This is a genomic window from Enterobacter cloacae complex sp. IR5401 (assembly GCF_049238425.1).
Lineage (GTDB): Bacteria > Pseudomonadota > Gammaproteobacteria > Enterobacterales > Enterobacteriaceae > Enterobacter > Enterobacter hormaechei_C.
Window position 1 is genome coordinate 230,687 of record NZ_JBMKHN010000002.1, and the last position, 115,343, is coordinate 346,029.

The 115,343-nt window shown below is 56.6% G+C and carries 107 protein-coding genes (2 of these 107 running past the window's edge); 48 read left to right on the forward strand and 59 right to left on the reverse strand.

Annotation, left to right across the window (positions count from 1 at the left end):
- Both clpA and clpS read right to left on the reverse strand, forming a co-directional pair.
- Positions 1–1,230 carry the 5' portion of an ATP-dependent Clp protease ATP-binding subunit ClpA gene (gene clpA, locus ACOTX1_RS04100; RefSeq protein ID WP_023315740.1) on the reverse strand. It extends 1,050 nt beyond the left edge of the window, so only the first 1,230 of its 2,280 coding nucleotides appear in the window; the start codon lies at positions 1,228–1,230; its stop codon lies off the left edge, out of view.
- A gap of 27 nt (positions 1,231–1,257) precedes the next feature.
- Positions 1,258–1,578, reverse strand: a complete 321-nt coding sequence (gene clpS, locus ACOTX1_RS04105) for an ATP-dependent Clp protease adapter ClpS (RefSeq protein WP_006174393.1) — start codon at positions 1,576–1,578, stop codon at positions 1,258–1,260.
- A gap of 267 nt (positions 1,579–1,845) precedes the next feature.
- Between clpS and cspD the strand changes: the two genes are divergently transcribed.
- Positions 1,846–2,067 (forward strand): cold shock-like protein CspD, encoded by a 222-nt coding sequence (gene cspD, locus ACOTX1_RS04110; RefSeq protein WP_006809408.1) that lies wholly within the window; start codon positions 1,846–1,848, stop codon positions 2,065–2,067.
- 70 nt (positions 2,068–2,137) lie between these two features.
- On the opposite strand, the gene macB is transcribed toward cspD, so the two are convergent.
- On the reverse strand, positions 2,138–4,078 hold the full coding sequence (gene macB / locus ACOTX1_RS04115) for a macrolide ABC transporter ATP-binding protein/permease MacB (protein ID WP_023315739.1): 1,941 nt from the start codon (positions 4,076–4,078) through the stop codon (positions 2,138–2,140).
- The gene (gene macA / locus ACOTX1_RS04120; RefSeq protein WP_263521495.1) at positions 4,075–5,190 is read right to left on the reverse strand and encodes a macrolide transporter subunit MacA; all 1,116 of its coding nucleotides are present in this window, start codon (positions 5,188–5,190) and stop codon (positions 4,075–4,077) included. Before macA ends, macB begins: the two co-directional genes overlap by 4 nt.
- 159 nt (positions 5,191–5,349) lie before the next feature.
- On the opposite strand from macA, the gene ACOTX1_RS04125 reads away from it, so the two are divergent.
- Positions 5,350–6,306 carry a VirK/YbjX family protein gene (locus tag ACOTX1_RS04125; protein ID WP_023315738.1) on the forward strand — a complete coding sequence of 319 codons (957 nt, stop codon included), beginning with the start codon at positions 5,350–5,352 and terminating at the stop codon, positions 6,304–6,306.
- Here the strand turns inward: ACOTX1_RS04125 and ACOTX1_RS04130 are convergent.
- Complete coding sequence (locus tag ACOTX1_RS04130) at positions 6,303–7,961, reverse strand: ATP-dependent endonuclease (RefSeq protein ID WP_023315737.1); 1,659 nt, start codon at positions 7,959–7,961, stop codon at positions 6,303–6,305. The genes ACOTX1_RS04125 and ACOTX1_RS04130 overlap by 4 nt on opposite strands.
- A gap of 291 nt (positions 7,962–8,252) precedes the next feature.
- Between ACOTX1_RS04130 and aqpZ the strand changes: the two genes are divergently transcribed.
- The 8 genes from aqpZ to ACOTX1_RS04170 all read left to right on the forward strand — a co-directional run bounded on the left by aqpZ (position 8,253) and on the right by ACOTX1_RS04170 (position 18,355).
- Positions 8,253–8,948 carry an aquaporin Z gene (aqpZ, locus tag ACOTX1_RS04135; protein ID WP_032634662.1) on the forward strand — a complete coding sequence of 232 codons (696 nt, stop codon included), beginning with the start codon at positions 8,253–8,255 and terminating at the stop codon, positions 8,946–8,948.
- Between the two features lie 180 nt (positions 8,949–9,128).
- Positions 9,129–10,028, forward strand: coding sequence for a lysine exporter LysO family protein (locus ACOTX1_RS04140; protein WP_023315735.1), 900 nt, complete (start codon positions 9,129–9,131; stop codon positions 10,026–10,028).
- A gap of 144 nt (positions 10,029–10,172) precedes the next feature.
- On the forward strand, positions 10,173–11,825 hold the full coding sequence (hcp, locus tag ACOTX1_RS04145; protein WP_017384847.1) for a hydroxylamine reductase: 1,653 nt from the start codon (positions 10,173–10,175) through the stop codon (positions 11,823–11,825).
- A 10-nt stretch (positions 11,826–11,835) separates the two neighbouring features.
- Positions 11,836–12,804, forward strand: a complete 969-nt coding sequence (hcr, locus tag ACOTX1_RS04150) for an NADH oxidoreductase (protein WP_023315734.1) — start codon at positions 11,836–11,838, stop codon at positions 12,802–12,804.
- A 239-nt stretch (positions 12,805–13,043) separates the two neighbouring features.
- On the forward strand, positions 13,044–14,762 hold the full coding sequence (poxB, locus tag ACOTX1_RS04155; RefSeq protein ID WP_017693711.1) for a ubiquinone-dependent pyruvate dehydrogenase: 1,719 nt from the start codon (positions 13,044–13,046) through the stop codon (positions 14,760–14,762).
- A gap of 38 nt (positions 14,763–14,800) precedes the next feature.
- On the forward strand, positions 14,801–15,802 hold the full coding sequence (ltaE, locus tag ACOTX1_RS04160) for a low-specificity L-threonine aldolase (RefSeq protein WP_023315733.1): 1,002 nt from the start codon (positions 14,801–14,803) through the stop codon (positions 15,800–15,802).
- 10 nt (positions 15,803–15,812) lie between these two features.
- Positions 15,813–17,249: an SDR family oxidoreductase gene (locus tag ACOTX1_RS04165; protein ID WP_022650710.1), complete on the forward strand. Its 1,437-nt coding sequence runs from the start codon at positions 15,813–15,815 to the stop codon at positions 17,247–17,249.
- 92 nt (positions 17,250–17,341) lie between these two features.
- Positions 17,342–18,355: an NAD-dependent epimerase/dehydratase family protein gene (locus ACOTX1_RS04170; RefSeq protein WP_017384852.1), complete on the forward strand. Its 1,014-nt coding sequence runs from the start codon at positions 17,342–17,344 to the stop codon at positions 18,353–18,355.
- Positions 18,356–18,500: 145 nt separating this feature from the next.
- Here ACOTX1_RS04170 and ACOTX1_RS04175 read toward each other — a convergent pair whose 3' ends face one another.
- The 15 genes from ACOTX1_RS04175 to gspC form a co-directional block, all read right to left on the reverse strand.
- Complete coding sequence (locus ACOTX1_RS04175) at positions 18,501–20,321, reverse strand: chitinase (RefSeq protein WP_023315732.1); 1,821 nt, start codon at positions 20,319–20,321, stop codon at positions 18,501–18,503.
- A gap of 134 nt (positions 20,322–20,455) precedes the next feature.
- Positions 20,456–20,896 carry a type III secretion system invasion protein IagB gene (iagB, locus tag ACOTX1_RS04180; protein ID WP_022650708.1) on the reverse strand — a complete coding sequence of 147 codons (441 nt, stop codon included), beginning with the start codon at positions 20,894–20,896 and terminating at the stop codon, positions 20,456–20,458.
- A 101-nt stretch (positions 20,897–20,997) separates the two neighbouring features.
- Positions 20,998–23,700, reverse strand: a complete 2,703-nt coding sequence (locus ACOTX1_RS04185) for a glycosyl hydrolase family 18 protein (RefSeq protein WP_023315731.1) — start codon at positions 23,698–23,700, stop codon at positions 20,998–21,000.
- A 253-nt stretch (positions 23,701–23,953) separates the two neighbouring features.
- Complete coding sequence (locus ACOTX1_RS04190) at positions 23,954–24,751, reverse strand: prepilin peptidase (RefSeq protein WP_023315730.1); 798 nt, start codon at positions 24,749–24,751, stop codon at positions 23,954–23,956.
- The gene (gene gspM, locus ACOTX1_RS04195) at positions 24,748–25,233 is read right to left on the reverse strand and encodes a type II secretion system protein GspM (RefSeq protein ID WP_022650705.1); all 486 of its coding nucleotides are present in this window, start codon (positions 25,231–25,233) and stop codon (positions 24,748–24,750) included. The genes ACOTX1_RS04190 and gspM overlap by 4 nt, the downstream gene beginning before the upstream one ends.
- On the reverse strand, positions 25,230–26,363 hold the full coding sequence (gene gspL, locus ACOTX1_RS04200; protein ID WP_023315729.1) for a type II secretion system protein GspL: 1,134 nt from the start codon (positions 26,361–26,363) through the stop codon (positions 25,230–25,232). The genes gspM and gspL overlap by 4 nt, the downstream gene beginning before the upstream one ends.
- Positions 26,364–26,378: 15 nt before the next feature.
- Positions 26,379–27,389, reverse strand: coding sequence for a type II secretion system minor pseudopilin GspK (gene gspK, locus ACOTX1_RS04205; RefSeq protein ID WP_023315728.1), 1,011 nt, complete (start codon positions 27,387–27,389; stop codon positions 26,379–26,381).
- On the reverse strand, positions 27,386–28,045 hold the full coding sequence (gene gspJ / locus ACOTX1_RS04210) for a type II secretion system minor pseudopilin GspJ (protein ID WP_023315727.1): 660 nt from the start codon (positions 28,043–28,045) through the stop codon (positions 27,386–27,388). The genes gspK and gspJ overlap by 4 nt, the downstream gene beginning before the upstream one ends.
- Entirely contained in the window at positions 28,042–28,422 is a 381-nt protein-coding gene (gene gspI, locus ACOTX1_RS04215; protein WP_023315726.1) for a type II secretion system minor pseudopilin GspI, read from the reverse strand. Before gspI ends, gspJ begins: the two co-directional genes overlap by 4 nt.
- Positions 28,415–28,900 (reverse strand): type II secretion system minor pseudopilin GspH, encoded by a 486-nt coding sequence (gene gspH, locus ACOTX1_RS04220; protein WP_023315725.1) that lies wholly within the window; start codon positions 28,898–28,900, stop codon positions 28,415–28,417. Before gspH ends, gspI begins: the two co-directional genes overlap by 8 nt.
- On the reverse strand, positions 28,900–29,349 hold the full coding sequence (gspG, locus tag ACOTX1_RS04225; protein WP_023315724.1) for a type II secretion system major pseudopilin GspG: 450 nt from the start codon (positions 29,347–29,349) through the stop codon (positions 28,900–28,902). The genes gspH and gspG overlap by 1 nt, the downstream gene beginning before the upstream one ends.
- Positions 29,350–29,352: 3 nt before the next feature.
- Complete coding sequence (gspF, locus tag ACOTX1_RS04230) at positions 29,353–30,561, reverse strand: type II secretion system inner membrane protein GspF (protein WP_017384864.1); 1,209 nt, start codon at positions 30,559–30,561, stop codon at positions 29,353–29,355.
- Entirely contained in the window at positions 30,561–32,039 is a 1,479-nt protein-coding gene (gspE, locus tag ACOTX1_RS04235) for a type II secretion system ATPase GspE (protein WP_023315723.1), read from the reverse strand. Before gspE ends, gspF begins: the two co-directional genes overlap by 1 nt.
- A gap of 14 nt (positions 32,040–32,053) precedes the next feature.
- Entirely contained in the window at positions 32,054–33,976 is a 1,923-nt protein-coding gene (gspD, locus tag ACOTX1_RS04240; RefSeq protein WP_022650699.1) for a type II secretion system secretin GspD, read from the reverse strand.
- 13 nt (positions 33,977–33,989) lie between these two features.
- On the reverse strand, positions 33,990–34,721 hold the full coding sequence (gspC, locus tag ACOTX1_RS04245; protein WP_032634469.1) for a type II secretion system protein GspC: 732 nt from the start codon (positions 34,719–34,721) through the stop codon (positions 33,990–33,992).
- A gap of 300 nt (positions 34,722–35,021) precedes the next feature.
- On the opposite strand from gspC, the gene ACOTX1_RS04250 reads away from it, so the two are divergent.
- Both ACOTX1_RS04250 and ACOTX1_RS04255 read left to right on the forward strand, forming a co-directional pair.
- A complete protein-coding gene (locus ACOTX1_RS04250) occupies positions 35,022–36,584 on the forward strand; it encodes an ExeA family protein (RefSeq protein ID WP_023315720.1) in 1,563 nt (520 codons plus the stop codon).
- Complete coding sequence (locus ACOTX1_RS04255; RefSeq protein WP_023315719.1) at positions 36,584–37,216, forward strand: hypothetical protein; 633 nt, start codon at positions 36,584–36,586, stop codon at positions 37,214–37,216. Before ACOTX1_RS04250 ends, ACOTX1_RS04255 begins: the two co-directional genes overlap by 1 nt.
- A gap of 3 nt (positions 37,217–37,219) precedes the next feature.
- On the opposite strand, the gene ACOTX1_RS04260 is transcribed toward ACOTX1_RS04255, so the two are convergent.
- The 3 genes from ACOTX1_RS04260 to ACOTX1_RS04270 all read right to left on the reverse strand — a co-directional run bounded on the left by ACOTX1_RS04260 (position 37,220) and on the right by ACOTX1_RS04270 (position 39,263).
- Complete coding sequence (locus ACOTX1_RS04260; RefSeq protein ID WP_023315718.1) at positions 37,220–37,843, reverse strand: helix-turn-helix domain-containing protein; 624 nt, start codon at positions 37,841–37,843, stop codon at positions 37,220–37,222.
- Between the two features lie 269 nt (positions 37,844–38,112).
- A complete protein-coding gene (locus ACOTX1_RS04265; RefSeq protein WP_022650694.1) occupies positions 38,113–38,943 on the reverse strand; it encodes an N-acetylmuramoyl-L-alanine amidase in 831 nt (276 codons plus the stop codon).
- Complete coding sequence (locus ACOTX1_RS04270) at positions 38,940–39,263, reverse strand: heavy metal-binding domain-containing protein (RefSeq protein WP_003858361.1); 324 nt, start codon at positions 39,261–39,263, stop codon at positions 38,940–38,942. The genes ACOTX1_RS04265 and ACOTX1_RS04270 overlap by 4 nt, the downstream gene beginning before the upstream one ends.
- A gap of 97 nt (positions 39,264–39,360) precedes the next feature.
- Between ACOTX1_RS04270 and ACOTX1_RS04275 the strand changes: the two genes are divergently transcribed.
- The 6 genes from ACOTX1_RS04275 (at position 39,361) to artJ (ending at position 43,880) form a co-directional block, all read left to right on the forward strand.
- Positions 39,361–39,879 (forward strand): lipoprotein, encoded by a 519-nt coding sequence (locus tag ACOTX1_RS04275; protein ID WP_023315717.1) that lies wholly within the window; start codon positions 39,361–39,363, stop codon positions 39,877–39,879.
- Positions 39,880–40,105: 226 nt separating this feature from the next.
- Positions 40,106–40,834: an arginine ABC transporter ATP-binding protein ArtP gene (gene artP / locus ACOTX1_RS04280; protein WP_006809439.1), complete on the forward strand. Its 729-nt coding sequence runs from the start codon at positions 40,106–40,108 to the stop codon at positions 40,832–40,834.
- 18 nt (positions 40,835–40,852) lie between these two features.
- Entirely contained in the window at positions 40,853–41,584 is a 732-nt protein-coding gene (artI, locus tag ACOTX1_RS04285; protein ID WP_006174322.1) for an arginine ABC transporter substrate-binding protein ArtI, read from the forward strand.
- Positions 41,585–41,590: 6 nt separating this feature from the next.
- Positions 41,591–42,307, forward strand: a complete 717-nt coding sequence (gene artQ / locus ACOTX1_RS04290) for an arginine ABC transporter permease ArtQ (RefSeq protein WP_003858367.1) — start codon at positions 41,591–41,593, stop codon at positions 42,305–42,307.
- Positions 42,307–42,975 carry an arginine ABC transporter permease ArtM gene (gene artM, locus ACOTX1_RS04295; RefSeq protein ID WP_003858369.1) on the forward strand — a complete coding sequence of 223 codons (669 nt, stop codon included), beginning with the start codon at positions 42,307–42,309 and terminating at the stop codon, positions 42,973–42,975. The genes artQ and artM overlap by 1 nt, the downstream gene beginning before the upstream one ends.
- A gap of 173 nt (positions 42,976–43,148) precedes the next feature.
- Complete coding sequence (gene artJ / locus ACOTX1_RS04300) at positions 43,149–43,880, forward strand: arginine ABC transporter substrate-binding protein ArtJ (RefSeq protein ID WP_015571008.1); 732 nt, start codon at positions 43,149–43,151, stop codon at positions 43,878–43,880.
- A gap of 75 nt (positions 43,881–43,955) precedes the next feature.
- Here the strand turns inward: artJ and ACOTX1_RS04305 are convergent, their stop codons facing one another.
- The 11 genes from ACOTX1_RS04305 to nfsA all read right to left on the reverse strand — a co-directional run bounded on the left by ACOTX1_RS04305 (position 43,956) and on the right by nfsA (position 54,719).
- The gene (locus ACOTX1_RS04305; RefSeq protein ID WP_022650691.1) at positions 43,956–45,425 is read right to left on the reverse strand and encodes a sensor histidine kinase; all 1,470 of its coding nucleotides are present in this window, start codon (positions 45,423–45,425) and stop codon (positions 43,956–43,958) included.
- Entirely contained in the window at positions 45,409–46,116 is a 708-nt protein-coding gene (locus ACOTX1_RS04310) for a response regulator transcription factor (protein WP_022650690.1), read from the reverse strand. Before ACOTX1_RS04310 ends, ACOTX1_RS04305 begins: the two co-directional genes overlap by 17 nt.
- A 120-nt stretch (positions 46,117–46,236) precedes the next feature.
- Complete coding sequence (rlmC, locus tag ACOTX1_RS04315; RefSeq protein WP_023315716.1) at positions 46,237–47,364, reverse strand: 23S rRNA (uracil(747)-C(5))-methyltransferase RlmC; 1,128 nt, start codon at positions 47,362–47,364, stop codon at positions 46,237–46,239.
- 40 nt (positions 47,365–47,404) lie between these two features.
- Positions 47,405–47,902: a YbjO family protein gene (locus tag ACOTX1_RS04320; RefSeq protein ID WP_086527936.1), complete on the reverse strand. Its 498-nt coding sequence runs from the start codon at positions 47,900–47,902 to the stop codon at positions 47,405–47,407.
- A 42-nt stretch (positions 47,903–47,944) separates the two neighbouring features.
- Positions 47,945–48,790, reverse strand: coding sequence for a putrescine ABC transporter permease PotI (gene potI / locus ACOTX1_RS04325; protein WP_003858378.1), 846 nt, complete (start codon positions 48,788–48,790; stop codon positions 47,945–47,947).
- On the reverse strand, positions 48,787–49,740 hold the full coding sequence (potH, locus tag ACOTX1_RS04330) for a putrescine ABC transporter permease PotH (RefSeq protein ID WP_003858381.1): 954 nt from the start codon (positions 49,738–49,740) through the stop codon (positions 48,787–48,789). Before potH ends, potI begins: the two co-directional genes overlap by 4 nt.
- Before the next feature lie 9 nt (positions 49,741–49,749).
- Positions 49,750–50,883 carry a putrescine ABC transporter ATP-binding subunit PotG gene (gene potG, locus ACOTX1_RS04335; protein ID WP_017693732.1) on the reverse strand — a complete coding sequence of 378 codons (1,134 nt, stop codon included), beginning with the start codon at positions 50,881–50,883 and terminating at the stop codon, positions 49,750–49,752.
- Between the two features lie 143 nt (positions 50,884–51,026).
- A complete protein-coding gene (gene potF, locus ACOTX1_RS04340; RefSeq protein ID WP_023315715.1) occupies positions 51,027–52,139 on the reverse strand; it encodes a spermidine/putrescine ABC transporter substrate-binding protein PotF in 1,113 nt (370 codons plus the stop codon).
- A 350-nt stretch (positions 52,140–52,489) separates the two neighbouring features.
- Entirely contained in the window at positions 52,490–52,966 is a 477-nt protein-coding gene (locus ACOTX1_RS04345) for a YbjN domain-containing protein (protein ID WP_003858385.1), read from the reverse strand.
- Positions 52,967–53,029: 63 nt separating this feature from the next.
- On the reverse strand, positions 53,030–53,932 hold the full coding sequence (gene rimK / locus ACOTX1_RS04350) for a 30S ribosomal protein S6--L-glutamate ligase (RefSeq protein WP_032634467.1): 903 nt from the start codon (positions 53,930–53,932) through the stop codon (positions 53,030–53,032).
- Positions 53,933–53,996: 64 nt separating this feature from the next.
- The gene (nfsA, locus tag ACOTX1_RS04355) at positions 53,997–54,719 is read right to left on the reverse strand and encodes a nitroreductase NfsA (protein ID WP_003858388.1); all 723 of its coding nucleotides are present in this window, start codon (positions 54,717–54,719) and stop codon (positions 53,997–53,999) included.
- A gap of 185 nt (positions 54,720–54,904) precedes the next feature.
- Here nfsA and ACOTX1_RS04360 point away from each other — a divergent pair, with 185 nt between their 5' ends.
- Positions 54,905–55,174: a GrxA family glutaredoxin gene (locus ACOTX1_RS04360; RefSeq protein ID WP_006809455.1), complete on the forward strand. Its 270-nt coding sequence runs from the start codon at positions 54,905–54,907 to the stop codon at positions 55,172–55,174.
- Between the two features lie 30 nt (positions 55,175–55,204).
- On the opposite strand, the gene ACOTX1_RS04365 is transcribed toward ACOTX1_RS04360, so the two are convergent.
- Entirely contained in the window at positions 55,205–55,579 is a 375-nt protein-coding gene (locus ACOTX1_RS04365) for an inner membrane protein YbjM (protein ID WP_017384878.1), read from the reverse strand.
- Between the two features lie 274 nt (positions 55,580–55,853).
- Between ACOTX1_RS04365 and ACOTX1_RS04370 the strand changes: the two genes are divergently transcribed.
- From ACOTX1_RS04370 to arsC, 5 genes are all read left to right on the forward strand, one after another.
- Positions 55,854–57,539 carry an aspartate:alanine antiporter gene (locus ACOTX1_RS04370; protein ID WP_032610193.1) on the forward strand — a complete coding sequence of 562 codons (1,686 nt, stop codon included), beginning with the start codon at positions 55,854–55,856 and terminating at the stop codon, positions 57,537–57,539.
- A 517-nt stretch (positions 57,540–58,056) separates the two neighbouring features.
- A complete protein-coding gene (locus ACOTX1_RS04375) occupies positions 58,057–58,335 on the forward strand; it encodes a hypothetical protein (RefSeq protein ID WP_023315712.1) in 279 nt (92 codons plus the stop codon).
- Positions 58,336–58,489: 154 nt separating this feature from the next.
- A complete protein-coding gene (locus tag ACOTX1_RS04380; protein ID WP_023315711.1) occupies positions 58,490–58,810 on the forward strand; it encodes a metalloregulator ArsR/SmtB family transcription factor in 321 nt (106 codons plus the stop codon).
- 40 nt (positions 58,811–58,850) lie between these two features.
- Positions 58,851–60,140, forward strand: a complete 1,290-nt coding sequence (locus tag ACOTX1_RS04385) for an arsenic transporter (RefSeq protein WP_022650685.1) — start codon at positions 58,851–58,853, stop codon at positions 60,138–60,140.
- Positions 60,141–60,152: 12 nt separating this feature from the next.
- Positions 60,153–60,584 (forward strand): glutaredoxin-dependent arsenate reductase, encoded by a 432-nt coding sequence (gene arsC, locus ACOTX1_RS04390; RefSeq protein ID WP_023315710.1) that lies wholly within the window; start codon positions 60,153–60,155, stop codon positions 60,582–60,584.
- 21 nt (positions 60,585–60,605) lie between these two features.
- Here the strand turns inward: arsC and ACOTX1_RS04395 are convergent, their stop codons facing one another.
- The gene (locus ACOTX1_RS04395) at positions 60,606–61,157 is read right to left on the reverse strand and encodes a TetR/AcrR family transcriptional regulator (protein ID WP_023315709.1); all 552 of its coding nucleotides are present in this window, start codon (positions 61,155–61,157) and stop codon (positions 60,606–60,608) included.
- 82 nt (positions 61,158–61,239) lie between these two features.
- On the opposite strand from ACOTX1_RS04395, the gene ACOTX1_RS04400 reads away from it, so the two are divergent.
- Complete coding sequence (locus ACOTX1_RS04400) at positions 61,240–62,454, forward strand: MFS transporter (RefSeq protein ID WP_023315708.1); 1,215 nt, start codon at positions 61,240–61,242, stop codon at positions 62,452–62,454.
- Entirely contained in the window at positions 62,444–63,256 is an 813-nt protein-coding gene (locus ACOTX1_RS04405) for a Cof-type HAD-IIB family hydrolase (protein ID WP_015571023.1), read from the forward strand. The genes ACOTX1_RS04400 and ACOTX1_RS04405 overlap by 11 nt, the downstream gene beginning before the upstream one ends.
- Positions 63,257–63,780: 524 nt before the next feature.
- Here the strand turns inward: ACOTX1_RS04405 and ACOTX1_RS04410 are convergent.
- Complete coding sequence (locus tag ACOTX1_RS04410) at positions 63,781–65,013, reverse strand: MFS transporter (RefSeq protein WP_023315707.1); 1,233 nt, start codon at positions 65,011–65,013, stop codon at positions 63,781–63,783.
- Positions 65,014–65,180: 167 nt separating this feature from the next.
- On the opposite strand from ACOTX1_RS04410, the gene ACOTX1_RS04415 reads away from it, so the two are divergent.
- From ACOTX1_RS04415 to deoR, 3 genes are all read left to right on the forward strand, one after another.
- A complete protein-coding gene (locus tag ACOTX1_RS04415) occupies positions 65,181–65,909 on the forward strand; it encodes a phosphatase PAP2 family protein (RefSeq protein WP_023315706.1) in 729 nt (242 codons plus the stop codon).
- Positions 65,910–65,916: 7 nt separating this feature from the next.
- Positions 65,917–66,525 (forward strand): undecaprenyl-diphosphate phosphatase, encoded by a 609-nt coding sequence (gene ybjG, locus ACOTX1_RS04420; RefSeq protein ID WP_003858405.1) that lies wholly within the window; start codon positions 65,917–65,919, stop codon positions 66,523–66,525.
- A 67-nt stretch (positions 66,526–66,592) separates the two neighbouring features.
- A complete protein-coding gene (gene deoR / locus ACOTX1_RS04425) occupies positions 66,593–67,351 on the forward strand; it encodes a DNA-binding transcriptional repressor DeoR (RefSeq protein ID WP_022650678.1) in 759 nt (252 codons plus the stop codon).
- A gap of 40 nt (positions 67,352–67,391) precedes the next feature.
- On the opposite strand, the gene dacC is transcribed toward deoR, so the two are convergent.
- Positions 67,392–68,597, reverse strand: coding sequence for a serine-type D-Ala-D-Ala carboxypeptidase (dacC, locus tag ACOTX1_RS04430; RefSeq protein ID WP_023315705.1), 1,206 nt, complete (start codon positions 68,595–68,597; stop codon positions 67,392–67,394).
- 243 nt (positions 68,598–68,840) lie between these two features.
- On the opposite strand from dacC, the gene ACOTX1_RS04435 reads away from it, so the two are divergent.
- On the forward strand, positions 68,841–69,467 hold the full coding sequence (locus ACOTX1_RS04435; RefSeq protein ID WP_003858411.1) for a glutathione S-transferase family protein: 627 nt from the start codon (positions 68,841–68,843) through the stop codon (positions 69,465–69,467).
- Here the strand turns inward: ACOTX1_RS04435 and ACOTX1_RS04440 are convergent, their stop codons facing one another.
- Both ACOTX1_RS04440 and bssR read right to left on the reverse strand, forming a co-directional pair.
- A complete protein-coding gene (locus tag ACOTX1_RS04440) occupies positions 69,468–70,586 on the reverse strand; it encodes a PQQ-dependent sugar dehydrogenase (RefSeq protein WP_023315704.1) in 1,119 nt (372 codons plus the stop codon).
- Between the two features lie 106 nt (positions 70,587–70,692).
- Positions 70,693–71,076, reverse strand: coding sequence for a biofilm formation regulator BssR (bssR, locus tag ACOTX1_RS04445; RefSeq protein WP_003858412.1), 384 nt, complete (start codon positions 71,074–71,076; stop codon positions 70,693–70,695).
- Positions 71,077–71,292: 216 nt separating this feature from the next.
- Between bssR and rimO the strand changes: the two genes are divergently transcribed.
- The gene (gene rimO, locus ACOTX1_RS04450) at positions 71,293–72,618 is read left to right on the forward strand and encodes a 30S ribosomal protein S12 methylthiotransferase RimO (RefSeq protein WP_022650675.1); all 1,326 of its coding nucleotides are present in this window, start codon (positions 71,293–71,295) and stop codon (positions 72,616–72,618) included.
- 63 nt (positions 72,619–72,681) lie between these two features.
- Here rimO and gsiD read toward each other — a convergent pair whose 3' ends face one another.
- From gsiD to iaaA, 5 genes are read right to left on the reverse strand one after another with little or no spacing between them, the layout of a single operon-like run.
- Entirely contained in the window at positions 72,682–73,593 is a 912-nt protein-coding gene (gene gsiD, locus ACOTX1_RS04455; RefSeq protein ID WP_003858425.1) for a glutathione ABC transporter permease GsiD, read from the reverse strand.
- Position 73,594: 1 nt separating this feature from the next.
- Positions 73,595–74,515 (reverse strand): glutathione ABC transporter permease GsiC, encoded by a 921-nt coding sequence (gene gsiC, locus ACOTX1_RS04460; RefSeq protein ID WP_006809475.1) that lies wholly within the window; start codon positions 74,513–74,515, stop codon positions 73,595–73,597.
- A gap of 5 nt (positions 74,516–74,520) precedes the next feature.
- Entirely contained in the window at positions 74,521–76,059 is a 1,539-nt protein-coding gene (gene gsiB, locus ACOTX1_RS04465) for a glutathione ABC transporter substrate-binding protein GsiB (protein ID WP_023315703.1), read from the reverse strand.
- Between the two features lie 23 nt (positions 76,060–76,082).
- Entirely contained in the window at positions 76,083–77,954 is a 1,872-nt protein-coding gene (gsiA, locus tag ACOTX1_RS04470) for a glutathione ABC transporter ATP-binding protein GsiA (RefSeq protein WP_023315702.1), read from the reverse strand.
- Between the two features lie 11 nt (positions 77,955–77,965).
- Positions 77,966–78,904 carry a beta-aspartyl-peptidase gene (gene iaaA, locus ACOTX1_RS04475; RefSeq protein ID WP_023315701.1) on the reverse strand — a complete coding sequence of 313 codons (939 nt, stop codon included), beginning with the start codon at positions 78,902–78,904 and terminating at the stop codon, positions 77,966–77,968.
- Positions 78,905–79,093: 189 nt separating this feature from the next.
- Between iaaA and moeA the strand changes: the two genes are divergently transcribed.
- Positions 79,094–80,326 carry a molybdopterin molybdotransferase MoeA gene (moeA, locus tag ACOTX1_RS04480; protein ID WP_023315700.1) on the forward strand — a complete coding sequence of 411 codons (1,233 nt, stop codon included), beginning with the start codon at positions 79,094–79,096 and terminating at the stop codon, positions 80,324–80,326.
- Position 80,327: 1 nt separating this feature from the next.
- Complete coding sequence (moeB, locus tag ACOTX1_RS04485) at positions 80,328–81,080, forward strand: molybdopterin-synthase adenylyltransferase MoeB (RefSeq protein ID WP_022650669.1); 753 nt, start codon at positions 80,328–80,330, stop codon at positions 81,078–81,080.
- 89 nt (positions 81,081–81,169) lie between these two features.
- Here the strand turns inward: moeB and fsa are convergent, their stop codons facing one another.
- Entirely contained in the window at positions 81,170–81,832 is a 663-nt protein-coding gene (fsa, locus tag ACOTX1_RS04490) for a fructose-6-phosphate aldolase (RefSeq protein WP_023315699.1), read from the reverse strand.
- 127 nt (positions 81,833–81,959) lie between these two features.
- On the opposite strand from fsa, the gene ACOTX1_RS04495 reads away from it, so the two are divergent.
- The 4 genes from ACOTX1_RS04495 to ACOTX1_RS04510 all read left to right on the forward strand — a co-directional run bounded on the left by ACOTX1_RS04495 (position 81,960) and on the right by ACOTX1_RS04510 (position 87,674).
- Entirely contained in the window at positions 81,960–82,859 is a 900-nt protein-coding gene (locus ACOTX1_RS04495) for a glycyl-radical enzyme activating protein (RefSeq protein ID WP_023315698.1), read from the forward strand.
- Between the two features lie 4 nt (positions 82,860–82,863).
- Positions 82,864–85,296, forward strand: a complete 2,433-nt coding sequence (locus tag ACOTX1_RS04500; RefSeq protein ID WP_023315697.1) for a formate C-acetyltransferase/glycerol dehydratase family glycyl radical enzyme — start codon at positions 82,864–82,866, stop codon at positions 85,294–85,296.
- Positions 85,297–85,450: 154 nt separating this feature from the next.
- Entirely contained in the window at positions 85,451–86,266 is an 816-nt protein-coding gene (locus ACOTX1_RS04505; protein WP_023315696.1) for a Cof-type HAD-IIB family hydrolase, read from the forward strand.
- Between the two features lie 151 nt (positions 86,267–86,417).
- Complete coding sequence (locus ACOTX1_RS04510) at positions 86,418–87,674, forward strand: DUF1479 domain-containing protein (RefSeq protein WP_023315695.1); 1,257 nt, start codon at positions 86,418–86,420, stop codon at positions 87,672–87,674.
- Here ACOTX1_RS04510 and ACOTX1_RS04515 read toward each other — a convergent pair.
- A complete protein-coding gene (locus tag ACOTX1_RS04515; RefSeq protein WP_045325487.1) occupies positions 87,671–88,744 on the reverse strand; it encodes a LacI family DNA-binding transcriptional regulator in 1,074 nt (357 codons plus the stop codon). The genes ACOTX1_RS04510 and ACOTX1_RS04515 overlap by 4 nt on opposite strands.
- 288 nt (positions 88,745–89,032) lie before the next feature.
- Here ACOTX1_RS04515 and ACOTX1_RS04520 point away from each other — a divergent pair, with 288 nt between their 5' ends.
- Together ACOTX1_RS04520 and ACOTX1_RS04525 are read left to right on the forward strand one after the other, a co-directional pair.
- Positions 89,033–90,334 carry an MFS transporter gene (locus tag ACOTX1_RS04520; RefSeq protein WP_023315692.1) on the forward strand — a complete coding sequence of 434 codons (1,302 nt, stop codon included), beginning with the start codon at positions 89,033–89,035 and terminating at the stop codon, positions 90,332–90,334.
- Between the two features lie 17 nt (positions 90,335–90,351).
- Positions 90,352–92,715, forward strand: a complete 2,364-nt coding sequence (locus ACOTX1_RS04525) for a TIM-barrel domain-containing protein (protein WP_023315691.1) — start codon at positions 90,352–90,354, stop codon at positions 92,713–92,715.
- A gap of 91 nt (positions 92,716–92,806) precedes the next feature.
- Here the strand turns inward: ACOTX1_RS04525 and ACOTX1_RS04530 are convergent, their stop codons facing one another.
- On the reverse strand, positions 92,807–94,402 hold the full coding sequence (locus tag ACOTX1_RS04530; protein ID WP_003858434.1) for an ABC-F family ATPase: 1,596 nt from the start codon (positions 94,400–94,402) through the stop codon (positions 92,807–92,809).
- A 222-nt stretch (positions 94,403–94,624) separates the two neighbouring features.
- On the opposite strand from ACOTX1_RS04530, the gene ldtB reads away from it, so the two are divergent.
- Positions 94,625–95,545: a L,D-transpeptidase gene (gene ldtB, locus ACOTX1_RS04535; RefSeq protein WP_003858435.1), complete on the forward strand. Its 921-nt coding sequence runs from the start codon at positions 94,625–94,627 to the stop codon at positions 95,543–95,545.
- A 41-nt stretch (positions 95,546–95,586) separates the two neighbouring features.
- On the opposite strand, the gene ACOTX1_RS04540 is transcribed toward ldtB, so the two are convergent.
- From ACOTX1_RS04540 to mntR, 10 genes are all read right to left on the reverse strand, one after another.
- A complete protein-coding gene (locus ACOTX1_RS04540) occupies positions 95,587–96,303 on the reverse strand; it encodes a GntR family transcriptional regulator (RefSeq protein ID WP_023315690.1) in 717 nt (238 codons plus the stop codon).
- 15 nt (positions 96,304–96,318) lie between these two features.
- On the reverse strand, positions 96,319–97,641 hold the full coding sequence (locus ACOTX1_RS04545; protein WP_023315689.1) for a PTS sugar transporter subunit IIC: 1,323 nt from the start codon (positions 97,639–97,641) through the stop codon (positions 96,319–96,321).
- A gap of 51 nt (positions 97,642–97,692) precedes the next feature.
- Positions 97,693–99,069 (reverse strand): glycoside hydrolase family 1 protein, encoded by a 1,377-nt coding sequence (locus ACOTX1_RS04550; protein ID WP_023315688.1) that lies wholly within the window; start codon positions 99,067–99,069, stop codon positions 97,693–97,695.
- 150 nt (positions 99,070–99,219) lie between these two features.
- Complete coding sequence (locus tag ACOTX1_RS04555; RefSeq protein ID WP_023315687.1) at positions 99,220–99,726, reverse strand: YbjP/YqhG family protein; 507 nt, start codon at positions 99,724–99,726, stop codon at positions 99,220–99,222.
- Positions 99,726–100,094: a hypothetical protein gene (locus ACOTX1_RS04560; protein ID WP_032628178.1), complete on the reverse strand. Its 369-nt coding sequence runs from the start codon at positions 100,092–100,094 to the stop codon at positions 99,726–99,728. The genes ACOTX1_RS04555 and ACOTX1_RS04560 overlap by 1 nt, the downstream gene beginning before the upstream one ends.
- 164 nt (positions 100,095–100,258) lie before the next feature.
- Complete coding sequence (locus ACOTX1_RS04565) at positions 100,259–101,782, reverse strand: efflux transporter outer membrane subunit (protein ID WP_023315685.1); 1,524 nt, start codon at positions 101,780–101,782, stop codon at positions 100,259–100,261.
- Entirely contained in the window at positions 101,782–103,353 is a 1,572-nt protein-coding gene (locus tag ACOTX1_RS04570) for a DHA2 family efflux MFS transporter permease subunit (RefSeq protein ID WP_015571056.1), read from the reverse strand. Before ACOTX1_RS04570 ends, ACOTX1_RS04565 begins: the two co-directional genes overlap by 1 nt.
- Positions 103,350–104,444 carry an HlyD family secretion protein gene (locus ACOTX1_RS04575; protein WP_263521492.1) on the reverse strand — a complete coding sequence of 365 codons (1,095 nt, stop codon included), beginning with the start codon at positions 104,442–104,444 and terminating at the stop codon, positions 103,350–103,352. The genes ACOTX1_RS04570 and ACOTX1_RS04575 overlap by 4 nt, the downstream gene beginning before the upstream one ends.
- A 101-nt stretch (positions 104,445–104,545) precedes the next feature.
- Positions 104,546–105,655, reverse strand: a complete 1,110-nt coding sequence (locus ACOTX1_RS04580) for an anion transporter (protein WP_023315683.1) — start codon at positions 105,653–105,655, stop codon at positions 104,546–104,548.
- The gene (mntR, locus tag ACOTX1_RS04585; protein ID WP_022650657.1) at positions 105,652–106,125 is read right to left on the reverse strand and encodes a manganese-binding transcriptional regulator MntR; all 474 of its coding nucleotides are present in this window, start codon (positions 106,123–106,125) and stop codon (positions 105,652–105,654) included. Before mntR ends, ACOTX1_RS04580 begins: the two co-directional genes overlap by 4 nt.
- A 183-nt stretch (positions 106,126–106,308) precedes the next feature.
- On the opposite strand from mntR, the gene mntS reads away from it, so the two are divergent.
- Positions 106,309–106,437, forward strand: a complete 129-nt coding sequence (mntS, locus tag ACOTX1_RS04590; RefSeq protein ID WP_017384915.1) for a manganase accumulation protein MntS — start codon at positions 106,309–106,311, stop codon at positions 106,435–106,437.
- Positions 106,438–106,706: 269 nt separating this feature from the next.
- The gene (locus ACOTX1_RS04595; RefSeq protein ID WP_023315682.1) at positions 106,707–108,290 is read left to right on the forward strand and encodes a phosphoethanolamine transferase; all 1,584 of its coding nucleotides are present in this window, start codon (positions 106,707–106,709) and stop codon (positions 108,288–108,290) included.
- A 114-nt stretch (positions 108,291–108,404) separates the two neighbouring features.
- Here ACOTX1_RS04595 and ompX read toward each other — a convergent pair whose 3' ends face one another.
- On the reverse strand, positions 108,405–108,923 hold the full coding sequence (gene ompX, locus ACOTX1_RS04600; protein ID WP_003858450.1) for an outer membrane protein OmpX: 519 nt from the start codon (positions 108,921–108,923) through the stop codon (positions 108,405–108,407).
- A gap of 354 nt (positions 108,924–109,277) precedes the next feature.
- Between ompX and rhtA the strand changes: the two genes are divergently transcribed.
- The 6 genes from rhtA to ybiO form a co-directional block, all read left to right on the forward strand.
- Positions 109,278–110,165: a threonine/homoserine exporter RhtA gene (gene rhtA / locus ACOTX1_RS04605; protein WP_022650655.1), complete on the forward strand. Its 888-nt coding sequence runs from the start codon at positions 109,278–109,280 to the stop codon at positions 110,163–110,165.
- A gap of 298 nt (positions 110,166–110,463) precedes the next feature.
- Positions 110,464–110,967, forward strand: coding sequence for a DNA starvation/stationary phase protection protein Dps (gene dps / locus ACOTX1_RS04610; RefSeq protein WP_000100801.1), 504 nt, complete (start codon positions 110,464–110,466; stop codon positions 110,965–110,967).
- Positions 110,968–111,328: 361 nt separating this feature from the next.
- On the forward strand, positions 111,329–112,072 hold the full coding sequence (glnH, locus tag ACOTX1_RS04615; protein WP_003858455.1) for a glutamine ABC transporter substrate-binding protein GlnH: 744 nt from the start codon (positions 111,329–111,331) through the stop codon (positions 112,070–112,072).
- Positions 112,073–112,165: 93 nt separating this feature from the next.
- Entirely contained in the window at positions 112,166–112,825 is a 660-nt protein-coding gene (glnP, locus tag ACOTX1_RS04620; protein WP_003858462.1) for a glutamine ABC transporter permease GlnP, read from the forward strand.
- On the forward strand, positions 112,822–113,544 hold the full coding sequence (glnQ, locus tag ACOTX1_RS04625) for a glutamine ABC transporter ATP-binding protein GlnQ (RefSeq protein WP_003858465.1): 723 nt from the start codon (positions 112,822–112,824) through the stop codon (positions 113,542–113,544). The genes glnP and glnQ overlap by 4 nt, the downstream gene beginning before the upstream one ends.
- Positions 113,545–113,664: 120 nt before the next feature.
- Positions 113,665–115,343, forward strand: the 5' portion of a protein-coding gene (gene ybiO / locus ACOTX1_RS04630; protein ID WP_023315681.1) for a mechanosensitive channel protein. It continues 532 nt past the right edge of the window; 1,679 of the gene's 2,211 nt are visible here — the first part of the coding sequence; its start codon is at positions 113,665–113,667; its stop codon lies off the right edge, out of view.

Below are 115,343 nucleotides of genomic sequence, written 5' to 3' on the forward strand. Positions count from 1 at the left end.
CGCACGCGCACCCGCCTCATCAATCACGTCAATCGCCTTATCTGGCAGATGACGGTCGTTAATGTATTTCACCGCCAGCTCCACCGCCGCACGGACCGCTTTCGCGGTGTAACGCACGTCGTGGTGCGCTTCATACTTGGTTTTCAGGCCGTTGATGATCTGCACCGTTTCGTCAACCGACGGCTCGGTAACGTCGATTTTCTGGAAACGACGCGCCAGCGCACGATCCTTCTCAAAGATGTTGCTGAACTCCTGGTATGTCGTGGAGCCCATCACGCGGATCTTGCCGCTGGAGAGCAGCGGTTTAATCAGGTTAGCCGCATCCACCTGGCCACCGGAGGCCGCACCTGCGCCGATAATGGTGTGGATCTCATCGATAAACAGGATGCTGTTGGTATCCTGCTCCAGCTGTTTTAACAGCGCTTTGAAGCGTTTTTCAAAATCACCGCGGTATTTAGTGCCCGCCAGCAGCGAGCCGATGTCCAGCGAGTAGATGGTGCAGTCAGCGATCACTTCCGGCACGTCGCCCTGCACGATGCGCCAGGCAAGCCCTTCGGCAATCGCGGTTTTACCCACGCCAGATTCCCCCACCAGCAGCGGGTTGTTCTTACGGCGACGGCACAGCACCTGGATGGCACGCTCCAGCTCTTTGTCGCGGCCAATCAGCGGGTCGATACCGCCAACGCGAGCAAGCTGGTTAAGGTTGGTGGTGAAGTTTTCCATACGATCCTCCCCGCCTGCTTGCTCTTCATTGCTGTTGATCTGTCCGCTGGGATCCGATGCCTGGTTAGGCTCGTCTTTTCGCGTTCCGTGAGAGATGAAGTTGACCACGTCGAGCCGGCTGACTTCGTGTTTGCGCAGCAGGTAGGCCGCCTGGGACTCCTGCTCGCTGAAGATGGCGACCAGGACATTGGCGCCAGTCACTTCGCTACGCCCGGAAGACTGGACGTGGAAAACCGCGCGCTGCAACACGCGCTGGAAGCTGAGCGTCGGCTGCGTGTCGCGCTCTTCTTCACTGGCTGGCAGCACCGGTGTGGTTTGTTCGATGAAGGCTTCGAGTTCCTGACGTAGCGCCACCAGATCCACGGAGCAGGCTTCCAGCGCTTCGCGGGCAGATGGGTTGCTAAGCAGTGCGAGCAGCAGGTGCTCGACGGTCATAAACTCATGTCGGTGCTCACGCGCTCTGGCGAAAGCCATGTTTAAACTGAGTTCCAGTTCTTGATTGAGCATAGGCACCTCCCCCAATTTTATGCCTTATCAGGCCTTTTCCAGCGTACACAGCAACGGATGCTCATTCTCCCTTGCATAGTCGTTCACCATCGCTACTTTGGTTTCCGCAACTTCGGCAGTAAAGATGCCGCAGATCGCTTTGCCACGATAATGAACGGTAAGCATCAGTTGCGTTGCACGTTCAACATCATAAGAAAAGAACTTTTGTAGCACGTCAATAACAAATTCCATCGGCGTGTAATCATCGTTCATTAACATAACTTTATACATAGATGGCGGTTTTAGCGCGTCGCGCACTTTATCTTCCGCCAGCTGGTCGAAATCCAGCCAATCGTTGGTCTTACCCATGATGCATAACCACTTTGAATCTACCTCAGATGTTAGATAACAATCATCTATTACTGTCATCCGCGATGTCTGTCACAAACTGTTGCAATAGCGTTAACTGCCTCAAATTTTGGTTGATTATTGTCCCAACTCCAGCGCCAAACGCTTGACGGCTTCTTCCGTTTCTCTAAATTGTACAAGCGTGAGTTGGCGAGGTTTTGAACAGCCCCCACTCCACCACCGGTTCATTCCATCTTAATTTATAAGATTTACGAAGGATGTCGAAGCATGGAAATGGGTACTGTTAAGTGGTTCAACAACGCCAAGGGGTTTGGCTTCATTTGCCCCGAAGGCGGCGGCGAGGATATCTTCGCTCACTATTCCACCATTCAGATGGATGGTTACAGGACGCTCAAAGCCGGGCAGTCCGTCCGGTTCGATGTACACCAGGGGCCAAAAGGCAATCACGCCAGTCTTATCGTGCCCGTTGAAGCAGAAACGGTTGCATAGCTCTCTGATTCATTGTGTACACCCCGCAGGCAAAATGCCAGCCCGATCGGCTGGCATTTTTATTTTCGGGCTATTCCCGCGCCAGCGCATCTACCGGATCGAGCCGCGCCGCGTTTCTCGCCGGCAGCCAGCCGAAAAGAATACCGGTGAAGGTGGAACATAAAAACGCCGTCAGGATCGCCATCGGCGAGAAGCCAATTTCCCAGCCCGGTAAGAAGAGCTGGAGCGCGAAGGCGATCATCATCGAAAGCGCAATCCCCATCGCGCCTCCCACCAGACACACCAGCACCGCTTCAATCAAAAACTGCTGGAGCACGTCGCTGGCCCTGGCCCCGACCGCCATGCGGATGCCAATCTCCCGGGTGCGTTCAGTTACCGACACCAGCATGATATTCATCACCCCGATACCGCCAACGACCAGCGAGATCACCGCGACCAGCGTCAGGAACAGCTGAAGAGTACGTGTGGTCTTTTCCGCCGTTTTCAAGAGGCCGTCCATATTCCAGGTGAAGAAATCCTTCTTCCCGTGGCGCAACGTTAACAGCCGTTCCAGCTGCTGTTCCGCCAGCGCACTGTCATAGCCCTCCTTCACGCGCACGGTGATGGAGTTAAGCCACGACTGGCCCATAATCCGCCCGGAGATGGTGGTATACGGCAGCCAGACGCGCAGGATCTTGCTGCTGCCGAACATCGACTGCTTCTCTTCCGCCACGCCAATGACCGTGGCAGGCATGTTGCCGACGAGGATCACTTCGCCCACCACGTTCGCTTTGTTGGGGAAGAGTTGCCTGCGCGAGTTGGCGTCCAGCACCACCACCTGCGCCCTCCCCGCCAGCTGCTCGGCGTTGAAGGTGGCGCCTTCGCTGAAGGTCATGCCGTAGACGTTGAAGTAGTCGCCGCTCACGCCGTTGGCGCTGGCCGCCACGTCGATGTTGCCGTAGCGCAGACGCAGGTTTTGCGAGACCGCAGGCGTGGCGGAGTTCACCCACGGCTGCTTCTGAATCGCCGCCAGATCGTCATACTTGAGCGCCTGCTGATACTGCGGCTCGTCGTCGCCGAAGTCTTTGCCGGGATAAACGTCAATGGTGTTGGTCCCGATGGCGCGGATATCCGCCAGCACCAGTTGCTTGGCCGCGTCGCCCACCACCACAATCGACACCACCGAGGCAATACCGATAATGATGCCGAGCATGGTCAGCAGGGTGCGCATTTTGTTGGCCGCCATCGCCAGCCAGGCCATGGTCAGCGCTTCACGAAAGCCGCTGGAGAACTGCGCCCAGCCGGTCGACGCAGGCAGTGCTTCCTTCGGTGCCGCCGCGCGGGACTCACGCGGCGGCGGGTTGCTCACCAGCTCGCCGTCGTGGATCTCTATAATCCGTTCGGCCTGCGCCGCTACCTGCGGATCGTGGGTAACGATAATCACCGTGTGGCCCTGATCGCGCAGCTGGTGCAGGATCGCCATCACCTCTTCACCGGAATGGCTGTCGAGCGCACCGGTTGGCTCATCGGCGAGGATCACCTGTCCGCCGTTCATCAGCGCGCGGGCAATACTCACGCGCTGCTGCTGACCGCCGGAAAGCTGCGAAGGCTGATAATCAACACGCTCCGCCAGCCCAAGACGCGTTAACAGCGCCTTCGCGCGTTCAAGGCGTTTTTTGCGCTCGACGCCCGCATACACCGCCGGCACTTCCACATTCTGCGCCGCGCTCAGGTGTGAAAGCAGATGGTAACGCTGAAAGATAAAGCCAAAATGCTCGCGACGCAGCTTCGCCAGCGCGTCGCCGTCCAGGGTGGAAACATCCGTCCCGGCCACGCGATAGGTGCCGCTGGTGGGCTTATCCAGACAGCCAAGAATGTTCATCAGCGTTGATTTACCCGAGCCCGACGCCCCGACAATCGCCACCATTTCACCGGCTTCAACGCGCAGGGAGATGCCCTTCAGCACCTCCACCGGCCCGTCGCCGGACGGATAGCTGCGACGAATGTCATTCAGCTCAAGCAGCGCCGTCATTGCGCGGCTCCGGGCAGGGTTTCGCTGGTGACCACTTCCTCACCCTCTTCCAGCCCTTTTACCACCACCACGTCGGTGTCGTTACGCGCGCCAATCACTACTTCCCGCTCGCGGGTTTCGCCGTTGCGCAGCACTTTCACCTTGTAGCGATTGTCCCCGGCGGATTCGCCCAGCGCGGAGAGCGGAACCGTCAGCACGTTTTTCACGCCGGTCAGCTGGATATGCACCTGGGCGGTCATGTCCAGACGCAGCACGCCCTGCGGGTTTGGCACCTCGAAACGCGCGTAGTAGAAGATGGCGTCGTTGACCTTTTCCGGCGTCGGCAGGATATCTTTCAGCACGCCCTCATAGCGGGTTTGTGGATCGCCCAGCACCGTAAACCAGGCTTTCTGCCCCGGCTTAAGGTGAATGACGTCCGCTTCGGATACCTGGGCTTTCACCAGCATGGTGCTCATATCCGCCAGGGTCAGGATGTTTGGCGCCTGCTGCGCGGCGATGACCGTCTGGCCTTGCAGGGTGGTTATCTGCGTCACTTCCCCGGCCATTGTCGCAACGATTTGCGTGTAATCGAGGTTGGTTTTCGCCGTATCCAGCGAGGCCTGATTCCGTTTGATTTGCGCATCGATGGTGCCAATCTGCGCCTGCTTCACCGCCAGCTCCGTGGCGGCGGTGTCCAGATCCTGTTTCGAGATAGCCTGCGTTTTCGCCAGCGCCTGCTGGCGCGTCAGGGTGACCTGAGCGAGATTACGCTCCGCCTGAGCCTGCGCGCGCTGCGCGCGCAGCTCCATCAGCGTCGCTTCCACTTCGCGGATCTGGTTTTGCGCCTGCTCAGGATCGATCACGCCCAGCAGCTGGCCTTTTTTAACCTTATCGCCAATCTCAACTGACAGGGTTTTAAGCTGACCGCTGACCTGCGCGCCCACGTCAACCTTACGCAGGGCATCCAGTTTCCCCGTCGCCAGCACGTTTTGTTGCAGCTCGCCCGGACGAACAATCAGCGTTTGATACTGTGGTACCGGCGCGTTCAGTACCTTCCATAACCAGAATCCGCCCGCTAACACCACTACCGCCAGCAGCAGAAACAGCTTTCTGCGTTTTCCCTTCAGGTTCATAAATATTCCAAATAGTTGTTCTGGCTATCATCACCGTTGATTTTATCTAAACCACTCCTCAACGAAACCCCCGATCCCCGTAATCGTCGGGAATTGTTTACCCGATGTTGATAAAGCGCCTGCTGAAATAGCGATATTCCACCAGAAGCAGGATCTAACATGTCTTCCATCGTCGATACACCTTATTCAACGCTGCCCCAGCCTAAATCGGGCTGGCAACTGTTTAAAAGCCTGACATCGGGTTCCCTCACGCCGGGGCTGGCGTGGCAAAATCCGGCCTATCGACGTAAGTTTATGTTGCGCTCGCTGGCAACGCCGTTCACCACTGCGCGCCTGCTCGGAAACCTTGCAAAACAGCCCCGTCTGATGCAGATCCTGCGCGTGCAGCCCGGCCTGCCGTGCCGCCTGCACCGGCCGTGGCTGACCGTAAATATGGGTCGTCAGAATACGCTGGACGCATTGAACGATCACTATCAGATGATGAGCCGCCATCTTCCGGCGTCGCTGCTCAACGGCTACCTCTCCAGCCAGGGCATCACGCTGGTGACGTTAACGGGCAAAGAGGAACAGCAGTTTAGCGTTCGCCTGAGCGCGGATGCGTTTCTGGACAAAGAAGGGGAAGCGACCCTCACTTTTTGCGACCACCAGAACACGGTGCTGGCCGAGCTGACCTTTACGCTGTGCAAATACCAGGGCAAGACAACGCTCTTCATCGGCGGAATGCAGGGGGCGAAAGCGCATGTCCCGCACGAGCACATTCAGCTGGCGACCAAAGCCTGTCACGGACTGTTCCCAAAACGTCTGCTGGTTGAAGCGGTCATGACGCTGGCAGGCGCCTTCCCGGTCGAGCAGATCCTCGCGGTGAGTAACGCCACCCACATCTACCGCAGCTGGCGCTATCGCAAGAAAAAAGAGGGAAAATTGCTGGCTGACTATGACAGCTTCTGGCGCTCCCTTGGCGGACAGCAGCAGGATAACGGCAACTTTGCCCTGCCACTGACCATGCCACGCAAACCGATGGAAGAGATTGCGAGTAAAAAACGGTCCGAATACCGCCGCCGCTATACCCTGCTTGATAGCCTGATCCAACAGGTTTCGCAGGCGGCTGCCCGCTAATCGGCCCTCCCGCGAGCCAGCCAGAGGACGCGGGAGAACATTTTACGCAGCAGCGTGGGCACCGACTCCACGCCTCGCCTGCCCGCTTCCGTCGCGACTTCAATGGCCAAATCCGGTTTTGACGACCGATGGATAGCTTTGGCAATCACCCGACGCATGTTCATGGGTACATCCACCGGGATCATCGCCACGCGGTGAAAGACGTCGTCAAATCCCTGACGGTACATAAAGTGCTCCATGTCCATCGCAGGCAGCGCGGTCAGATGTTCCCGCTCCTCTTCACGATCGTTATTGAGCAGGCTGCGCACGGTCGCCGCAAATTTTTTACCCGCCTCATCGCCATCCACCAGCACGTGCCACTCTATCCCCATCCGGCGCGCAAATTTGATCAGCGGTTTTAAGCCAGACTGAGCAAATTCGATCACTTTGATCCCTTCGGCATCAAAGTGGTGCCCGCACTGGCGAGCCAGCTCGTTTATCACCCAGGTTTCCGTTTCCCCTTCCACCAGCAACCAGCAGCGAGCAAACAGGGAAGAGGCACGGTTAAAACGGATATGAAACGCAATCCGTCGGCCATCTTCGGCATTTAACCCGCCGGGCCCGAGCCGGTAGGCGGTGACCCGCGACGATTCACGCACCAGGCGGCAGACATACTCTACCGGCGTCAGAGAGAGCAGCTCTCCGGAATTCGTGGTGGTGACTCGCTGCAACGGCAGCAGATTAAGAAGATGCCACGCCACGGAAAGCATAATCGGGTGGAGCCGCGTTTCCGGATCTTCCACCAGCAGCAGCGGGCGCGCGTCCCGATCCAGGCGCACCGTCCCTTTCGCCTGTAAAAGCGTGGAGAATAAACCCAGCAGGATCACCCGATGCGTACGCCCGCCGGGGCGGTCGATCATGCGGTTGATAATATCGAGATAGCGCCAGCTTCGTTGTTCATCGTGCGAGCGGCGACGCATCAGACGGTGGCGCGCCTGCCCCGTTCCCTGCTCGGAGAAGTAGTGCTCCAGCAGTTGTACCATGGCAGACAGTCCCTGACGGATCTGGCCGTCGGTGAGGTTCTGCGGCCGTGAGACCAGTTCACGGGCGAGGAAATCCAGTTCGCGGGCGGTTACTTCCACCTCGGGCATATTCGGCACGGTGCCGTTACGGATCCGCCGCATAAAACGCGCGTCGCGTAAGCGCAATACGGGGGAGAGGCGGATAAGATGTCGGGCAAGCTCGTCAATATTATCGAGCGGGATCGGATTCCCCTTCTCATCAAGAAATTCACGCAGGGTTAATACCCCGTCGTTTTGCGCCATTTCGCCCTCAAGGCGATAGAAAATACGCTGGAACCCATCTTCACAGGGAACCCAGCAGGCCGACATAGGGCGAAAACGACGCACGCGATGGCGGCCGGGCTCGGATTCGCGGAAGGTCAGAATGATATGCAGGTGTTTCTCGCGCCCGTTGACATCCCCCGGCGGAAACCAGAAGTCATCATGAACGAAGTGGTACAAGTTCTCTTCGGGCGAAAGCAGCAGCGTCAGGGCATCCAGCAGGCTGGATTTACCCCAGGCGTTTTCGCCTATCAGGACGTTGTTCTGTTCCAGTTGCAGCGACAGGCGGTTAATCCCGCGAAACCCGACAATCTCCACACGTTCGAGTAGCATACATCCCCCGCAATTCGGCCACTTTTTCCTTCAAGTTATCAGCAGTATAGCGGCAGGCTGTGGGTCACGACAGCAGAATATACGCCCCCTTAATTATTGGGCTATGCTCTAATTACCTCCGTTCTGAACAAGGATTGACATCACATTGCCTTAAATCAAATTTAGTGAATTTATTTGAGTGGCGAAGGGATGTTGATGGTTTCAAAATACTGGCTCTTTGAGTCGTCATCCCTTTATGGCGATATAACCCGCGCGCAGGAATGGGCGCGGACGTTTATTATTGAGGTGGTTATGTTCAGAAAATTAGCGGCAGAATGCTTTGGCACATTCTGGCTGGTGTTTGGTGGCTGCGGTAGCGCAGTACTGGCAGCCGCATTTCCGGAATTAGGTATTGGATTTGTCGGCGTCGCGCTGGCATTCGGTTTAACCGTATTAACCATGGCATTCGCCGTGGGGCATATTTCCGGCGGTCATTTCAACCCGGCCGTCACATTAGGTTTATGGGCGGGCGGACGTTTCCCGGCGAAAGATATTATTGGCTATATTATTGCCCAGGTTATTGGCGGTATTATTGCCGCGGCGGTGCTGTACGTAATTGCCAGCGGAAAAGCCGGGTTTGACGCCGCGGCCAGCGGATTTGCGTCGAACGGCTTCGGCGAACACTCGCCAGGCGGCTACTCAATGCTGTCTGCTATCGTGATTGAAATTGTGCTCACCGCAGGTTTCCTGTTGGTGATCCACGGCGCAATGGACAAATACGCGCCTGCGGGCTTTGCCCCCATCGCTATTGGTCTGGCGCTGACGCTGATCCACCTCATCTCCATCCCGGTGACCAACACCTCCGTTAACCCGGCGCGCAGCACCGCGGTGGCTATTTTCCAGGGCGGCTGGGCGCTTGAACAGCTGTGGCTATTCTGGGTGATGCCAATTATCGGCGGTATTCTGGGCGGCGTGCTGTATCGCACCCTGCTGGAAAAACGCGATTAATGGTTTTCCCCCCTCTCCCTGTGGGAGAGGGCCGGGGTGAGGGCATCAGGCCGCACCACCCCAAATAGACAAGCCGGGTAAGGCGTAGCCGCCACCCGGCTTTTTTTGTAGCTTTACCTCACAGCCTTTATTGGGTAGTGTCTCTGGCGCTTAACTGATACTCAAAAGGACCGGCTGTTCATGTTCTCAGGACTCCTCATCATTCTTCTGCCCCTGATTGCGGGCTACCTTATTCCGCTGCGTCATGAATCGGCCTTAAAGCTTATTAATCGTTTTCTCAGCTGGATTGTTTACGTCATTCTGTTCTTTATGGGGATCAGCCTGGCCTTCCTGGATAATCTGGCGACGAACTTGCTTTCCATTCTGCATTATTCTGCGGTTACGGTAGTGGTTATTCTGCTGTGCAATATTGCCGCGCTGTTTTGGCTGGAACGCACTATTCCCTGGAAAAATCACCATCATCAGGAAAAGCTTCCCTCCCGTATTGCGATGGCGCTGGAATCATTAAAGCTGTGCGGCGTGGTGGTACTCGGTTTTATACTGGGTCTGACCGGCTGGGCATTTTTACAGCACGCAACGGAAGCCAGCGAATATACGCTTATTTTCCTGCTCTTCCTGATTGGTATTCAGCTGCGAAATAATGGCATGACGCTGAAACAGATTGTCCTTAACCGCCGGGGCATGATGGTTGCCGTTATCGTTGTGGCCAGCTCACTGGCGGGGGGAGTGATTAACGCCTTTATTCTCGATCTGCCGCTGAAAACCAGCCTGGCGATGGCGTCCGGTTTCGGCTGGTATTCGCTCTCCGGTATTCTGCTGACCGAATCGTTTGGTCCGGTGATCGGCAGCGCCGCCTTCTTTAACGATCTGGCGCGCGAGCTGTTAGCCATCATGCTGATCCCCGGCCTGGTAAGCCGCAGCCGCTCTACTGCGCTGGGCCTGTGCGGGGCCACCTCAATGGACTTTACCCTGCCGGTGTTACAGCGCTCGGGAGGGCTGGAGATGGTTCCTGCCGCCATCGTACACGGCTTTATTCTGAGCTTGCTGGTACCCATTCTGATGGCGTTCTTCTCAGCCTGATACTGCTTTGGCGGTAGTGAACCTGCCGCCAAAATTGCGCTAAATCAATAACCCTCCACTTAGTATAAGAAAGCACTTTTCTCTGCTGTGGCACAGGCATAACCTTAAACATGTATCTCAAATATAACTTTAACAGGTGTGATTATGTTTTGTGTGCAATGTGAACAAACCATCCGTACCCCAGCAGGCAACGGCTGCTCTTACGCGCAGGGTATGTGCGGCAAAACCGCAGAAACGTCCGATCTCCAGGATCTGCTGATTGCGGCGCTGCAAGGCTTGTCCGCCTGGGCCTTCAAAGCCCGTGAATATGGCATTGTCGATCACTATGTCGACAGCTTTGCGCCGCGCGCATTTTTCTCCACGCTGACCAACGTTAACTTCGATTCTCCACGCATTGTGGGCTATGCCCGCGAAGCGATTGCCCTGCGTGAAGCCCTGAAAGCGCAGTGCCTGAATGCCGACGCCAGCGCCCGCGTGGACAACCCGATGGCGGAGCTACAGCTGGTGAGCGACGACCTGGGCGAGCTACAGCGTCAGGCCGCAGAATTCACCCCAAATAAGGACAAAGCGGCAATTGGCGAGAACATCCTCGGCCTGCGCCTGCTGTGCCTGTACGGTCTGAAAGGTGCTGCGGCCTATATGGAGCACGCGCACGTACTCGGCCAGTACGATAACGCTATTTACGCCCAGTACCACAAAATCATGGCATGGCTGGGCACCTGGCCTTCCGACATGAACGCCCTGCTGGAATGCTCGATGGAAATCGGCCAGATGAACTTCAAAGTGATGAGTATTCTGGATGCCGGTGAAACCAGCACCTACGGCCACCCAACGCCAACGCAGGTCAACGTCAAAGCGACCGAAGGCAAATGCATCCTGATCTCCGGTCATGACCTGAAAGATCTCTACAACCTGCTGAAGCAGACCGAAGGCACCGGCGTTAACGTCTATACCCACGGCGAAATGCTGCCCGCGCACGGCTACCCGGAGCTGCGTAAATTTAAGCATCTGATCGGTAACTACGGCAGCGGCTGGCAGAACCAGCAGGTGGAGTTCGCCCGCTTCCCTGGCCCAATTGTTATGACCTCTAACTGCATCATCGACCCGACCGTCGGCGCGTATGACGACCGTATCTGGACCCGCAGCATCGTCGGCTGGCCGGGCGTGAGCCACCTTGAAGGCGACGATTTCGGTCCGGTTATCGCTCAGGCGCAGCAGATGGCAGGCTTCCCGTACAGCGAAATCCCGCACCTCATCACCGTCGGTTTTGGCCGTGAAACCCTGCTGGGTGCGGCGGATTCCCTGATTGACCTCGTCAGCCGTGAAAAACTGCGTCACATCTTCCTTATCGGCGGCTGTGACGGCGCGCGCGGGGAACGTAACTACTTCACCGATTTCGCCACCCGCGTACCGGAAGACTGCCTGATCCTGACCCTGGCCTGCGGTAAGTACCGTTTCAACAAGCTGGACTTCGGCAACATCGAAGGTCTGCCGCGCCTGGTGGATGCGGGTCAGTGTAACGATGCGTATTCAGCCATCATTCTGGCGGTCACGCTGGCAGAGAAACTGGGCTGCGGCGTGAACGACCTGCCGCTGTCGCTGGTGCTCTCCTGGTTCGAGCAGAAAGCGATCGTTATTCTGTTGACCCTGCTCTCTCTCGGCGTGACCAACATCGTCACCGGGCCGACTGCGCCAGGCTTCCTGACGCCGGACCTGCTGGCCATCCTGAACGAGAAATTTGGTCTGCGTTCCGTGACCAACGTTGAAGATGATATGAAGCAACTGCTGAGCGCGTAAGGAGTAACTCATGACCATGCCAACCTCACAATGTCCGTGGCGGATGCAGGTTCATCACATCCATCAGGAGACGCCGGATGTGTGGACGCTGTCGCTGCTGTGCCATGACTACTACCCGTACCGCCCAGGTCAGTATGCGCTGGTTAGCGTGCGTAATTCGGCGAATACCCTGCGCGCCTACACCCTCTCCTCCACGCCGGGCGTGAGCGAATACATTACGCTCACCGTCCGTCGTATTGATGACGGCGCAGGATCCGAGTGGCTGACCCGGGACGTGAAGCGCGGGGATTACATCTGGCTGTCTGACGCGCAGGGCGAGTTTACCTGTGACGACAAGACGGAAGATAAATTCCTGCTGCTGGCGGCAGGCTGTGGCGTGACGCCGATTATGTCGATGCGTCGCTGGCTGGCGAAATACCGTCCTCAGGCCGACGTGCAGGTGATTTTCAGCGTGCGTTCCCCGGAAGATGTGATTTTTGCCGAAGAATGGCGCAACTACCCGGTGACGCTGGTGGCTGAGCACAACGCGACGCACGGTTTTGTCGCGGGGCGCCTGAGCCGCGAGCTGCTGCAAAGCGTGCCGGATATTGCGAACCGTACCGTGATGACCTGCGGCCCGGCGCCTTACATGGAGATCGTGGAGAAAGAAGTGAAAGCGCTCGGCGTGACCCGCTTCTTCAAAGAGCAGTTCTTCACGCCTGTAGCGGCAGCGGCGACCAGCGGGATGAAGTTCACGAAGCTGCAACCGGCGCAGACTTTCTTTGGCCGCGTGGGCACCACGCTGCTTGAAGCGCTGGAAAGCAACAACGTGCCGGTAGCGGCGGCCTGTCGCGCCGGGGTGTGCGGTTGCTGTAAGACCAAAGTGATTTCCGGTGAGTACACGGTCACCAGCACCATGACGCTGACCGAAGCGGAAATTGCCGAGGGCTATGTGCTGGCATGTTCGTGCCATCCGCAGGGCGATCTTGTGCTCGCATAATCTGTCGTGGTTCACCTGTAGGCCCGGTAAGCGTCAGCGCCACCGGGCTTTTTGCCGGGTGGCACTACGTTTACCCGGCCTACGTTGTGTCTACTGCCTGTACGGCAGCCCGTTATTTGTTTGACTTTGCCAGGCGCGTCGCGCAGAAAAACCACCTGTAATTAAAGAGGACTGAGCAGCCAATACAGCGACTTTCTTCTAAGCTTGTAAGCGATATCACAAAAAGGAGAAGGACCACCATGAAACAAACCGTGGCTGCATACATAGCAAAAACCCTTGAGCAGGCTGGCGTAAAGCGTATCTGGGGCGTCACCGGCGACTCTCTGAACGGACTCAGCGATAGCCTTAACAAGATGAAGACCATTGAGTGGATGCCCACCCGCCATGAAGAGGTCGCCGCCTTTGCCGCCGGTGCCGAAGCGCAGCTTACGGGTGAACTCGCCGTCTGTGCGGGTTCCTGCGGACCAGGAAACCTGCACCTTATCAACGGTCTGTTCGACTGTCACCGCAACCATGTTCCGGTGCTGGCGATTGCGGCTCACATTCCGTCATCTGAAATCGGTAGCGGCTATTTTCAGGAGACGCATCCGCAGGAGCTGTTCCGTGAATGCAGCCACTATTGCGAGCTGGTCTCATCACCGGAGCAGATCCCACAGGTGCTGGCGATAGCCATGCGTAAGGCGATCCTGAATCGCGGGGTTTCGGTGGTTGTGCTGCCGGGGGACGTGGCGCTGAAGGCCGCACCTGAAACCGCCACCACCCACTGGTACTCTGCGCCACAGCCAACCATTACCCCTGCCGAAGAAGAGCTGAAAAAGCTGGCGCAACTGCTGCGATACTCCAGCAATATCGCCCTGATGTGCGGCAGCGGCTGCGCCGGTGCGCATAAAGAGCTGGTGGAATTTGCCGGCAAGCTCAAGGCGCCAGTGGTGCATGCCCTGCGCGGGAAAGAGCACGTTGAATACGATAACCCGTACGATGTCGGCATGACCGGGCTGATCGGTTTTTCCAGCGGCTTCCACACCATGATGAACGCCGACACGCTGATCCTGCTCGGCACTCAGTTCCCGTACCGCGCGTTCTACCCGACGGATGCCAAAATTATCCAGATCGACATTAATCCCGGCAGCATCGGTGCGCACAGCAAGGTGGATATGGCGCTTATCGGCGATATCAAATCCACCCTCGCCGCCCTGCTGCCGCTACTGGAAGAAAAAACGGACCGCAAATTCCTGGATAAAGCCCTGAGCGACTATCGCGATGCGCGTAAGGGGCTGGACGATCTCGCCAAACCGAGCGAAAAAGCGATCCACCCGCAGTATCTGGCGCAGCAGATCAGCCACTTCGCCGACGACGATGCCATCTTCACCTGCGACGTGGGAACGCCCACCGTCTGGGCAGCACGCTACCTGAAAATGAACGGCAAACGACGCCTGCTTGGGTCGTTCAACCATGGCTCAATGGCCAACGCCATGCCGCAGGCGCTGGGCGCAAAAGCGACGGCACCGGAACGTCAGGTGGTGGCGATGTGTGGCGACGGCGGGTTCAGTATGCTGATGGGGGATTTCCTGTCGGTAGCGCAGATGAAGCTTCCGCTGAAAATCGTGGTCTTTAACAACAGCGTGCTGGGCTTCGTGGCGATGGAGATGAAGGCCGGAGGCTACCTCACGGACGGCACCGAGCTGCACGACACCAACTTCGCCCGCATCGCCGAAGCCTGCGGTATCACCGGTATTCGGGTGGAGAAAGCCTCAGAGGTGGACGACGCCCTGCAACGCGCCTTCGCCATCGACGGCCCGGTGCTGGTGGATGTGGTGGTCGCCAAAGAAGAGCTGGCGATCCCGCCTCAAATCAAGCTGGAACAGGCCAAAGGATTTAGCCTCTACATGCTGCGCGCCATCATCAGCGGGCGCGGTGACGAGGTGATCGAACTGGCAAAAACCAACTGGCTCAGGTAAAACATCTGGCATCGCCTTTTTAAATATAAGGACATGCCATGATTGATTTACGCAGTGATACCGTTACCCGCCCGAGCCGCGCCATGCTCGAAGAGATGATGGCCGCCCCGGTCGGGGACGACGTCTACGGCGATGACCCGACGGTCAACGAACTCCAGAGCTATGCGGCCGAGCTGAGCGGTAAAGAGGCTGCTCTGTTCCTGCCCACCGGCACGCAGGCTAACCTGGTGGCGCTGCTCAGCCACTGCGAGCGCGGCGAGGAGTATATCGTCGGCCAGGGGGCGCATAACTACCTGTACGAAGCCGGCGGCGCGGCGGTGCTCGGCAGCATCCAGCCGCAGCCGATCGATGCTGCGCCGGACGGTACGCTGCCGCTGGACAAAGTCGCGGCGAAAATCAAAGCCGACGATATTCACTTCGCCCGCACTAAACTGCTGAGCCTCGAAAACACCCATAACGGTAAAGTCCTGCCGCGCGAATACCTGAAAGCGGCATGGGATTTTACCCGCGAGCGCAAGCTCGGCCTCCACGTTGACGGCGCACGTATCTTCAACGCCGTGGTGGAGTACGGCTGCGAGCTGAAAGCGATCACCCAATATTGCGACTCGTTCACCATTTGCCTCTCTAAAGGGCTGGGCACGCCGGTAGGTTCCCTGCTGGTTGGCAGCGCAGACTACATCAGACGCGCCAACCGGTGGCGCAAAATGACCGGCGGCGGGATGCGTCAGGCGGGTATTCTGGCGGCTGCCGGACTGTACGCCCTGAAAAATAACGTGTCACGCCTGAAAGACGATCACGACAATGCGGCGTGGATGGCAGCGCAGCTGCGTGAAATCGGCGCTGATGTCATGCGACACGACACCAACATGCTGTTTGTCCGCGTCGGCGATGAGCATGCTGCCGCGCTGGGCGACTTTATGAAAGCCCGAGGGGTGCTGATCAACGCCTCCCCGGTCGTGCGACTGGTGATGCATCTTGACGTTAACCGCGAGCAGTTGACCGAGGTGGTGAAACACTGGCAGGCGTTTTTACAGCGTTAAGGAGCATACCGTGCCGCAACGTATTCTGGTGCTCGGCGCCAGCGGGTATATCGGTCAGCATCTGACCACTGCGTTAAGCCAGCAGGGGCACCAGGTGCTGGCAGCGGCACGCAACACGGAACGCCTGCAAAAGCTACATTTGCCTGGCGTGACGTGTCACAACGTTGACCTTAACTGGCCGAAAGCGCTTCCTGCGCTGCTGGAAGGGGTCGATACGCTTTACTACCTTGTCCACAGCATGGGCGAAGGCGGCGATTTTATCGCCCACGAGCGTCAGGTGGCGATGAACGTTCGTGATGCGCTGCGGCAAACGCCGGTGAAGCAGGTGATTTTTTTAAGCTCACTCCAGGCGCCTGAGAACGAGCAGTCAGATCATCTGCGCGCCCGACAGCTGACGGCAGAAACGCTGCGAAGCGCCCGTATCCCCGTCACCGAACTGCGGGCAGGGATCATCGTCGGCGCGGGGTCCGCCGCATTCGAAGTGATGCGCGATATGGTCTACAACCTGCCTGTGCTGACGCCGCCGCGCTGGGTACGCTCGCGCACCACGCCCATTGCGCTGGAGAATTTACTCCACTATCTGGTGGCATTGCTGGATCACCCGGCGGAGCAGCATCGCGTGCTGGAGGCGGCAGGCCCGGAAGTGCTGAGCTATCAGGCGCAGTTCGAACATTTTATGCGGGTGAGCGGCCGCCGCCGCTGGCTGATCCCCATCCCCTTCCCGACCCGCTGGATTTCGGTGTGGTTTTTGAATGTGATCACCTCCGTGCCGCCGACGACTGCCAAAGCGCTTATACAGGGACTGAAGCACGATCTGCTGGCGGACGATCGTGAACTGCGTGCCTTGATCCCTCAGGAATTGATCCCCTTCGACGATGCCGTACGCAATACGCTGAAAGAAGAAGAGAAGCTGGTGAACTCCAGCGACTGGGGCTACGATGCGCAGGCGTTTGCCCGCTGGCGGCCCGAGTACGGCTATTATCCGAAACAGGCGGGCTGTACGGTCAAAACCACGGCCAGCCTTGCAGCGCTGTGGGAAGTTGTGAACCAGATTGGCGGCAAAGAGCGCTATTTCTTCGGCAATATTCTGTGGCAAACGCGCGGCGCGCTGGATCTGCTGGTCGGTCACCGGCTGGCAAAAGGGCGCCCTGCCCATCCCTGGCTGAAGGTGGGCGATACCGTCGACAGCTGGAAGGTGATTATCGTTGAGCCGGAAAAACAGCTGGCGCTGCTGTTTGGCATGAAGGCGCCGGGGCTGGGGCGGCTCTGCTTCACCCTGAAGGACAAGGGCGACCATCGTGAACTGGACGTTCGGGCATGGTGGCATCCGCACGGAATGCCGGGTCTGTTTTACTGGTTGCTGATGATCCCGGCACACCTGTTTATCTTCCGCGGAATGGCGAAACGGATTGCGCTACTGGCAGAAGAAAAGCGGGAAAATAACTAAATAAAACTCTTAATCTTTCACCTTTCCCATTGCAACACATCGTAATTCACGAAAGAATGCGCACGAAATTCTTTTCAACACAGTGGATTGTTATGAAGGTACTGGTTACCGGGGCGACCAGCGGCTTAGGCCGAAATGCGGTCGAGTTTCTGCGCAACAAAGGCATCAGCGTGAGGGCCACCGGTCGCAATGAGGCGATGGGTAAGCTCCTGCAAAAAATGGGCGCTGAATTTGTCCATGCCGATCTGACGGAGCTGGTCTCCTCTCAGGCCAAGGTGATGCTCGCCGGTATCGATACGCTGTGGCACTGCTCCAGTTTTACCTCCCCGTGGGGTACCCAGGAAGCCTTTGATCTCGCCAACGTGCGCGCCACGCGCCGTCTGGGTGAATGGGCCGTCGCCTGGGGCGTGCGTAACTTTATTCATATTTCCTCTCCGTCGCTCTATTTCGACTATCACCACCATCGTGATATTCAGGAAGATTTCCGCCCGGCGCGCTTTGCCTGTGAGTTTGCCCGCAGTAAAGCGGCGGGCGAAGAGGTGATCGACCTGCTGGCCCAGTCAAACCCGCACACCCGCTTTACCGTGCTGCGTCCGCAGAGCCTGTTTGGGCCGCACGACAAAGTCTTTATCCCGCGACTGGCCCAGATGATGCATCACTACGGCAGCGTGCTGTTACCGCGCGGCGGCGATGCGCTGGTGGACATGACCTATTACGAAAATGCCGTTCACGCCATGTGGCTGGCGAGCCAGCCGGAGTGCGATAAGCTGGTGTCGGGGCGCGCGTATAACATCACCAACGGCGAACCCTGTACCCTGCGCAGCATTGTGCAAAGGCTAATTGACGAATTAAAAATCGACTGCCGGATCCGTTCCGTTCCCTACCCAATGCTGGACATGATAGCCCGCAGCATGGAGCGTTTTGGCAGCAAATCGGCGAAAGAGCCTGCGCTGACGCATTACGGTGTGTCGAAGCTCAACTTTGATTTTACGCTGGATATTTCTCGGGCGGAGAACGAGCTGGGATATAAACCGATTGTCTCGCTGGATGAAGGGATAGTGCGTACGGCGGCGTGGTTACGGGATCACGGGAAGTTGCACCGGTAAGCGTTCCAGCCTCATGTAGGCCGGGTAAGCGCAGCGCCACCCTGCAAAAAACAGAGAGTGCGGACTGATGCCCTCACCCCGTCCCTCTCCCACAGGGAGAGGGTGCAGACACTAAAACGGCAACCCTGGGGGTTGCCGTTTGCTTTTACAGAGCCGTCCAGGCTTCAGCCCATGCCAGACCTGCGCCTGGTTCATAGTACGTTGGAGAGTTGTTACACCAGCCGCTGTACGGGAACGGTTTGCACTGGAACAGTTTACCGTGGTTGTTCACGATATCACCGGCGTTGTACTTGCTGTTCGCGCTCCATGCCGGGTAAGACGTATCTTCTCCGGATGGCGTTGCCGCTTTCGCTTTCACGTTCAGCAGGTAAGACGTGGTGCTGCTCAGCTCGCCATCGCTGACGGTCAGGCTCACTTCATACTGCTGCGCCGTCGCAGACTCTGGCGCTGTGAAGGTCACAACCGCTTTGTCCTGACCGGTAACAGTCTGACCATCCTGGGAACGCCAGGTATACGTCAGTTTGTTGCCATCAGGATCGGTAGAGCCTTCCGCACTCAGAGAAACCTGCGCACCTGCTTCCACTGCACCGATCGGACCGGCAATCTGCGCAACCGGCGCGTGGTTCACCACAACAGGTTCGACCGGGGTTTCATCCGGCGTTGGTGTTGGCGCTGGCGTTTCATCGCCAGATGGCGTCGGTGTTGGCGTGACCGGGGTTTCGTCCGGGGTAACGGAAGAACCATCATAGTTAACGATTTTCACGTTAAAGAACTTCTGCACGCACTTGCTGTAGTCACCTTCTTTAAAGGCGCTGAACGGAGTCTGGTAGCCCACCAGCTGGCAAGAGTAGGTTTTGCCGTCCGGGGTATCCGCGCTCCATCCCCAGTCCTGTTCCCAGTAAATCTTCAGGGCGCCTGCGCCACCTTCGTCGAACTGCTTCATGTTGGCGCAACCCAACACTTCATTCGCCGGAACAGGCACTTTCAGGTAGTTTGCAAACTCTTTGTAGTATTTGATACGGTTCTGAGACTGCGCAATTTCAGTCGGGCCGCCGCACTCAACGCCGCCGTTGATGATCTGGGTGGTCACACCAAAGCCCGGAACCAGACCGTTGGCTTTATCGTGGTCGTTCGGCTGCCATGTACCGTCGATCACCTGCAACATGCTTGGTTTTGGCGGCTGCGGATAGGCGAAGAAGAAGATCGCACTCGCCAGGTTCAACCAGGTGTCCGCCACCAGCTCAGGTTTGTCGAGCAGTGTACGCACGTCGCCGTACATCGCTTCAGAGAATGGACCGTAGTTGTAGTTGTAAGACAACTGTTTCGCACCGCGTCCGAAATAGCTCAGGAAATCGCCGTCTTTATCTTTACCGCAAGGCCAGGTCTGTCCTTGCCAGACGTCCGGGTTACATTCGCCGTTATAACCGCCCTTCTGCCCTTCGCTCCAGCCCATTTCACGTACGTGGACCAGCGCCTGACGCCATTCGGCTTCCGGACGCCAGCTTTCGTGGCCGCCAGTTTCCTGGGCAAAGTGGGCAAACATGGTGGCCAGCTCTTTGCGACAGATGGCGTCGCTGTCACGACCGTCATTATAGGTTTTACACAGCGCCGGGAATTTACCCACGGCTTTCAGGAAGTTGCTGTAGGTATAGGCCTGGGCGCGCAGCGGGAAGAGATATTCCCAGTCGCTGGCTTTCACAATCCCTTCAACGCGTTTAACGTTGTCCGGGTTCGCCGCCCGGCCTGGCTCAATCAGTTCGACCTGCGCGTTATCCAGCGTCTGGATGGTCTCTTTAACCGAAGCCATCAGCGGGAAGTCCGTCAGTTCCTTCTCTTTCTTCGCCAGATCGCTGGCTTTGATGGTGTACGGCTCACTGCTGGTCTCCTTCAGATTCGCAGCCTGGGCCATGAATGGCGCCACGCAGGCTCCCGCAATGAGTACACTCAGTAACGTCCTTTTGTTCATTTCAGTTTTCCTGTTCGTTTCAAATTAAATGTTAATATCCCGGCTTAGGTATTACTCCGTTAATACATAAACCACATTCAGCTGTTTTCACTTTTCGAAGAACACCTTCAGGAATTCTTCAAAAATAAAAAACGTTAATAACGTGCTGCTAATTTCAGTTGCTGATATTTGGCCCAGACCTTATGGGCATATTTCATCCTCTGCGGATAATTTTCTTTTTTCAGTCCGGCGTTATACGCGCCAACGGCTTCCCAGTTATAGCCATACACCCTGATCATCCCGGAAAGGATAGAAGCCCCGACCATGATCGAAGTACACGGCTCCGTGATTAATCGATATTCGTCGATGCCTCTGCTTTCCAGCGCGGTAAAATGCGAACTGTTGATTTGCATCAGCCCGACATCCCGCGTGCCATCACGGTTTTGCCCAACCGCATACGGATTCATACCGGATTCCACATTCGCTATCGCGTACAGTAAATAAGGATCGACATGATAATAATGCGCCGCTTTATCCCAACAATTTGCCAGTGCGCTTTGGCTTATTATCAATAACAACAAAATTAACTTTTTCATTTTTACCTGCTGACAGTTTCGGTTATTTCTCCTTACCAACATCCTGTAAAATGAATTTTGAATCACTCCCCCTCTAAAGGGGGAGTGATTAATGGGTTAGATTATTTGCAATCTGTTGATGCGCCTTCTTTTACCCATACGTCGCTGTTGGCTGGGTTATCACCACGGGTCCACCATTTCGCACGGTAAACGTTACCTTCATAGGTGGTAGTGTCGCCGCCGTTGTAGACCAGGTCAGAACGCCAGTTCATCTTCACGTTGCTCACCAGCTCCCATGCATCCACACCGAAGCCAGGCTGATTGCCCTGAGTCCAGTACTTCGCTTTCCACACCAGATGGTCGAAGCTTACGGTATCGCCACCGTTGTAGATTTTGCTGGATTCCCACGCCGCGTATTTGCTGGCGTTAGCATCCACAGGTGCATCGCAGCTTCCTTTGTCAGACGGAGGAGTCACATCATCAGCCGGAGGGGTAACGTCATCCGCCGGGTTAGTGTCTTCGTCAGCAGGTACCGGTGCAGGCGCCGCTTTCGGATTCACGGTAACCTGGACGTTAGACTGCACGCTGGTCTTACCGTCGCTCACTACCACGCTCAGGGTGTAGGTAGACGTCGAGCTCACTTCCGGCGCCGTGATATTCACGTTCGCGGAGTCAGTTCCGGTGGCGTGCATATCTGCTGGTACGCTCCAGGCGTAGGTCAGCGCATCACCGTCTGGGTCCGCAGCCTGGGCATGCAGCGCATAGGTTTCACCAGATTCAAGCGTGATCGCTTCCATTGGGTTTAAAACCGGTGCCTGGTTAGCTTTCGGCGCCTTGTTCACCACCTGGACATCAATCGCGTTGCTCAGGCCTTTTGCATCGGTCACCGTCAGGCGGAACGTCATGGTCTGGTCGGTGGTCGCTGCCGCAACATTGAAGGTCGCTTTCGCTTTGGTGCTGTTGTTGATGGTGACAGACGGACCAGAGACCTGAGTCCATTTGTAGGTAATCGCATCGCCATCAGGATCGCTGGAAGCAGAGCCATCGAGCGTGACGGTTGCCGGGCCAGACACGTTCTGATCGGCAGAGGACGCGATTGGCGCGTGGTTGGTGACCACCGGATCAACTGGAGTCGAGTCGCCGCCCAGCAGGCTTTCGTTCATCGCATTCAGAATGTCGCCGGTATCAGAGTCGATAGACCACGCGAACAGACCGCCCAGTTTATTGGCCAGAACATACTTGCCTTTCGCCGTGGTTGAACGCGCATCTTCATACGAGATCAGGTCGCCGGTGGATTTGTTGAAGACGTAAGGGGCTTCAGCGGTCGTGTCGTAGCCGTATTCCCAGCCCGGTTTGCCTTTGTATTCGTTCACGATCTGACGATAGTCAACCACGCCCGGTTCCCAGGTGCCTTTCACCATGCCGGTTGCCGTACCGGTGAATGGATTGTCACCGGTGTAGCCATGCACGCCGGTCCAGCCGCGGCCATACATGCCCGCACCCACCACGATCTTGCCTGGCTGTACACCCTGCGCAAGCAGCGCGTTAACGCCATTTTCAGTGGTGTAATCAGTGTCCGGACGCCATGCTGGCGCACGCAGCGCAGCCTGGTGGCCGAGAACGGTGTTGCTCCAGCCGCCGTAGAAGTCGTAGCTCATCAGGAAGATGTGGTCGAGATACTGCTGAGCCGTGGTGTAATCCACGTCTTCGATCTTATCGCGGCCTGCACCGATGGCGCTGGTCAGTTCATAGGTACGGCCCGTCTGTGCAGACAGCTCGTTCAGCATGGTGCGCAGGTCGTGCATCAGTGCGGTATAGGTCGCTTTATCCTGCTGCGGGTTACCCAGGTTTTCGGTTACACCGCCACCGCCCGGGAATTCCCAGTCGATATCCACGCCGTCAAAGAATTTCCACGTCTGGAGGAAATCTTTCACAGAAGAGACAAAGCGTGCTCGGATAGCCGGGTCGCCCATGTGGAAGAACGGATCGGAAAGCGTCCAGCCGCCGATAGATGGCAGCACTTTCAGGCCTGGATGCGCTTTTTTCAGCGCCATCAGCTGGCCAAAGTTACCTTTGTACGGATCATCCCAGTTGGAGACGCCAGCCTGTGGTTTTTGCAGCGCAGCCCATGGGTCGTGGATCGCCACGGTAAAGTCAGGACGGCCCTTACAGTCGTTCTGAAGCACGCGGAAGCTGTTACCACCTTCAATGGTTTTCAGGCCGTCGTTGATGCCGTCACCGCCACAGATTGGAATGAAGCCGTACAGAATGTGGTTGAGGTTTGCCGCAGGGATCTTATCAACCGGGAAGTTACGGTCGTAAACGCCCCATTCCGGGAAGTAGGCCGCAACCACTTTATCGGTATGCTTCGCGAACGCTTTGTTGTTCTCCTGGAGAGACGTATTCAGCGGCAGCAGGTGGCTACCGTCGGTGTCAGCCACAATAATCAGCTTACTGGCGCTTTTCGCACAGCCGCTGGCATTACAGACTTCAACCTGTTCCTGATAACGCCCGCCTTTTTTCACTTTAAACGTTGCAGAGCCCGTCGCACCGGCTGCGCCGGTCCATACGGTCTGTCCGTCCAGCAGAACTTTCGCAGAAGTTGGCGCATCACCACTCCAGACGTTCCACTCAACTTTTACATCCACGCCATCGTTATGCACTTTGACAAGATTGTTATAATCCTGTGCAGCCTGATCCACTTCCACCAGGGCAAATTTGTCATTGCCATAGCCGATCGTCGGTGCACCTGGCGCTGCTGCAAATGCGGCGCTGGTTGCCGCCGCAATAAAGAGCGCCAGATATTTTGGCTTCATAAATTTCATTTTTATTTCCTGATAAATTTATTTATAACGTAGTAACCCATGTCTTCCGTGAGATCATGGATGCGTTTCGCGTAATGCGTATTTAACCAACGTGAGTGCCGTGAACAAAAAATTGTTGCTGCGTTGTATTCCTCCATTAAAAGATACAAGCCAAATCCCGTGTAGCTTATATCTCTTACGATACACTGAGCGTAAAGGATCGTCCTTTCCTTCCTCCATCAAAAAGATTTATAAAAAATCTTGACCTGTATATTTAAAATGTGAAAGCAATTTGCTGACTAATAAAAACCCCTATTCCAGCAAAGGCGAGATAAGGACCAAAAGAAATAGTGAGGTTATTTTTATTTAAATTATTTACGGCGAAATAACCGACAATACCGCTTAACGCTGCCGCCAGTTCAATAGAGGGCAACGCCTGCCAGCCGCACCAGGCGCCCAGCGCCGCCAGTAGCTTAAAATCCCCGTAACCCAGACCTTCTCGTCCCGTGATCAGACGAAAAGCCCAGTAGAGCAGCCAGAGCGACAGATAGCCCGCCACCGCGCCGAACAGCGCATCGCGTAGCGGCAACGTGTGGTCAAACACATGAAGCAAGAGACCTGCCCACAGCAGCGGCTGGGTCAGGCAGTCCGGAAGCAGCTGGTGCTGCCAGTCGATCATGGCCAGCGGCAGTAAAAAAGCCGCCAGTAACCACAAAGAGAACAGCGCCTGAACGTCCGGCATGCACCAGGCCGTGATGCCAAAAAACAAGGCGGAGATCAGTTCGACCAGAAAGAGTCGCAGCGGGATCGCGCTGCCGCACTGGTGGCAGCGCCCCCGTAATAAAAGCCAGCTGAGCAGCGGGATGTTTTCCCACGCGGCGAGGGCGTGCTGGCACACCGAACAGTGCGAGGCCGGAATGAGCAGATTACCGCTCCCCTCCTCATCCATCACCATCCCCGGTACGCGTTCGGCGACAACGCCAAGAAAACTGCCCACAATGCCGCCCAGGATCGCACTCATTATCGGGAACCCTACCGGAAAGGCATCCCGCATCAGCGCGAAGGTATTCATGCGTTTTTTGCCCAGGTGAGTTGCACCTGCGCTTTCACATCGCTGAGGTGGTCAACCGGCGTGAGGTTAATTTTTTGCAATCTCACACCGGTGGTCTGATTAATTTCACGCAGCCAGCTTTTTAATTCATACACATTAACCCGATTCACCACGAACGATAAAGTTTGCCCCTCCTGGCGCACATCCGTCAGCGAAAGGTTAATTTCATGGGCGCTATTCTCGACCACCGTACGCGGATTATCCGTTTTGACTAACTGGATCTGAAGATGATTTTTATCAATTTCACTGCGCATCCAGTTAAGCGTCTCTTTTTGTCTTTTAAGTGTCGATTTACTATTTTTAATCATATTATCCAAGGGGATCACTCCTGTGTAATACACCGCTGCCCCCACAATAGCAACGGCACATATTTTTAAAATGATTTTTTCCCGGGCGCTGTAATTCTGATAGCGCGCTTTCAGCTGTGCGATTCGCTCTTTCATTTATGTTTCCCTGCGATCATGGCGGTATACGGTTCGGTTGTTGAAACAGGCTGTAAGGTAAAATCAAAATTCTCACTGGTCTGGTTAACAAACGCCCGCAACGCGGGCTGGTTTTGCGCGCTGACGCTCAGCGTCAGGGTGTTTTGCTGCGCATCGTATTCCAGCAGATCGATCTCCATCGCAGGGACTGACTGCCGGGCTTTCTCCAGCTCCTCAAGCTGAAGAAAGAACCCCTTGCTCTGTTTTTTCAGGCTTTGGCCAAAGTGATATTTGATATTGGTCTGCTGCCGCATGCTGGGGAAATGGTGCTGATAAACCTGGACGATCTCCTGCTGCACCCGATTTTCCTGCTGCACCAGCATCCAGGCCATCGCAATGCGTGGCCCCAGCAGCAGACCAACAGACAGCACGCCCGCCGCCACCATCGCGGCTTTCATCCTTTTCGCTGCCCGCCCATGACCGGCCTTAAGGCTGAATTCACCGTGAAGCAGGTTAACGCGACAGGTTTGCCACTGCGGCTGGATCAGCGCCAGCGGATGCTGCCAGGCATGCTGCACGTCAATGTGCACCTTCGCAGGCGCATCGCCGTAACACCACACTTCCCCGCCCCCGGCTTTCTGCATTAACAGCGGCAGCAGGGTTGCCTCCATTTCACCCGCCACATGGGGCGATAAACGCAGCCAGTAGCCATCATCCTGCGCGACCAGCGTGCTGCCCCCTGCCGTCACGGGCAGGAGCCAGGCATCAGGCAGGGCCTGAATCACGTTTAATCCGGCCTCCTGACAGCGGGTTAATGTTGCGCGCAGGCGGTCGGCGTCAATGGCCACGGCGTCGACGTCGGCGCCTTTTTTGTGGAGTACCGTCCAGTGGAGGTTGTCCACGTCGCCAATCAGCGTCTCTTCTGCCATCCACGAGAAGGCCATTCCCTGAGAAGCCACCTTTTTCGGTAGCCTAAAATGGCGGAAAATCATGTCGCTGGCGGGTAACAGGAGACAAACGCGCGTAGCCAGGGGGTGTTCGGCCAGCATCTCCAGGCTGTCGACCACCTCGACGCGCTCGCTGCCGGACTCACACCACATTATTTTCCCGCCCTCGCGGCTGTCGGGACGAACAAAAAGTACCTGTTTCATAACGTTCTACTTTTCTTATTCAATCATTCGGTAACGACGCTGCCACGTCACGATCTCACCGGCTTCGTTATTCACCTGAAGCTGGCTGACCACGCGAAGCGTTAATTCATCGGTATTGCCGGTGTAATTCACGCGGAAGTACCGGCTGTTTATAGAAAATTGATCCACCACCTGCGGGAGATCGTCTTTTAACTGCGGGAAGGCCTGCTCCAGCGCTTTGCTGAACGCTTCCATATTTTCCCAGCCCGATTCCGGACGCGAATCCAGCAGGCGAACGGCGTCATCCCGCGTGAGTTTTCCCGGGAACATGGCCGCCAGCACGGCGGCCTGTTCCGGTTGCAGGGTGTTCACGTCCACCTTGCTGGCGGCGTCCGGCAGCGCGCATAACAGCTTGCTCACCTTTGGATATGCCGTAACAGGGAACGCCGGCAGCAGTTTGATTTCCGCGATGCTGCGCATCATCTGATTTGCCGGTTGCCGCGCGGGCACGACGCCAGCCCACGCATCGCTTTCGGCCCCCTCCTTCGCCGTGGTGCTGTCACCATCGAGATAATCCACCAGCTGGAAATAGACCGCCTCCGCCGTGCCCGGACTGAGCCCACTTTCCGTCAGAAGTTGTTCTACAATCCGCGCTTTACGCGGTGTTTCCGCCACCGCGGGAGCGCTTTGCCCCTGGGGTGCGATGTCGGCGGTCAACAGGTTATTGACGTTAAAGCAGTCCTGCGCATCTTCCACCTGGCTCACGACCGTGTAATCTTCACCCTGCGTCTCCAGCGGCTGATGCCAGTCGCCGTCCAGCGCCAGCGGCTTGCTCTCGCCGCTGGCGTCGGTCTGTAACCGGTCCTTCACCACTTTTTCCTGGGCCTGCATCGCCCAGCGCAGCTGCTGCTGGCTTACCTGATAATGCGTTTTCTGCAAATTACGGCAGAACTGCTGGCTGATTTTGGCGGCCAGCGCCGACATCATCACCAGCAAAATCAGCACCACCAGCAGGGCTACGCCCTGTTGTTGACGGATCCGCTTCATGGTCTGGTCTCCGGCGAAGGGGCAGGCGCAGGGGCTGCATCCGGGGGCGTCCCAGGCGCGTCGGCGGCTTTCTCTGGCGCCGCGGCAGCGGCCACCTCCGGCATATCACCCGGCGTGGTGAATACCCAGCGCCAGGTATCCCCGTTTTCCATCGTCAACGTAACCTCCACGCCGTCCGGCAGATGGGCGGCGTCGCTCCAGCTTTTCAGCCAGCCCTGACGATAAAACCGCCACTGCAATGATTTAACGCCGCTGACAATCGGCACTTCGTCAGGCTTAACTTCCGCCGGGCCGTCAATGACCGGCCAGACGTCGCGATACAAACGCCCCTCTTCCAGCCGCCAGCGCTCGCGCTCCAGTTGGACCGTTCCGCTCACGCCATTCAGGGTGGTCAGTTCAAGGGCATCGCCCGCCTGACGAAACAGCTCCGGCTCATTACGCGGGGCGCGCGCCTGAAGCTGGAAAAAATCACGCTCCATCAGACTCCAGGCGCGCTGAAGCTGGTTGAGCTTTGCGGCGCTGGCATCCGTCGCCGAGCTGGTACGCATCGCGCCGTCCAGAATTTGCCAGGCCAGGGTGCTGATCACCGCGAAGATAGTCAGCGCAATCATGATCTCCAGCAGGGTAAATCCGCGCTGGCGTCGCATTTTCTTCACTTGCTCTCTCCCGGCGGAATGATATGCAGGGAAATAACCGGCTGGCTCTCATCGCCTTCCGCATACACGCGTATTGTATTCGCCCAGACGTTGTCGGCCGTTTTCACCCGCTGCTTACGCCAGTTCCACCTGCGCCCGCCCATGATTTCCGTCCCCTGCTGTTCAGCATCCGGGAAGTCGGTTTTCGTGAGCTGTGCTTCCGCCAGCTGATTTTCCGCCACCCAACTGGCCTGCAAGGTATCGGCCAGGCCATGGGTAAAACGCACGTTCAGGGAGACCGAGTTCATCAGCGCCAGCGCGGCGGTGGAGAAAATCACCAGAGCGACCATCACCTCCAGCAGCGTCATCCCCTTTTGCTTTTTGTTGCCGTTAGCCATCGTTTTCTACCGATACCGGCGCCGCACCTTGCGACACCACGCGGAAATGGTGCTGTTTGTCATAACTTTGCAGCGTCAGCGTAAAGCGGCTGATTTCACCGTCCGGTAAAAAGATTACCTGCGGCTCGGACGTCACCGTCGCGGCCAGGCGCTGCGGCGAGAGCGACACATGCATCTCTTCCGGAAAATCACCTTTGGTGGAAATGCGTCCGGCAGATAATGGCACCCAGTGACGCTCGCCATTTTCATCGGCGATCGTCACCAGCTGATATTTATCGGTGGCGATCACCAGCCCGACAATATTTCCGTCCATCACCGCACGGTCTGAACCATAATCAACGAGCGCTTTTAATTGCTGGCCAAATATATCCGCGCCGCTGCGCGAAGGAATGGTGGACACCACCATCATGGCGCAACTGGCAAATATCACCAGCGCCAGAATAATTTCCAGCAACGTAAAGCCGCGTTGATTTTTCATTATTTCTCTTTCTTATCCAGAGACCAGTTGGTAATGTCATCGGCGGTATTGGCTTCGCCGTCCGGACCGGCTGAGAAGACGTCCACCGCGCCGTGTTCACCCGGGCTCACCAGCAGATAATCATTGCCCCAGGGGGCCTGCGGCAGGCGACGGATATAGCCGTCCGTGCGGTAGCCGTTCGGGATTGGCGCGATTTCAGGTTTGGTCACCAGCGCCTGCAAACCCTGCTCTGTGGTCGGGTAGCGGTGGTTATCCAGCTTGTACATATCCAGCGAGCCTTCGAGCGCGACAATATCGCTGGTTGCTTTTTGCGTATCGGCTTTTTCCTTATTGCCCATTAAATTTGGCACTACCATACTCGCCAGTACGCCGAGAATAACAATGACCACCATTAATTCGAGCAATGTGAAGCCCGCCTGGCGAGCCAGGTTTTTACGTTTTAAAGCCATGATTTAACCTACCATATTATTAAGTTGCAGAAGCGGTTGTAATATTGAAAGCACGATGAATAAAACAATCGTCGCCATGGATACCACCAGCGCCGGTTCAAAGACCGACAGCGTTAATGTAATTCGATGTTGTAAGGCCGATTCCTGATTTTCCGCCGCGCGATCCATTAAATTACCTAATTCCCCGCTCTCTTCACCGGAGGCAATCATATACAGCATGGTGGGCGGGAATAATTTCGCCTGTTCCAGCGCCGCATACAGCGACGCCCCCTGGCGCACGGTGTCGGCGGCCTGCTCCAGCACCTGCCGGGCATAGCGGTTTTCGATACCGTCCATCGCGATATACATCCCCTCCAGCAGCGGCACGCTACTGGCCTGCAAAATACTCAGGGTACGGATATAGCGGGCGCTGTTGATGGCGCAGACCAGCTTTTTAATCGGCGAGCCGTTCACCAGCCAGCTGTGCCAGCGAAAACGGTTTTTGGCATTCCTCAGCCAGGTTTTGAAGCCGATAAAGCCGCCCCCCAGAATGCCCACAATATAAATGCCCCAGGCTTGCAGGAAATCACTTACCGCAATCAGCGTCCGGGTGGTGATCGGCAGCTGCTGCTTCATGTGAGTGAACTGCTCGATCACCTGCGGCACCACCGCCACCAGCAGGATGCTGATGACCGCGATGGCGACCACAGTGAGGGTTATCGGGTAGACCATCGCCTGCGTCAGCTTACTTTTCATCTTCTGGCGCTGCTCGTTGTACTCCGCCAGCTTCTCCAGCACGTCGCCCAGGTGACCGGTTTTCTCCCCGGCCATCACCAGCGTGCAGTAAAGCTTGTCGAAGGTGCGCGGGAACTGGCTGAAGGCATCGAACAGGGTGTGGCCTTCCACCACCTTCTCGCGGATCTCCACCACCATCGCCGCCAGCTTTTTGTCTTCCGTCTGCTTCGAGATCGCCTTCAGCGCGCTCTCCAGCGGCAGCGCGGCGTTGACCAGCGTCGAAAGCTGACGGGTAAACATCGACAGCACCGGAGTGGAGAGCTTCACCCCGGTTTTCGCTTTCCCGCCAGCCGCCGTTTCGCGGGTTTCGGTAATGCTGACGGGCATCAGCTTTTGCTCGCGAAGCCACTGGCGAACCTGCTTCTGCCCCTCGGCCTGTAACGTCCCGCGCTGGGTTTTCCCCGCGGCATCCGTCGCTGTCCAGGCGTAGAAAGCCATTATGCATCCCCCCCACGCTCGGCGGTGACGCGCATGACCTCTTCCAGAGACGTCACGCCGCCGATCACCTTCAGCAGCCCGTTTTCACGCAGGCTGTAGGCCTGCTTAAAGAGCTGCGTTTCGAGGGACATTTCGTCCTTATCTTCATGGATGGCGCGGCGCATGGCGCTGTCCACCACCAGAAATTCATGAATACCGGCGCGGCCCTGATAGCCGCTCTGACGGCAGTGTTCGCACCCCACCGCGCGGTAAATCGCTTCTGGCGGCGCGTCCATAAAGCTAAACAGCGCTTTTTCATTGGCGTCCAGCGGACTGGTGGTCCGGCAGTGCGTACACAGCCGACGCACCAGACGCTGGGCAATGACACCGAGCAACGATGAACCGATTAAGAAGGACTCCAGCCCCATATCCCGCAGACGGGTTATCGCCCCTGCGGCACTGTTGGTGTGCAGCGTCGACATCACCAGGTGACCGGTCAGCGACGCCTGCACCGCAATCTGGGCGGTCTCACCGTCACGAATTTCCCCGATCATTACCACGTCCGGGTCCTGACGCAGAATGGCGCGCAGCCCGCGGGCAAAGGTCATGTCCACGCGCGGGTTAACCTGCGTCTGCCCCACCCCTTCCAGCTCGTACTCAATCGGATCTTCCACGGTCAGAATGTTGCGTTCGTGGCCGTTCAGCGCCGAGAGTATGGCGTACAGCGTGGTGCTTTTGCCGGAACCCGTCGGGCCGGTAACGAGGATGATCCCGTGCGGGCGGTCGATCAGCCCTTTCAGCTTCCCCAGCTCTTCATCAATCAGCCCCAGCTTGTTGATGTCGGGCTTGAGATTGCTTTTATCGAGCAGGCGCATCACCACGCGCTCGCCGTACTGGGACGGAATGGTCGACACACGCACGTCGATCGCCTTGCGACCGATGCGCAGGGAGATACGGCCATCCTGGGGGAGACGTTTCTCGGCGATGTCGAGTTTCGACATCACCTTGATTCGCGATACCAGCAGCGGGGCGAGCTTACGCGCCGGTTGCAGCACCGGGCGCAGCACGCCGTCAACGCGAAAGCGAATGCTCAGGGTGCGCTCGAAGGTTTCGATATGAATATCCGACGCGCCGTCCTTCACCGCCTCGCCGAGAATGGCGTTGATCAGGCGGATCACCGGCGAGTTTTCGTCGTTATCGAGCAGATCTTCGTTATCCGGGATCTCCTCGGTTAACGCCATCAGATCGATATCCGCGTCCATGTCGTCCACCAGCTGCTGCGACACGCCGCTGCTCTGCTGCCAGATTTTGGCCAGCATCTCATCAAACGCTTCCGGCGCCAGGGTGATCGGGACGAACGCGCGTCCAAGCACCCGGCGCACCTCCAGCAGTGCTAACGCCGGGGTGTCCTCACGGATATAGACGTCATTGTTGTAAAGCAGAACGCCGTTATCTTTTGCGTAGTTGCTGCTACACAGGGATTTACTCAGTTCGTCCACGTTATCCCTCCGCCTTACTCTTTAAACGGATTGCGTGCCGCGGAGGTTTTCACCGGTGCGACGTGAGGGCTTGCTGAAGGAAACGCGGGCAGGACGGCATTGTCGCTCGGCTCAACAATACCGAGCTTTTTCTCTTCCACGCGCTGCATCTGGCGCACCCGGATCTGGTCATATTTCTCTTTCGAGGCTGCGCTGTAGTTGTCGTCGTCACGCAGGACGGTGGTATGAATAAACACCATCAGGTTGCGTTTAGAGGTATCCTGCGAGGTGTAGCGGAACAGCTGCCCGACCAGCGGGATATCGCCGAGCAGCGGCACTTTGGAGACGGACTGTTTGGTCACATTTTCCATCAGGCCGCCGAGCACCACCGTCTGGCCACTGTGAACCATCACTTCGTTATTGATCGTGCGCGTGTTGAAGGTTGGGCCGAGGCTCGAATCTTCCGTCGCGCTGTTGTCAACGCTGGACACTTCCTGCTCAATCTTCAGGTGGATCATGTCGCCATCGTTGATTTGCGGCACAATCTTCAGCTTGGTACCGACGGTTTTACGCTCAACGGAGTTAAACACGTTGTCGCCGCTGGTGGTTTGCGAACCGGAAAGCACCGGCACATCCTGACCGACGTTGAATGACGCTTCTTTGTTATCCAGCGTGACCACGCTTGGCGTGGAGAGGATGTCGTTTTTGCCGTTGGTGGAGAGCGCGGTCATCAGCGCACCGAAATCACCGTTAAAGAAGCCGGTCGCCAGACCAGTGAAGCTCGCCCCTTTCATGGTGCCATTTTTAATCTGGCTGATTGGCAGGCCGGTAGCGCCAAACTGCACGCCGCCGTGCTTGCTGGTCCACTGCACCCCAAGATCCAGGCCGTTGCCGTCCTGCACTTCGGCAATGATCGCTTCCACCAGCACCTGCGGACGGCGAATATCCAGCTTGTCGATCACCTTCTCCAGGGAGTTCATCACATTAGGCTGCGCAGTGATCACCAGGGAGTTGGTTGACTCGTCGGCGGTGATATTCAGATCGGTTGAGGCGCTCGCGGTTTTCGCTTTGGCCGCGCCCGGCTTGTCTTTCAGCTGCTCGCCAATCCCGGTCAGCACCGGCACCACTTTGGTGGCGCTGGCATATTTGAGGTAGAAGACGCGGGTGTTCCCCTCGTTATTCTGCTCGCGATCCAGCTGATGGATAAGGGAACGGGTACGCGCGCGCGCATCTTCCGAACCGCTGATCACCAGGCTGTTGGTTTCGTCATCCGCCACCACCTTGGTCGCCAGCTGTGGCGCGTTCTGCCCTTTCTGCTCTTCGTTGTTGAGGTTGTTCAACATATCCGAAAGTTCTTTGGCAGAGGCAAAGCGCAGCGGGATGATTTCGCGGCGCTGAATACCGTCTTTATCGACGCGCTGCACCAGATCCACCAGGCGGTTCACCACCGAGGCTTTACCGGTTAACAGCAGGACGTTGGACGGCTCAAAGTGCACCACGTTCCCGATGCCAGTGGCATCGTTGAGCTGACGCAGCAGCGGGGCCAGCTCGCGAACGGGTACGTTTTCCATGCGCACCACGCGGGTGATGATCTCATCACCTTTGCCCGGGTTCTTGCTGTCTGCCAGCGGCGCACCGGCGGTACGCGCCACGCTTGAGCGCACCACTTTGACCATGCCGTTGTCCAACGGGATCACCGACAGGCCGTAGAGATCCAGCACGCTCAGAAAGAATTGGTAGTACTCATCTTCCGTCAGCACGTTGTAGGTTCGGACCGAGACGGTGCCCTGGACGGACGGGTCGACCAGAATGGTTTTGTTGAGATTGCGGCCTACCGTATCGATAAACTCGCGAATATCAGTATTTTTAAAACTCGCGCTAAAGTTAGCTGCAAGCAGCGAACTGGAATATAACGACAATGCGGTCAGCGCCACGCACGCCCAGGGAAATTTTTTCATGTCTGCACACTTGTTAATTGTTTAGAACATTAACCCGAATATTTTCAAGGTGAGCGTGACGCCGCACGACGACATCCGCTTCTTTCATTTTCGACCAGTTGGCAATAATGCTTTTCGCTTTTGCTTCATCGGTCATATCGACAGAGTTAACCTGAACCGCCACATCGCCTTTTTCCAGACCTGACTGACTGTAAAAGGCGGAGGCATTCCTTGGATTTATCCTGTAGCCTTCCAGTCGGCCTTTTTCAATGATGGGTTTTAACACCAGATAATCATCAAGATGCAAACTTTCTGCGCCAGCATCTTTCGTCGATTTTGTAACCGGGCCGCTATCCACGCCCCCCTTAAAATAGTCCGGTTTATTTAACGCCAGTACCTGCGTAGCACCTTCATAATTAACCACCACATTATCTTTGTTTATTTCCTGAATAAATGCGTCGTTAAATCCGGCGAGAGGTTCACCCTCACGGTAGCTTCGCTGACCGCCTGGGGTTTTGATAACAGCAAAGGAGAGCCAGGCGTCATCACTGCGCACAATGCCCTCTATCTCCGCTGCCAGCGGGGCTTTTGCCGCATCCGCTAAGTTCTCCTGACGGACGGCAGCCGTAAAAAGCGTGAAGGGTTTATCTTCGTGCGTTTTTTTCAGCGGCTGTAGATCAGCTTTAGCCAACTTATTCGTAACTTTTTTATAATCTTTTAAGGTGAGATACCCTTGCTGGCCGCTAAAAATGAGCAGCACAAACATAATACAAGGCGTTATCCACCGTGACAGAAATGAGAACCTCATTTTTTATCCGGCCTATAGCAAAGCAAAAATAAGCAGCGTCATACTGCGCCAATATGGAGGAAAATAGTAATAAGCTGTTGCAAATACGACCACTGACTTCGCCACCAACTTTCATACAGAAAAATATTGACCGTATAAAATCCAGATGTTAGGCGCGGCCAGCTGGATATTTTTACCCTGTCTGCAAATTGACCGCTCAGGGGCATTACCTTACTTTCTGCTGCTGTTGCTATTCCTAATCAGAGACGGTCAGTCGTTATGTATCAGAGCCACTTTAATTTTAAAAATCCGCCATTCAGGACAATCACCCGTTTATCCGGTGATTTTCTGGTGCCTTATCATCAGGACGTGTTCAACCTGCTGAAAGAGAAAACCCAGCTGGCGGGTATTATCGGGCTTTTTTGCGACGACGCTCCGCTTCTGAGCCACTTCATCGACGCGCTGAAAGCCAGCAGCAATACCGTTATTGCCATCAACGCGTTTCCCAAACTGAGTGCCAGTAGCCTGCTGTACAAACTCAACCCGGGAACGAAAGCGATTAAAGATCGCATGCAGGCGGTGGATGCCGTCCTGCGCCAGTGGCAGGAGGGGAAAGCAAAATCCAGAGTGCTGACGATCGCCCATTCCGAAGCCATGAAGGAGAGCTGCCGTGAAGTCCTGGGAACGCTGCTCACGCGCGCCCGAGAGCTGAACTTCCGGCTCGCCGTGGTGCTGACGGGTGCTGCGGATCAGGAAAGCCTGCTAAAGCAACCTGAACTGCGCGAATATACGCACACACATCATGTCCTGCGCCCCCTCACCTGCTGCGAATACCTGAGCTATGTGCAGGCGCAGTGCGAAGAACACGACTGTGAACATTCGCCGTTGCCGCCTGCCCGCGTGCGCAAAATGCACACGCTGACCAAAGGCAACATCAGCAAACTGAACGCGCTGGCACACCTGTCAATGCTCGCCGCCTGGACGGAACGCGCGGCGCAGGTCAGCCCACGCCATTTACGTCTGGCGGCGGGAGAGATCCTGCCCGCCAAAAAACACGGTAAGCGCCTGGCAACCGTGGGGCTGTTTGCGTCCGTGCTGTTTGCCGCCTGCGGCTGGTATTTTACCTCGTCGATCGGCGCGCGCCTGCCGATCCAGCTGCCGGTACCCGTCAGCTGGAAACAGCAGACGCCAAAACCTGAGGCAGCCGTAGTGCCGGTTATCGACAACGAAATAGTTAATCAGCCGGATGCGATGCATCAGCTTTATCTCATGTGGGGGTATGACGCCTCGGCCGACGATGCGCTGTGCCAGAACGCCGCTAAAGTGAACCTGATTTGTAAACAAGGGAACGCGTCCCCGCAGACGCTGGCGCAGGAAGGGTATCCGTGGGTCAGTGAGCTGAAAACCAGCGGTCACCTTAACTATGCAGTGGTCGCCAGGGTCGGAGATACATCAATTGACTTGTTAATGAATAACCGGACCTGGCAGGTAAGCCGCAGCTGGTTTAACCGGCATGCGACCGGCAACTTCACCCAGTTGCACCGCCTGACACCGGAAGGAAAAGACGCGATCGGCACGGCCAGCGACAGCAAAGACATGGCCTGGCTCGATCAGCAGTTAAGCATCGCGTTGAGCCAGCCCGAAACGCATGCCCGGATCTGGACCGCAGAAATGATGAAACGCACCCGCGAGTTCCAGCAAAAAATGCATCTGCACGTGGATGGCATCCCCGGTGAAGAAACGCTGATGCAGCTGATGCGCGTGACCAACAGCACGCCGGGCGTACTGATTCAGGCAACCCGCACCACCCCGGACGCAAAAATGCAGGAGAAGAAAGCCTAATGTCGACCATCTGCCTTGCGGCCCAGCGCAGCTATACAACCGGGGAAGCGGTCTGGTTTTCGTACCGCCTCCCCAGCCTGAAAAACGTATTCGGCAAAACAGCGTTATGGCTGGTCGGGCTTTGCGCCATGCTGGTTGTCGGCCTGTATATGCACGTCTACTGGAACCTGCGCCACCCGGCACCTGAACCGGTCAACGCCAGCGTTGCCAAACCGGAAACGCAGCTTTCGGAAATGCATTACGTGTACGTGAGTAAACCGTTCCCGCATCCGCAGCCTAAAGTTGCGCCAGTGCATGTTGATGTTCCACCGATGCAGGATCTGCCGATCAGCAGTGATGATGCCGACTGGCAGCAGGCGCCCGAGGGCGCGGTGCCGCACGATACCTCGCGGGATACCTTACCCGGAACCGAGGCGCATGAGCACGATATCGCCCCCGCCAGCACGAGCAGTGAAGAGTCATCATTAACGGAATTATTTAAGCAGGCATTAAAAGAGCAGGAGCAGGATTATTCTCAAGGAAAAATTCCCGCGCCGCCGGTTGACGAAACGCAGGATAATTCACAAGCGAGTGTAAAAAACAGTGGAAATAGCCGTTCTCCTTTGAGTGAGAAAGGAGAACAGCGGGAGTAAGTATTAATATTTTTCAGGCAGTGCGGTGAGGTTAAGCAATCGACCTTTTTCCACCACAATATATTGACCTTTTTTCAGATCGGAGAGAATTTTGATAATAGTACTACGTGCGAGGTTAGTGTATTCCTGAATGTAATCATAAACGTTAATATCACGTTGCTGATGAACAGTCAGATCGTTAATCTCATATAAAAATTCACGAACAACAGAATACGCACTGCGGGCAACCAGAACATCATCACGTTTGCTCATCAGGCATATGTACCAGGAAAGGACTTTGGTCAGGTCAGGCCAAAGATTTTTTTCGGTCATCAGCTGGGCGAAGACCTCTTTCTTGATCGAGCGAACGACCGTATTCGTCCGGACAAGGCCGTACATATGGGTGGCGTTGTAATACATTGACGATAGGCCGAAAAGGCATTGTCCGGTGACAGTAAACATGCACAGTTCGTCAGATTCACGTCGAAATTCGACTTCGCCGCTGACGATGACATGAATGTAACCGGAATCAGTAGTGGAAATTTTCTGCCATTTCTTTAACGTTTTTTCTTCAACGCCTGCGGTTGCAGAAATAATTCTTTCCATTTCATATTGTGGACGTAATTTTTTTCCATAGATGCTTAACATTGTTATACCCGATTTAAGATGTGATTTTTTAAAATAAGATGGCCGCGGCATTTACGCCGAACCATAAATTTTTACCTGATGAAAATCTCAAGAATAAAAATAAAAGAGTAAAGTTTTTGATTAATTCGCTACATTACTTAGCGCGCTATGTGTCCATCTTAAATCGGGATAATTTTAAGTCAATTAACTAAAAATGAAATGAGTTTGTACTTAGGATTAATCTGATAGAAACTTAAGAAAATATACTCACTCGGGGGTAATCCGAAGGTTTACCCCTGCCCGTATTTCTCTAAAAGTGCTTCGGCAATCGCCATGGTTTCCACATCCGCTACGCCATTCCATAACTGCGGGCGGAAATGCATCTGGAAAACCATGATGATGCGTTTTTGCTGTGCGGGCGTGCTGTTTTCTGGCACCTCGTAACCGTAGCGCGCCAGCAGATCGAGCAGCGCTGCGGTATCAACCTGCTGATAATGCGGTCGGCCGTTGATATAAAAATTCACCCGCGCCGGATCGGGCCAGGCCCCGATACCCTGCTGCGCCAGCTCGCGCCACGGAAACATCGGGCCAGGATCGTCTTTGCGCTGCGGGGCGATATCCGAGTGTGCCACCACGTTCTGCGGTTTTATGTCGTAGCGGGCGATGATATCTCTGGCAAGCGGGATCAGCGCCGCAATTTGCCCCGGTTCGAAGGGGGTAAAGGTTTTCACGCCATCGGTTTGCCGCCAGCCGCGGTTTTCCAGCTCAATGCCGACGGAGGTATCATTTATGCGGTTGGTGCCACGCCAGAAGCTGATGCCCGCATGCCAGGCCAGCTCGCTCTCCGGGACCAGCTGCCAGATACGCGGTTTGCCCTGTGGAGCTGGGGGCTTTGCGGGAATGAGATAGTGAGAGCTGACGTTTTTATCGGTCAGGGTCGCAAGCGAGGTGTCGAAATCGTCGGCGGTGTAGTGAATAACCAGCACCTTTATACGCGGGTAGGCCGCCTGCGCCTGATGGCGCGTATCCAGCTCGTACGCGCCTTTATCAACGATGCCCTCTTCCGAGGCGCATCCTGCCAGCAATATCGCCAGCAGGAGGGTTGAGAGCGAACGCTTCATCGACGGGTTTTCACCGCCGTACCGCTTACGCTCACCATCAGCATGCTGGCATCTTTCCCGACCGTTTCGTAGTCGATATCAATACCTACCACCGCATCCGCGCCCAGCGCTTTGGCCTGCTCGCCCAGCTCCTTAAACGCAATGTCACGCGCTTTACGCAGCTCTTTCTCGTACGCGCCGGAGCGACCCCCGACGATATCCCGAATGCCGGCAAAGAAGTCCCGGAATATGTTCGCGCCCAGAATCGCCTCACCGGTGACCACGCCGCAGTACTCGGTAATCGGTTGACCTTCCAGGGTTGGCGTTGTTGAAAACTGCATACTTTCTCTCCTTCTTTAGCGTTCAATGCGTTAGCAACTGCATTATCGGTTCGTTACGCTATGATTGAAAGGATAGTTAATAAATAAGGAAATCAACATGCGCTACTCTGCTTTAACGCTTTTAGTGCCATGCGCGCTGGTGCTCAGCGCCTGCACAACGCCGGTCACGCCAGCCTTTAAGGATATCGGAACCCGCAGCGGCCCTTGTATTGAGGGTGGCCCGGACGCCGTGGCGCAACAATTTTATGATTACCGTATTCAGCATCGCGGTAATGACCTGACCGCCCTGCGCCCGTACCTGAGCGATAATCTGGCGAAACTGCTCACCGACGCTTCGCGCGATCCGCAGCATAACGCCCTGCTGTCATCCGATCCGTTCTCAAGCCGCGCCACGCTGCCGGACAGCGCCGACGTCGCCAGCGCATCCACCATTCCAAATACCGACGCACGCAATATTCCCCTGCGCGTGAAGCTAACCCAGGGGACGCAAACCTGGCAGGATGAGGTGCTGATGATCCGTGAAGGCCAGTGCTGGGCAGTAGATGATGTACGCTACATTGGCGGCAGCGTTCATGCCCCGGCAGGCACCCTTCGCCAGTCGATTGAGAACCGCTAACGCATCCGTTAAATAAACGTTAACCCCGTAAAATGTCCGGCATTTCAGGCGGAATGCCGACATTTATACTCGCCCCCCTTTCCCGTCGCTATTTTGTGCTATGTTTAAGAGTAAACACGGGTTATATTTAACTTTTAACGCATAAATATTGCATAACTATTCTGTCAACGGTACTATCTGCGGCCTCAATTGCTATAGTTTGCCTGGATGAGTAAAGACTGCCCCGATGAGTATTAAACTAAACGGCATTAACTGCTTCTACGGCGCACACCAGGCGCTGTTCGACATTACGCTGAGTTGCCCGGAGGGCGAAACGCTGGTTTTGCTTGGCCCAAGCGGCGCGGGAAAAAGCTCCCTTCTGCGTGTTTTAAATCTGCTTGAAATGCCCCGTTCGGGAACGCTGGCCATCGCCGGTAACCATTTTGACTTCGCGAAAACCCCTTCTGATAAAGCGATTCGTGAACTGCGTCAAAACGTGGGCATGGTTTTCCAGCAATACAATCTCTGGCCGCATCTGACGGTGGTGCAAAACCTGATTGAAGCCCCGTGCCGCGTGCTTGGCTTAAGCAAAGACCAGGCGATGGCGCGCGCTGAAAAGCTGCTGGAACGTCTGCGTCTGAAACCGTACAGCGACCGTTATCCTCTGCATCTCTCTGGTGGTCAGCAACAGCGTGTGGCGATCGCCCGTGCGCTGATGATGGAGCCAGCGGTGCTGCTGTTCGATGAGCCGACCGCGGCGCTGGACCCGGAAATTACTGCCCAGATCGTGAGTATCATTCGTGAGCTGGCGGAAACCAACATTACCCAGGTCATCGTGACCCACGAGGTGGAAGTGGCGCGCAAAACCGCCAGCCGCGTGGTCTATATGGAAAACGGGTATATCGTTGAGCAGGGTGACGCGAGCTGCTTCACTAACCCGCAAACCGATGCCTTCAAAAACTACTTATCACACTGATGTGTTAGGGAAATTATAATGAAAAAAGTATTGATTGCCGCGCTGCTTGCTAGCGTCAGCCTTTCCGCTACCGCAGCCCAGACCATCCGTTTCGCCACTGAAGCGTCCTACCCTCCGTTTGAATCCATTGATGCGAACAACAAGATTGTTGGCTTCGACGTGGACCTGGCAAATGCCCTGTGTAAAGAGATCGACGCGACCTGTACCTTCAGCAACCAGGCGTTCGACAGCCTGATCCCAAGCCTGAAGTTCCGCCGTATCGACGCCGTAATGGCCGGTATGGACATCACACCGGAGCGTGAGAAGCAGGTTCTGTTCACCACCCCTTACTACGACAACTCGGCGCTGTTCATCGGTCAGAAAGGTAAATACGCCTCCGTTGACCTGCTGAAAGGCAAGAAAGTCGGCGTGCAGAACGGCACCACGCACCAGAAATTCATCATGGATAAGCACCCGGAAATCACCACCGTGCCGTATGACAGCTACCAGAATGCGAAACTGGACCTGCAAAACGGTCGTATCGATGCGGTGTTCGGGGATACGGCTGTCGTGACTGAATGGCTGAAAGCGAACGACAAGCTGGCTGCCGTGGGTGACAAGGTGACCGATAAAGACTACTTCGGTACAGGTCTGGGTATTGCCGTACGTCAGGGCAACACCGAGTTGCAGCAGAAATTCAACGCTGCGCTGGAAAAAGTGAAGAAAGACGGCACCTACGAAACCATCTACAAAAAATGGTTCCAGAAGTAATTCCTGATGAATGAAATTTTTCCTTTAGCAAGCGCCGCCGGGATGACCGTCGGCCTTGCCGTTTGTGCACTGATTATCGGCCTCGTACTGGCGATGTTCTTTGCGGTGTGGGAGTCCGTTAAGTGGCGCCCTGTCGCATGGCTCGGTTCAGCGCTGGTGACTGTGCTGCGTGGACTCCCGGAAATTCTGGTGGTCCTGTTTATCTATTTCGGCTCCTCACAGCTGCTGTTAACGCTGTCGGACGGCTTCACGATTAATCTCGGCTTTGCGCAAATCCCGGTGCAGATGCAGATCGAGAACTTCGACGTCAGCCCGTTCCTGTGCGGCGTGATTGCGCTCTCCCTGCTCTATTCAGCCTATGCGTCACAAACGCTGCGCGGCGCGCTGAAAGCGGTGCCACAGGGTCAGTGGGAATCCGGTCAGGCGCTGGGCCTGTCGAAAGCGGCGATCTTCTTCCGCCTGGTGATGCCGCAGATGTGGCGTCATGCCCTGCCAGGGCTGGGTAATCAGTGGCTGGTACTGCTGAAAGATACCGCGCTGGTAAGCCTGATCAGCGTGAACGATTTGATGCTGCAAACCAAAAGTATCGCCACCCGTACGCAGGAGCCGTTTACCTGGTACATCGTCGCGGCGGCAATCTACCTGGTGATCACGTTGCTGAGCCAGTACGTTCTGAAGCGTATTGACCTGCGCGCAACGCGTTTTGAACGGAGACCAGGCTGATGCTGGATTATTTACCCGAACTGATGAAAGGGCTGCACACCAGCCTGACGCTGACCGTCGCGTCTATCATCGTGGCGCTGATCCTGGCGCTGATCTTCACCATCGTCCTGACGCTGAAAACGCCAGTGCTGGTGTGGATTGTACGTGGCTACATTACGCTCTTTACCGGTACGCCGCTGCTGGTGCAAATCTTCCTGATTTACTACGGCCCGGGGCAGTTCCCGTCGTTACAGGAATACCCGGTGATCTGGCACCTGCTCTCTGAACCGTGGCTCTGCGCCCTGATTGCCCTCTCGCTGAACAGCGCCGCCTACACCACGCAGCTGTTCTACGGTGCCATTCGCGCGATCCCGGAAGGCCAGTGGCAGTCCTGCGGAGCGCTGGGCATGAGCAAGAAGGATACGCTGGCGATCCTGCTGCCCTATGCCTTTAAGCGCGCGCTCTCTTCCTATTCCAACGAAGTCGTTCTGGTGTTCAAAAGCACCTCACTGGCCTACACCATCACCCTGATGGAAGTGATGGGCCACGGACAGCTGCTGTACGGACGCACCTACGACGTAATGGTGTTCGGTGCGGCAGGTCTGGTCTATCTGGTGGTCAACGGTCTGCTGACGCTGATGATGCGTCTTATCGAGCGTAAGGCGTTAGCGTTTGAGCGCAGGAATTAACCACGCAAATGCATAAAACGGTATTCATGGAGCGGGTAACCTGATGGGTTATCCGCTTTTTTTTGTGATTAAAATAATACTTAATCATTTTTATTGCATATAAATTCATTAACTGGCATTGTACATCCAGGCCGCAGACACGGCGCATCAATAAGACAGACGGGAGCATTACAATGAAAAAGTTAGTTCTGGCCGCATTACTCGCAACCTTCGCCGCTGGCGCATCCGCCGCCGATAAAATCAATTTTGGCGTTTCTGCCACCTATCCGCCGTTTGAATCGCTGGATGCCAGCAACCAGATCGTCGGTTTCGACATTGACCTGGCGAAAGCGCTGTGCAAACAGATGCAGGCCGACTGCACCTTTACTAACCACGCGTTTGACAGCCTGATCCCGTCCCTGAAATTTAAAAAATACGATGCGGTGATCTCCGGCATGGACATTACGCCAGAGCGCAGCAAGCAGGTCGCGTTCACCGACCCGTACTACGCGAACTCTGCGGTGGTGATTGCGAAGAAAGGAGCTTATAAATCTTTCGACGAGCTGAAAGGCAAGCGCATCGGCATGGAGAACGGCACCACGCACCAGAAATACCTCCAGGACAAGCATCCTGAAGTGAAAACCGTGGCCTACGACAGCTACCAGAATGCCATTATCGACCTGAAAAATGGCCGTATCGATGGCGTATTTGGCGACACCGCAGTCGTGAATGAGTGGCTGAAAACCAACCCGCAGCTGGGTACAGCGACGGAGAAAGTGACCGATCCGCAGTATTTCGGCACTGGCCTCGGTATTGCCGTGCGTCCGGATAACAAGGCTCTGCTTGAGAAACTGAACGGCGCGCTGAAAGCGATCAAAGCTGACGGTACGTACCAGAAAATCAGCGAGCAGTGGTTCCCTCAGTAATCTCTTTTTGCCGGGTGGTCTGGCCTGCGGGGGTGGTCTGTAGGCCGGATAAGCGCAGCGCCACCCGGCAATTTCTCATAGCGGTACAAAGAACCTGAACCGCGCCCCGCTCACGGACTCCATCAGCCTGATCCCACCGCCGTGCAGCTCCAGCATTCTCTTCACGATTAACAGCCCTAATCCCCCACGGTTCTCTCGCGACGCCTGAGGATTTAACGCTGAAGGCCGCTGGAACAAATCGTCGCGCAGCGAGGCATCTACGCCCGTACCATTGTCTGCCACTTCGACCTGAAGTCGTTCATTCTCCTGCCAGACCGCCAGACGAATTTCTCCGCCGCTCGGCGTATGACGGATGGCGTTATCCAGAAGGTTAGTGACCACGCGCTCGATCATCGACACGTCGGCGTTCACCAGCGGCAATCGCCCCGGCACATCAATACGCAGGTTCACCTCGCGCGTGCGGGCGGTAAGCTCAAACTTCTGCGCCACGTCGGAAATCAGTTCAGCCATGGCAAAACGCTCGCGCTGGGGCTTGATGCCGCCGTGCTCAAGACGCGCCAGCTCGAACAGCTGCTGCGACAGATGGCGTACCTTTTGCCCCTGACGCAGCGCGGTAGCGAGGTACTGCTGATGCTCCTGCGGCGACAGCGTGGCGGATTTGAGCGACAGCGTTTCCAGATAACCCAGCAGCGACGTCAGCGGGGTGCGTAAGTCGTGCGAAATGTTGGCGATAAACTCCCGGCGCTGGCGGTCGCTGTCGGCCAGCCGATCCCACTGAGAGGTGATTTTGCGCGCCAGCTCGATAAAGGTATTGCGCAGGATCGCCACTTCATCCTGGCCGGCAGGCTCAAGCGGCTGGGCCGCCAGCTGCTTAATCGCGCTGATGCTGTCCTGCTCCAGCCCGGCCACGTCCAGCGTGAGCTCTTTAACCGGGCGCGTCACCCAGTACCAGAGCAGCACCCCCGCCAGCAGACCAAACAGCGCCACCAGCAGCATCGACCACAGCGCCGTACTCCAGAGCGCTTTGTGCCAGGCCATCTCCGCCAGCGCGTTGGACTCTTCCCCCTGCAAAATAATGTACAGATACCCCTTCAGCTCGCCGTCCTGCCGCAGCGGGGTGGCGCTGAAGACTTTCTTATTCTGGCTTCGGGGATCGTCGCCAAACACCGGCATCACCGTCCCGCTCAGGAAATTCTGTATCGGCGCGAGGTCAATTTTTTGCCGCTGAATGTGCCCCGGCGGGGCGGCATCGGCCAGGATATCGCCATCAGGCGAGACAACATACAGCTCGACGCTCGGATTAAAGGTCATCAGCCGGTCGAACAGCGGTTTTAAGGCGCTGCGATCCACCCTGCCCTGCGAATCCAGAATCGCTTCCCGCTGCACAATCTGCTGCGCCAGCCCGCCGGAGAGCCGCTGCACCATCGCGTTGCCGTACTGCATGCTACTGTAGAGCTGCACCGCACAGGCGACGGTCGCGCAGAGCAGCAGTAACACCGTAAACAGCAGCGTCAGGCGCTGGCTCAGGCTAAAGCGACGCATCATGATTCTGCTCCGCAAATTTGTAGCCTTTGCCCCAGACGGTGCGAACGATCTCCGGCTCGGCGGCATCTTTTTCTATTTTGATGCGCAGGCGGTTAATATGGGTGTTGACGGTGTGTTCGTAGCCTTCGTGCTGATACCCCCACACCTGCTCCAGCAATGCCAGACGTGAAAAGACCTCTCCAGGATGACGAGCAAAAAAATAGAGCAGTTCAAATTCACGCGGAGTGAGATCGACGTGTTGACCGTTAAGACGCACGGTGCGCGCCAGCGGATCGATAGTCAGACCGTGCGCCTGAATAATGCCGTCCGTCTGCGCCTGGCCCATCGCCTGCTGTCGGCGGAACAGCGCCTTAATGCGGGCAATCAGCTCCTGCACCGAGAAAGGTTTTGCCAGATAATCATCCGCCCCGGTTTCCAGGCCGGTAATACGGTCAGTTTCACTGCTGCGGGCGCTAATGATGATAATGGGCAGGTAACGGGTCATCTGGCGGATACGGCGGCAAATCTCCAGACCATCAACATTCGGCAGCATCAGATCGAGGATCACCGCGTCCCACGGCTGTGTTTCAAGACGCTGTAAGGCGTTGCCCCCGTCGGGCTCGTGGGTAATGGCGTAGCCTTCATCTTCCAGGTTAAGACGCAGGAGTGCCGCGATATCGTGGTCATCTTCTACCAGCAGGATCTGCTTCATGGGTAAGCCTTCAATCATTTGTTATGTCGTAAGCTTACCTGATTTCGAGCGGGGGAAGAGTTCACATTTTGTTGAACATTGTGTGGGGTTTATGCTGGGGGCGGCTTCGCCTTACCCGGCCTACGCTTTGGTTAACAACGTCAACACTTCATAATGGGCGGTATGGGGGAACATATCGAAAAGCTGAACGCGCGCGATGCGGTAGCCCGGCAGGCTGGCGATATCCTTCGCCATGGTCTGCGCGTTACAGCTGGAGTAGACGATGTACTCCGGCGCCATCTGGCTCAGGTAGTCGCAGAGCGCCTGGCCGATGCCCCGGCGCGGCGGGTTCACCAGCACCAGCTCCGGCACGTTGCCCTGCCCGGTCGCGAACTGCGTGGAGTCCAGCGCCTGGAAGTGCAGATTCGTCAGCCCCAGCTCCGCGGCGGACTGCTTCGCGCAGGCAATCGCTTCGGCGGAGATCTCAATGCCGGTGAGCTGCATGTCTGGCGTGGCACAGTGCAGGCCAAAGCCGCCGACGCCGCAGAACAGATCCCACATGTGATGAACCTGTAACGCACGCACCCAGTCGCGCGCGGTGGTGTACAGCGCGCTGGCGACGGTGGGGTTAGTCTGAAAGAAGCTTTGCGGACGGATCCACAGCGGCACGCAGTTAAAACGCTCCTCCAGCGCGTGCTGTTCGGTGAAGAAAATCTCTTTCTCCCCTTCCATGATCGCCATATGCACCGGCTGAATATTTGCGGTGATAACCTTGAGCTGCGGAAGCTGTTGCTGCAATCCCGGAAGTGCCGCGCGCAGCTGCTCCAGTTTGGTTTCCGAACGCAGCACAAAGCGCAGCATCATCCCGCCGTCGATCTGGCTTTCGGTCAGCAGAAGGTATTTCAGCTCGCCGCGCCTGCGGGCAACGTTATAGGGCGTTAACCCCGCCCGGGCGATAAACGGTTTCAGAGCGCTAAACACCGGCTCAAACGAGGCGGGATACAGCGGGCAGTCGGTTAAATCTTCCGGCGTACCGTCGCGGTGCAGCATCCCCAGCAGCGGCTTTTCAACGCTGCCGCTGACCACCATTTTGGCTTTATTGCGAAAGCCCTGCTTCGGGCCGCTGACGGGTGCGCACCACTCGACCATCGCGTGTGCTGCCAGCAGCTGTTGCAGGTTGGCCATTTTGGCGGTGAGTTGTTGAGAGACCGGCTGTTCTATCCACTGACAGGAGCGGCAGCGTCCGGCGTCGTAGAGTGCGCACTGCATATGAAAACCTTAAGAAACAAGAGGGCTGCGATTATACACATTATTGCAGGCGGAAGAACCGCCGGCTCGAAGCTGGTGCAAATAGCAGGAACAGAACCAGCATATCCGGCAGTTTTTGCATCACCAGTGAATGGAAAATCTCACGTCGCGACTCACCGGGTATGCTGAACAGCTCCGGATAGCCATAGCCCAGCGAGGCGGCCCACAGGTAGCCTGCGGCGGTGATCTGCGTCAGCAGATACACCCAGCGCGCCCAGTTACGGCCTTTCACCAGCGAGAACGCACAGTAGATCTCAATAAACACCAGCATCAGGCTGCTGAGAAACACCAGCGTCAGATTCCACGTCTGCGCGCTGCGGTGAATAAATTCCCCCATTCCGCGCGGACCCAGCGTGTTCATTATCATCAGCACATCCAGACAGCGGATCATAATAATGGCGAGCGCCGCCACCTGCACCAGTGCAGGGACGTTCGGACGGGCGTGCGAATGACGTGTTTTTTGTAAGAATCCCAATGTTTTTACTTCCCTGAAAAACAGTGCCGCGTCATACGCGGCACATCACTGGAAATAGTAATTCCTTCAGCCGCGTCTTGCACGCTGGATATCGCGCACACGCTGTTTTTCCGCGCGCGCCATCAAATACCAGGCGATAAATCCGACAATTCCGACCACGCCAAGGATGATGGAGGCCAGGGCGTTGATCTCCGGATTCACCCCCATCCGCACGCTGGAGAAGACCAGCATCGGCAGCGTCGTCGCGCCCGGTCCCGACACAAAGCTGGCGATAACCAGATCGTCGAGCGAGAGCGTGAACGCCAGCAGCCAGCCGGAGATCACCGCCGGCATAATCATCGGCAGCGTGATGATGAAAAAGACCTTCAGCGGCGTGGCGCCGAGATCCATCGCCGCCTCTTCAATGGAGCGATCCAGCTCGCGCAGCCGCGAGGAGATCACCACCGCCACATACGCCGTACAGAAGGTGACATGTGCCAGCCAGATGGTGAGCATCCCGCGATCCGCTGGCCAGCCGATGGCGTGCGCCAGCGCGACAAACAGCAGCAGCAGCGACAGCCCGGTGATCACGTCCGGCATGACCAGCGGGGCGGTGATCATAAACGCAAAACCATTTGCCCCCCGGAAACGGCCAAAGCGCACCATCACCAGCGCGGCAATCGTGCCCAGCACGCAGGCCATCGTCGCCGCCAGCGCCGCAATGGTCAGGCTCAGCCCCACCGCGCTCATCATCGCATCATCGTGGAACAGCTCGCTGTACCAGCGCGTCGACCAGCCCGCCCAGACGGTGACCAGCTTAGAGCTGTTGAACGAGTAGATCACCAGCATCAGCATCGGCGCATACAGGAAGGTAAAGCCGATAATCAGGATCGCAATTCGCCACGGGGAGCGTACTACCGGTAAGTTGTTCATCCGTGGTCTCCCATCTGTTTCTGCTGATGTTTATGGAACCACATGATCGGCACGATCAGCAGCAGTAACATGACGATCGCCACCGCCGAGGCCACCGGCCAGTCGCGGTTATTGAAGAACTCCTGCCACAGCACGCGGCCAATCATGATGCTGTCCGGGCCGCCGAGCAGTTCCGGGATCACAAACTCCCCGACAGCCGGGATAAACACCAGCATCGATCCGGCGATGATTCCGCCTTTGGTGAGAGGGACAATGACGCTGAAGAAAGTCTTCAATGGGCGTGCGCCGAGATCCAGCGAGGCTTCCACCAGCGAGTAATCAATACGCGTCAGCGCCGTATAGATCGGCAGCACCATAAACGGCAGATAGGCATAGACAATCCCGATATACACCGCAAGGTTGGTATGCAGGATCGTCAGCGGCTGGTCGATCACCCCAAGCCACAGCAGGAAGTTATTCAGTATGCCGTTATTCTTCAGGATCCCCATCCACGCGTACACGCGGATCAGGAACGACGTCCACGACGGTAAAATGACCAACAGCAGTAAAATATTTCGCGTCGACGGCTTGCTGTGCGCCACTGCCCACGCCAGCGGGTAGCCCATCAACAAGCAGCAGATCGTAGAAATAGCCGCAACCTGTAACGACTGCAAATAGGCTTCGAAATAGAGCGGATCGTCGGTCAGTTGCAGGAAATTACCGAGGTTTACGGTCAGCGTCAGCTGCCCGTCGGCCCACTCCCACAGATCGGTATACGGTGGGATCGCCCGCGCCATCTCCGCCAGGCTGATCTTAAAGACGATCAGGAACGGCAGCAGAAACAGCAGGATCAGCCAGATATAGGGCATGGCGATGACCAGCTTGCGGCCATGCGCCATCTGTATGCGCGCCAGCCAGAGCGCGAAACCGCCCGGTTTTTTGACGCGGGCTGGAGGTTCAAGTGTACTCATGACCGCTCCTTATACCGTCAGGACTACGCAACTGTCCGCATCCCAGCAGAGGCTCACTTCGTCGCCCCAGGTTGGCTGTCCCTTGCGATACCGGTGTTCGTTCTGTAACTGGGCGCTGAGCATCTGGCCGCTTTTCAGGCGGACATGGTAAATCGACAGATCGCCGAGATAGGCAATGTGTACCACTTCGCCCACGGCAAAGTTATAGCCATCGGCGGGTGGCTCATCGCATAGCATGATTTTTTCCGGGCGCAGGGCAACGTAAACCGGCACGTTGTCCACCACGGAGTTATCAGAATCAACCTTCAGCGGGTGCACCAGCCCCGGCGATTCAATCACCAGACCGTCGTCCTGGCGTTCCTTCAGCAGCCCTTCGAAGACGTTCACCGAGCCGATGAACTCCGCGCTGTAGCGGGTTGTCGGGTGTTCGTAAATCTCTTCCGGCTCGCCGATCTGCACGAACTTACCGCGATTCATGATCGCAATGCGCCCGGCCATGGTCATCGCCTCTTCCTGGTCGTGAGTCACCATCACGCAGGTCACCCCCACGCGCTCGAGGATATCCACCACTTCCAGCTGCATCCGGTCGCGCAGCTTTTTATCCAGCGCGCCCATCGGCTCGTCGAGCAGTAATAATTTTGGACGCTTCGCCAGACTTCTTGCCAGCGCCACGCGCTGACGCTGGCCGCCGGAAAGCTGATGCGGCTTACGCTTCGCAAACTCCTGCATATGCACCAGGCTCAGCATCTCCGCCACGCGCGCGGTGATTTCGGCTTTCGGCAGTTTGTCCTGCTTCAGGCCGAAGGCGATGTTCTGCTCGACGGTCATGTGTGGGAACAGGGCATAGGACTGGAACATCATGTTGATGGGCCGCTGGTACGGCGGCACGCTGGAGAGGTCTACCCCATCCAGCACGATCTGCCCGGCGGTGGGCTGTTCAAACCCGGCCAGCATGCGCAGCAGGGTCGATTTACCGCAGCCGGATGCGCCAAGCAAAGCAAAAATTTCACCTTTGTAGATCGTCAGGCTGACATCGTCCACGGCATGCTGGCCGTCGAAGGATTTGGTGAGGTTACGAATTTCAAGAAGCGGGGTCAGCGCTTTACGGACTTTCGCCTGCGGGCGGGGGATCGCGTCATTCACGGGGTGCTCTCCGGCATAGATCAACACTGGTGCAAACGCACCGTCAGGGTGCGCATCGCCGGGCGGCGCTAACGCTTGCCCGGCCTACGGGATTTGTCGGCCCGGTAAGCGACGGCGCCACCGGGCAACGATATCAAACGCCGTTACTTACCACTTTTCACCTTGGTCCACGCGCGGGTACGCACACGGTCAATTTTTGGTTCCTGCACTTTCAGGGTGAAGAGCTTGGCAAACACATCGGCTGGCGGGTAGATCGCCGGATTATTGCGGATTTCTTCGCTCACCAGCGGCACGGAGGCCTTGTTACCGTTGGCGTAGTAGACGTGGTCGCTGATGTGAGCAATCACGTCCGGACGCATCAGGTAGTTGAGGAACTGATACGCTTCCTCTTTATTTTTCGCATCAGCCGGCATAGCGAAGACGTCGAAGAACGCCAGCGCCCCCTCCTTCGGAATGAAGTAGGAAACATTCACGCCGTTTTTTGCCTCTTTCGCGCGGTTCGCCGCCTGCCAGACGTCGCCCGCCCAGCCGATGGCCACGCAGATATCCCCGTTCGCCAGGTCGTTGATGTACTGAGAGGAGTGGAAGTAGCGAATATTCGGACGCAGCTTTAATAGCAGGTCGGTCGCCGGACCGGTGTAGTCGTCGGCCTTGCTGCTGTTTGGATCTTTGCCGAGATAGTTAAGCACGGTGGCGAAAATCTCTTCCGGCGCATCGAGGAAAGAGACGCCGCAGCTTTTCAGCTTCTCGAGGTTTTCCGGCTTCAGCACTACGTCCCAGCTGTCCAGCTTGACGTCCGGGCCCAGCGCCGCTTTGACTTTATCCACGTTATAGCCAATACCGGTGGTCGCCCACAGGTAAGGCATCGCGTATTTGTTGTCCGGGTCGTGCTTCGCCACCAGCTTCAGCACGTCCGGATCGAGGTTTTTCCAGTTCGGTAATTTGCTCTTGTCCAGCGGCTGGAAGACACCGGCGGTCAGCTGACGCTCCAGGAAGCTTGCCGACGGCACCACCAGGTCGAAACCGGTGCTGCCCGCCATCAGTTTGCCTTCCAGCACTTCGTTGGAATCGAACACGTCGTAGACAACCTTAATGCCGGTCTCTTTTTCAAAATTCGCGACGGTGTCCGGCGCAATATAGTCAGACCAGTTATAGACGTGCAGCGTTTTTTGTTCCGCAGCGAGCGTGCCGGCAGAGACGGCCATCAGAGCACCCGCAACCAGACCCGATAACCATTTTTTATTCAAGGCGATCATATTGTTTTTCCTTCTGAAAGTTCGTTAACAAACGAACCAAAACTGTGCAGCCTGAAGATATGCAATAATCATGCATAGTTTGTCGCTCTGCCCGAAATAAAATACCCCCCTCATCCCGGCAGGTTCCGCTCGCTTTTTTAAGCACCGCAAGAATAACTGTAGCCCGTGTCTCCGGCTATAGCCCAGACGAAAAAACGCCTTTTATCAATTTTTTATGCAGATTATGTCTACGTGATAAGCCGAAACGGCCGGAGAGGAGGTGAAAAATTCTTTAAAGAAAGGTTAAAAGCAGCAGAAAAAACGGTGTTATGCAGCCGCTCTGGCAGCGACTGCGCAAAAGTCAGACAGGCTTAGTGGAGAAAATTGGGAGATGCATCATTATTCTCGGCGTCATCTTCCGCGCTATACAGCAGGTGATGTGCGTTGGCTTCCATCATGACCATGGAAATTTGCTCTTCGCTCAGGCGCATAAACCAGGCGAACTGCTTGAAGGAGAGCCCCGCGCCGGAGAATAAAGACTGGCAAACCACCAGCTTTGGCAGATTATCATCCTGTATGTCAAGAAACGCTTTCACCGTCAAAGAACTGGCGTTGATCGCTGACAGATCGGATGCCAGCGCCAGCAGCGCGGACGGCTTTACTTCAGCCAGCGCGGAGAAAAGGATCACGTCGTTTATCAGATCGATTTTGGCATCGAAAATGCCGTCGAAATTTTGCATGTGAGGCAGATGCAGCGCCTGGCAGGAGTCGCATTCGAAGAAAGTAATACCGGCATCATCGAGCCATTGACGTAACGTATCCAGTGTAGGTACGACCTGTAAATCCATCGCAGTGCAGCCTCTTAAATAAAAACGTTGTCCAGATTACGCAAAAAGTGCGCGCCGATCCATTTAACCGCCCGTTTTCAGGCAAAATCCCGGCGTCGCATGGCGTTCAATCCATGCGATCATTTTACCTGCAATATCGACGCCTGTGGTTTTTTCCACCCCTTCCAGCCCCGGCGAGGCGTTAACTTCCATCACCAACGGCCCGCGGTCGGCACGCAGCAGATCGACCCCCGCCACGTCCAGGACCAGCGTCTGCGCCGCTTTCACCGCAATCTCACGCTCGCGCTCGCTGATAAGGGCCACCCGTGCGATACCGCCGCGGTGCAGGTTAGAGCGAAAATCGCCCTCTTTCGCCTGCCGCTCTATGGCGGCCACCACTTCATTGCCCACCACAAAGCAGCGGATGTCGCACCCTTTAGCCTCTTTAATATACTCCTGCACCAGAATATGGGCATTCAGACCGCGAAACGCATCGATCACGCTTTCCGCCGCCTGACGCGTCTCCGCCAGTACCACTCCAATACCCTGCGTACCTTCCACCAGCTTAATGACCAGCGGCGCACCGCCCACCATGTCGATTAAATCGCTGGTGTCGTCCGGGGAGTGAGCAATCCCGGTGACGGGCAGATCGATCCCCTGGCGCGCCAGCAGTTGCAGCGAGCGCAGCTTATCGCGGGCGCGGGAAATCGCCACGGATTCATTGAGCGGATAGCTTCCCAGCATTTCAAACTGGCGCAGCGCGGCCGTGCCGTAATAGGTGATCTGGGAGCCAATACGGGGAATTACCGCATCAAAATGCGGCAATTTGCGGCCTTTGTAATGAATCGACGACGCCGCAGGGTCGATGTTCATATAGCAGGACATCGGATCGAGGATTTCAACCTGATGTCCGCGTTTCGCCGCCGCTTCTCGCAGGCGTTTACATGAATAGAGCGTTCCATCCCGGGACAATATGGCAATTTTCACCCTGCACCTCTCTAAAGACATGGTAAAAGCCTGCCTATCATACACGAGGCGCAGGAGGAATGGACTACCGCGTTGCCCAGCCCTGTTTGTGCAGGTAGTCGAGAATGAACGGGCGGTTCTCCTTGATGATGGTGCGACGAATATGGTCGCTCCAGGTGTCGCGGCGGTTGTTGCTGTCGCGCGTCAGATAGTAGTTCGCCAGCTCTTCATCGTATTGATGCAGAACGTCCTGGTCGACCGGCTGGTAGTGGTTTTCATGCACCAGCATCGCAGCAGGAATGCGCGGCTTCAGATCCGGGTTATCCGCCGGCCAGCCGAGGCACAGACCAAACAGCGGCAGCACGTGTTTCGGCAGCTTCAGCAGTTCCGTCACGCTTTCGATGTTGTTACGCAGCCCGCCAATATAGACGCCGCCAAGCCCCAGTGATTCCGCCGCCGTGAACGCGTTTTGCGCCATCAGTGCCGTATCCACAACGCCCAGCAGCAGCTGTTCCGCCAGTCCCAGCTCGGCCTCAGGGCATATTTGCAGGTGACGGTTAAAATCGGCGCAGAACACCCAGAACTCAGCCGCCTGGGCAACGTGCTTTTGTCCGCCCGTCAGCGTTACCAGCTGCTCACGCATCGCCGGATCGGTGATGCGGATAATGGAGCTGCACTGCAAAAAGCTGGAGCTGGAGGTGCCTCTTGCGCTGTCGATGATCGCGTCCCGCTGCGCCTGGGTAATCGGCTCATCGGTGAAATGGCGAATGGAACGGTGGGAACGAAGCAGGTCAATGGTTGGCGTCATTTTGTCTCTCTTTGTGTTGCGTAAAACGTATGGCAGCCAGTATAGGCAATGATCCACCTGATGTAATTGGCGAAACATAGCCTGACTGTATCAAAGTGACAGGTGAAACCTTCTTTCCATGACGGCAGGTTATCGTGCACTATAGGTGCTATTCGCCGTCAGGCTTGTTTTTTGAGGAGAGAGAAATGTTTGCAGTAATTTTTGGTCGTCCAGGATGCCCTTACTGTGTGCGCGCGAAAGAACTGGCAGAGAAACTGACTGAAGAGCGTGATGATTTTAACTTCCGTTATGTGGATATCCACGCGGAAGGCATCACTAAAGCCGATCTGGAAAAAACCGTGGGTAAACCGGTTGAAACCGTGCCGCAGATCTTCCTCGATCAGAAACACATCGGCGGCTGCACCGATTTTGAGGCCTACGCCAAAGAACACCTGGGCCTGTTTGCGGCTCAGTAATGCGAAGACGCCCTCACCCTGAGGGCGTTTTTATTTACGGTGCTTCCGCTGTTGCAGCAGGCTGCGCGTAAATAAGAAACAGAGCGCGCCCAGCGCACACCAGAAAACGCCACTCAGTAGCCACGCCACTTCCTGCCAGACGCTTCTCGACGAGAGAAACAGCACGCGCATCAGAAGCAGGCAGAGCGGGGCCGCAAGCATTGCCCCAATAAGCGGCATCACCACCTCGCCTTTACGTGAGAGAAAACCGGCTACTACCCCCGGCAGGATGAAGAACAACAGGCCCAGCTCGGGATGACCGGACGCTCTGAAGGCGCCTTTCACGTTAAAAGCGAGTGACATGCAAACGACCGTAAACAGCAAAAAACAGCTGATTACGCCAGCCCAGTTTCGTTTAAAGTTCAAACTATCCTCCTGACTTATCTCTATCAAATACAAAAATCGTCCGGTGAACGCCCAGTCAGATAAAGCAATGCGGCAATCCTTGCCAAAGCACGCACAGAAGTCGTGCGATAATAGGTGGCTGTCGGTAGCTATTACGATTAAACTAACCGACTGCTAGTGTTTAGGGTATTTATCAGGAAGCAGGGAGATGCAAAGTGATTCCCTGACTCTGAAAACAGTAGCCCAAATAGTCCTTTCATTCAACAACTTACTGGTAAACAAGAAGTTAGCCTCCGTGAATATAAACGTCGCAGACTTGTTAAATGGGAATTACATCCTGTTATTATTTGTGGTACTGGCGCTGGGCCTTTGTCTGGGTAAATTACGCCTGGGTTCAGTTCAACTTGGTAATTCCATTGGCGTTTTAGTCGTCTCCCTGTTATTAGGTCAACAACATTTCAGTATTAACACGGACGCGCTTAACTTAGGTTTCATGCTGTTTATTTTTTGCGTAGGCGTGGAAGCCGGTCCGAACTTTTTTTCCATTTTCTTCCGAGATGGCAAAAATTACCTGATGCTGGCGCTGGTGATGGTCGGCAGCGCCCTGCTGATTGCGTTAGGGCTGGGCAAGCTGTTTGGCTGGGACATCGGCTTAACGGCCGGTATGCTGGCAGGCTCGATGACCTCCACACCGGTGCTTGTCGGCGCGGGGGATACGCTTCGTCATTCTGGCATGGCCGGCACGCCGCTTTCCTCCGCGCTGGACAACCTGAGTCTGGGCTATGCCCTGACCTATCTGATTGGTCTGGTGAGCCTGATTGTTGGCGCGCGCTATCTGCCAAAACTTCAGCATCAGGATCTCCAGACCAGCGCCCAGACCATCGCCCGCGAGCGCGGCCTGGACACGGACTCCAAACGTAAAGTTTACCTGCCGGTGATCCGCGCCTACCGCGTCGGGCCGGAGCTGGTTGCCTGGACCGACGGGAAAAACCTGCGCGAGCTGGGGATCTACCGTCAGACCGGCTGCTACATCGAACGTATCCGTCGTAACGGCATTCTGGCAAACCCGGACGGTGACGCGGTGCTCCAGATGGGCGATGACATCGCCCTTGTTGGCTACCCGGACGCCCACGCGCGTCTCGATCCGAGCTTCCGCAACGGGAAAGAGGTGTTTGACCGCGACCTGCTGGACATGCGTATTGTCACCGAAGAGATTGTGGTGAAAAACCACAACGCCGTGGGCCGCCGTCTGGCACAGCTGAAGCTGACCGACCACGGTTGTTTCCTCAACCGCGTGATCCGCAGCCAGATTGAAATGCCTATCGACGATAACGTGGTGCTCAATAAAGGCGATGTGTTGCAGGTTAGCGGCGATGCCCGACGTGTTAAAACCGTTGCCGACCGTATCGGCTTTATCTCGATCCACAGCCAGGTGACGGACCTGTTAGCCTTCTGCGCCTTCTTCATTGTCGGCCTGATGATCGGGATGATCACCTTCCAGTTCAGCAACTTTAGCTTCGGCATTGGTAACGCAGCCGGTCTGCTGTTCGCCGGGATCATGCTGGGCTTCCTGCGAGCGAACCATCCCACCTTCGGCTATATCCCTCAGGGTGCGCTGAACATGGTGAAAGAGTTCGGTCTGATGGTCTTTATGGCGGGTGTCGGCTTAAGCGCCGGGAGCGGCATTGGCAACGGCCTGGGCGCGGTCGGCTGGCAAATGTTGGTTTCCGGACTTATCGTCAGCCTGGTACCGGTGGTGATCTGTTTCCTGTTCGGCGCCTACGTGCTCCGCATGAACCGCGCCCTGCTCTTCGGGGCAATGATGGGCGCGCGCACCTGCGCACCGGCGATGGAGATCATCAGCGACACCGCGCGCAGCAACATCCCGGCGCTGGGCTATGCAGGCACCTACGCCATCGCAAACGTGCTGCTGACGCTGGCAGGTACGCTGATCATCATTATCTGGCCAGGACTCGGATAACTCTTAAGTTTGCGTGTGGCGCAAAAAATTTTCGTTACGCGCAGAACTTTTTACGCAGGGTGCAGTCATAACTAGTGCCACTGCTTTTCTTTGATGTCCCCAATTTGTGGAGCCCATCAACCCCGCCATTTTTGGTTCAAGGTTGATGGGTTTTTTGTTTCCTGAAATTAATACCCTTCCCTATCAATTACTTATAACACTACCTTATTTCCATGGCGGTATAGCTGATCTTCTTGCGCGGTTAAATTTTGCCTGGTCAATATCTTAAAAGAACAACGATTGAGCGTAGATATGATCGGGTTTGAACTTCGATACAGGCAGCTAGCATAAGCTGGAACGAATTAATCCACCTGATGACAGGAAAAGGAATGAAGGCTTCATCCGGGGATAGCGGCAGAAGTCTACATAAAGCTCGCTCACCACTCCAATTTCGGAATCGCTCTTCTGAAACCGGAATTTATTTAGGTCCCATGTATGCGTTCACATATCGCGTGCAATAGTATTGAGGTTATTGACGGTGGATATCACTACCCTTGCCCGTAAATGGGGCTCAAGACTACTTAAGGCCGTCTGGTTTGTGTTAATTAGCTTCCTGGCAGGACGTATGCTGGGTCCTTCAACAGCTTATATTAACCACGACGTTGCAACTGCTATTTGCGGCTTCATCTATGGTGATATTAATGCGGAGACAATGTACGAAGCATATACAAATATTGATATTTTGATTCTGTTAACATCTGCAACGATCGTCTGTCTCATAACATTGAAGATATTCAACAAAACCAGGAATCATTAATCTTCTAATCCCGCCCTGTCTGTGGCTCAAAGACGACGGCTCAACGTAGTGGTACTTCAATGAGGGCATTTATTTGCCCTTATTGCCCTTCCCTCACCTGCCACAAACATATATGATTTAATGTATATGATAAAAAAACACGCAGGATCCCCAGATGCTTCACCCCGTTCAGCTCTTCAAAACCCTCTCCGACGAAACGCGCCTCTCCATCGTCATGCTTCTGCGTGAGGCGGGCGAGTTGTGCGTCTGCGATCTCTGCGCCGCTACCAACGAGCCGCAGCCGAAAGTCTCGCGCCATATGGCCTTACTGCGCGAGGCCGGGCTGGTCATCGATCGTCGTGAGGGTAAATGGATCTACTACCGTCTCTCTCCCAACATGCCCGCGTGGGCGGCAACCGTTATCGATAACAGCTGGAACTGCCTGCGGGAAGAGACACGTATGAAGCTGAAAAACCGCCTCCCGGGCTCTTGCTGACCACAACACATTCACAAAAACAGATATAACGGAGTAAAAGATGTTTCTGGCAGGGGCTATTTTTCTGTTTACGCTGGTACTGGTTATCTGGCAGCCCAAAGGGCTCAGTATCGGCTGGAGTGCCACCATTGGCGCCGCGCTGGCGCTGGCGAGCGGTGTGATCCACGTTAACGATATTCCGGTGGTCTGGAACATCGTCTGGAATGCGACGGCCACGTTTATCGCGGTAATCGTTATCAGTTTGCTGCTGGATGAGTCCGGTTTTTTCGAGTGGGCGGCGCTGCACGTTGCTCGCTGGGGAAACGGTCGCGGGCGGTTGCTGTTTACCTGGATCGTGCTGCTGGGTGCGGCCGTGGCGGCGCTGTTCGCCAATGACGGTGCGGCATTGATCCTGACGCCTATCGTTATCGCCATGCTGCTGGCGCTGGGGTTCAGCAAGCAGGCCACGCTGGCGTTCGTGATGGCGGCGGGATTTATCGCCGATACCGCCAGCCTGCCGCTGATTGTCTCCAACCTGGTCAACATTGTGTCGGCGGACTTCTTTAAGCTGGGCTTTAGCGAATACGCCTCGGTGATGATCCCGGTTGATATCGCCGCAATTGCCGCAACGCTGGTGATGCTGCATCTGTTCTTCCGCAAGGAAATACCGCCGGAATATGACCTGGCAAAACTCCGCGAGCCTGCTTTGGCCATTCACGACCTGCCGACGTTCAGAACGGGCTGGATCGTGCTGCTGCTACTGCTCGTCGGTTTCTTTGTGCTTGAACCTCTGGGTATCCCGGTCAGCGCTATCGCAACAACTGGCGCGCTGATTTTGTTTGCCGTTGCTAAACGCGGGCACGCCATTAACACCGGAAAAGTGCTGCGCGGCGCGCCGTGGCAAATTGTTATCTTCTCGCTGGGGATGTATCTGGTGGTGTATGGCCTGCGCAACGCCGGGCTGACGGAGTCTCTTTCAGGCGTTCTTGATTACTTAGCCGGATACGGACTCTGGGTCACCACGCTGGGAACCGGATTTATCACCGCCTTCCTGTCATCCATAATGAACAATATGCCAACGGTGCTGATTGGCGCGCTCTCCATTGAGGGTAGTGCTGCAACAGGGTTGGTTAAAGAGGCGATGATTTACGCTAACGTGATTGGCTGCGATTTGGGGCCGAAAATTACCCCCATCGGGAGCCTGGCTACCCTGCTATGGCTTCATGTGCTGGCACAGAAAAACATGACTATTACCTGGGGCTACTATTTCAGGACGGGCATCATAATGACGCTGCCAGTTCTCTTTGTGACGCTTGCCGCGCTGGCGCTACGTCTCTCCTTCACACTGTAATGAGTAACGGATATGAGCCATATCACTATCTACCACAACCCGGCCTGCGGCACGTCGCGCAATACGCTGGAGATGATCCGCAACAGCGGTACGGAACCCGAAATTATTCTCTATCTTGAGAACCCACCGTCGCGTGATGAACTGACCAGGCTGATTGCAGATATGGGGATTTCCATAGGCGATCTGCTGCGCAAAAACGTCGAGCCTTATGAGCAACTGGGCCTTTCACAGGGACATTTCACCGACGACCAGCTTATCGATTTCATGCTGCAATACCCTATTCTGATTAACCGTCCGATTGTGGTGACGCCGCTGGGTACCCGTCTGTGCCGCCCTTCTGAAGTCGTTCTCGACATCCTTCCGGACGCGCAAAAAGGGGCATTTACGAAGGAAGATGGCGAAGTCGTCGTTGACGCCAACGGGAAAAAAATCTCCCGCCAGTAAGCGTAGCCGGGGTGAGTGCTATCAGACGGTATCCTCGCCCGCAATCCGCCCCACCATCACCCGGATCTCCTCCCGGGTTAACGGCGACCGGTCGGTTACAAAATGCAGCGTCATCCCCTCGATAAACGCATCCAGCGCACGGGCGGTGGCCGAATCAAACCACTGCTCAAGCGTAGTCTGGCTCATCTTCATCCAGTCCTGCATCACCGTTTTCAGCGCGGCGCTGCGGTGCATAAACGCGTATAACTGATACATCAGCGCCATATTGTGTGGCGTGGTCACGGCTGAACTGTGGATCAGCGTGGTAATGGCCTCGCACGCCCTCTCCCGCCCGGTCACCCCCGCGAAGAAATCCCGGTACTGCTGAGACATCTGCTGCGTAAACCACGTGAAGGCCTCCTCCAGAAGCGACTCCATCCCGTCGAAATAGTAGGTCATCGACCCCAGCGGCACGCCTGCGCAGGTGGCAATTTTGCGGTGCGTGACGGCATGAATACCGTGCTCAGCAATGGTGTCCAGCGTCGCCTGGAGTATCTTCTCGCGGCGGTTAGGGTCGTTCGGTGGTCTGCTCATAAAATCCTCATCCAGTTTGTGTACAAATGTACACAAAGTTGCTAGTGTTGTCGCTATTGTTGTACTTCTGGTGCTGATCCCAATGACGCTAACTTCTCCTCGCAAAGCCCTGCATCTGCGCATGTGGGCGCTGTTTATGTTCTTCTTCATCCCCGGGCTGCTGATGGCTTCCTGGGCAACGCGCACCCCGGCAATCCGCGATACGCTGTCCGTCTCGACGGCGGAGATGGGGATCGTACTGTTTGGCCTGTCGATTGGCTCGATGAGCGGCATCCTCTGCTCGGCCTGGCTGGTGAAGCGCTTTGGCACGCGCGCGGTGATTCGCACCACCATGTGCTGCGCCGTGGTGGGAATGCTCGGTCTGAGCGTGGCGCTGTGGTTCGCCTCGCCGCTGATGTTTGCCCTTGGGCTGATGGTATTTGGCGGCAGCTTTGGTGCGGCGGAAGTGGCCATTAACGTCGAGGGGGCCGCCGTCGAACAGGCGATGAACAAAACGGTGCTGCCGATGATGCATGGTTTTTACAGCCTCGGCACGCTGGCGGGCGCGGGCGTGGGGATGGCGCTGACGGCGCTGGGCATTGCGGCCAATGTGCACATTTTGCTGGCGGCGCTGGTCTGTATTATCCCGATCCTCACCGGCATCAGGGCTATTCCCGCAGGCACAGGACAACACGCCACGGACGAACAGAAGTCTGCGGAAAAAGGGTTGCCCTTTTATCGTGATTTCCAGCTAATGCTGATTGGCGTGGTGGTGCTGGCGATGGCGTTTGCTGAAGGCTCCGCCAACGACTGGCTACCGTTGCTGATGGTGGACGGGCACGGATTTAGCCCCACCTCCGGCTCGCTGATTTACGCCGGGTTTACGCTCGGCATGACCGTCGGACGCTTTACCGGGGGCTGGTTTATCGACCGTTACAGCCGCGTGGCTGTCGTCCGTGCCAGCGCCCTGCTGGGTGGGCTGGGCATCGCGATGATTATCTTTGTGGATGTGGACTGGATTGCCGGCGTGTCGGTGATCCTGTGGGGACTGGGCGCCTCCCTTGGCTTCCCGCTGACCATTTCCGCTGCCAGCGATACCGGCCCCGACGCGCCGACGCGCGTGAGCGTCGTGGCGACCACGGGCTACCTCGCTTTCCTGGTGGGCCCGCCGCTGCTTGGATTCCTCGGTGAGCACTACGGGTTACGCAGCGCGATGCTGGTGGTATTAGGGTTAGTCATTATTGCCGCCCTGGTGGCGCGAGCGGTGGCAAAACCGGAAGCAGTAACAACGTCAATGGAGAAGGGATATGAGCGTTAAACTGATTGCAGTCGACATGGATGGCTCCTTCCTGAGCGATGCGAAAACCTATAACCGCGCGCGTTTTCTGGCGCAGTACGCGCGCATGAAAGCGCAAGGCATCCGTTTTGTTGTCGCCAGCGGAAACCAGTACTACCAGCTGATCTCATTTTTCCCGGAGATCGCCCATGAAATCGCCTTCGTCGCCGAAAACGGGGGCTGGGTGGTGGATGCGGGCGAAGACGTGTTTAACGGCGAACTGTCGAAAGAGCACTTTCTGACCGTCGCCACCCTGTTAAACGATGTGCCGGGCATTGAGATAATTGCCTGCGGAAAAAACAGCGCCTACACGCTGAAAACGTATAACGACCTCTTCAAAGAGATTGCTGCGAAATACTATCACCGCCTTGAAAGCGTCAGCAGCTTTGACAACCTCAACGATATTTTCTTCAAATTCGGGCTTAACGTCTCTGACGACGAAATTCCGCGCATTCAGGCGCTGCTGCATGAGAAGCTTGGCGACATCATGGTGCCGGTGACCACGGGACACGGCAGTATCGACCTGATTATCCCCGGCGTACACAAAGCTAACGGCCTGCGGATCCTGCAAGCGCGCTGGGGCATTGAGGACAGTGAAGTGGTGGCCTTTGGCGACAGCGGTAACGACGTGGAGATGCTGCGACAGGCTGGGTTTGGCTTCGCGATGGCCAATGCCAGACCGCATATTAAAGCGGTGGCCCGCTATGAAGCGCCGAACAATAATGACGAAGGGGTGCTGGACGTAATTGATAGGGTGCTGGATGGGAGGGCGCCGTTTAATTGATTCAGTGCGCTCTGGTGCCCTCACCCTAAACCTCTCCCACAGGGCTGAGGGTTCCCCACAAAATAATGCCTGCACAGACGGCCCCCTCTCCCTTGAGGGAGAGGGCTGGGGTGAGGGGGAACATACAGCTCTGGTGGTCATTCCGTTCACTTTATGTTCCTTGCTACTCTGTCACGACATGACCGGTGAACGTGCCAGGGTGGCTCAGTCGCCACCACCCTGGCGACCCGGGCTTCCGGCGGTAAATCGCCGCTTCGCGGTGCCTTCGGCTTATTCCTTCCGGCTTATCGGGGACGGGCGGAGGTAACATCCCTGTAAAGCCCGCCCTCTCGGCGCATCCCTGCGCCTCGCCCCGGCCTACAGGAAACGCCTCAGCGATTTACAGCCGGACCGAGGCATCGCTGAAAGCCCTCAGTTATTCTGAGGCAACGTTATCGCTTTTGCTTTCAAATTACTGGGGATCCCTCAGCCCACAGGGAGAGGGAACTGTCCCGAGCTCGCCCAGGGGGGAGAGGGAATAAGGATTACGGTTGCAGGGCATTTCCGACGCGTTTGTCCTTCAGGAACACCACCATCAGACCTACCCACAGCACACCGTTTGCGAGATTGAACAGGCTGAAGAGCCCGTTTCCGCCAAAAGCATAAGCATGCTTGCTCACCTCAATTCCGACGGTGAAAATCAGCATTTGCAGCATCCCCATCGCGGCAGACACCGTGCCTTTACTCATTTCACTGGCGAACAGCGTCAGGCGTACCAGACCGGCATTCGCCACGCCGATACCAAACGCGTAAATGCTCAGCCCCGCCGTCATCCACAGGTACGCATGAGACGAGGCTACGGTCGCCACCGCCGCGATAATCAGCCCTGCCGCTATGGGCCAACCGCCCATAATAATCAGCGAACGCACGGTACGGCGTGACGTCAGACGCGCCAGCACCAGGTTACCGATAATCAGCGCGCCAAAAATCGGCACCTGTAACAGGCCATACTCATAGCTGCTAAGCTGTTCGCCGCTGATGATAATGACCGGCGACTGGGCAATCCACGCCAGCAGCGGCAGGCTGACAAAGCCCGTCGCCAGTGCGCCCGCGACAAAACGGCCATTTTTCAGCACCGCCTTATAATCCCGCCCCAGCTCTTTAAGCGAGAGCTTTTCGCCCAGGCGGGTGGCGGTCTCCGGCATCGCACGGTGCAGACCAAAGAAAGAGATGGCCGCAAGCGCGGCAAAGAGCACGAACATCCCTTCCCACGGCGCGACGTGGACCCATGCGGCTCCCACCAGCGGCCCCAGAAGCGGTGCAATCAGCGCCACGTTCGCCATCAGCGCGGTAATTTTGATACATACCGCCTCCTCAAAAGACTCCTGAATAGCGGCGTAGCCCACGGCACCAATAAAGCACAGGCTCACGCCCTGAAGGAAACGCAGCAACGTAAACTGCTCAATGTTCTGCGCCAGCAGCGTGGCGAGACAGGTGACGATAAACCATACCACGCCCGTCAGCATCACCGGGCGGCGGCCAATACGATCCGACAGCGGCCCTAAAAGCCACTGTAAAAACATGCCGCCCGCGAGATAGGCGGTCATCGATGTAGGTACCCACTCAATACCTGCGTTGTACTGCTCAACCACAGCCAGCATGCCTGGCTGGATCATGTCGTTGCCGATGTAGGTAGAGAATTCGTAAAGCACCAGACACAGAGGAAAAAGTAACGCCTGACGACCCAGACGATTACCGGAAGAAGAACGGTTTATCATGCAATCTCTTTAATATGAGAAAATCGCGATGAGTGTAATGAATTGCCGCTGTCTGAGATAGCAAATTAACGTGAAAAAACAGAAATAACGCACTTATCGTTGTTGTTTAAGGTTTCCTTAAGTTGCCCTCCCTATGATAGTGCTATTTCACGTTATTGACCGAAACTATGACACACGCCGTCAGCCCTTCAGAATTATCTAAGTTACCGACAAATAAGACAAAACGCCTTTACCGTTTGCCTGCCCGCTTTTATGGTTATCAGCTTTTCGTGCTGATCGTCCTTGCGCTGCTTTTTACCTGGCTTTCGCGCGATGAATCGCTTGACCGATGGATCACCGGCTTCTGGTATGACGCGGCGACGCATCATTTCCCGCTACAGCAAAATCCGCTGCTGGATCTGCTCAACCATCGGCTGGCGAAATATGTGGCCATTGCCCTGGCCGTCATCGCGCTGGTTTACGGGACTTACAGACGCAATGCCCGGCTGGTGACGGCCGCGCTTCTGATGGGTCTGGGCGCGCTCGTTGTAGGAGCCCTGAAAAGCATGAGCCACCACAGCTGTCCGTGGGATCTGGTGGAGTATGGCGGCAAAGCCGTCTCGTATCCCCTGTTCAGCGCGATTCCGTCAGACAGCGGACCGGGACGCTGCTTTCCCGGCGGCCACGCCTCAAGCGGGTTTATGGTGATGGGGCTGTTTTTTGCCTTCTGGCGTGAACGTCCACGCCTGGCCTGGACCTTTGTCGCGTTGGGCGTTGTTATGGGGCTGCTGATGGGATTCGGGCAGGTCATGCGCGGCGCGCATTTTTTCTCTCACAACCTGTGGGCCGGGTGGTGGGTCTGGTTTTCCCAGGTGCTGGTTTACGGGCTGGTTTCCGCCTGGTTTGCTAAAGAGTAACGAGATTATGTTAGAAAATCTGAACTACGAACTGTTTTACCTGCTCAACGCCACGCCGTCGTCACCGGAATGGATGATCGATCTCGCCACCTTCATTGCGAAAGATGTGATCAGCATTGTACCGGCGCTGGCGGTGATCCTCTGGTTATGGGGACCTCGTACACAGGTCACCGCCCAGCGCCATCTGGTGATCAAAATGGCGATGGCGATCGGCGTCAGCGTGCTGGCAAGCTACGTGCTGGGCCACGCCTTCCCACACGATCGTCCGTTTGTCGATCGCGTCGGCTACAACTTCCTGCACCATGCGCCGGACGACTCGTTCCCGAGCGATCACGGCACGGTGATCTTCACCTTTGCGCTGGCCTTCCTGTTCTGGCATCGCCTGTGGTCCGGCGTAGTGCTGATGGGCGTGGCGGTCGCCATCGCCTGGTCCCGCGTCTACCTGGGCGTGCACTGGCCGCTGGATATGGTCGGCGGTTTCCTGGTGGGGCTGATGGGCTGCGTCAGCGCAGCCATCCTGTGGAGCCTCTTTGGTCCGGCGCTTTATCGTGGATTATCACAGGCCTATCGCGTTCTGTTTGCCCTTCCGATCCGCAAAGGCTGGATACGTGACTAACCCCGGTCCGTCAGGTTACACTTGAGCCCCCGCCCTGCGGGGGCTCACTTTTTTAGCCCGAGGATCTATGGAAACACGTCGCGATGACCGCATTGCTCAGCTGCTCCAGGCGCTGAAGCGCAGCGATAAGCTGCATCTTAAGGAAGCCGCTACCCTGCTTGGCGTGTCTGAAATGACCATTCGTCGCGATCTGAACAGCGACAGCGCCCCCGTTGTGCTGCTTGGCGGGTATATTGTTCTGGAGCCGCGTAGCGCCAGCCATTATCTGTTAAGCGATCAAAAAACACGCCTGGTGGAGGAGAAGCGCAAAGCCGCGCGGCTCGCCGCCTCGCTGGTGCAGCCGCATCAAACGCTTTTTTTTGACTGCGGTACGACAACCCCGTGGATCATCGAGGCCATCGACAGCACCGTTCCCTTTACCGCCGTCTGTTATTCGCTAAACACCTTCCTGGCCTTGCAGGAGAAACCGGCGTGCCGGGTGATTTTGTGTGGCGGCGAATTTCATGCCAGCAACGCCATTTTCAAACCGCTGAATATTCAGGACACGCTGAGCAATGTATGCCCGGATATCGCCTTTTACTCTGCGGCGGGCGTGAATGTGAAACAGGGGGCAACCTGTTTTAATCTTGAAGAGTTACCGGTGAAACAGTGGGCGCTCAACGCCGCACAGCAGCATGTGCTGGTGGTTGATCACAGTAAATTTGGCAAGGTCCGTCCGGCAAGGATGGGAGAGCTGTCGCGCTTTGACGCCATCGTCAGTGATTGCCGCCCGGATGACGAGCTGGTGGCATACGCGAAAGCGCAGCAGGTGAAGTTGATGTATTGAGGTTATGCCGGGTAAGGCGAAGCCGCCACCCGGCAAAAACTTAGCTGAACCAGCTGCCAAACCAGCCGTGGAATTTCATTAACACAAAGTCCCATATCCGGCTGAAGAAGCCGCCCTCTTCCACCGCTTCCATTACCACCAGCGGACGCTGCTCAATGGATTTGCCGTTAAGCTGGAAATCTATCGTCCCGACCACCTGGCCTTTTTTTAACGGCGCGGTCAGCTGTGGCTCGGTCAGGGTATAGCTGGCTTTCAGGTTTTTCAGCTGGCCGCGTGGAATGGTGACGGCCCCCGCTTCACCTGCCCCCAGGTTTACTTCACTTTTATCACCAAACCAGACGCGCTGGCTGACGAAGGTGGCGTCCGGCTTAATCGGCGTGACGGTTTCAAAGAAGCGGAAACCCCAGGTCAGCAGTTTTTCTGACTCGTTAAAACGAATGCGGTCGGTTTTCGTGCCCAGCACCACCGAGATCAGGCGCATATCGCCCTGCGTCGCAGAAGCCACCAGGTTGTATCCGGCCCCGGCAGTTGTACCGGTTTTCATGCCGTCCACGTTAACGTTACTGCTCCAGAGCAGGCGGTTACGGTTAGGCTGGCGAATATTATTGAAGGTAAACTCTTTCTCTTTATGGATGGCGTACTCATCCGGAACGTCATGGATCAGCGCTTTGCCCAGCAGCGCCATATCGCGCGCGGTACTGAACTGACCCGGCGCATCCAGGCCGTGAACGGTTTTAAAGGTGGTATTGGTCAGACCCAGTTTTTTCGCGTAGCCATTCATCAGCCCAATAAATGAGTCCTGACTGCCCGCGACGTAATCGGCCAGCGCAATACAGGCATCATTTCCCGACTGAATAATGACCCCTTTATTCAGATCGGAAACGGAGACCTGATCACCGGGCTTCAGGAACATCACGGACGAGCCGCGCAGCGCCGGGTTACCGGTCGCCCAGGCATCTTTCCCGACGGTGACCATGTCATTCAGCTTGATCTTGCCCGCTTTTAACGCCTGGCCGACCACATAGCTGGTCATAATTTTCGTCAGGCTCGCCGGGTCGAGTTTTTCGTCGGCGTTACCTTCCGCCAGCACTTTCCCGCTGGCGTAATCCATCAGGATCCAGGCGCGCGCATCAACAGGCGGCGCTTCGGGCGCTGTCTGTTCCGCCGCATGAAGCGTTGGGGCAAAAAGGAAAAGCAGCGCCGAGCCTGCCGCCAGGCTGCGCAGAGAAGAAGTTTTTTGCGTCATAAATGCCACCCGAGTGTCCATTCTAAAAATCACGTCACAATCACCGTGTCGCAAGAAGCGATGAGTAATAGCGCACTACAGCCTTCAAAGAAACCTGTTCCAGGTAAAGTTTTTAAAGTTTATGCAATAACATTCAGATACGCTTTGATTGCGGCGTTTTTTTTAGCATCTGTTGCGTAATTGTTAGGTTTATCTCACCATGGCGAAAAGCTGACTCGGATTCACATCTCATCGGGAGTAAATATGATTACGCTGTGGGGCAGGAACAATTCGACTAACGTGAAGAAAGTGCTCTGGACGCTGGAGGAGCTGGATTTACCGTTCAACCAAATTATGGCTGGCATGGCGTTCGGGGTGAATAAAGACGCCGACTATCTGGCGATGAACCCAAACGGGCTGGTGCCGTTGCTGCGCGATGACGAGACAGACGCCACGCTGTGGGAGTCCAATACCATTGTGCGTTATCTCGCCGCGCAGTACGGCCAGGGTCGCCTGTGGGTTGAAAATCCGGCCCAGCGCGCGCAGGGCGAAAAATGGATGGACTGGGCAAACCAGACGCTTTCCCCAACGCACCGCGTGATCCTGATGGGGCTTATCCGTACGCCGGAAGCCGATCGTGATTATCCCGCCATTCATGCCGCCCAGGACGCGTGCGAGTCGCTGTTTGCGATGATGGACGACGAACTGGCGAAGCATACCTGGTTCTCCGGCGACACGTTCGGCGTGGGCGATATCGCCGTCGCCCCCTTCGTCTGGAACCTCACTAACATGGGTCTCAGCTGGACCCCGCGCCCTCACCTTGAGCGCTGGATCCAGCAGCTCAGCGAGCGCCCGGCGTATCGCAACGTGGTGATGATCCCGGTGACCTGATTACGACCCGGACGGGCTGACTTTCCAAAGCTGCCCGTCCGTCTCGTCGGTCAGCACGTACAGATAACCATCCGGCCCGACGCGCACATCGCGGATACGCTGATCTTTATCCCCAAGAATTCGCCCATCCTCCGTCACGGTATTACCCTTCACGCTCAGCACGATGACGTCTTTCTCCTTCAGCGCGCCGATAAACAGCTTGTTTTTCCACTGCGGGAAGACGTCGCTGTTGTAGAACGCCATGCCGCTGACGGCGGGCGACACTTTCCAGACAAACAGTGGTTTTTCGGTGCCTTCAACGTGCTCGCCTTTTGCTTCCGGGATTTTCAGGCCGCTGTAATTGATCCCGTGCGTCGCCAGGGGCCAGCCGTAGTTTTTGCCCTTCTCAGGAATGTTAACCTCATCCCCACCGCGTGGTCCGTGTTCGTTGAGCCACAGCGTGTCACTCCACGGGTTCATCGCCATTCCCTGCGGGTTGCGAATGCCATAGGACCAGATTTCCGGGCGCGCACCGGCGGTGTTCACAAACGGATTATCCGGTGGCACTTTTCCGTCCTCCGTCAGGCGCACCACCTTGCCCTGAAGCTTGTCCAGATCCTGCGCCGTCGGGCGCTGGTTGTTTTCACCCAGGCCAATAAAAAGATGGCCTTTGCCGTCGAACACCAGCCGTCCACCAAAGTGGTTGCCGGTAGAGAGCTTCGGCATCTGTCGGAACACCACCTGGAAGCCCTCAATGCGCGACAGGTCATCGCTCAACCGCCCGTAGCCCACCGCGGTACCCGCTTTGCCATCATTACCTGCCTCGGCGAAGCTGAGCCAGACCCGCCGTGATTGTGCAAAATCCGGGGCCAGCGCGACGTCCAGCAGTCCGCCCTGGCCGCTCGCCCACACTTTCGGCACGCCGACAATCGGATCGGAGAGCCCTTTCACTGCCTGCCAGTGCTTAAGCTGCCCGTCTTTGAGCGTGATGAGCAGCCCCTTGTTATCTGGCAGAAACGCCAGCGACCAGGGGTGATCCAGTTTTGTCTGTAGCACGTCGACCTTAACCGTCTCAGGCGCTGCAAGCAGTGAAAGCGGGAATAACAAGACTGGAAGGAAAATCAGCGAGGATCGAGGCATAACGCACTCCTTTATCGACATATGGCTTAGAGATTAGCCACTGTTCCCGGGTGCGTTACCACTTTTACAAAAGCTTAATCAGAAGGGGGAGTTGCCTCCCCCGCGTTCAGTGCCGGGCAAGCGTTTCCGGCTTGTTCAGACACATAATGCAAAGCGCGAGCGTGGTCAGGCAGTTTTCAAGCTTCTCCGCGTTAACGGCAATAAAATTCGGGCAGTCGTGACGTCCGTTCATCAAACAGACCCCGGCGATGGAGAGCACCTCGGCAGCGCGGCGCAGCGCCACTAATTCGCTTTCAGCGTAGTGCGCTTTCAGGATGGGTGCTTTTTCACGCATGAAATTGCAAAGTTCAAAGAAGTTATCACGCAGATTTTCGCTTTCGCTGACTGACATATACCCTTTCGCCTTGCGGAGTTGCAGATATGCAGCCAGGTCGATTCGGGCGTTGATCAGCTTGTTAAGCAGATCGCGTTTCAGTCTGTCAACGGACATGCTATTCCTCCCCTTTCAGCCATGTTACCTCATTAAGAATAAGGTCATTTTTTGTACAATGTAATGCCTGGGATCAATAAACGATAAATGATTAACATTCTTTACAATGTTACAACGATTGCCGGCCTCAACTGCGCCATCAAGAGTGTATAAATCCCCTGCGATACGCTGTAAAATCCCGCCCTGATAACTCCATAATTGATGAATTTTTAACCTATGAGCAATGTTACGCACCCGCCGAAAATCGGCTTTGTCTCCCTGGGCTGCCCGAAGAACCTGGTGGACTCCGAACGCATCCTGACTGAACTTCGCACTGAAGGCTATGACGTGGTGCCAAGCTACGACAACGCCGACATGGTGATCGTCAACACCTGCGGCTTTATCGACAGCGCGGTTCAGGAATCCCTGGAAGCCATTGGTGAAGCCCTGACGGAAAACGGCAAAGTGATTGTGACCGGCTGCCTGGGCGCAAAAGAAGACCAGATCCGTGAAGTGCACCCGAAGGTGCTGGAGATCACCGGTCCACACAGCTACGAGCAGGTGCTGGAACATGTTCATCACTACGTCCCCAAACCAAAGCACAACCCGTTCCTGAGCCTGGTGCCGGAACAGGGCGTGAAGCTGACGCCGCGCCACTACGCCTACCTGAAAATTTCCGAAGGCTGCAACCATCGCTGCACCTTCTGCATCATCCCGTCGATGCGTGGCGATCTGGTGAGCCGTCCGATTGGCGAGGTGCTGGCAGAAGCCAAACGCCTGGCCGACGCGGGCGTGAAGGAGCTGCTGGTCATCTCCCAGGACACCTCCGCCTACGGCGTGGACGTTAAACACCGTTCCGGTTTCCACAACGGTGAGCCAGTGAAAACCAGCATGGTCGGCCTGTGCGAGCAGCTGGCTAAGCTCGGGATCTGGACGCGTCTGCACTACGTCTACCCGTACCCGCACGTTGACGATGTGATCCCGCTGATGGCGGAAGGCAAAATCCTGCCGTACCTGGATATCCCGCTACAGCATGCCAGCCCGCGCATTCTGAAGCTGATGAAACGCCCTGGCTCCGTTGACCGCCAGCTGGCGCGCATCAAGCAGTGGCGTGAAATCTGTCCGGATCTGACCCTGCGCTCCACCTTTATTGTCGGCTTCCCGGGTGAAACCGAAGAAGATTTCCAGATGCTGCTCGACTTCCTGAAAGAGGCGCGTCTGGATCGCGTCGGCTGCTTCAAGTACAGCCCGGTTGAAGGCGCAACGGCCAACGAGCTGGCGGACCAGGTACCGGAAGAGGTCAAAGAGGAGCGCTGGAACCGCTTTATGCAGCTGCAACAGCAGATCTCTGCTGAACGCTTGCAGGAGAAAGTGGGCCGCGAAATTCTGGTGATTATCGACGAAGTGGACGAAGAAGGCGCGATTGGCCGCAGCATGGCGGATGCGCCTGAAATCGACGGCGCGGTGTACCTGAACGGCGAAACCAACGTCAAGCCGGGCGATATTATTCGCGTGAAGGTCGAAAACGCCGACGAGTATGATTTGTGGGGCAGCCGGGTTTAATCTCCCCACGCCTCTGTTCCAGGCCGGGTAAGGCGTCGCCGCCACCCGGCACATTCCACAGCACTACCCTTTTATCCGCGGATCCAGCGCGTCGCGCAGCCCATCCCCCAGTAAATTAAACGCCAGCACGGTCAGGAAAATCGCCAGGCTCGGGAAGATCGCCACGTGTGGCGCAATCACCATATCCGCCCGCGCCTCGTTCAGCATCGCGCCCCACTCCGGCGTCGGCGGCTGTGCGCCTAACCCCAGAAACGACAGGCTGGCCGCCGAGATAATCGACACGCCTATGCGCATGGTGAAATAGACCACGATAGACGAGACCGTTCCCGGCAGAATATGGCTGAACAGGATGGTGGCATCGCTGGCTCCCATGCTGCGCGCCGACTCGATAAAGGTCTGCTGCTTCAGCACCAGCGTGTTGCCACGTACCAGACGCGCGAAAGCGGGAATCGAGAATACCGCCACGGCGATGATGACGTTCGCCATGCCGCTGCCCATCACCGCCACCACGGCAATCGCCAGCAGAATACCGGGAAAGGCAAACAGCACATCGCAGATACGCATGATTATGCGGTCCCACCAGCCTTCGTAGTACCCGGCCACCAGCCCCAACACGGTGCCAATTGCTGCGCCCATCAGCACCGCAAAGACCCCGGCCGCCAGCGAGATCTGCGCCCCTACCAGCACGCGGCTGAAAATATCGCGCCCGAGCGAGTCCACGCCAAACCAGTGCATCATCGACGGTCCATCGTTCAGCCGGTCGTAATCGAAGTAGTTTTCCGCATCAAACGGGGCTAACCAGGGGGCGATAATCGCCACCAGGATCAGCAGTAACACAAACAACCCGGCGACCATAGCGACGGGCTGACGACGGAATCGACGCCAGAACTCAATCCACGGGGTGCGAATATGGTCCGGCCTGATCCCCGGCATAGCGTTTAAAATGGCCTGGCGACGCCAGTTCAGTAATCGCATCTTACTTATACCTGATGGCCGGGTTAATGGCGGCGTACAGCACATCCACCACTAAGTTGATAAGAATAAACTCCAGCGAGAAAAGCAGGACTTCAGCCTGAATGACCGGATAGTCACGCATATCGACCGAGTCGACCAGCAGGCGCCCCAGCCCCGGCCAGTTAAAGACCTTCTCAACCACAATAGAGCCGCCCAGCAGGAAGCCGAACTGTAGCCCCATCATCGTGACCACCGGTATCATCGCATTACGAAAACCATGCTTCAGAATGACCCATTTCTCACTCACCCCTTTTGCCCGCGCGGTGCGAATGTAATCTTCGCTCAGCACGTCGACAAACGAGGCGCGGGTAAACCGGGCCATCACCGCCGCAACGGCCGCGCCAAGCGTCATAGAGGGAAGAATGTAGTGCTTCCAGGTGTCGGCCCCGACGGTCGGCAACCAGCCCAGCTCAACGGAGAAAATCTGCATCAGTAGCATGCCCAGCGCAAACGCCGGGAAAGAGATGCCGGTGACAGCCAGCGCCATACCGAGCTTATCCGGCCAGCGGTTGCGCCAGACGGCGGCGACAATCCCCGCTCCCAGGCCAAACACTACCGCCCAGCTCATACTGGCAATCGTTAACCAGAAGGTAGGCATAAAGCGGCTGGCAATCTCCTCCGACACCGGACGACGCGACACCATTGAGATGCCGAAATCGCCCTGAAGGACATTGCCAATGTAACGCAGAAATTGCCTGTACAGCGGCTGGTCAAGACCGAGCTGTTTACGCACCAGTTCAATAACCGTCGCATCCGCTTCCGGTCCGGCAATCAAACGCGCTGGATCGCCGGGCAGCATATGGACAAACAAAAACACCAGCACGGCCACAATCAGCAGCGTCGGGATAAGCCCCAGCAGGCGTTTACACACATAATTCAGCATGAGTTTTATTTTAAATCCGCGTCATCAAAGCTAAAGCCCGTATCCGGCATGATGTAAAAACCGGTCAGCGCTTTGTTGTGGGCTGAGACCAGTTTTTCCACCACCAGCGGCACCCACGGCGACTCTTTCCAGATAATGTCCTGCGCCTCTTTGTACAGGCGCGCTTTCTCTTCCGGTTTGGTGGTTTTCAGGGCATCGGCCAGATCTTTATCCACCTGCGGATTACTGTAGAACGCGGTATTGAACAGCGTTGGCGGCCAGTTCTGGGAAGCGAACAGCGGCGACAGGGACCAGTCCGCTTCGCCGGTTGAAGCCGTCCAGCCGGTGTAGAACATCCGCACGCCGCTCTCTTTCTGCCCTTTGCCTTCTACTTCCGCCGCTCGCTGTCCGGCATCCATCGCCGTGACCCTGGCTTTAATGCCCACCTGCGCCAGCTGCTGCTGGGTAAATTGCAGCACCTTCTGCGCGGTACTGTGGTTATGAGACGACCACAGCGTGGTGCTAAAGCCGTTCGGATAGCCCGCCTCTTTCAGCAGCTCCCGCGCTTTCGCCGGATCGTACGGCCATGGCTGGTAGCTCTGCGCATACTCGATGGCTGGCGGCATCACGCCCGTCGCGGGAGTGGCGTAACCGGCAAAGGCCACCTTCACCAGCGCCGGACTGTTAATGGCGTAGTTGATGGCTTCGCGCACCTTCGGGTTATCGAACGGTTTCTGCGTGACGTTCATGCTGATGTAGCGCTGCATAATCGACGGGCTGGCCACCAGCTCCAGCTTGCTGTTTTTCGCCAGCAGCGCCGCCTGTTCGTAAGGGATCGGGAAGGCAAACTGCGCTTCGCCGGTTTGCAACATCGCGGCACGGGTATTGTTGTCCACGACCGGACGCCAGGTGATTGTATCCAGCTTCGGCAGCCCCTGCTGCCAGTATCCGGCGAATTTTTTCACCTTCACATAATCGGTCTGGTTCCAGGTAAGCAGTTCGTACGGTCCGGTCCCCACCGGGTGGAAGCCAATCTCTTTGCCGTATTTTTTCAGGGCAGCGGGTGAAATCATCGCCGTCGCGGGATGCGCCAGGATATTGATAAACGCCGAGAACGGCTCTTTCAGGACGATCTTCACCGTCGCCGGGTCAACCACCTCGGTGCTGGCGATATTTTTATACAGGTTGTAGCGCTTAAGACCGTTCTCCGGATTGCTGGCACGGTCCAGGTTGATCTTAACCGCCTCGGCGTTGAAGTCGGTGCCGTCCTGGAACTTCACGCCGGTACGGAGCTTAACGGTATAGACCAGCCCATCGTCCGACACGGTATAGCCTTCCGCCAGCACGTTTTTCAGCTTCATCTCGCGGTCCAGGCCGAACAGCCCCTGGTAGAAAGATTTTGCCACCGCCTGAGAAAGGGTGTCGTTAGCATCATACGGATCCAGCGTCGTGAAGTTAGACCCCACAGCCACCACCACATCTTTCGCCGCGAACGCGGGGGCGGCGGCCAGCGCAGCCGTCACGCTCGCGGCAAGCAGCCATTGACGAGCAACAAAAGGAACCATTGTGTTCTCCTGCCTGTTGTAAGTTATAACCGCGAGAATGCATTGCCCTGACGCGGTGGTGCGACAAAATGACCGGGACCCACCTCACGCAGCGCCACGCGCTCAAGGGTTTCGCCCCGTTTACGAATATTGCTCGGCATTTCGTCCTGCAACAGCACGCGCTGGGCGTGACGATGCTGAGGATCGGCAACCGGTACGGCGGCCATCAGCTTGCGGGTGTACGGGTGCTGCGGGTTTTCAAACACCGCCCGACGGGGGCCGATTTCAACTATTTGCCCCATGTACATCACCGCCACGCGATGGCTGATCCGCTCCACCACCGCCATATCGTGGGAGATAAACAGAAACGCAATGCCTAAATCCCGCTGTAAATCGAGCAGGAGATTGATGATTTGCGCGCGGATGGAGACATCCAGCGCTGACACGGACTCATCCGCAATCACCACCTTCGGATTCAGGGCTAATGCCCGGGCTATGCAGATACGCTGTCGCTGACCGCCAGAAAATTCGTGCGGATAACGCCAGGCATGCTCCGGCTTCAGGCCCACGCGCTCCAGCAGCCACGCGACGCGGCGCTGCGCGGCTTCACCGTCGAGCAGGTTATGCACCCGCAGCGGCTCCATAATCGAGTACCCCACCGTATGGCGCGGATCGAGCGACGCATAAGGATCCTGGAATATAAACTGAATATTCCGGCGTACCGCCTGCAATTTACTGTTAGGGAGCGTGTCGATGCGCTCACCGTTGAAGGTGATGCTCCCCTCCTGCGACGCCACCAGCCTGAGCAGCGCCCGTCCGGTGGTGGATTTACCGCAGCCGGACTCCCCCACCAGCGCCAGCGTTTCGCCCGGCCAGAGATCAAAACTGACGTTTTCAACCGCATGCACTTCGCGCTTCACGCGATTGAGGATCCCGCTACGCAGCGGGAAACGGGTCACCAGGTCACGCACTTCGAGGATTGGCCTGCCGGGAACCACCGTATCCTGCTCGGTTTCGTCTTCCTGCTTGCCCTGTTCGGTCTGTGAGATCAGCGGAAAACGGCGCGGAAAATCACTGCCATTCATGGCCCCCAGACGCGGGACCGCCGCCAGCAGCGCTTTGGTATAAGAATGCGCCGGCGCATGAAAGACCTGCTCCACCGTGCCGGTTTCCACGGCATTGCCCTGATGCATAACCAGCACCCGATCGGCAATGTCCGCCACCACCCCCATATCGTGGGTAATGAAAATCACCCCCATCTCCATCTCCTGCTGCAACACCTTAATCAGTTGCAGGATCTGGGCCTGAATAGTGACATCCAGCGCCGTGGTGGGTTCGTCCGCAATGAGTACCGCCGGACGGCACGACAGCGCCATCGCAATCATCACCCGCTGGCGCATGCCGCCGGAAAGCTGATGCGGGTAGCGGGACAAAATCGCGTGCGCCTCAGGGATACGCACCAGCTCCAGCATCCGTTTTGCTTCGTTGAGCGCCTCATCACCGCTCAGTCCCTGATGCAGGCGGATAGATTCGGCAATCTGCTCGCCCACCGGGAAAACCGGGTTCAGGGAGGTCATCGGCTCCTGAAAAATCATCGCAATATCTGCCCCGCGCACACCCTGCATCCGGGACGCGCTCAGCTCGTTGAGATCGATAACCTGACGGTTGCGACGGCGCAACAGCATCCGCTCGCTGGTGACCTGCCCGCCCGTCTGCTCAAGCAGACGCATCAGCGCCAGCGCGGTAACGGATTTACCGGAACCTGATTCGCCAACAATCGCCAGCGTCTCGCCGCGTCTGAGCGAAAACGATAAATTCTGTACTGCGGGGATGAACTGCCGCTCTTCCTGAAACGCAATATTCAGTTGGTGGACAGCCAGCACTTCGCAGTTGTCCAGCTCTTCACGGTGCGGCACGCAATGCCCCCTTATTCACGATAAATGCCTGTGCTGGGCGCATCGCCGGCATACCCCCACGCCCGGTACATTCCTTCACTGTTGAACGGCAGAGCCACGTTGCCCTCCCGATCCACCGCAATTAAGCCGCCAATCCCGCCCAGCGCCGGCAGTTTCTCCATCACTACCCGCTCGCAGGCTTCACTCAGGCTTAATCCGCCGTAATCCATTAGTGCGGTAATGTCGTAGGCCGCCAGCGCGCGGATAAACACTTCGCCGGTGCCGGTGCATGACACCGCCGCGGTGGCGTTATTGGCGTAACACCCGGCCCCCGGCAGCGGGCTGTCGCCGACGCGACCGGGAAGTTTGTTGGTCATGCCGCCTGTCGACGTCGCGGCGGCGAGGTTACCGGCTTTATCCAGCGCCACCGCGCCTACCGTGCCCATTTTGCTGCGTTCATCGAGCGGCGCGGCATGGTCCAGCTGCGTCATCCCCGCTGTACGGGCCTCCAGCAGTTGCCGGTAACGCTCCTCGGTGGAAAAAAGCTCGGGCGAGACCGTGTCCATCCCGTGCTCGACGGCAAATTTTTCCGCCCCCGCCCCGGCCAGCAGCACATGCGGGCTTTGTTCCATCACCAGACGCGCGGCCAGCACCGGATTACGCAGACGGCTGACGCCCGCTACCGCGCCCGCTTTCAGGGTGACGCCGTCCATCACGCAGGCATCCAGCTCGTGCGTTTCATCGCGCGTAAAGACCGAGCCAATACCGGCATTAAACAGCGGACACTCCTCCAGCAGGCGCACCGCTTCGGTCACCACGTCCAGCGCGCTGTCGCCCGCTTCCAGCATCCGCTGGCCTGTTTCCACAATGGCGTTCAGCGCATCAATATAACGCTTCTCCTGCTCGGGACTGAGCTGTGCACGGGTGATTGCCCCGGCACCGCCATGAATTGCGATAACCGCTTTACTCATTTCGCATCACCCATCAGCCTGGCTGGCTGCTTTTTCTATAAATATCATTATCGTCGACGAATCTTCAGATGATTTTTGAATATAGAAAGACGCAACTGTGATGTAAAGCGTACACCCATCGGGTCATACAGTTAGCCGCACTTTTCTGCCATAATGAGCGCTTTCGTTGTTACTCCGCAGGAGCCCACCATGGATTTTACCGCCGGATTGATGCCGCTTGAGACGGCACTCTCGCAGATGCTTGATCGTATTACTCCCCTGCACGACGTTGAGACGCTGCCGCTTGTGCGCTGTTTTGGCCGTATTGCCGCGCGCGATATCGTCTCGCCGCTGAACGTGCCGGGGTTCGATAACGCGGCGATGGACGGCTATGCCGTACGTCTGGCGGATCTGCAAACGGGTCAGCCGCTGCCGGTGGCAGGTAAAGCGTTTGCCGGGCAGCCGTTCAACGGTGAGTGGCCAGCGGGCACCTGCGTGCGTATTATGACCGGCGCGCCGGTGCCAAAGGGCTGTGAAGCCGTGGTGATGCAGGAAGAGACCGAACAAACGGACGACGGCGTGCGCTTTACCGCCAGCGTCAAAGCGGGACAAAATATCCGCCATATCGGGGAAGACATTACCCTGGGCGCAACGGTCTTTGCCGCCGGGCAAAAGCTGACGGTCGCCGAACTGCCGGTGCTGGCATCGCTTGGCATCGCGGAGATTGACGTGGTCCGCAAAGTGCGCGTGGCGGTGTTCTCCACGGGAGACGAGCTACAGCTTCCGGGTCAGCCGCTGAACGAGGGGCAGATTTACGACACCAACCGTCTGGCGGTGCACCTGATGCTTGAGCAGCTGGGCTGCGAGGTGATTAACCTCGGTATCATTCCTGACGATCCGCAAAAACTGCGCGCGGCGTTTATCGACGCTGACGCCTCTGCCGACGTGGTGATCAGCTCCGGCGGCGTTTCGGTTGGCGAAGCGGATTACACCAAAACCTTGCTTGAAGAGCTGGGTGAAATCGCCTTCTGGAAGCTGGCGATTAAGCCGGGCAAACCGTTCGCGTTTGGTAAACTTCCGCACAGCTGGTTCTGTGGCCTGCCGGGTAACCCGGTCTCTGCCGCGCTGACCTTCTACCAGCTGGTGATCCCGCTGCTGGCGAAGCTTTCAGGCAACAATGCCAGCCCGCTGCCGGAACGTCTGCGCGTGCGGGCGGCAACGCGCCTCAAAAAATCACCGGGCCGTCTCGATTTCCAGCGCGGCATTCTGGCGCGCAACGCCGACGGCGAGCTGGAGGTGAGCACCACCGGGCATCAGGGTTCGCACATCTTTAGCTCCTTCAGCCAGGGTAACTGCTTTATCGTGCTGGAGCGCGATCGCGGCCACGTTGAGGCGGGCGAATGGGTTGAAGTGGAACGCTTTAACCACCTGTTCGGAGGCTGACATGACGATGGAACTGAGCGACCCGGAGATGATGCGCTATAACCGCCAGATCGTGCTGCGCGGATTTGATTTCGAGGGTCAGGAGGCGCTCAAGGCGGCCAGCGTGCTGGTTGTTGGTCTTGGCGGGCTGGGCTGCGCGGCAGCACAATACCTGGCTGCGGCGGGCGTCGGCAGCATGACGCTGCTGGATTTCGACACCGTGTCGGTGTCCAACCTGCAACGCCAGACGCTGCACAGCGACGCGACGGTCGGTCAGCCTAAAGTGGAATCAGCACGCACGGCGCTGGCGCGCATTAACCCCAACGTTCAGTTCACCCTGATTGACGCGATGCTGGATGACGACGCGCTGTTTGCGCAGATTGCACGGCATGACCTGGTGCTGGACTGCACCGATAACGTCGCCATTCGCAACCAGCTCAATGCGGGCTGCTTTGCCCATAAAACGCCGCTGATTTCCGGCGCGGCCATCCGCATGGAGGGGCAAATCACTGTCTTCACCTACGCTGAAGGAGAGCCCTGCTACCGCTGCCTGAGCCGTCTGTTTGGCGAGAATGCCCTCACCTGCGTCGAGGCGGGCGTAATGGCGCCGCTGGTTGGCGTTATCGGTTCCTTGCAGGCCATGGAGGCGATCAAAGTGCTGGCGCACTATGGCACGCCCGCCGCGGGTAAAATCGTGATGTATGACGCGATGACCTGCCAGTTTCGCGAGATGAAGCTAATGCGTAATCCCGGGTGTGAGGTGTGCGAAGGTTAAAGCAAACGGCAACCTTCAGGTTGCCGTTTTAGTGTTTGTTCCCTCTCCCTGTGGGAGAGGGTTGGGGTGAGGGCATCAGGCCACACCCATCAAATAGACGTCCGCCCAAACGCCCCCTGCCAGTCCTGCTCAAACTTCACAATTGCCGCATCCACCGCCGGAGAGGTAATAAACTGCTGCGCCACGTCCAGCGGCAGCGTGATGGACTCGCACCCTGCCAGCAGGCAGTCCAGCGCCTGGCGCGGGGTTTTAAAGCTCGCCGCCAGCACTTTTGACTGCGGCGCGTGCAGGGTCAGCAACTGTTGCAGTTCGACCACCGTCTGGATCCCGTCCCCGCCCTGCACGTCCACGCGGTTCACGTAAGGGGCTACATACTCAGCCCCCGCCAGCGCGGACAGCATCCCCTGCGCGGCACCGTAGACCGCCGTGCCCAGGGTCGGGATCCCTTCCGCCTTCAGCATCTTGATCGCCGCCAGCCCTTCTGCGGTCACCGGCACTTTCACCACCAGATCGTTAATGATGGCGCGCAGCTTACGCGCGTCTTCCACCATCCCCTCGGCGGTCTTCGCCATCACCTGAGCGAACAGCCGGCCCTTGCCGCCCAGCGCGTCGTGCAGCGCGGGCAGTAGCTCTTCCAGGGGGGTTTTACCCGCCGCCACAATGCTTGGGTTAGTGGTCACGCCCGCCAGCGGGAAGATACGCGCCAGCTTTTTGACTGCCGCAACGTCAGATGTGTCGAGATAAAGTTCCATGATGTCACCCTCACATTTAGCCTGCACTTACCCTATCACAGCAAAACCTGCTCAGGAATTGACCCATATCAAGATAACTTTCATTCGAAAGTAATTCAATCTTCATATGTAATACGAGGGCAAAAAAATGATCTTCAATATACAGCGTTACTCCACCCACGACGGCCCAGGTATTCGAACCGTGGTATTCCTGAAAGGCTGCTCGCTGGGCTGTCGCTGGTGTCAGAACCCGGAAAGCCGCTCCCGCAGCCGGGACGTGCTGTTTGATGCGCGTCTTTGCCTGGACGGCTGTGAACTGTGTCAGCAGGCCGCGCCGGGGTGTGTTGAACGCGCGCTGAACGGGCTGGTCATTCATCGTGAGAAGCTTAACGACGAGACGCTCATTGCCCTCACCGACTGCTGTCCGACCCAGGCGCTTACCGTCTGCGGTGAAGAGAAGCAGGTGGAGGAGATTATGGCCACCGTGCTGCGAGACAAGCCCTTCTACGACCGCAGCGGCGGCGGGATCACCCTTTCCGGCGGCGAGCCGTTTATGAATCCTGACCTGGCGCACGCCCTGTTTAAAGCCAGCCATGAACAAGGCATTCATACCGCCGTTGAAACCTGCCTTCACGTCCCCTGGCATTATATCGAGCCTTCACTGCCGTATGTCGATCTGTTCCTGGCGGACCTGAAGCATGTGGACAGTGACGTATTCAAACAGTGGACTGATGGCTCAGCCAGACGGATCCTGGACAACCTGAAGCGCCTGGCCGCCGCCGGGAAAACAATCACCATTCGCGTGCCGCTGATCCAGGGCTTTAACGCCGATGAAGCGTCCGTTACCGCCATTACCAACTTCGCTGCCGATGAACTCGGCGTCCACGATATTCATTTTCTGCCGTATCACACGCTGGGCATGAACAAATACACCCTGCTCGGCCAACCCTACTCTGCCCCTGACAAACCGCTGGATAACCCTGCCCTGCTGGACTTCGCGCAGCAGTACGCCTGCCAGAAAGGGTTAACCGCGACCTTACGAGGATAAACTTATGACCACCCTGAATCTCAACACCCTCAGCGAGCGCATTAAGGCGCACAAAACGGCCCTGGTGCATATCGTGAAGCCGCCGGTCTGTACCGAGCGCGCCCAGCATTACACCGAAATGTACCAGCAGCACATGGACAAGCCGATCCCGGTGCGCCGCGCCCTGGCGCTGGCGCATCACCTGGCCAAGCGCACCATCTGGATCAAGCACGATGAGCTGATCATCGGGAACCAGGCAAGCGAAGTGCGCGCCGCGCCGATCTTCCCGGAATATACCGTCTCCTGGATTGAGAAAGAGATTGACGACCTGGCGGACCGTCCGGGCGCGGGCTTTGCGGTGAGCGAAGAGAACAAGCGCGTGCTGCATGCGATCTGCCCATGGTGGCGCGGCCAGACGGTGCAGGATCGCTGCTACGGCATGTTCACCGACGAGCAGAAAGGCCTGCTGGAAACCGGCATCATCAAAGCCGAAGGCAACATGACCTCCGGCGACGCGCACCTGGCGGTGAACTTCCCTCTGGTGCTGGAGAAAGGGCTGGACGGCCTGCGCGCCAAAGTGGCCGAGCGCCGCTCACGCATCAACCTGACGGTGCTGGAAGACCTGCACGGCGATCAGTTCCTGAAAGCCATTGATATTGTGCTGGAAGCCGTCAGCCTGCACATCAAACGCTTCGCCGATCTGGCGCGCGAGATGGCCTCCAGCGAAACCCGCGAAAGCCGCCGCGACGAGCTGCTGGCGATGGCAGAAAACTGCGACGTGATTGCTCACGAGCCGCCAAAAACCTTCTGGCAAGCGTTACAGCTGTGCTACTTCATTCAGCTAATCCTGCAAATTGAGTCCAACGGCCACTCCGTCTCCTTTGCCCGTATGGACCAGTACCTTTACCCGTACTATCGCCGCGACGTGGAGCTGGACCAGAGCCTGGACCGCGAGCACGCCATCGAGCTGCTGCACAGCTGCTGGCTGAAGCTGCTGGAAGTGAACAAAATCCGCTCCGGCTCGCACTCGAAGGCTTCCGCCGGTAGCCCGCTGTACCAGAACGTCACCATCGGCGGCCAGAAGCTGGTCAACGGTGAGCCGATGGACGCGGTGAACCCGCTCTCGTACGCGATTCTGGAATCCTGCGGTCGCCTGCGCTCCACCCAGCCGAACCTGAGCGTGCGCTACCACGCGGGCATGAGCAACGACTTCCTCGACGCCTGCGTGCAGGTGATCCGCTGCGGCTTCGGGATGCCAGCGTTCAACAACGATGAAATCGTCATTCCGGAATTCATCAAGCTCGGCGTTGAACGCGACGACGCCTACGACTACGCGGCCATCGGCTGCATCGAAACCGCGGTGGGCGGCAAATGGGGCTACCGCTGCACCGGCATGAGCTTTATCAACTTCGCCCGCGTGATGCTGGCCGCGCTGGAAGGCGGCCGCGACGCCACCAGCGGCAAGGTGTTCCTGCCGCAGGAGAAAGCCCTCTCTGCCGGTAACTTCGATAACTTCGAGGAGGTGATGGCGGCGTGGGATACCCAGATCCGCTACTACACCCGCAAATCCATCGAGATTGAGTACGTGGTGGATACCATGCTGGAGGAGAACGTCCACGATATTCTCTGCTCGGCGCTGGTGGACGACTGCATCGAGCGCGCGAAAAGCATCAAGCAGGGCGGCGCGAAGTATGACTGGGTGTCCGGCCTGCAGGTGGGCATCGCCAACCTCGGCAACAGCCTGGCGGCGGTGAAGAAGCTGGTGTTCGAACAGGGCGTCATCGGCCAGCAGCAGCTGGCGGCGGCGCTGGCCGATGATTTCGACGGACTGACCCACGAGCAGCTGCGCCAGCGCCTGATCAACGGCGCGCCGAAGTACGGCAACGACGACGACAGCGTGGACCTGCTGCTGACCCGCGCCTACGAAACCTACCTTGAAGAGCTGAAGCAGTATCACAACCCACGCTACGGCCGCGGCCCGATTGGGGGTAACTACTACGCGGGCACGTCGTCTATCTCAGCAAACGTGCCGTTTGGCGCAGCGACCATGGCGACGCCGGACGGGCGTAAGGCGCATACCCCTCTGGCGGAAGGGGCCAGCCCGGCTTCCGGTACCGACCACCTCGGGCCGACGGCGGTGATTGGCTCCGTGGGTAAACTGCCGACGGAAGCGATTCTTGGCGGCGTGCTGCTTAACCAGAAGCTGAACCCGTCGACGCTGGAAAACGACAGCGATCGCCAGAAGCTGATGGTGCTGCTGCGCACCTTCTTCGAGGTGCATAAGGGCTGGCATATTCAGTACAACATCGTCTCGCGCGAAACGCTGCTGGAGGCGAAGAAACACCCGGACCAGTACCGCGACCTGGTGGTGCGCGTCGCGGGTTACTCGGCGTTCTTCACCGCCCTGTCGCCGGATGCGCAGGACGATATTATCGCCCGTACTGAGCATACGCTGTAATAATGTATCCCCTCTCCCACGGGGAGAGGGAGAAAACACTAAAAACGGCAACCTCGGTTGCCGTTTTGCTTTTACTTTCGAATGAAATTAAATTTGTGCTCCCCGTCACCTTGTTATTAGAATGTTTCAAAACGCAGTGACCCAGGAGCACAGTATGACCGTAAAAGTTATCGTCACCGATATGGACGGAACTTTCCTTGATGATGCCAAGCAGTACGATCGTGACCGCTTCCAGGCACAGTTTAAACAGCTTAAAGCCCGCAACATTGAATTTGTTGTCGCCAGCGGCAACCAGTATTACCAGCTCATCTCGTTTTTCCCGGAACTGAAGGATCAAATCTCCTTCGTGGCGGAAAACGGCGCGCTGGTCTTCGATCACGGCGAACAGATTTTCCACGGCGAACTGACCCGCCATGAGTCGCAGATCGTGATTGGCGAACTGCTGAAAGACAAAGGGCTGAACTTCGTGGCCTGCGGGCTGGAGAGCGCCTACGTCAGCGATAAAGCGCCGGACGCGTTCGTGGCGCTAATGTCAAAGCACTACCACCGCTTAAAGCGCATCAGCGATTACCGCGACATTGACGACGTGCTGTTTAAGTTCTCCCTGAACCTGCCGGACAGCGATATTCCTAATCTGGTGGATAAACTCCACGTCTCCCTGGACGGCATCATGAAGCCGGTCACCAGCGGCTTTGGCTTTGTCGATTTAATTATCCCCGGCCTGCACAAAGCCAACGGCATCAGCCGCCTGCTGAAGCGCTGGAAAATCTCTCCGCAAGAGTGCGTGGCCATTGGCGACAGCGGCAACGATGCCGAGATGCTGAAGCTGGTGAAATATTCCTTTGCGATGGGTAACGCGGCAGAGAGCATCAAAGAAATCAGCCGCTACAGCACCGATGACAACAACCATCACGGCGCGCTGAACGTCATTCAGGCCGTGCTCGACGCGCACTCCCCGTTCGACGCCTGATCCTCTTCTCGCCGGAGCCCTGCTCCGGCACCCTCACTCATTTTCCCGTCCTGTGGCGCACGTCAAGTTTTTAAACTTGCATTAACTTATTTTTAACTTAAAGTATCACTTGTAGATACTTTTACTTTCGAATGAAAGATGCGAGGCAGTTATGACCTTTACCAGTGAAACCTTGCCGGCGGATCACAAAGCGGCAATCCGTGAGTTGAAACGTGAATTACGCGCGCAGATCGGCGACGTGCAGGCGGTGTTCGACAAGCTCAGCGACAGCATTGCCACCCGCGTGGCGGAAATTAACGCCCTTAAAAATAAAGGTGAATCCGTCTGGCCGGTGATCCCGTTTAACGATGTGAAAAACGGCACGATTACCGACGCACAGCGCGAGGCCGTTAAGCGCCGCGGCTGCGCGGTGATTAAAGGTCACTTCCCGCGCGAGCAGGCGCTGGCGTGGGATCAGTCGATGCTTGACTACCTCGATCTGAACAAGTTTGATGAGGTGTACAAAGGGCCAGGCGATAACTTCTTCGGCACCCTGACCGCCTCCCGTCCGGAGATTTACCCGATCTACTGGTCGCAGGCGCAAATGCAGGCGCGCCAGAGCGAAGAAATGGCGCAGGTGCAGTCGTTCCTGAACCGCTTATGGACGTTCGAGAGCAACGGCAAGCAGTGGTTCGACCCGGACGTGAGCGTGATTTACCCGGATCGTATCCGCCGCCGTCCGCCGGGAACCACCTCGAAGGGACTCGGCGCGCATACCGACTCCGGCGCGCTGGAGCGCTGGCTGCTGCCTGCCTACCAGCAGGTCTTTGCCCGCGTGTTTGACGGCAACGTTGAGAAATACGATCCGTGGAACGCCGCGCATCGTACCGAAGTGGAAGAGTATACCGTCGATAACACCACCAAATGCTCGGTGTTCCGCACCTTCCAGGGCTGGACGGCACTGTCGGACATGATCCCCGGTCAGGGGCTGCTGCACGTGGTGCCGATCCCGGAAGCAATGGCCTATATTCTGCTGCGTCCGCTGCTGGACGACGTGCCGGAGGACGAGCTGTGCGGCGTGGCGCCGGGGCGCGTGCTGCCGGTTTCCGAGAAGTGGCACCCGCTGCTTATCGAGGCGCTGACCAGCATTCCTGCGCTGGAGGCGGGTGATTCGGTGTGGTGGCACTGCGATGTGATCCACTCCGTCGCGCCGGTGGATAATCAGCAGGGCTGGGGCAACGTGATGTATATCCCCGCCGCACCGATGTGCGAGAAGAACCTCGCCTATGCGAAGAAGGTCAAGGAAGCGCTGGAGACCGGCGCGTCGCCGGGAGACTTCCCGCGCGAGGATTATGAAAAAACCTGGCAGGACCGCTTTACCGTGAACGATCTCAACATCCACGGCAAACGCGCGCTGGGCATGGTCTAGCTGTCGTACAGCCCTTCCCGCTCCACGGCGGTGCGTCGTTTCCCCTGACGTATCCGCCGTACCGATTCCCGCACGGCCAGCGTGCCGTTCAGCAGCAATGTGCCCACCGGCGCGTCCGGGCGCATGAGCCGCTGCTGGAGCATGTGTACCGCTTCCGTTCCCAGCTCATCGCGGGGAACATGCACGGCCGTTAATGGAACATCCTGAATCGCCGCCAGGTTAAAGCCGTCTATGCTCATCACCGAGACGTCCTGCGGCACGCGCAGGCCGTGGTTTTGTAATGCGCTGATGGTGCCCGCCGCCATAAAGTCGCCGCCAACCAGGAACGCCGTCGGCAGGTCTTTTCCCTGCTGCTGATTTAGCCAATCGCTCACCAGCTGCTCCGTCTCTCTGGCGCTGAAGCTCGGCACCACCAGCAGATCGCGCTTGTCGTTGAACGCCAGGTTGTGGGACTGCCACGCGTCGCGGATCCCCGACAGGCGCAGCTCCATCGTGTAGCGACGCAGGCACAGCACGTTCATCACCTCGCGGTGCCCCATCTCGAACAGGTACTCCGCCGCCCGCTCGCCGATGGCGCGGTGATCCGGCGCAACGGCAGGCAGACGCATGTGCCGGTCGCGGCAGTTAATCAGCATGCAGGGTTTGCCCACGTCCACCGCCAGATCGTGGATATGCGGATCGTCAATACCGAGAAGAATGGCCGCCTGCGTGTCCGGCTCGTTCATCCGCGCCAGAAACAGCTGGGCGTCGCTGTCGTTCTCCTCCAGCGCGCAGTAGCGCAACCGGACCTCGTGGGAGGCAAGCCCTTTGCTCACGCTCTGGATCACGCGGTAGTAAAAGATGTCGGACCGCTCGTCGAAGGCGCGCTGCGGGGCAAAAACCACCAGGCTGTTAAGCAGCAGACGCCCTGCCGCCATGCCGTCCATTACCCCCAGCTCGCGCGCGCACGCCAGCACCTTTGCACGCGCTTTTTCGCTGGTATTCGCTTTCCCCGCCAGCACCCGCGACACGGTGCTGATGGAGAGCTGCGTGCGGGCCGCGATTTCGGTGATTTTTAGCCTTTTGTCCATTTTGTGATCTGGCTCCATTTGCGAAATGAAAAAATTTTCATAGCGTGTGTGTCAGGCAATAACTGACGTGAATGCCATCATGCCAGAGTGTTTTCGTCGTTTATGAGAAATTTTGCACAAAATCCACTTTTGCCCACTCATTTTCTTCCTTAAGGTGAACTTGTCACACAGCTTCCATACTAGTTGTATAGCGACTTAAGCATTATAAGCGGATTGAAATCAAAGGCATAACAATCTGTGTGACACCTGAACCTCCGTCCCCTTACCGTCCGTCTTGTGGAGAGTAAAATGAGTCAGGACATCAATAACACCATTGCGACAGGCAAAACCCGTCGCGTCATCAAGAACCTGCGCTGGTACGTGCTGGTGCTATTCTTGCTGGGCGTCACCGTTAACTACATCACCCGAAATTCCTTAGGTATTCTCGCTCCGGAGCTGAAAGAGAGCCTCGGGATCACCACCGAGCAATACTCCTGGATCGTCGGCGCGTTTCAGATCGCCTATACCATTTTCCAGCCCCTGTGCGGCTGGCTGATTGACGTCATTGGCCTGAAGATTGGCTTTATGGTCTGCGCCGGGATCTGGGCGCTGATGTGTATTTTCCACGCGGGCGCCGGAAGCTGGCTGCACCTGGCCATACTGCGCTTCTTTATGGGGGCTTCAGAGGCCGCCGCCACCCCGGCGAACGCCAAAACCATCGGTGAATGGTTCCCGAAATCAGAGCGTCCCGTTGCTGCTGGCTGGGCGGGCGTGGGCTTCTCCATCGGCGCGATGCTGGCTCCGCCTATCATCTACTTTGCTCACGCCTCGTTCGGCTGGCAGGGGGCGTTCATGTTTACCGGCGTGCTGGCGCTGCTGTGGGTGATCCTCTGGTGGGCGTTCTACCACAACCCCGAGCAGCACCCGAACCTGAGCAAGGACGAGCTGGCGTTTATCAAGCAGGATAACGAACCAGCGCCGGTCAAATTGCCCTTCCTGACCGCGCTGAAAACCGTTTCAAAAAACAAACGTTTCTACGGTATCGCCATTCCGGCCTTTATGGCAGAACCCGCCTGGGCGGTGCTGAGCTTCTGGGTGCCGCTGTACCTCGCCAAAGAGCACGGCATGGACCTGAAGCAGATTGCGATGTTTGCCTGGCTGCCGTTCCTCGCCGCCGACCTCGGCAGCGTGGCGAGCGGCTACCTGACGCGTCTGTATACCCGCCTGTTCGGCTGCTCCCGCGTGAACTCGGTTGTCGCCAGCTCCGTGACCGGCGCGTTCCTGATGATCTCGCTGGCCATCGTGGCCATTACCCGCGACCCGTATATCACCATCGTGCTGATCTCCATCGGCGGCTTCGGGCACCAGATCATCTCCTGCATGCTCAGCGCCCTGGTCGTGGAGTCATTCGACAAAGGCCAGATGGCGACCGTCAACGGCATGCGCGGCTCGGCGGCGTGGATCGCCAGCTTCCTGTTCTCGCTGTTAATCGGTGTGACCGCCGACAAAATCGGCTTTAACCCGCTCTTTATCGCCATGGGCTTCTTTGACCTGATTGGCGCTCTCTTCCTGGTAGCATTTATTGCTGAACGTCGCGCGAAGCGCGCCTGATAGTGGATGTATTGCATATGAAAACCCTGAAAAACTGGACCCTTGATACGCAGTCGGCAAACCATCTGGAACTGCTGGTCGATAGCCAGCACCGCCTGTGCCTGTATGTGCTGGAAGAGAACCTGTTCCGCGTGCTGATCAAGCGTAAAGGCGAGCTGGCGCTGGACCGCACCTGGAGCATCGCACCGGAAAAAGACGTGCCGTGGGAAGGTCGCCGTCGTGACGATCTGAGCGGATTTACCTGCCCGGCCTGGAGGCTGACGCAGCAGGACGATACGTTAACCGTGGCAACCGAGCAGCTGCGCGTCACCGTCCACCAGCCGCTGTGGCTGGAGTGGCACTACCGCAATGACGCGGGCGTGTGGCAGCCGCTGGTCAATGACCGCCCGACCAGCGCCTACCTGCTGAACGCCCACGGTGACGGCGTGGCGCACTATCTCAGCCGCCGTAAGGATGAACGTTTTTACGGTCTGGGTGAGAAAGCGGGCGATTTACAGCGCAACGGCAAACGCTACGAGATGCGTAACCTGGACGCGATGGGCTATAACGCGGCCAGCACCGACCCGCTGTACAAGCACATCCCGTTCACCCTCACCCGTCGCGATGACGTGAGCTACGGTCTGTTCTACGATAACCTGAGCAGCTGCTGGCTGGATCTGGGTAACGAGATCGACAACTATCACACCGCCTACCGCCGCTGGCAGGCGGAAGCGGGCGATATTGACTACTACCTCTTTACCGGCAAGCGCGTGCTGGACGTGACGAAAGCCTTCGTGCGCCTGACGGGGAAAACGCTGTTCGGACCGAAGTGGAGCCTGGGCTACAGCGGCTCGACCATGCACTACACCGACGCGCCGGACGCGCAAAACCAGCTGATGAACTTCATTCGCCTGTGCGAGGAGCATGCAATTCCGTGCGACTCGTTCCAGCTCTCCTCCGGCTATACCTCGATTAACGGCAAGCGCTACGTCTTTAACTGGAACTACGACAAAGTGCCGCAGCCAAAGGTGATGAGCCAGGCGTTCCACGACGCGGGGCTGCGGCTTGCGGCCAACATCAAGCCGTGTCTGTTGCAGGATCATCCCCGCTACGGCGAAGTGGCGGAACGCGGCCTGTTCATTCGCGATTCAGAAACCGATGCGCCTGAACGTTCCAGCTTCTGGGATGACGAAGGATCGCACCTCGACTTCACCAACCCGCAGACGGTGCAGTGGTGGCAGAACGGCGTGACCACGCAGCTGCTGGAGATGGGCATCGACTCCACCTGGAACGACAACAACGAGTATGAAGTGTGGGACGGGGAAGCGCGCTGCTATGGCTTCGGCAAGGAGATAGCCATCAAGCATATTCGCCCGGTGATGCCGCTGCTGATGATGCGCGCCTCGCTGGAAGCGCAGCAGCGCTTTGCGCCGGAAAAGCGTCCGTATCTGATCTCCCGCTCCGGCTGCGCCGGGATGCAGCGCTACGTCCAGACCTGGAGCGGCGACAACCGCACCAACTGGGACACCCTGCGTTATAACATCCGTATGGGGCTGGGCATGAGCCTGTCCGGGCTGTTCAACGTCGGGCACGACGTCGGCGGTTTCTCCGGCGACAAGCCGGACGCCGAGCTGTTCGTGCGCTGGGTGCAGAACGGCGTGATGCACCCGCGCTTTACCATTCACTCGTGGAACGATGACCACACGGTGAACGAGCCGTGGATGTATCCGGGCGTCACGCCTGCCATCCGCGGCGCGATTGAGCTGCGCTACCGCCTGCTGCCGTATCTTTACACCCTGCTCTGGCAGGCGCACGCCGACGACGAACCGATGCTGCGCCCGACCTTCCTCGACCACGAGCACGATGCGCAAACCTTCAAAGAGTGCGACGACTTCCTGCTGGGCCGCGACCTGCTGGTTGCCAGCGTCGTCGAAGCCGGGCAGCGCGAGCGCCGCGTCTGGCTGCCGGATAACGAAACCGGCTGGTACGATTTTTACACCCACGCGTGGTATGCGGGCGGGCAAGCGATCGTCCTTGATGCGCCGCTGGAAAAACTGCCGCTGCTGGTGCGCGCCGGGGCCGGTCTGCCGCTCAGCGAGCGCATCCGTCACGTGAGCGCCGATAAAGACGATACCCGTGAGCTGAAGCTGTTCCCGGTGAAAGGCGTCGGCACAACCTCGGGGCTGCTGTTTGAAGACGACGGTGAAAGCTGGGGCTACCTGAACGGCAATGCGCTGTGGGTGGAATGGGAAATGGTGTGCGATGGCGCAACCATCAACCTGAAGGTGAACGCTCGCGGCGACTATCGTCCGGCATGGAAGGCGCTGAAGGTATCATTACCGGCGGAGGAAAAACGTACGCTGCGGGTGAATGGAGTTGAAGGGGGCGAGTGGGTGGTGTAGTGCGGCCTGTAGCCCTCACCCTAACCCTCTCCCACAGGGAGAGGGGATAAAATGTAGGCCGGGTAAGGCGAAGCCGCCACCCGGCTATTTTTTAACTCTCGATACCTTTACTGCGCAGGTAATCTTCGTAGTTACCGGTGAAGTCCACCACGCGCTCTGGCGTAATTTCGATCACGCGGGTCGCCAGCGAGCTGACGAACTCACGGTCGTGAGAGACGAAGATCAGGGTGCCCTGATACATCTCCAGCGCCATGTTCAGGGATTCGATCGATTCCATATCCAGGTGGTTAGTCGGTTCGTCCATCACCAGAATATTCGGTTTTTCCATCATCAGCTTGCCGAACAACATACGGCCCTTTTCACCACCGGAGAGCACTTTGGCGGGCTTTTTGATGTCGTCCTGGCTGAACAGCAGACGCCCCAGAATGCTGCGTACCGCCTGCTCATCGTCGCCTTCCTGCTTCCACTGGCTCATCCAGTCGAAGACGGTCAGATCGTTTTCGAATTCATATTCATGGTCCTGCGCGTAGTAACCAATCTGCGCGTTTTCAGACCATTTCACGGTTCCGTTGTCCGGTTGCAGTTCACCCACCAGGGTTTTCAGCATAGTGGATTTACCCACGCCGTTGGCGCCGAGGATGGCAATCTTCTCGCCCACTTCCAGCAGCAGGTTGAAGTTTTTGAACAGCGGGCCTTCATCGAAGCCTTTGGTGAGGGCTTCCACTTCAAGCGCGTTACGGAACAGCTTCTTGTCCTGCTCGAAGCGGATGAACGGGTTCTGACGGCTGGAGGCTTTAACCTCTTCCAGCTTGATTTTGTCGATCTGACGCGCACGCGAGGTCGCCTGACGCGACTTAGAGGCGTTGGCGCTGAAGCGGCTGACGAAGGATTGCAGGTCCGCAATCTGCGCTTTCTTCTTGGCGTTGTCGGCCAGCAGACGTTCACGTGCCTGGGTTGCCGCCGTCATGTACTCATCGTAGTTGCCCGGATAAACGCGCAGCTCGCCGTAGTCCAGATCCGCCATGTGCGTACACACCATGTTAAGGAAGTGACGGTCGTGCGAAATGATGATCATGGTGCTGTCGCGATCGTTCAGCGTCTGCTCCAGCCAGCGGATGGTGTCGATGTCCAGGTTGTTGGTCGGTTCGTCGAGCAGCAGGATGTCCGGGTTAGAGAACAGCGCCTGCGCCAGCAGCACACGTAGCTTCCAGCCTGGCGCAACTTCGCTCATCGGACCATAATGCTGTTCAACAGGAATGCCGACGCCCAGCAGCAGTTCGCCCGCACGCGCTTCCGCAGAGTAGCCGTCCATTTCGCCGTATTGCGTTTCCAGGTCGGCCACTTTGTAACCGTCTTCTTCGCTCATCTCAGCGAGACCGTATATACGATCGCGCTCCTGCTTCACTTCCCACAGCTCCGCATGCCCCATGATCACGGTGTCGAGCACGGTGAACTCTTCGAAGGCGAACTGATCCTGACGCAGCTTACCGATGCGCTCGTTAGGGTCGAGCGACACGTTACCGAGCGTTGGCTCCAGGTCACCGCCGAGGATCTTCATAAAGGTGGATTTTCCGCTACCGTTGGCACCAATCAGGCCGTAACGGTTGCCGCCGCCAAATTTGACGGAAATATTTTCGAACAGCGGCTTACTGCCAAACTGCATAGTGACGTTGCTGGTAACTAACACGGAGAGATTCCTGCGAAAAGTGTGATAAACGCGGCATTATGCCACAATTCCGAATTGAGATCCCGTGTTGCAGTAATCCACTAAACTTTAACAAAATCGAAAAAAATGTGATTTCGTACACATCTGAATTCCCAGTTAACGGGAATGCACATATAATGCGCTCCCATTACTGATTCAGACTTATCAACTCATCGCCAGAATGGCTTAGATACCTCGCATAACATGAACATGAAATTAACAACGCTTTTTGCGGCGGCGTTAGCCGTAGTAGGTTTTTGTAAGACCGCGTCTGCGGTGACGTATCCCCTGCCGACAGACGGAAGCCGTCTGGTGGGTGAAAACCAGGTGGTGACGGTGCCGGAAGGTAACACTCAGCCGCTGGAATACTTCGCGGCGCAGTATCAGCTCGGCCTGTCTAACATGCTGGAAGCGAACCCGGGCGTTGACCCGTATCTGCCGAAAGCGGGTACCGTACTCAACATTCCACAGCAGCTGATCCTGCCGGATACCGTGCACGAAGGTATCGTAATTAACAGCGCCGAAATGCGTCTGTATTACTACCCGAAAGGCACCAACACCGTGATCGTTCTGCCTATCGGTATCGGTCAACTGGGTAAAGATACCCCGCTGAACTGGACCACCAAAGTGGAGCGTAAGAAAGCGGGCCCAACCTGGACGCCGACCGCCAAAATGCACGCTGAGTACATTGCTGCCGGTGAACCGCTGCCAGCCGTTGTGCCTGCCGGCCCGGATAACCCGATGGGTCTGTACGCGCTGTACATTGGTCGTCTGTATGCCATCCACGGTACAAACGCCAACTTCGGTATCGGCCTGCGCGTAAGCCACGGCTGCGTGCGTCTGCGTAATGAAGACATCAAATTCCTGTTCGATAACGTGCCGGTTGGTACGCGCGTGCAGTTCATTAACGAACCGGTGAAAGCGACGTCAGAGCCGGACGGCAGCCGTTACATTGAAGTGCATAACCCGCTGTCCACCAGCGAAGATCAGATCAACAACAACGAAATCGTACCGATTAAGCTGACCAGCGCGGTGCAGTCCGTCACCTCTCAGGCGGATGTTGACACGACCATCGTTGACCAGGCGATTCAGAACCGTTCCGGTATGCCGGTGCGTTTAAACTAATCGTGATAATTAAAAAAGCGGACCTTGAAGTCCGCTTTTTTTTATCCGTTATTCACGATAACGATACCGCCATGGTCATAGCGATAGTGACAATGGGCGTACTCCAGCGGCGTACCATCTTCCAGATAGATCACCTGCTCTACCTCCAGCACCGGGTCGGTTGGCTCGCAGACCAGATGCTGCATATCCAGCGCACTGGGCTTCAGCGCCCGCACCACACGATACGATCCCATGATCTTCAGCCCCAGCGTCTCCTGCACATACCGGAATACCGAACTATCAAGATGGGTTTTGTTCAGACCGGGGACCAGATTGAGCGGCATTACCGTGGCGTCCAGAGACATCGGCTCACCGTTCAGTAAACGCAGACGGATAAAGTCATAGATCGGCGTATCCGGATTTATCATCAGCGATGCCTGCTCTTTCTCGTTCGGGAAGCGCAGTTCGAAGTGCACCACCTGGCTCGTCACCGTGCCTAAATGTTCCCAGGTTTTGGTCGCCCCGAAGTAGTCGCTGCCGGAGAGATCCCACTGGGAAAGCTGGAGGAAATTTTTGCGGATGAACGTGCCCTGCCCCTGTCGGGTATAGACCAGCCCTTCGACAATCAGCTGACGCATCGCCTGCTGAATGGTCATCCGGCTGGTGCTGAACTCCGCCGCCAGCGCGAACTGGTCCGGCAGCGGTTCATTGGCGGCGTACTGCTGGGTGATAATGCGTTTCTTAATTTCCCGCGCTATGGTGATGTACTTCGCCGCCATCGTCCTTCCTTTCAGTTAGTTTTCTATCCCGCTGTTTTTCATCGCCACTCTCTCGGCAATCTTGAGGAAAGGCAGGTAGAAGAATACACCAAATACGATGATTGCCAACTGCACCACCACCGCGCGCCAGTCCCCCGCCGTCGCCAGCCAGGCGCTGAGGATCGGCGGGGTCGTCCACGGGATCATCACCACGCAGCGCGACATGAACCCCAGCGTGGTACAGAGCCACGCAAAGTAAATCCCGATGGCGGGCAGCAGCACAAACGGGATCATAAGCGGCAGGTTAAAGACTATCGGCAGGCCGAAAATCACCGGCTCGTTGATGTTAAACAGACCCGGCGCCAGCGACAGACGCGCCACCTGCTTCGCTGATTTCTGTCTTGAGAAGATGAAGATAGCGATCAGCAATGAGATTGTGCTGCCCGTCCCGCCCACCATGCCAAAGGTCGGCACAAAGATGTTGTTGATGATGTGCGGGATCGGCTGGCCGTTGGCGAAGGCCAGCATATTTTCATTGGTATTGATCAGCAGGAACGGCTCCAGCACCACGCTGTTGACCACCGACTGATGAATACCGAGCGTGAACAGGAAGTTACCGAAGCTGTAGATGAAAATCGTCCCGGGCAGACTGGTGTTGATCAACCGCAGCGGCTGCTGAATAAATGTCGTAATGAGATGGATCAGATCCGTGTGCAGCACGTTCGCCAGTATGGCCGCCAGCAGCGCAAACAGGGAGAGCGTGAGGATCGTCGGGATCAGCGCGGTAAAGGATTTACTCACCGCTGGCGGTACGTTCTCCCCGAGCGAAATGTGCAGTGCTCTGAGCCGTGAAATGGCGATAAACAGCTCGGTTGAGAGCAGCCCAATCAGCACCCCGGCGAAAATCCCGGTGGAGCCGATATTGGCGAACGTCAGCACCTGGGTGACGTTCACCGTGGCGTCGCTGCCGACGGGGGTAATCTGTAAGCGCATCGGCATCATGATAATGAAACTGCTGACGGCGATAACCACTGCCGAGACCGGATTGTCGAAATCTTTGTTGCGCGCCAGCGACCAGGCAATCATCGGGGCCAGCAGCAGCGCGGCGATGTTCAGCGTGCCGTTGATAATCGCCTCGCCCCACACCTTAAACTGCGTAAGCGTGTCGCCCGCAAAAATCCACGGGAACACCACGTTATTCACCAGCACCGCCAGACCGGCAAGGATGAAAATCGGCATTACCGTGGCGAAGGCATCGCGCAGGGAGCGAAGATGCACCTGGTTTGCCAGGCGCGCCGAGAACTCTACAAATTTATCGACAAAAGACTGCATGTGCGGTGTTATTTTTGTTTCAGACATAGCGGAGTGTTCCCATTAATCAGTCACAAAAACGGCCCGGCAGCGTACGGCTTACATCTCGCGTCCGTTGGTATGGATAACCTGTTTTAACCACGCGTAGCTCTTCTTCGGCACGCGCTTCAGGTCTTTCAGGTCGTGATTTTCACGGTTGACGTAGACCACGCCGTAGCGCTTGCGCATGTCGCCCTGGGAGCTGAGAATGTCAATCAACCCCCAGCCGAGATAGCCCATCACCTCTGCCCCATCCTCGAATATTGCCGCTTTCATCGCCTCGATGTGCGCCCGGTGGTAGTCGATGCGGTAGGTGTCCTCAACCGGATTCAGGCCATCCCAGGACTCAATCACCCCAATACCGTTCTCAATCGGGAATACCGGCATCCGCCAGTCGTTGGCGTAGCGGGTGATGATGGTGCGAAAGCCCAGCGGATCGATCTGCCAGTTCCACTCGGTGGCCTTCAGGTACGGATTGTTTTTCTCGCCGTGCAGCAGGTAATAGTTAACCGGCGTGCCTTCCGGGATGGCATCGCTGTCCAGCGTTTTGCTGGCGTAGTAGCTGAAGGCCATAAAGTCGTTCTTCGTGCGCGCAAACAGCGCGAGATCGTCTGCGCGGTAGATATCGCCGAAGCCCTCCTGCTCCACCACCGCCATTACCGCCGGGCTGTAGCCCTGGCCCGCGAAGACGCGCAGCAGGTTCTGGTTGAGGAATTCGTCGTACTGCTGGGCGCAGAAGATATCGCGCGGTTTGCAGGTGGCCGGATAAATCAGCTGGTGCGCCAGCATGCCGCCCATCAGCTTGCCCGGCTTAGTCTGGTGCAGGTATTCGGTCAGAGTCATGTGCGCCACCATCGCATGGTGCTGAAGCTCATACAGCTCGCGCAGGGTTTGCTCACCTTTCATGTAACCGGAAATGCGAAAAGCTTCCGGCATATGGAAAATGTTCTGCTCGTTGAAGGTCAGCCAGTACTTCACCCGGTCAGCGAAGCAGTCGATCATCTTTTTGCCGTAGCGGATAAAGGCGTCCACCACGCGGCGATCGATGAAGCCGTTGTACTCTTGCGCCAGCGCCAGCGGCATATCGAAGTGGTAGAGACAGACCATCGGCTCGATACCGCGGGCGAGCAAATCGTCAATAAAGCGGTCGTAAAAGGCGATGCCCTCGTCGTTGAACTCGCCGTCACCCTGCGGGCAGATGCGGCTCCAGGAGATCTGGAAGCGGTAGCAGTTCATGCCCAGATCCTGCATCAGGTCGAAATCTTCCCGGTACCGGTGGTAGGAGTCGGTCGCCACTTTCCAGTCAGAGATGTTTTCACCGGCTTCCCGAATGTCATACACCGACATCCCCTTCCCGCCCTCATTCCAGGCCCCTTCCGTCTGCATGCTGGATACCGAGTTGCCCCATAAAAAGTTGGCTGGCAGTGATTTGTTCATGGTTGCTCCCTTTATGACTAGTCATTTAAATTTCATGACTAGTCATATAGGCGAAGATGAAATATCGATCAAAGGTGTGGATCGTTTTTTGTGAGGTTGATGGAAATAAAAAGCCCCGGCAGTTGCCGAGGCTAAGTTCCTGTTTAACGTTTAAAGCCCGCTTTCGGCTGCAATTTTTGCCTGGGCAATTGCTCCGGCATTGAATATGGGATGCTCGTGATTGTTCGTTAAGTCACGAACGCGGTAGATTTTCCATGCATCATCTTCACGACGAAGAAATACTTCAAGGTGAATGCTCCTCCCGCCACCTGCCCCTTCCATCACCTGGACTACTTCCCCGTTTAAAAATGGCCTTGCGTTTTCCACCCGTAACGCAGGTATCCATTCGCGGGCGTAATCCTGGGTATACGTAAAATAGTCAGACTCTATTAATTCTTGTTCCGGGATTTCCTGAATAGCACCAATGCGAGCAATAGTATCAGCAGAAACATATTTACGCAGTTCGTCGGCAGGATAGGGCCTGGCTTCATTACTGCCGAATGCACAAAGATAGGATTTATAAAATGATACGGTAGTATCTTTCGCACTCTGCTCTTGACTGGCAGCAGAACTACATCCCACCAGCAACATAGCGACTGATAAAAATATCCTTTTCATCAATGCATCCTGTAAATTTTAAATGATGGTTGCATTTTGCGGTACCCAGGCCCCGGATACATGCTTTTTTGAACAAAATCAGAAATCCACTGCGTGCCGTCATACATAGTCATGTGACCTATGCCGTTTCCTCCGGGATAAGGCTGTATCACAGCCACATCGCCAGCTATTAAAGTCGAACCGGGCGGCAGCTCACGGAATCCAGCACGTAATAATTCCGCCCCATAATCTTTTGCATAATCTGTATTAGGCACCTTAACACCTCCAGCCAGAATCGCCAGACGGGTAAACTTAGCACATTCACTATGAGAGTGCCCCAGCGCGTGTGAACGGAGATACGAAACAGCAACATCTTTATTCCAACTCATTCTTAGTTCCCTTAAGTAAGTAAGAACGGAATTATTGTGCCAGTCATTAACCTGATGTTGGTTAAATAATGCTTAAATTTGTCCGGCCAAAATATTAATTTCGCGCCCAATAAAAAGGCCGGATTCGCTGCGCGGATCCGGCCAGAGTCATCGCTGTTAAAAGATTATCCGCGCGGGGCGTCGCCAAAGACGCTGTAGTCTGGCAGCCGCACCTGCTGATACGGCTCCCAGCCGCCGCCGAGGGCTTTGTAGAGCGCCACCAGATCAAGCGCGCTCTGCACCTGCGCCTGCGCCCGCTGCTGTTCGGCCTGAGCGAGCTGACTCTGGGCGTCCAGCACGTCAATAAAGCTGGCGATCCCCTGCCGGTAGCTGTCGCTGGCGAGATCAAAGGCGTTTTGCAGCGCGTCGATGGTTTTCGCCAGGCCCGCTTCACGCTGCTGGTCGGTGCGATAGCTCACCAGCGCGTTTTCAACGTCGCCGAGCGCCGTCAGCACCGTCTGACGATAGTCCAGCACCGCCGCCCCCTGCTGCGCGCGCGCCACCTTAACGCTGGAGACCAGCCGTCCGCCCTGGAAAATCGGTATGGAAACCTGCGGGCCAAAGCTGTAGAAGTGGCTGCTCCAGTCGGTTAGCCAGTTGGATTCGCTGTTGCGCAAGCCAAACTGCCCGGAGAGGGTAAAGCTCGGGAACAGCTCTGCCACCGAGACGCCAATCTGCGCCGTGGCGGCATGGAGATTCGCCTCCGCTTCGCGCACGTCCGGGCGACGGCGTGCGAGGGTGGACGGAATACCGGTCTGCACAATATCCGGCAGGGCAGGCATCGGCTGTACGGATTGCAGTTCGGCATCCAGCGCGCCCGGCGGCTTACCAAGGAGGATCGCCAGCCCGTTCATCGCCTGGCGTTCCTGCGCCTGATACTGCGGCAGCTGGGCTTCAAGATTGCCCAGCTGCGCCCGGGCGTTCTCCACGTCCATCTGCGGCGACAGCCCGCCCCGCTGGCGGCTTTCGGTCAGCTCCAGCGTCTGCTGTGCGCTTTCAATTTGCGTATTAAGCGTGGCAATGATGCTCTGCGCCCCACGCAGCTGTAGCCACGCCCGCGCCACTTCGGCTTCCAGCGAGACCAGCGCATCGTTACGCTGCTCGATCGCTGCCCGCTGCTGCGCCTCGGCCGCTTCTACCTGACGGCGCACCTTGCCCCACAGGTCGATTTCCCACTGGGCGTCGAAGCTGCCCTGATAGAGGTTAATCGGCTGCGTCAGCGGGCCTAACGCGCCCCGCAGTTCAGGATCGACATTATTCAACTGGTCGTACACACCGTGGGATTTTAGCTCCCCTTCCAGCCCAAGCTGCTGGCGCGTCGCCTGCACATTGCCATTCACCGACGGGAAAAACGCCCCGCCGGCCTGGTTAATCTGTTCGCGCGCCCCGGCAATGCGTAATACGGTTTGCTGTAGCGTCAGATTTCCGGCGATGGCGCGTTCAATCAGGCTGTCGAGCTGCGGCGAGCCGAAGGTTTTCCACCAGCGCGGGTTAGTGGCGGCGGAGGAAGTTTGCGATTTCACCGCGCTGTCGCCCTTATCGTTCCAGTGCGTGGTGGCGAGCGGTGCAGGCTGTTGGTAGTCCGGCCCGACGGCGCAACCCACCAGCAGCATCATTATCATCAGGGGGTGTAAACGTCTGTGTATCATCAGTGTGCTCCTGCACTCCCCTCGCTCTTAACCGGCGAGAGCAATAAACAAAACGGAATCAGTAATAAGGCCACCGCGCTCAGAATGGTGAAGACGTCAATGTAGGCCAGAAAGCGCGACTGCTCGATCATCGTCTGGTACATCCGTCCGGTGGCAATGCCGGTCGGATCGCCCACCTGAGTGGTGAAGTTCTGGATCGCCTGGGCGCTTTCGCGAATCGCCAGCTGGAATTGCTCGTTAAACGGCGAAGCGTGGTAAGCCAGATGCGCGCTGTGCGCCTGCGAGCGCTCGGTGATCGCCGCCGTCGAGAGCGAAATCCCAATCGAGCCGGCCACGTTGCGGAACATGGTAAACAGCGCCGCCGCGTCGGCGTTAAGCCGCCTCGGGATAGAGATAAAAGCAATTGTGGTGAGGGGCACAAACAGGAACCCCAGTCCAATCGACTGAGCGCTGCGGAACAGCACCAGCGTTTCGAAATCGATATCCGGCGTCAGCGTGCGGGACCAGAAGAACGACACCGCCAGGCAGGTAAAGCCGAAGGCGATGATCCAGCGCGTCTGCACCACCGGCATCAGCTTCAGCACCAGCGGGATGGTCAGCACAATCAGCACCGCGCCGGGCGAGAGCACCAGCCCGGACCAGGTGGCGGTATAGCCCAAATCCTGCTGCGCCAGCTGCGGAATAACCACCGAACTGCCGTACAGGATCATCGCCATCCCCGCCATCAGCAGGCTGGAGATCGCAAAGTTGCGGTCCTTCATACAGTGCAGATCCACCACCGGCTTTCTGGCATACATCAGCCAGTAGATCGCGCCGATAATACCGACCAGCGTCAGTACTGCGAAGGTGCGGATAAAGTTCGAATAAAACCAGTCATCATCTTCGCCCCGGTCGAGCATCACCTGCAAACAGCCAAGACCGAGGGCGATCAGGCCGATCCCCGTCCAGTCGACGGTGAGCTTCTCTTCCGACTTTTTCTCCCACGGCGGATCTTCCAGCAGCTGATAGATGGCCAGCACCGTCACAATCCCTACCGGGATATTGATAAAGAACACCCAGCGCCAGGAGTAGTTATCGGTGATCCAGCCCCCCAGCGTGGGGCCGAGCACCGGCGCGACGATAATGGCAATGGATGAAAGGCCAAAGGCTTTGCCCCTGTCCTCCGGCTTAAAGTAGTCGAGTAGCACCGACTGCTGGGTAGGCTGCAACCCGCCGCCAAAGAACCCCTGCATCACGCGGAACAGGATGATTTGCCATAGCTCGGTGGCGATACCGCACAGGAACGAGCAGATGGTGAACATCACAATGCAGATCAGGAAGAACTGTTTGCGGCCAAACAGGCGGCTGAGAAAGGCCGAAATCGGCAGCACGATGCCGTTCGCCACCAGGTAGCTGGTGAGCACCCAGGTGGATTCGTCATAGCTGGCCGAGAGCGACCCCGCGACGTGGGGCAGCGCCACGTTGACGATGGTGGTGTCCAGAATTTCCATAAACACCGCCAGGGTGACCACAATCGCCACCGCCCACGGGTTACTGGCGGGCTTCCAGTTATCGTGGCTGTGATCCGTCATTCCACGGTGACCTTCGGTTCAACCGACAGCCCCAGCGGCAGCGGCTTGTTCGGATCCAGCCCTTTATCAATCACGATTTTCACCGGTACGCGCTGAACGATCTTCACAAAGTTACCGGTGGCGTTTTCCGACGGGAAGGCGGAGAAGCGCGAGCCGCTGCCCTGCTGGATGCTGTCGATATGGCCTTCCAGCTCCATATCCGGCCAGGCATCGACGGACACGGTCACTTTGTCGCCCGGCTTCATGCGCTCAAGCTGCGACTCCTTGAAATTCGCCACCACCCACACGTTCGGGGAAACCAGCGAGAACAGCGCCGTGCCGGCCTGCACCAGCGTACCGGGCTGGACGTTGCGTTTAGTGACGAAACCGTCGAACGGGGCGCGGACTTCGGTATAAGAGAGGTTCAGGTTGGCGGTTTCCAGCTGCGCTCTGGCCTGATCGACCTGCCGTTCGCGGGCTTCGACGTTGGTCTCCTGCTGGCGGATTTGCAGCTGGACCTGCTCCGCCACCTCCAGCTGCGCCTGGGCGCTGGCCAGCCCCGCCTGCGCGCTGCGCAGCTGAGCGTTCGCGGCATCGATACTTTGTTGCGTGGTCGCGCGCGGGTCAACGCCGCGCTGACGGCGGTACTCCGCCTGCGCGTTGGCCATATCCGCCTGGGCTTTAAGTACCTGGGCTTTGGCTTCATCACGCTGGGCGGGATATTGCACCTTCGAGAGCGCCAGCTGCGCCTGCGCCTGATGCAACTGCGCAACCGCCAGCTCAAGCTGGGCCTGAGCCTGATCGCGCTGGGCGGTGGTATCACGCGGATCGATCACCACCAGCACATCCCCTTTTTTCACGCGCTGGTTATCCCGTACGCGAAGTTCTGTGACGTAGCCTGCCGTTTTTGGGGCAATGGTCACTACGTCGCCATCGGTAAAGGCGTCGTCGGTGGTCTCTTCGTTACGGGTTAAAAACCACCAGACCAGCGCCACAATCACCATCACGATGACCACGATACCAAGGATAATTAACGGTTTTTTCCCCGGGCGCTTGCGCTCGTTATTGTTTTGATCCTGCTCGTCAGCAGGTGGGTTTTGATTTTCTGCCATAGTTCAGCAACGGTCCTGTCAGTGAGCGGCATCACACTATGCCGTTCACTAAAGCTAGGACGTTGCTATACATTTGCCAGGAAAAACTGACAAATTGCGCACTATATGAGAAGGAATAGTCCGAAACCGACCGCCGCTGACCAGAGCAGCATCGGGATTGACCATAAATGGAAGCGCCACCAGATGCGGCGATCGTTGGCCATCCGCAGGGCGATGAGGTTAGCCAGCGAGCCGGGCAGCAGCCCAAAGCCGCCGACATTGACCGCCCACGCCAGCAGTACCGTAGGGGGAACATAGTTAAGCAGCAAAATGGTGGACGGCACGTTACTGATCACCTGCGAGAGACCAATCGCCGTCAGCCATAATCCCGGCTGCGACAGACCGCCAACGCTATGGAGAACGTTCTGCAATACCGGGAGCTGGATCAGCAGATGGACGTCAATAAACATCGCCATAAACACCAGCAGCAGCGTCCAGTCAACGCTCACCAGCACCCGCCGGGCGAGGAACAGGAAGCCGCACGCCACCAGCAGCGCGCCAGCCAGCGCCTGGTTTAACTCCAGCGCGATAAGAAAAACGATATACAGCCCCAGGCAGCTCCAGACGAGACGCGGCTGCCACTGGGGCCCGGTTGTACCGCTGTGGTACTGCAACGATTTATTCGGGAAAGCAAACCAGCCCACCGCCAGCAGCGACGCCACGATCGCCAGCGCCAACGGCGCCATCTGCCCGGTAAATGCGGTAAACGACAGGCCGGAGCGTCCCCACAGCAGAATGTTCTGCGGGTTACCGATCGGCGTGAGCAGCGAGCCCGCATTGACGGCCAGCGCTTCAAAGATAATCAGACGGGTAACCGGTATTTCGCACAGCTTACGCAGCGTGAGCGTAAGCGGCACCACGATAAACAACGCCACGTCATTAGTGAGAAACGTCGACAGCAGCGCCGCCGAAAAGACCATGAACAGGGCCAGCTTGCGCTCGGTGGCGAAGCGGCGCACCATTTTGCGCCCCAGCACGTCAAAATAGCCGCTCAGCTCCACGCCTTTGGTGAGCATCATCAAACCGCTCAGGGTAATAATGGTGCGCCAGTCTATGGCCGCCGGCCAGGTGTGCGGCGTGAAGGGCACAAAGACGCTGAGCCCAACGCCAGTGATAAGTAAAAGATGGAAAAAGCGATCGCGTTTCAGGGCCTGCAAGCCGGGGATGTTCATTCAGCGGAGGGACCGTATTTGAGTGTAAATTCGCGGAACTTCACCAGCGTCTCTTCGCTGACGTGGTGTTCCATACCTTCGGCATCCCGACGGGCAATTTCCGGGCTGACGCCCAGCACCAGTAAAAAATTCTCGACGATCTGATGGCGCTCGCGGCTCTCCTGCGCCAGTTTTTCGCCTTCAGCGGTGAGAAACACCCCGCGCCAGGGGATCATCTCGATCAGCCCGACCGACGCCAGACGTTTTAACATTTTGGCAACGGTTGGCTGCGACACCCCAAGGCGTGCGGCCATATCCACCTGGCGCGCTTCTCCAACCTCACGAATCAGATCAGAGATCAGTTCGACATAATCATCAATCAGCTCCCGGCGATGCGCCTCGCGCACCTGGCGGAAGCCTTCCACATGCTCTTCAACGTTCACCAGTTGCGTCGTTTTTTTTGTTGTTGGCTTACCTGCGCGACGGTTCATTGTGCTTCCTCAATGGGGTTGACGCTTCCAGCGCCCTGTAACGGAGCGCACATTGTAAACCATAGCTCTACAAGCACAAAAAATTAACGAATTAGCCATAGCTATACAATATAGCCTGTGCTATATCTGTATGTAATGCAGTCACCCTTCACGGATCGAAGGGATCATGAATCAGGAGGTCTTATGAATGAATTCAAGAGGTGTATGAACGTGTTTACCCACTCTCCTTTTAAAGTGCGCCTGATGCTGTTGAACATGCTGTGCGATATGTTTAACGCCAAACCCCAGCAGGACGACAACTCTTCCCACTAAGCGGCGTCGCGGTACGCCGCTTCATTTTCCTGTCACACTTTCGCGGTAAGCTGGCCTGTTCCCGATTATTTTTGCGTATTTGCAGCCCCCTTCGCAAAACATCTGTTTAGCAACTGTTGACCTTAATTCACGCTCGCACTATCTTCTTGCAGCCCTGCACAATTTGCGGCTCGCTGAAGCGGACCTCTCATTCCCTTTCCACGCACTGTCCGGCAGGCTTTGACCCTTGACGCCAGGGTGAGCACATGGCGTTTTCGTGATAGTGATCTATGAACGTAACCCTGATTGATACACTTGTTACCCGCAGCCGGGGCTTAAGCCCGTGGACGGGATTCTATTTTTTGCAATCGCTGTTGATTAACTTTGCTCTTGGCTACCCCTTTAGCCTGCTTTATGCCGTCGGGTTCACCTGTATTCTTCACCTTCTCTGGCGAAGCGCACCGCGCATGCAGAAGGTGCTTATCGGGATTTGTTCTCTGGTTGCTGCCGCCTATTTCCCGTTTGGCCAGGCCTATGGCGCGCCAAACTTTAATACCCTGCTGGCGCTCCACTCCACCAATATGGAAGAGTCCACAGAGATCCTGACGATCTTTCCGTGGTACAACTACGTGGTTGGCCTTTTCATTTTTGCCCTCGGCGTGATTGCGGTTCGCCGTAAGCCCGTCGGGAAAAAAGCATGGGGTAAAATTGAAAGCCTGTGCCTGGCCTTTAGCGTGGTGACGTTTTTTGTTGCGCCGGTACAAAATATGGCCTGGGGCGGCGTGTTTAAGCTTAAAGATACCGGGTATCCGGTGTTTCGCTTCGTCAAAGACGTGGTGGTGAATAACGAGGAAGTGCTCGACGAGCAGGCACGTATGGCCGAGCTTTCCACCATGAAAGACACCTGGAACGTGCTGGCGGTGAAACCAAAGTATCACACCTACGTGGTGGTGATCGGAGAAAGCGCGCGTCGCGATGCGCTCGGCGCGTTTGGCGGTCACTGGGATAACACGCCGTTTGCCAGCGTCGTTAACGGTACGCTGTTTACCGACTACGTGGCGGCCAGCGGCTCGACGCAGAAATCACTCGGTCTGACGCTCAACCGCGTGGTGGATGGAAAACCGCAGTTTCAGGATAATTTTGTCACCCTGGCCAACCGGGCAGGTTTTCAGACATGGTGGTTCTCTAATCAGGGACAGATCGGCGAATATGATACCGCCATCGCCAGCATCGCGAAGCGTGCCGACGAGGTACAGTTCCTGAAAAGCGGTGATTTCGAAGCCGATAAAAACACAAAAGATGAAGCGTTGCTAAAAATGACGGCGCAGGTCTTTGCCACCCAGCGCACCCAGCCGCAGCTGATTGTCCTGCACCTGATGGGGTCACACCCGCAGGCATGCGATCGTACCGGGGAAAAATATGCGGAGTTTGTGCAATCCAAAGAGACGTCCTGCTACCTCTACACCATGACGCAAACCGACGATCTCCTCAGCAAGCTGTACGGGCAGTTGCGCAACAGCGGCGACAGCTTCTCGATGGTCTATTTCTCTGACCATGGTCTGGCGTTTAAGGAGCGCGGTAAAGAGGTGCAGTATCTGGCCCACGATGACAAGTTCCAGCAGAACTTCCAGGTACCGTTTATGGTGCTGTCGAGTGATGACAAAACGCATCGCATTATAAAAGCGCGCCGTTCCGCGAACGATTTCCTGAAATTCTTCTCACAGTGGACGGGGATTAAGGCAAAAGAAATAAAAAATGATTACCCGTTTATCTCCGGGAAGAAGGGCCCACCAGTCTACATTACCAACTTTAAGTTACAGAAAGTCGACTATAACCATCTGGGGACGGATATTTTCGATATTAAGAGTAAGTAATTTCTGCCGTTTCGTGCGGGCTGATGCTCACCCTGGTCCTCTCCCACGGGGAGAGGGTACAAACAAAAAAAATCCGCCACATTGGGCGGATTTTTTACTGGCTCACCGAAGTGATTAGAAGCGGTAACCTACGCCCGCGATCCAGGTGCCAACGTCAACGTTGCGGATACGGCTCTGCTCATAGGAGAAGTCCAGAGCAACGTTTTCGATTGGGTTGAACTGCATACCTGCGCCATAGGAGAAACCATAGTCGCTGTTGCTTGCAGTACGGTTCAGACCCTGGTTTTCGGTCTGCTGGAATTTACCGTAGCCAACACCTACAACACCGTAGATGCTTGCCCAGTCATTCAGGCGGTAAGCAGGACCCGCGGTGATGCCGTAGTACTGACCTTTATTGTAAGAGCCATTTTCAGTACGATCTTTCTCGGTGTAAGTGAAAGAACCGATCACACCCAGCGGGTTGTTGTCTTGCTCGTAACGGTACTTCAGGTTGAAACCGTTGGTTTTGTTCATCACGCCCTGCATATCGCTCTGAGCGTAACCACCAGTTACAGTAGAAGTTGCCGCTACAGCGGTACCTGCGGAAACAGCCAGAACAGCTGCCAGTGCTGAAAGACATGCAATTTTTTTCATAACCACCTCAAATGTGCTTCAAGTAAGTCCGTAAGTTTTAAATATATCAAAAAAATCTGTGAAACTCTTTGTCATTCACGATGTCTAATGCGACCTTTCCTGTAACAGAACATTTCCAGCACCAGCTATCTTGTTAAAATAACTCCAGATTTTCACCTTCAAACGCTAATAGTGCGCGTCATCGCCAGAAAGTTCATCCAGATTATTCCTAATCTTTCAGGCGATAAAAGCATCAACCTTTCCTCATTTTACGGATTTTCCCTGGATTTTTTTCAACAGTAGCTCAACCGTCGCAGCTTATTTCCATTACACTGCCACTTTTACCTCTTTTGACAAAAATTGACAGGAGAAAGGATGCCAGGTTTACCCCGTAAATCGTCGGTCTGGATGCCGGTGGCAGTTATACTTATCGCGATGATGTCCATACAAAGCGGCGCGTCGCTGGCAAAATCGCTGTTTCCGCTGGTTGGTGCGCCCGGCGTCACGGCGCTGCGTATCGCATTAGGCACCCTGATCCTCGTGGTTATCTTTAAACCCTGGCGGCTACGGTTTAAAAAGGAGCAGCGACTGCCTTTGCTTTTTTATGGGCTGGCACTGGGAGGGATGAACTACATGTTCTATCTCTCTATTCAGACTATCCCGCTGGGGATCGCGGTCGCGCTTGAATTTACCGGCCCGCTGGCGGTTGCCCTCTTCTCTTCTCGTCGTCCGGTAGATTTTATCTGGGTCATACTGGCCGTGCTGGGGCTATGGTTCCTGCTGCCGCTCGGGCAAAGCGTTTCACAAATCGATTTGACAGGGGCAGCTCTGGCGCTGGGCGCGGGGGCATGCTGGGCGGTGTATATTCTCACTGGCCAGCGTGCGGGCGAAGAGCACGGCCCCGCGACGGTCGCCTTAGGCTCACTAATTGCCGCCGTAATCTTTGTCCCAATCGGAATGGCACAAGCGACAGATTCAATATGGCAGTGGTCAATCCTGCCGGTTGGTCTGGCGGTTGCCATTCTCTCTACGGCCCTGCCCTACTCTCTGGAGATGATCGCCCTGACGCGCCTGCCCACACGCATTTTTGGTACGCTCATGAGCATGGAGCCCGCGCTGGCCGCCATCTCAGGAATGATTTTCCTCGGTGAAACCCTGACCCTGGTACAAACGCTGGCGCTCTGTTCCATTATCGCGGCGTCAATGGGCTCCACCCTGACCATGCGCCCGGAACCTAAAGTGCAAAAAATCGATCTCAACTAGGCCTTAAATTCTGCATGGCTAACCCGCCATGCAGAATATACGCCTCGTCAGTACTTCAAATAATTTCTTACAAACTATCTTGTATTGCCAAAATATTTCACCTGCCCGGCTTCCCGAAGAATGAATTAAGATTGATCTGTATCAACTTTAATAAACTACTTATTTTTCAATAAGTTGATAATACAATCTTACTTTCACTATTAAACCAATAGGCAGAGCCAAACCGCAGAGAAAAAATCCGGTGCTATACTTAGTCCCGTAATTACCTGGGACACAAACATCAAGAGGATATGAGATTATGAGTACCGCTAAACTGGTGAAAACGAAAGCGTCTAATCTGCTTTATACCCGTAACGATGTATCGGATAGCGATAAAAAAGCGACCATTGAGCTGCTGAATCGCCAGGTGGTCCAGTTCATCGATCTTTCGCTGATCACCAAACAGGCTCACTGGAATATGCGCGGTGCAAACTTTATTGCCGTTCATGAAATGCTGGATGGCTTCCGCACAGCACTGGTGACTCACCTGGATACCATGGCCGAACGTGCCGTACAGCTGGGTGGCGTGGCACTGGGTACCACACAGGTGATCAACAGCAAAACGCCATTGAAAAGCTATCCGCTGGATATCCATACCGTTCAGGATCACCTGAAAGAGCTGGCGGACCGCTACGCGATTGTGGCGAACGATGTTCGTAAAGCGATTGGCGAAGCCAAAGATGAAGATACTGCTGATATCTTCACTGCCGCATCACGTGACCTGGATCAGTTCCTGTGGTTCATTGAGTCCAACATCGAATAATCCCTGCGGATTTTCCGAATAACCCTCGCCCCTGGCGGGGGTTTTGCACATTTATGGTGCGCACTTTTGCCCGCAACGGCCGCAAAAGTGAAAAAAATGTAATAATCACCTCACACAACCGTTAACGGAAGATTGTTTTTTCGTCAGATTCTGCGCTAAATATCCCCCTGTCAGAAGACCTTAACGAAGCGCACCAAAACGGTGCTCCATTCTGGTGCAACCTGGCAGAATTGCCACGCTTTTCGTGCAATGCGTGACATCATCCCCTTTGCAAAACAACAGCTTGTAAAACTGGCATGATTTTTTCATTGTGCCAGAGGTTCTCGCAGGGGATCGCCCCGTGGATATAAAAGGAAATGCTATGAAGTCTGTATTAAAAGTTTCACTGGCTGCACTTACCCTGGCGTTTGCGGTGTCCTCGCAGGCTGCCGACAAACTGGTTGTGGCGACGGACACGGCGTTCGTACCGTTTGAATTTAAACAGGGTGATAAATACGTTGGTTTTGACGTGGATCTGTGGGCCGCTGTCGCAAAAGAACTCAAACTGGATTACACCCTGAAGCCAATGGACTTCAGCGGCATTATCCCGGCACTGCAAACCAAAAACGTTGACCTGGCGCTGGCAGGCATCACCATTACCGAAGAGCGTAAAAAGGCCATCGATTTCTCTGACGGCTACTACAAAAGCGGCCTGCTGGTGATGGTGAAAGCGGATAACAACGATGTGAAAAGCGTGAAAGATCTCGACGGTAAAGTGGTCGCCGTGAAGAGCGGCACTGGCTCAGTTGATTACGCGAAAGCCAACATCAAAACCAAAGACCTGCGTCAGTTCCCGAACATCGACAACGCTTACATGGAACTGGGCACCAACCGCGCGGATGCGGTGCTGCACGATACGCCTAACATCCTTTACTTCATCAAAACTGCCGGTAACGGCAAGTTCAAAGCGGTAGGTGATTCTCTGGAAGCTCAGCAGTACGGTATTGCATTCCCGAAAGGCAGCGACGACCTGCGTAACAAAGTTAACGGCGCGCTGAAAACCCTGAAAGAGAACGGCACCTATAACGAAATCTACAAAAAATGGTTCGGTACCGAGCCTAAATAATTTCACCTGACTTCAGGTTTGTAACGCCCGGTGGCGCTTACGCTTACCGGGCCTACGTTTTTCGTTTTTCACCACGGTATACAGGAATACATCATGCAGTTTGACTGGAGCGCCATCTGGCCTGCCATTCCACTCTTGCTTGAAGGCGCTAAAATGACCCTGTGGATTTCGGTCCTCGGTCTGGTTGGCGGGTTGATTATCGGTCTTGTCGCCGGTTTCGCTCGTACCTACGGCGGCTGGATTGCAAACCACATCGCACTGGTTTTCATCGAAGTGATCCGCGGCACACCCATTGTGGTGCAGGTCATGTTTATCTACTTCGCCCTGCCGATGGCCTTCACCGACCTGCGCATTGACCCGTTCAGCGCAGCCGTTGTCACCATCATGATCAACTCCGGCGCCTACATTGCGGAAATTACCCGCGGTGCGGTGCTGTCGATTCATAAAGGGTTCAGTGAAGCTGGCCTGGCGTTAGGTCTTTCCCGTCGCGAAACGATCCGCCACGTTATTCTGCCGCTGGCGCTGCGCCGCATGCTGCCGCCGCTGGGTAACCAGTGGATCATCAGCATCAAAGACACCTCGCTGTTTATTGTTATCGGCGTGGCCGAGCTGACCCGTCAGGGCCAGGAGATCATAGCGGGTAACTTCCGCGCCCTGGAAATCTGGAGTGCGGTCGCCGTTGTCTACCTGATTATCACGCTTGTCCTGAGCTTTGTTCTGCGTCGTCTTGAAAGAAGGATGAAAATCCTGTGATTGAATTTAAAAACGTTTCCAAGCACTTTGGCCCAACCCAGGTGTTGCACAATATCGATTTGAACATCAGGCAGGGCGAAGTGGTGGTGATCATCGGGCCGTCGGGTTCCGGAAAATCCACCCTGCTGCGCTGCATTAACAAGCTTGAGGAGATCACCAGCGGCGATTTGATCGTTGATGGTCTGAAGGTTAACGATCCGAAAGTGGACGAGCGCCTGATCCGCCAGGAAGCGGGCATGGTGTTCCAGCAGTTCTACCTGTTCCCGCACCTCACGGCGCTGGAAAACGTGATGTTTGGTCCTCTGCGCGTGCGCGGGGCCAGCAAAGCGGCAGCGGAAGCGCTGGCAAAAGATCTGCTGGCGAAGGTTGGTCTGGCGGAGCGTGCCCACCACTATCCTTCCGAGCTGTCCGGCGGCCAGCAGCAGCGCGTGGCCATTGCCCGTGCGCTGGCGGTGAAGCCAAAGATGATGCTGTTCGATGAGCCAACGTCGGCACTCGACCCGGAGCTGCGTCACGAAGTGCTGAAAGTTATGCAGGATCTGGCGGAAGAAGGCATGACGATGGTCATCGTTACCCACGAAATCGGCTTTGCCGAAAAAGTGGCGTCCCGTCTGATCTTCATTGATAAGGGCCGCATCGCGGAAGACGGTAATCCGCAGACGCTGATTGCGAACCCACCAAGCCAGCGCCTTCAGGAGTTCCTGCAACACGTCTCCTGATAACCACACACAGAGCCGGGCATGCCCGGCTTTTTTATGCCGGATTGTTCCCAAAAACTCCCCTCCGCTCCGCGCGCTCTATACTTATCATTTTGCACGATATTTTTGTCGGAGGACGCCGTGCCGTGGATCCTGTTACTCCTGTTTAGCCTGTTTAGCGCGCCGTCGCTCGCCGTAACCCTTCCCGGCGTCACCACCGGAGCCACCGCCACCCAGCAAAATGCGCCGCCAGAACCGGATGCTGAAAAGAAAAAAGCTGCCTACAGCGCGCTTGCCGACGTGCTTGAGAACGACACGTCCCGGCAGGAGCTGATCGATCAGCTGAGGAAGGTGGCCGCCACGCCGCCTCAAGATCCGGTTCCTGCTATTGCGCCGCCGGAAGCCGAAGAAGAAAAAACGGTGCTGGAAAACGTCACCGACATCAGTCGCCGCTACGGGGAAGCCCTGTCGTCGCGTTTTGCCCAGCTCTATCGCAACCTGGTTGGCACCTCACATAAGCCTTTTAATCCTCACACCTTTTCCGCCGCCGCCACCCAGTTTGCTATTCTGGCTGGTGCCGTCTTCATTTTTTACTGGCTGTTGCGCCTGTCTGTCTGGCCGCTTTACCGGAAAATGGGACAGTGGGGACGCAAAAAGAATCAGCATAAAAGCAGCTGGCTGCATCTTCCGGCAATGATTACCGGGGCGTTTGTCATCGATTTGCTGCTGCTGGCCCTGACGCTGTTTGTCGGTCAGCTGCTGGCTGACCGCCTTAATACCGGAAACAAAACCATCGCGTTTCAGCAGGGACTGTTCCTCAATGCGTTTGCCCTGATTGAGTTCTTTAAAGCCCTCCTGCGGTTGATCTTCTGCCCACGCGTGCCGGACCTTCGCCCCTTCGCCATTTCGGATCAGAGCGCCAAATACTGGGCGGTGCGGCTTAGCGTGCTGAGCGGGTTGATTGGTTATGGCTTGTTGGTTGCCGTGCCGATTATTTCCAACCAGGTTAACGTGCAGTTCGGGGCGCTGGCGAACGTGCTGATCATGCTGTGCATTACCGTCTGGGCGCTGTACCTCATCTTCCACAATAAAAAAGCGATCACCGACAGCCTGCTGCACCTGGCCGATCGCTCCCTCTCCTTTTTCAGCCTCTTTATTCGCGCCTTTGCGCTGGTGTGGCACTGGCTGGCCAGCGCCTATTTTATTGTGCTCTGTTTCTTCTCCCTGTTCGACCCGGGCAATAGCCTGAAATTTATGATGGGGGCGACGTTCAAAAGCCTGGCGATTATCGGCATTGCGGCCTTTGTCTCTGGCCTGCTTTCCCGCTGGCTGTCGAAAACGATCACCCTGTCGCCGCAGGTTCAGCGTAACTACCCGGAACTGCAAAAGCGGGTGAATGGCTGGATGACCGTATCCCTGAAGGTGGCGCGTATTCTGACGGTCTGCGTGGCAATTATGCTGCTGCTGAACGCGTGGGGGCTGTTTGATTTCTGGAACTGGCTGCATAACGGCGCGGGGGAAAAGACCGTTGATATTCTTATTCGTATCGCGCTGATCCTGTTTTTCTCCGCCGTCGGCTGGACGCTGCTGGCAAGCCTTATCGAAAACCGTCTGGTGTCGGATGTCCACGGCAGGCCGCTACCGAGCGCCCGCGCCCGCACGCTGCTAACCCTGTGCCGCAACGCGCTGGCGGTGATCATCAGTACCATCACCATCATGATTGTGCTGTCGGAAATCGGCGTGAATATCGCCCCGCTGCTGGCGGGTGCCGGTGCGCTGGGGCTGGCGATCTCCTTCGGTTCGCAGACGCTGGTGAAGGA

Excerpts from the sequence above, each read along its gene's own strand:
- ACOTX1_RS04555 (WP_023315687.1), bottom strand. The coding sequence starts at position 99,726 with ATGAAAAGGATATTTTTATCAGTCGCTATGTTGCTGGTGGGATGTAGT.
- hcp (WP_017384847.1), top strand. The coding sequence starts at position 10,173 with ATGTTTTGTGTGCAATGTGAACAAACCATCCGTACCCCAGCAGGCAAC.
- ACOTX1_RS04570 (WP_015571056.1), bottom strand. The coding sequence starts at position 103,353 with ATGACGGATCACAGCCACGATAACTGGAAGCCCGCCAGTAACCCGTGG.
- ACOTX1_RS04360 (WP_006809455.1), top strand. The coding sequence starts at position 54,905 with ATGTTTGCAGTAATTTTTGGTCGTCCAGGATGCCCTTACTGTGTGCGC.
- ACOTX1_RS04185 (WP_023315731.1), bottom strand. The coding sequence starts at position 23,700 with ATGAAATTTATGAAGCCAAAATATCTGGCGCTCTTTATTGCGGCGGCA.
- artQ (WP_003858367.1), top strand. The coding sequence starts at position 41,591 with ATGAATGAAATTTTTCCTTTAGCAAGCGCCGCCGGGATGACCGTCGGC.
- gspC (WP_032634469.1), bottom strand. The coding sequence starts at position 34,721 with ATGTTTGTGCTGCTCATTTTTAGCGGCCAGCAAGGGTATCTCACCTTA.
- gspI (WP_023315726.1), bottom strand. The coding sequence starts at position 28,422 with ATGGCTAACGGCAACAAAAAGCAAAAGGGGATGACGCTGCTGGAGGTG.
- gspH (WP_023315725.1), bottom strand. The coding sequence starts at position 28,900 with ATGAAAAATCAACGCGGCTTTACGTTGCTGGAAATTATTCTGGCGCTG.
- glnH (WP_003858455.1), top strand. The coding sequence starts at position 111,329 with ATGAAGTCTGTATTAAAAGTTTCACTGGCTGCACTTACCCTGGCGTTT.
- ltaE (WP_023315733.1), top strand. The coding sequence starts at position 14,801 with ATGATTGATTTACGCAGTGATACCGTTACCCGCCCGAGCCGCGCCATG.
- artI (WP_006174322.1), top strand. The coding sequence starts at position 40,853 with ATGAAAAAAGTATTGATTGCCGCGCTGCTTGCTAGCGTCAGCCTTTCC.
- dps (WP_000100801.1), top strand. The coding sequence starts at position 110,464 with ATGAGTACCGCTAAACTGGTGAAAACGAAAGCGTCTAATCTGCTTTAT.
- artM (WP_003858369.1), top strand. The coding sequence starts at position 42,307 with ATGCTGGATTATTTACCCGAACTGATGAAAGGGCTGCACACCAGCCTG.
- iagB (WP_022650708.1), bottom strand. The coding sequence starts at position 20,896 with ATGAAAAAGTTAATTTTGTTGTTATTGATAATAAGCCAAAGCGCACTG.
- rimO (WP_022650675.1), top strand. The coding sequence starts at position 71,293 with ATGAGCAATGTTACGCACCCGCCGAAAATCGGCTTTGTCTCCCTGGGC.
- potI (WP_003858378.1), bottom strand. The coding sequence starts at position 48,790 with ATGAACAACTTACCGGTAGTACGCTCCCCGTGGCGAATTGCGATCCTG.
- nfsA (WP_003858388.1), bottom strand. The coding sequence starts at position 54,719 with ATGACGCCAACCATTGACCTGCTTCGTTCCCACCGTTCCATTCGCCAT.
- ACOTX1_RS04560 (WP_032628178.1), bottom strand. The coding sequence starts at position 100,094 with ATGAGTTGGAATAAAGATGTTGCTGTTTCGTATCTCCGTTCACACGCG.
- artP (WP_006809439.1), top strand. The coding sequence starts at position 40,106 with ATGAGTATTAAACTAAACGGCATTAACTGCTTCTACGGCGCACACCAG.
- ACOTX1_RS04575 (WP_263521492.1), bottom strand. The coding sequence starts at position 104,444 with ATGGCAGAAAATCAAAACCCACCTGCTGACGAGCAGGATCAAAACAAT.
- ldtB (WP_003858435.1), top strand. The coding sequence starts at position 94,625 with ATGAACATGAAATTAACAACGCTTTTTGCGGCGGCGTTAGCCGTAGTA.
- aqpZ (WP_032634662.1), top strand. The coding sequence starts at position 8,253 with ATGTTCAGAAAATTAGCGGCAGAATGCTTTGGCACATTCTGGCTGGTG.
- ACOTX1_RS04545 (WP_023315689.1), bottom strand. The coding sequence starts at position 97,641 with ATGTCTGAAACAAAAATAACACCGCACATGCAGTCTTTTGTCGATAAA.
- ACOTX1_RS04540 (WP_023315690.1), bottom strand. The coding sequence starts at position 96,303 with ATGGCGGCGAAGTACATCACCATAGCGCGGGAAATTAAGAAACGCATT.
- moeB (WP_022650669.1), top strand. The coding sequence starts at position 80,328 with ATGACGATGGAACTGAGCGACCCGGAGATGATGCGCTATAACCGCCAG.
- ACOTX1_RS04260 (WP_023315718.1), bottom strand. The coding sequence starts at position 37,843 with ATGTTAAGCATCTATGGAAAAAAATTACGTCCACAATATGAAATGGAA.
- ACOTX1_RS04310 (WP_022650690.1), bottom strand. The coding sequence starts at position 46,116 with ATGAAGCAGATCCTGCTGGTAGAAGATGACCACGATATCGCGGCACTC.
- clpS (WP_006174393.1), bottom strand. The coding sequence starts at position 1,578 with ATGGGTAAGACCAACGATTGGCTGGATTTCGACCAGCTGGCGGAAGAT.
- ACOTX1_RS04410 (WP_023315707.1), bottom strand. The coding sequence starts at position 65,013 with ATGATAAACCGTTCTTCTTCCGGTAATCGTCTGGGTCGTCAGGCGTTA.
- arsC (WP_023315710.1), top strand. The coding sequence starts at position 60,153 with ATGAGCCATATCACTATCTACCACAACCCGGCCTGCGGCACGTCGCGC.
- ACOTX1_RS04270 (WP_003858361.1), bottom strand. The coding sequence starts at position 39,263 with ATGCAGTTTTCAACAACGCCAACCCTGGAAGGTCAACCGATTACCGAG.
- gsiC (WP_006809475.1), bottom strand. The coding sequence starts at position 74,515 with ATGCTGAATTATGTGTGTAAACGCCTGCTGGGGCTTATCCCGACGCTG.
- ACOTX1_RS04440 (WP_023315704.1), bottom strand. The coding sequence starts at position 70,586 with ATGCCTCGATCCTCGCTGATTTTCCTTCCAGTCTTGTTATTCCCGCTT.
- ACOTX1_RS04400 (WP_023315708.1), top strand. The coding sequence starts at position 61,240 with ATGACGCTAACTTCTCCTCGCAAAGCCCTGCATCTGCGCATGTGGGCG.
- ACOTX1_RS04130 (WP_023315737.1), bottom strand. The coding sequence starts at position 7,961 with ATGCTACTCGAACGTGTGGAGATTGTCGGGTTTCGCGGGATTAACCGC.
- glnP (WP_003858462.1), top strand. The coding sequence starts at position 112,166 with ATGCAGTTTGACTGGAGCGCCATCTGGCCTGCCATTCCACTCTTGCTT.
- ACOTX1_RS04405 (WP_015571023.1), top strand. The coding sequence starts at position 62,444 with ATGAGCGTTAAACTGATTGCAGTCGACATGGATGGCTCCTTCCTGAGC.
- ACOTX1_RS04345 (WP_003858385.1), bottom strand. The coding sequence starts at position 52,966 with ATGGATTTACAGGTCGTACCTACACTGGATACGTTACGTCAATGGCTC.
- hcr (WP_023315734.1), top strand. The coding sequence starts at position 11,836 with ATGACCATGCCAACCTCACAATGTCCGTGGCGGATGCAGGTTCATCAC.
- deoR (WP_022650678.1), top strand. The coding sequence starts at position 66,593 with ATGGAAACACGTCGCGATGACCGCATTGCTCAGCTGCTCCAGGCGCTG.
- ACOTX1_RS04505 (WP_023315696.1), top strand. The coding sequence starts at position 85,451 with ATGACCGTAAAAGTTATCGTCACCGATATGGACGGAACTTTCCTTGAT.
- poxB (WP_017693711.1), top strand. The coding sequence starts at position 13,044 with ATGAAACAAACCGTGGCTGCATACATAGCAAAAACCCTTGAGCAGGCT.
- ACOTX1_RS04380 (WP_023315711.1), top strand. The coding sequence starts at position 58,490 with ATGCTTCACCCCGTTCAGCTCTTCAAAACCCTCTCCGACGAAACGCGC.
- ACOTX1_RS04525 (WP_023315691.1), top strand. The coding sequence starts at position 90,352 with ATGAAAACCCTGAAAAACTGGACCCTTGATACGCAGTCGGCAAACCAT.
- mntR (WP_022650657.1), bottom strand. The coding sequence starts at position 106,125 with ATGAACCGTCGCGCAGGTAAGCCAACAACAAAAAAAACGACGCAACTG.
- gspD (WP_022650699.1), bottom strand. The coding sequence starts at position 33,976 with ATGAAAAAATTTCCCTGGGCGTGCGTGGCGCTGACCGCATTGTCGTTA.
- ACOTX1_RS04255 (WP_023315719.1), top strand. The coding sequence starts at position 36,584 with ATGTCGACCATCTGCCTTGCGGCCCAGCGCAGCTATACAACCGGGGAA.
- ACOTX1_RS04520 (WP_023315692.1), top strand. The coding sequence starts at position 89,033 with ATGAGTCAGGACATCAATAACACCATTGCGACAGGCAAAACCCGTCGC.
- gspM (WP_022650705.1), bottom strand. The coding sequence starts at position 25,233 with ATGAAAGAGCGAATCGCACAGCTGAAAGCGCGCTATCAGAATTACAGC.
- gspG (WP_023315724.1), bottom strand. The coding sequence starts at position 29,349 with ATGGCTTTAAAACGTAAAAACCTGGCTCGCCAGGCGGGCTTCACATTG.
- macB (WP_023315739.1), bottom strand. The coding sequence starts at position 4,078 with ATGACGGCGCTGCTTGAGCTGAATGACATTCGTCGCAGCTATCCGTCC.
- ACOTX1_RS04125 (WP_023315738.1), top strand. The coding sequence starts at position 5,350 with ATGTCTTCCATCGTCGATACACCTTATTCAACGCTGCCCCAGCCTAAA.
- ACOTX1_RS04305 (WP_022650691.1), bottom strand. The coding sequence starts at position 45,425 with ATGATGCGTCGCTTTAGCCTGAGCCAGCGCCTGACGCTGCTGTTTACG.
- fsa (WP_023315699.1), bottom strand. The coding sequence starts at position 81,832 with ATGGAACTTTATCTCGACACATCTGACGTTGCGGCAGTCAAAAAGCTG.
- ACOTX1_RS04265 (WP_022650694.1), bottom strand. The coding sequence starts at position 38,943 with ATGAAGCGTTCGCTCTCAACCCTCCTGCTGGCGATATTGCTGGCAGGA.
- ACOTX1_RS04580 (WP_023315683.1), bottom strand. The coding sequence starts at position 105,655 with ATGAACATCCCCGGCTTGCAGGCCCTGAAACGCGATCGCTTTTTCCAT.
- ACOTX1_RS04565 (WP_023315685.1), bottom strand. The coding sequence starts at position 101,782 with ATGATACACAGACGTTTACACCCCCTGATGATAATGATGCTGCTGGTG.
- ACOTX1_RS04515 (WP_045325487.1), bottom strand. The coding sequence starts at position 88,744 with ATGGACAAAAGGCTAAAAATCACCGAAATCGCGGCCCGCACGCAGCTC.
- rlmC (WP_023315716.1), bottom strand. The coding sequence starts at position 47,364 with ATGCAGTGCGCACTCTACGACGCCGGACGCTGCCGCTCCTGTCAGTGG.
- ACOTX1_RS04595 (WP_023315682.1), top strand. The coding sequence starts at position 106,707 with ATGAACGTAACCCTGATTGATACACTTGTTACCCGCAGCCGGGGCTTA.
- ompX (WP_003858450.1), bottom strand. The coding sequence starts at position 108,923 with ATGAAAAAAATTGCATGTCTTTCAGCACTGGCAGCTGTTCTGGCTGTT.
- bssR (WP_003858412.1), bottom strand. The coding sequence starts at position 71,076 with ATGTCCGTTGACAGACTGAAACGCGATCTGCTTAACAAGCTGATCAAC.
- gsiD (WP_003858425.1), bottom strand. The coding sequence starts at position 73,593 with ATGCGATTACTGAACTGGCGTCGCCAGGCCATTTTAAACGCTATGCCG.
- gsiB (WP_023315703.1), bottom strand. The coding sequence starts at position 76,059 with ATGGTTCCTTTTGTTGCTCGTCAATGGCTGCTTGCCGCGAGCGTGACG.
- potF (WP_023315715.1), bottom strand. The coding sequence starts at position 52,139 with ATGATCGCCTTGAATAAAAAATGGTTATCGGGTCTGGTTGCGGGTGCT.
- potH (WP_003858381.1), bottom strand. The coding sequence starts at position 49,740 with ATGAGTACACTTGAACCTCCAGCCCGCGTCAAAAAACCGGGCGGTTTC.
- cspD (WP_006809408.1), top strand. The coding sequence starts at position 1,846 with ATGGAAATGGGTACTGTTAAGTGGTTCAACAACGCCAAGGGGTTTGGC.
- ACOTX1_RS04170 (WP_017384852.1), top strand. The coding sequence starts at position 17,342 with ATGAAGGTACTGGTTACCGGGGCGACCAGCGGCTTAGGCCGAAATGCG.
- dacC (WP_023315705.1), bottom strand. The coding sequence starts at position 68,597 with ATGACGCAAAAAACTTCTTCTCTGCGCAGCCTGGCGGCAGGCTCGGCG.
- ACOTX1_RS04550 (WP_023315688.1), bottom strand. The coding sequence starts at position 99,069 with ATGAACAAATCACTGCCAGCCAACTTTTTATGGGGCAACTCGGTATCC.
- iaaA (WP_023315701.1), bottom strand. The coding sequence starts at position 78,904 with ATGAGTAAAGCGGTTATCGCAATTCATGGCGGTGCCGGGGCAATCACC.
- ACOTX1_RS04250 (WP_023315720.1), top strand. The coding sequence starts at position 35,022 with ATGTATCAGAGCCACTTTAATTTTAAAAATCCGCCATTCAGGACAATC.
- mntS (WP_017384915.1), top strand. The coding sequence starts at position 106,309 with ATGAATGAATTCAAGAGGTGTATGAACGTGTTTACCCACTCTCCTTTT.
- ACOTX1_RS04495 (WP_023315698.1), top strand. The coding sequence starts at position 81,960 with ATGATCTTCAATATACAGCGTTACTCCACCCACGACGGCCCAGGTATT.
- ACOTX1_RS04140 (WP_023315735.1), top strand. The coding sequence starts at position 9,129 with ATGTTCTCAGGACTCCTCATCATTCTTCTGCCCCTGATTGCGGGCTAC.
- moeA (WP_023315700.1), top strand. The coding sequence starts at position 79,094 with ATGGATTTTACCGCCGGATTGATGCCGCTTGAGACGGCACTCTCGCAG.
- ACOTX1_RS04435 (WP_003858411.1), top strand. The coding sequence starts at position 68,841 with ATGATTACGCTGTGGGGCAGGAACAATTCGACTAACGTGAAGAAAGTG.
- ACOTX1_RS04500 (WP_023315697.1), top strand. The coding sequence starts at position 82,864 with ATGACCACCCTGAATCTCAACACCCTCAGCGAGCGCATTAAGGCGCAC.
- ybjG (WP_003858405.1), top strand. The coding sequence starts at position 65,917 with ATGTTAGAAAATCTGAACTACGAACTGTTTTACCTGCTCAACGCCACG.
- gspK (WP_023315728.1), bottom strand. The coding sequence starts at position 27,389 with ATGAAGCGGATCCGTCAACAACAGGGCGTAGCCCTGCTGGTGGTGCTG.
- macA (WP_263521495.1), bottom strand. The coding sequence starts at position 5,190 with ATGAACCTGAAGGGAAAACGCAGAAAGCTGTTTCTGCTGCTGGCGGTA.
- ACOTX1_RS04415 (WP_023315706.1), top strand. The coding sequence starts at position 65,181 with ATGACACACGCCGTCAGCCCTTCAGAATTATCTAAGTTACCGACAAAT.
- ACOTX1_RS04175 (WP_023315732.1), bottom strand. The coding sequence starts at position 20,321 with ATGAACAAAAGGACGTTACTGAGTGTACTCATTGCGGGAGCCTGCGTG.
- rhtA (WP_022650655.1), top strand. The coding sequence starts at position 109,278 with ATGCCAGGTTTACCCCGTAAATCGTCGGTCTGGATGCCGGTGGCAGTT.
- ACOTX1_RS04190 (WP_023315730.1), bottom strand. The coding sequence starts at position 24,751 with ATGAATACCTTCGCGCTGATGCGGGATGCCTTTCCGGTAGGGTTCCCG.
- ACOTX1_RS04395 (WP_023315709.1), bottom strand. The coding sequence starts at position 61,157 with ATGAGCAGACCACCGAACGACCCTAACCGCCGCGAGAAGATACTCCAG.
- gspL (WP_023315729.1), bottom strand. The coding sequence starts at position 26,363 with ATGAAACAGGTACTTTTTGTTCGTCCCGACAGCCGCGAGGGCGGGAAA.
- artJ (WP_015571008.1), top strand. The coding sequence starts at position 43,149 with ATGAAAAAGTTAGTTCTGGCCGCATTACTCGCAACCTTCGCCGCTGGC.
- ACOTX1_RS04510 (WP_023315695.1), top strand. The coding sequence starts at position 86,418 with ATGACCTTTACCAGTGAAACCTTGCCGGCGGATCACAAAGCGGCAATC.
- gspF (WP_017384864.1), bottom strand. The coding sequence starts at position 30,561 with ATGGCTTTCTACGCCTGGACAGCGACGGATGCCGCGGGGAAAACCCAG.
- ACOTX1_RS04385 (WP_022650685.1), top strand. The coding sequence starts at position 58,851 with ATGTTTCTGGCAGGGGCTATTTTTCTGTTTACGCTGGTACTGGTTATC.
- ACOTX1_RS04275 (WP_023315717.1), top strand. The coding sequence starts at position 39,361 with ATGCGCTACTCTGCTTTAACGCTTTTAGTGCCATGCGCGCTGGTGCTC.